Source organism: Streptomyces malachitofuscus (assembly GCF_055571035.1).
Genome location: NZ_JBVIGA010000009.1, coordinates 165,281 through 266,571, shown reverse-complemented (window position 1 = coordinate 266,571; position 101,291 = coordinate 165,281). Strand labels below are relative to the sequence as shown.

Genomic DNA, 101,291 nt, shown 5'->3' with positions numbered 1-101,291 from the left:
AAACGCCCGGTTACATTCCGAACCCGGAAGCTAAGCCTTACAGCGCCGATGGTACTGCAGGGGGGACCCTGTGGGAGAGTAGGACGCCGCCGAACTCCTTTTAGAGCTCCGGCTCTTGGGCGTACAGCCCGAGAGCCGGAGCTTTTTTGCGTTGAGGTAAGGTCGGGGGCATCGTCGACACGTTTCCCACAGGAGGATCCCGGGTGGAGGTCCAGGAGACGCGGGTCCAGACAGACCGCGTCCTCACCATCCCGAACATGCTCAGCATGGCGCGGCTCGTTGGCGTACCCGTGTTCCTGTGGCTGATCCTCAGGCCCGAGTTCGGCGGTCCGAAGAGCGACGGCTGGGCGCTCCTGGTCCTGGCCTTCAGCGGCGTCAGCGACTACCTGGACGGCAAGCTGGCGCGACGCTGGAACCAGATCAGCAGCCTCGGCCGGCTGCTCGACCCGGCCGCAGACCGGCTCTACATCCTTTCCACCCTCGTAGGTCTCACCTGGCGCGAGATTCTCCCGCTCTGGCTCACGATCGTGCTGCTGGCCCGTGAGCTGGTCCTGCTCGTCATGGTGGGGATCCTCAGGCGGCACGGCTATCCGCCGCCCCAGGTGAACTTCCTGGGGAAGGCCGCCACGTTCAACCTGATGTATGCCTTCCCACTGCTCCTGCTCAGTGACGGAAGTGGCTGGATCTCGTCACTCGCTGCTATTTTCGGCTGGGCGTTCGCCGGATGGGGTACAACCCTCTATTGGTGGGCAGGAGTGCTATACGTGGTCCAAGTCCGCCGCCTGATCCGTGCGGACGCTGTGGCCGATTGACCTCGCTGATTGCTTCGCGCATTGTGGCGCGAAGCCCGTAGTGGAAATGTGCGGGAGAACTCTGGCGGGTGAAGTCGGCCAGACCGTCGTCTCTTCGAGGAGGACGCTTCCGACATGAAGGCCGTCGTGATGGCCGGAGGCGAAGGCACCCGCCTTCGCCCCATGACCTCTAGCATGCCCAAGCCGCTCCTGCCGGTGGCCAACCGGCCGATCATGGAGCACGTGCTGAGGCTGCTCAAAAGGCATGGGCTCAACGAAACCGTTGTGACTGTCCAGTTCCTTGCGTCACTCGTCAAAAACTACTTCGGTGATGGCGAAGAGCTCGGAATGGAGCTCACCTACGCCAACGAGGAGAAGCCGCTCGGTACCGCCGGGAGCGTCAAGAATGCCGAGGAGGCGCTCAAGGACGACGCCTTTCTCGTCATCTCCGGCGATGCCCTCACCGACTTCGACCTCACCGAGCTGATCAATTTCCACAAGGAAAAGGGCGCCCTCGTCACGGTCTGCCTGACCCGTGTGCCCAACCCGCTGGAATTCGGCATCACGATCGTGGACGAGGAAGGCAAGGTCGAGCGCTTCCTCGAGAAGCCGACCTGGGGACAGGTCTTTTCCGACACCGTGAACACCGGCATCTACGTCATGGAGCCGGAGGTCTTCGACTACGTCGAGGCCGATGTGCCCGTCGACTGGTCCGGCGACGTCTTCCCGCAGCTCATGAAGGAGGGCAAGCCGATCTACGGCTACGTCGCCGAGGGCTACTGGGAGGACGTGGGCACCCACGAGAGCTATGTGAAGGCCCAGGCGGACGTCCTGGAAGGCAAGGTCGACGTCGACATCGACGGCTTCGAGATCTCTCCGGGCGTCTGGGTCGCCGAGGGCGCCGAGGTCCACCCCGACGCCGTCCTGCGCGGGCCGCTGTACATCGGCGACTACGCCAAGGTCGAGGCGGGCGCGGAGATCCGCGAGCACTCGGTCGTCGGATCCAACGTCGTCGTCAAGAGCGGTGCCTTCCTGCACAAGTCCGTTGTCCACGACAACGTGTACGTCGGGCCGCACAGCAATCTGCGCGGCTGCGTCGTCGGCAAGAACACCGACATCATGCGGGCCGCGCGGATCGAGGACGGCGCCGTCATCGGCGACGAGTGCCTCATCGGTGAAGAATCGATCGTCCAGGGCAATGTGCGGGTCTACCCGTTCAAGACCATCGAGGCCGGTGCCTTCGTCAACACCTCGGTGATCTGGGAGTCCAGGGGACAGGCGCACCTCTTCGGCGCCCGCGGGGTCTCCGGCATCCTGAACGTCGAGATCACCCCCGAGCTCGCCGTCCGACTTGCCGGCGCCTACGCGACGACCCTGAAGAAGGGCTCGACCGTCACCACGGCCCGCGACCACTCCCGAGGCGCCCGCGCCCTGAAACGGGCGGTCATCTCCGCGCTGCAGGCCAGCGCCATCGACGTACGGGACCTGGAGAACGTGCCCCTGCCCGTGGCGCGGCAGCAGACCGCGCGGGGCAGCGCGGGCGGCATCATGATTCGCACCACTCCCGGGGTGCCGGACTCCGTCGACATCATGTTCTTCGACGGGCAGGGCGCCGACCTGTCGCAGGGCAGCCAGCGGAAGCTGGACCGGGTGTTCGCCCGGCAGGAGTACCGGCGTGCCTTCCCGGGTGAGATCGGGGACCTGCACTTCCCGGCGAGCGTCTTCGACTCGTACACGGGGTCCCTGCTGCGCAACGTCGACATCACCGGCATCGCGGAGTCCGGGCTCAAGGTGGTCGTGGACGCGTCCAACGGAAGCGCCGGCCTGGTGCTGCCGAGCCTCCTCGGCAAGCTGGGCGTCGACTCGCTGACCATCAACCCGGGCCTGGACGAGTCCAGGCCGACCGAGACGGCCGACATGCGGCGCTCCGGGCTGGTCCGGCTCGGGGAGATCGTGGCGTCCTCCGGAGCCGCGTTCGGCGTGCGGTTCGACCCCGTCGGCGAGCGGCTGTCGCTGGTCGACGAGAAGGGGCGGATCGTCGAGGACGACCGGGCGCTGCTCGTGATGCTCGACCTCATCGCCTCCGAGCGGCGCAGCGGCCGGGTCGCGCTGCCGGTGACCACCACGAGGATCGCCGAGCAGGTGGCGGCCTATCACGGCACGCAGGTCGAGTGGACGACCACCTCGCCCGACGACCTCACCCGCGTGGGCGGCGAGGAAGGCACGATCTTCGGCGGCGACGGCAAGGGCGGCTTCATCGTCCCGGAGTTCAGCAGCGTCTACGACGGCACGGCGGCCTTCGTACGGCTCATCGGGCTGGTCGCGCGCACCCAGCTCACGCTCAGCCAGATCGACGCGCGCATCCCGCGGGCGCATGTGCTCAAGCGGGACCTGGCGACCCCGTGGGCCGTCAAGGGCCTGGTGATGCGGCGGGTCGTGGAGGCGGCCGGGGACCGCTTCGTGGACACCACCGACGGCGTGCGGGTGGTGGAGGCGGACGGCCGCTGGGTGATGGTGCTGCCCGACCCCGCCGAGGCGGTCACCCATCTGTGGGCCGAGGGCCCCGACGACGCCTCCGCGCAGGCGCTGCTGGACGAGTGGTCGGCCGTCGTGGACAGCGCCGGACGGTAGAAGGAGCGGTACGTGTGCGTGCCGGACAAGTGTCCCCAAGGGGGCCTGTCCGGCACGCCGGTAGGGCCGTTCGGAGGTAGGGGCCGCGGCGTGCGACGATGTGCCGCATGCCGCAGCAACCCCCCGTTCGGAGCACACCCGCGCGGCCCGCGCGCCCGGACGCCTCCATGTCGTTGATCACCAACGTCATGGACCACAGCCTCGACGACGGCTACGCCGAGGCCGCCGCGCGGAAGAAGGCCGACGGGGACGGCGGTCTGCCGAAGACCCTCAGGGCGAAGCTCGGCCTCGCCGTCGGCCTGGTGCTGGCGGCGCTGATCGTGACCGTCGGTGCCGCGCAGGCCCGGGTGGAGGCTCCCGCCGTCGCCAAGGAGCGCGAGGAGCTGATCGACCGGATCGACGAGGAGACCGAGGCCGCGGACCGGCTCGAGGACAGTGTCGACGAACTGCGCGCGGACGTGGGCGCCCGGCAGCGCGAGGCGCTCCGGCACAGCGGTGGAAACGACCGGTCGGCCCTGGTGGGCATGCTGTCGGGCGCCACCGCGGTGCACGGGCCCGGGGTGCGGCTCGTGGTGAACGACGCCGAGGACGCGAGCGCGGGCGGTGACGGCGACGCCCGGTCGACCTCGGGGTTCTCCGACACCGGGCGGGTCCGTGACCGTGACATGCAGCGGGTGGTCAACGGCCTGTGGGAGTCCGGTGCCGAGGCCGTCTCGATCAACGGGCAGCGGCTGACCGCCCTGTCGGCGATCAGGGCCGCGGGAGACGCGATACTGGTGGACAACAGGCCGCTGGTGCCGCCGTACACGGTGCTCGCGGTGGGGGACGGCGGGCGGCTCAGCGAGCGCTTCCAGAACAGCGCGGACGGACTGTACTTGCACGCCCTGCAGGAGAACTACGGCATCAGGACCGCGATCTCCGCGGAGGACGACGTCCGGCTGCCCGCAGCACCGAGTGTGACCGTACGTACCGCACAGCCGATAACCGAGAAGGGCACATCGTGATCGCCGTACTGGGCCTCGTCGTGGGAGTCGTGGCCGGACTGTTGGTCCGGCCCGAGGTTCCGGCGGTCGTCGAGCCTTACTTGCCGATCGCCGTCGTCGCGGCGCTCGACGCCGTGTTCGGAGGGCTGCGGGCCATGCTCGACGGGATCTTCGACGACAAGGTCTTCGTCGTGTCGTTCCTGTCGAACGTGGTCGTCGCCGCGCTGATCGTGTTTCTCGGCGACAAGCTCGGCGTGGGGGCCCAGCTGTCCACGGGCGTGGTGGTCGTCCTCGGCATCCGTATCTTCTCCAACGCCGCGGCGATCCGCCGGCACGTGTTCCGGGCGTGAGGCCGATGAGTGAGCACGAGCACGACGAGTCCACGCGCCCGGCGGTGTCCCGGCCCAGGACCGCTCCCGAGGAGCCGTCCCCGGCCGGCCTGCGCAGGGAGCTGCCCGCGGAGGTACCCGCGTCGGCCCCCGCGCCCTCGGAGGAGGGCGTGACGCAGGAGCCGGCCGGGCCGGATCTGACCGGACGGCAGCGGCTGGCGAAGGGGCTGTGGCCGCCGCGGATCACCCGTGCCCAACTCATCGTCGCCCTGCTTCTGTTCGGTCTGGGATTCGGACTGGCCGTCCAGGTGGCCTCGAACAGCGACGGCGACAGTGCGCTGCGCGGGGCACGTCAGGAAGATCTCGTGCGCATCCTCGATGAACTCGACGACCGCACAGAGCGTCTTGAGGACGAGAAGCAGGGCCTCGAGAAGCAGCGCGACGAGCTGGAGAACAGCTCCGACCAGGCGGAAGAGGCCCGCAAGCAGACGATCGAGAAGGAACGGCAACTCGGCGTCCTCGCGGGCACCGTGGCCGCGCAGGGGCCGGGGATCACGATGACCATCGAGGACCCGAAGGGAACGGTCGAGTCGGACATGCTGCTCGACGCCGTCCAGGAGCTGCGCGCGGCCGGTGCCGAGGCGATTCAGGTCAACGGTGTGCGGGTGGTGGCGAGCACCTATCTGACGGATTCGGGCGGCGGGATCGCGGTGGACGGGAACAAGATCACCGCGCCCTATCGTTTCAAGGTCATCGGCAAGCCGCAGGACCTCGAGCCGGCGCTCAACATCCCCGGAGGCGTGGTGCAGACTCTCGAGAAGGAACAGGCCACCGTTACCGTGGAGCGGTCGAGCAAGATCGTTGTGGATGCCTTGCGGGCGGTGAAGCGGCCTGACTACGCTCGGTCGTCCTCCCGGTGAACCGGGGGTGCATGGGGGACGTCCGGCCAGGGCATGAGGTTGCGGGGGGTCGGCGCACCGAATGGGTGGTGCGTGGTGGAAACTGTCTGGCGGAGGCGGACGTTGTGAAGATGTCCGGGTCGGCCAATGTGTTCAGTCAGGGTTCGTCCTGCCCCACGGGCGGGTCTGTTTCGGTCAAGGGGAATCGCCCGTGAAGTTGTTTGCGAAGTTGTTCGGCAAGAGCGCGCGGCGAGAGGACAGCGACAACGCGACCGCTCGTCATCGCGCACAGCCTGATGCGGAAGGTCAGCGTCCGCTGTTTCGGGACCAGCTGGGTCAGGGCGCGCCGTCCGTTGACCCTGCGCAGTCGGGCGGCATAGGTTTTGGACAGCCGTCGACCTCAGGTACGGGCGGGGGGTTCTCCGACCCGTACGCGTCCCAAGCCCCCGGTGGGCAGCCGCGGCAGGAGGATCCGTCCATGTCGGCCCTGGTGTGTACGAGGTGCGGTAACCGCAACGCGGAGAACAGCCGCTTCTGCTCCCACTGCGGTGCGCCGCTGAGGCCCGGAGTGGCCCCGGAGCGCCCCTCGGAGACGACGTCCACGATCTCGATCTCCGGCCTCGAGGCCTACGACGCCGAGGCCACCGGCCAGACGCCGATGCCGACGCTCTCTCCGGAGGCGCAGGCGGCCGTCGACGCGCTGCCGATGGGTTCGGCGCTCCTGGTCGTGCGCCGCGGGCCGAACTCGGGCAGCCGCTTCCTGCTGGACGGCGACCTGACCACGGCCGGGCGTCACCCGCAGAGCGACATCTTCCTGGACGACGTGACGGTCTCCCGGCGGCATGTGGAGTTCCGCCGCAGCCCGGACGGCTCGTTCACGGTCGCCGACGTCGGCAGCCTGAACGGCACGTACGTCAACCGTGAGCGGATCGACCAGGTCGCCTTGTCCAACGGTGACGAGGTGCAGATCGGCAAGTACCGGCTGGTCTTCTACGCGAGCCAGCGGAGCTACTGACCTCCCCGGATTCCGTCCGGGGACTCCAGGGAAGGTCCATGCCTCAGACACCGAGCGGCGGTGCCGGCCACGGCGCCGCCGCCGCGGACACCGGACTGATGAGCATCGGCGCGGTGCTTGGCGTGCTGCGTGAGGAATTTCCCGAGGTCACCATCTCCAAGATCCGCTTCCTGGAGTCGGAAGGGCTGATCGAGCCGCAGCGGACCCCGTCGGGGTACCGCAAGTTCAGCGCCGGGGACATCGAGCGCCTCGGCCATGTGCTGAGGATGCAGCGGGACCACTATCTGCCGCTCAAGGTGATCCGGGAGCACCTGGCGGCCATGGAGCGCGGGGAGGCCGTCGGGCTGCCCGCGCTGAGCCGTCCGGGTGACGGGGACGCCGATCCGGAGCCGGCCGCCGAGGACGGGCCCACGACGGCCCGCATCGGCCGCGCTCAGCTGCTCGCGGCCGTCGGCGCAGGAGAGCCCGAGCTCGCCGAGTGGGAGTCCTACGGGCTGCTCACTCCGGTCGAGGACGGGGTGTACGACGCCGAGGCGGTCACCGTCGCCGGTCTCATCACCGAGCTGGGGCGGTTCGGCATCGAGCCACGCCACCTCAGGGCGATGAAGGCCGCCGCCGACCGGGAGGCGGGCCTGGTGGATCAGGTGGTTGCCCCGCTGCGCCGCCACCGGAACCCGCAGACGCGGGCGCACGCCCAGGCCCGTACGAAGGAGCTGGCCGGCCTCGCGGTGAAGCTGCACGCGGCGCTGCTGCAGTCGGCGCTCGGGGTACGGCTGCCGTGAGCCACCGGATCAGGAGGCCGGATCGGGCACCCGTTCCCTGCCCGACTACCCAAACGTCCCGGGCACGGCCTAGGGTTGCTGTGTGAACGAGCTCGATGTCGTAGGTGTCCGGGTCGAGATGCCCTCCAACCAACCGATCGTGCTGTTGCGTGAAGTGGGCGGCGACCGCTACCTCCCCATCTGGATCGGACCGGGGGAGGCGACGGCCATCGCCTTCGCCCAGCAGGGCATGGCACCCGCACGGCCGCTGACCCACGACCTGTTCAAGGACGTGCTGGAGGCTGTCGGACAGGAGCTCACGGAAGTGCGCATCACCGATCTGCGCGAGGGCGTCTTCTACGCCGAGCTGGTCTTCGCCAGCGGGGTCGAGGTGAGTGCCCGTCCCTCCGACGCCATAGCGCTGGCCCTGCGCACGGGCACGCCGATCTACGGCAGCGACACGGTGCTCGACGACGCCGGGATCGCCATCCCGGACGAGCAGGAGGACGAGGTGGAGAAGTTCCGCGAGTTCCTCGACCAGATCTCGCCGGAGGACTTCGGGACCAGCAACCAGTGACCGAGGGCGACCGGCGCCGCATCAACCGGCCGCGAGGGCCCCGGCGGAAGGCATTCGGCTAGCCTTTCCCCACGGTGGGGCACGGGAAACCACTCTTAGGGTGATTATCACTCGGCGTGCCGAGTGTGGCGATCGTTGACGCACCCTTGGTGACTGCCTACCGTCGAGGAGGCAGGTCAAGGACGGAGGTCGGCGTGAGAAGCAGCGGCGACGGTACGGCTGGGGGTGCCCCCGAACCCGGTTTCGGGGCGAGCGGGCCGTATCCTCCCCAGAGCTCGCGGCTCCGCGTGGGCGGGGCGTATCCGGTGCAGAGCAGCCCGATCGATCACGTTCCGCAGTGGCCGACGGCGGTGCCGGACGGCGGAGGGGCGGCGGCCATGGCGTCCGAGGAGATCGGCTACCGGGGTCCCACGGCCTGCGCGGCCGCCGGCATCACCTACCGGCAGCTCGACTACTGGGCCCGCACCGGACTGGTCGAGCCCAGTGTGAGACCGGCCCATGGGTCGGGGACACAGCGGCTGTACAGCTTCCGCGACGTCGTCGTCCTGAAGATCGTCAAGCGGTTCCTGGACACCGGTGTCTCACTGCAGAACATCCGCACCGCCGTTCAGCATCTGCGCGAGCGCGGCTTCAGCGACCTGGAGCGCATGACGCTGATGAGCGACGGAGCCACGGTCTACGAGTGCACCTCGCCCGACGAGGTGCACTCGCTGCTCCAGGGCGGCCAGGGCGTCTTCGGCATCGCGGTGGGCGTGGTGTGGCGGGACGTCGAGAGCGCGCTCTCGCAGCTGCACGGGGAGCGCATCGACACCGGCGAGACCCTGGTCGGCCACAACCCGATGGACGAGCTGGCGCGCCGGCGCAACAAGGCCGTCTGAGAGCCCCTGAGTGAAGAGGGCAATGTCAGTGGCGTAGGGCAGCATCGGACATGTGAGATCCGCGCCCACGATCCTGCATCTCGACATGGATGCCTTCTTCGCCTCGGTGGAGCAGGCGTCCAAGCCGAGCCTGCGCGGGAAGGCCGTCGTCGTGGGCGGGCTCGGTCCCCGGGGTGTGGTCGCCACGGCCTCGTACGAGGCCCGGGTCTTCGGTGTCCACTCGGCGATGCCCATGTCCCAGGCCCGGCGGCTCGCGCCGAACGCCGCGTACCTGGTGCCGCGGTTCGCCCTCTACCGGTCGATCAGCGAGCAGGTGATGAAGCTGCTGCGGGCCCTGTCGCCCCTGGTGGAGCCGCTCAGCCTGGACGAGGCGTTCGTGGACCTGGAGGCCGGTGGCACCGCCTGGGACGAGCGGTCGGCCCGCCTGGCCGGAGCCAAGCTCCGCGCGGACATACGGGAGGTCACGGGGCTCACCGGGTCGGTGGGGCTGGCGGCCTCCAAGATGCTGGCGAAGATCGCGTCGGAGCAGGCCAAGCCGGACGGGCTGGTACTCATCGAGCCGGGGACGGAGCGGGCGCTGCTGGGGCCGCTGTCGGTCCGCACCCTGCCGGGCGTGGGGCCGGCCACGGGAGACCACCTGCGCCGGGCCGGTATCCACACGGTCGACGAGCTCGCCGAGGCGGGGGAGGACGAGCTCGTACGGCTGCTGGGCAAGGCGCATGGGCATGCGCTGTTCGCCATGGCCCTGGCCCGGGACGAGCGGCCCGTGGTGGCCGAGCGGGAGACCAAGTCGGTGTCGGTCGAGGACACCTACGACGTGGACATCCACGACCGGGTGCGGGTGGGGACGGAGGTGCAGCGGCTCGCCGACCGGTGCGTGCGCAGACTGCGGGGGGCGGGCCTGTCGGGCCGGACCATCGTGCTGAAGGTGCGGCGGTACGACTTCTCCACGCTCACCCGGTCCGAGACCCTGCGGGGGCCCACCGACGATCCGGCCGTCGTGCGGGAGGCGGCGGCACGGCTGCTGGACTCGGTCGACACCACGGGCGGGGTGCGTCTGCTGGGGGTCGGGGTCAGCGGACTGGCCGACTACACACAGGAGGACCTGTTCGCGCAGGCCGCCGGCGGGCGCGAGGAGGATCCGGTCCGCGAGGAACCCGAGGCCGCGCCCGCCGCCGAGGGGCCGGCGCCCGCCGAGCGGCGCTGGCCCGCGGGACACGACGTACGGCATGCCGTGCACGGCCACGGCTGGGTGCAGGGCAGCGGGCTGGGCCGGGTCACGGTGCGCTTCGAGACCCCCGACTCGGGCCCGGGCCGGGTGAAGACCTTCCGCGTCGACGATCCGGCCCTGGAACCGGCGGAGCCGCTGCCGCTGGTGTCACGCGGACCGGAGGAGGGCGAGGGCGTGAAGGCGGGCGGAGGGGCCGGGCCGGAGAGCGGGTGAGCGGGACGGGTCAGGCCTGATGGTCCTTCCCCGCGAGGTCGCCGAAGTCGCGGTCCGGAAGGGGCGGAGGGGCGGCGATGTCCAGACCGTAGTGGTGGTAGAGCTGGAGCTCCTGCTCGGGCGAGAGATGACGGCCCACGCCGAAGTCGGGAGCGTCCTTGATCAGAGCCCGTTCGAACGGCACGTGGAGGGCGCCGTCGATCAGTTCGCTGGGCTCCAGCGGGACGAAGGCGTCCCTGCTGAACAGGCCGGTGCGTATCGCCGCCCACTCGGGAACACCGGTGGCGTCGTCGAGGTACACCTCGTCGATCGTGCCGATCCTGGTTCCGTTGCGGTCGAACGCCTTGCGGCCGATCAGGTGGCGCGGATCGATGTCGGTCTGCACGGGCCCTCCACTGGTTGCAAACTCATCCGTAAGCACTACAAAAAGGCACAATCGACGGTGCGGCCACTCGAGGCCCCCGTGCTGTGCTCGCTGGTACCCTGGCAATCGGCCGCTGACCCCGTGCGGGAGAGTCCTCCGGACACCATCGGAGGCGCCGAAGGAGCAAATCCTCCCCGGAATCTCTCAGGCACACGTACCGCACGGACGAGGTCACTCTGGAAAGCAGAGCGGGTGTCGACGGCTTCCGCTCTCACCGACGGTGAAAGCCGGATTCCTTCGGGCGGTCCGGTGAAGCTCTCAGGTCGAGATGACAGAGGGGGAGGCCGTCCGGGCACCTGCGCCGTGGTGCCCCTCGAAGGTCGTCGGACCAGGAGGCCTCCTCAATGACCGCCCCTCGCACCCCGCTCTCCGAGCTCGAACAGGGAATCCCCTTCGAGCAGCGCCACATCGGCCCCGACCACGAGGCCCGGGCCAAGATGCTCGCCCAGGTCGGGTACGGCTCGCTGGACGAGCTGACGGCCGCCGCCGTGCCGGATGTCATCAAGAACGCCGACGCGCTGGACCTGCCGGGTGCGCGGAGCGAGGCCGAGGTGCTGGCCGAGCTGCGTGAGCTGGCCGACCGCAACCAGGTGCTCGGCTCCATGATCGGTCTCGGGTATTACGGCACCTTCACCCCGCCCGTCATCCTGCGCAACGTGATGGAGAACCCCGCCTGGTACACGGCGTACACGCCGTACCAGCCCGAGATCTCCCAGGGCCGGCTCGAGGCGCTGCTGAACTTCCAGACCGTGGTCGCCGAGCTCACCGGCCTGCCGACCTCCGGTGCCTCCCTGCTCGACGAGGGCACCGCCGCCGCCGAGGCGATGGCGCTGTCCCGGCGCATGGGCAGGAACAAGAAGGGCCTGTTCCTGGTCGACGCGGACGCCCTTCCGCAGACGATCGCCGTGATGGAGACCCGCGCCGAGCCGACCGGCGTCGAGGTCGTCGTCGCCGACCTGAGCGACGGCATCCCCGCCGAGCTCGCCGAGCGCGACATCAACGGCGTACTGATCCAGTACCCGGGCGCCTCCGGTGCCGTACGCGACATCAAGCCGCTGATCGACCAGGCGCACGAGCTGGGCGCGCTCGTCACCGTCGCCGCCGACCTGCTCGCCCTCACCCTGCTGAAGTCGCCCGGTGAGCTGGGCGCGGACATCGCCGTCGGCACGACGCAGCGCTTCGGTGTGCCGATGGGCTTCGGCGGACCGCACGCCGGCTACATGGCCGTGCAGGAGAAGATGGCACGCAGCCTGCCCGGGCGGCTCGTCGGCGTCTCCGTCGACGCCGACGGGCACAAGGCCTACCGTCTCGCCCTCCAGACCCGTGAGCAGCACATCCGCCGCGAGAAGGCCACCAGCAACATCTGCACCGCCCAGGTGCTGCTCGCCGTCATGGCCGGGATGTACGCCGTCTACCACGGCCCGGAGGGTCTGCGGCTGATAGCCCGGCGCACCCACCGGTACGCCACGGTCCTCGCCGAGGGGCTGCGGGCCGGCGGAGCCGAGATCGTGCACGGCTCCTACTTCGACACGCTGACCGTGCGCGTCCCCGGGCGGGCTGCCGAGGTTGTCGCCGCCGCCCGCGACAACGGCGTCAACCTGCGCCTCGTCGACGGCGACCTGGTCTCGATCGCCTGCGACGAGACCACCACCCGGGACCGGCTGGCCGCCGTGTGGAGCGCCTTCGGTGTCGAAGGAGACGTCGAGGCGCTGGACGCGGCCGCGCGGGACGCGCTGCCGGACGCCCTGCTGCGCACCGACGAGTACCTGACGCACCCCGTCTTCCACCAGCACCGCTCGGAGACGGCGATGCTGCGCTATCTGCGCCGGCTCGCCGACCGCGACTACGCGCTGGACCGCGGCATGATCCCGCTGGGCTCCTGCACCATGAAGCTCAACGCGACCACGGAGATGGAGCCGGTCACCTGGCCCGAGTTCGGGCAGCTGCACCCGTTCGTGCCCGCCGAGCAGGCTCAGGGCTACCTCACGCTCATCCGCGAGCTGGAGGAGCGTCTCGCCGAGGTCACCGGCTACGACACGGTCTCCCTCCAGCCCAACGCGGGCTCCCAGGGCGAGCTGGCCGGCCTGCTCGCGGTACGCGGCTACCACCGGGCCAACGGCGACGAGCAGCGCACCATCTGTCTCATCCCGTCCTCCGCGCACGGCACCAACGCGGCGAGCGCCGTGATGGCCGGCATGAAGGTCGTCGTCGTGAAGACGTCCGACGACGGCGAGGTCGACGTCGCGGACCTGCGGGCCAAGATCGCGCAGTACCGCGACGAGCTCGCCGTGCTGATGATCACCTACCCCTCGACGCACGGTGTGTTCGAGGAGCACGTCGCCGACATCTGCGCCGAGGTCCACGAGGCCGGCGGCCAGGTGTACGTGGACGGCGCCAACCTCAACGCGCTGGTGGGTCTGGCCAAGCCCGGCCACTTCGGCGGCGATGTCTCCCACCTGAACCTGCACAAGACCTTCTGCATCCCGCACGGCGGCGGCGGTCCCGGCGTCGGCCCGGTCGGCGTGCGGGCGCACCTCGCCCCCTACCTGCCGAACCACCCGCTCCAGCCCGAGGCGGGGCCGGAGACGGGCGTGGGGCCCATCTCGGCGGCGCCGTGGGGCTCTGCGGGCATCCTGCCCATCTCCTGGGCGTACGTCCGGCTCATGGGCGGCGAGGGCCTGAAGCGGGCCACGCAGGTGGCCGTGCTCAGTGCCAACTACATCGCCAAGCGTCTCGAGCCGCACTACCCGGTGCTCTACACCGGACCCGGCGGGCTGGTCGCACACGAGTGCATCATCGACCTGCGCCCGCTGACCAAGGCGACCGGCGTCAGCGTGGACGACGTGGCCAAGCGCCTGATCGACTACGGCTTCCACGCCCCGACGATGTCGTTCCCCGTGGCCGGCACCCTGATGATCGAGCCCACCGAGTCCGAGGACCTGGCCGAACTCGACCGGTTCTGCGAGACGATGATCGCGATCCGCGCCGAGATCGAGAAGGTCGGCTCCGGCGAGTGGCCCGCGGACGACAACCCGCTCCGCAACGCCCCGCACACCGCCGCGGCGCTCGGCGGGGAGTGGGAGCACGCGTACGACCGCGAGGAGGCCGTCTTCCCGGCAGGGGTGAGCGCCGCCGACAAGTACTGGCCGCCGGTCCGCCGGATCGACCAGGCCTTCGGCGACCGCAACCTGGTCTGCTCCTGCCCGCCGCTGGACGCCTACGAGGACTGACGTGCGCCGAAGGGCCCCGCTCCACGCCGGAGCGGGGCCCTTCGGCATGTGCGGCCGCGGGGGCCCGTCAGGCCGGATACGCGTGTGTCTGTGTGGCCTTGACCGCCGCCCAGACGGGTGCGCCCGGATGCAGATCGAGTTCGGCCGCGGCGACCGTGGTGAGGTCGGCGGCCAGGGAGAGTTCCCCGGTGAGCTCCGCGCGGATCTGGTCCCCGTGGCTCTCCAGCCCGGCGACCGCGCAGTGCCACAGGTTGCGGGCGCTGGACCCGGTGGGCCGTTCCCGGTGGAGCGTCACCGCGCCGGGCGGGAACGCCACGAACGCCGGCCCGGAGAGGTCCTCGGTGGTGCTGACGGCCGGGCCCGCGTCGAGCCGTACGGTGTGGCCGGCGGCCTGCCCGCGGTACAGGTTGAGGCCGACCAGCTGGGCGATGTACTCGGTGCGCGGGTGACGGGCGATGTCGGACGGAGTGCCCTCCTGCACGATCCGGCCCCGCTCCACGACGACCAGACGGTCGGCCAGCACCATGGCGTCCAGCGGGTCGTGCGTGACCAGGACCGCGACGGCCTCGAAGGCGGCCAGATGACGGCGCAACTGTGCGCGCACCTCCAGCCTGGTGCGGGCGTCCAGAGCGGCGAGCGGTTCGTCCAGGAGCAGCAGCCGGGGGTGGGTGGCCAGGGCGCGGGCGAGCGCCACGCGCTGGGCCTGTCCGCCGGAGAGGTGCCGCGGCTTGGTACCGGCCTGCTCCGCCAGCCCCATGCGGTCCAGCCACTCGGCGGCACCGGCCCGCGCCTCCCTCTTGCGGGCGCCCCTGCAGCGCGGTCCGAAGGCCACGTTGTCCAGGGCGGTCAGATGCGGGAAGAGCAGGTAGTCCTGGAAGACGACGCCCACCGGACGTGACTCCGGCGCCGTCCGGTGCAGGTCGGTGCCGTCGAGCCGCAGGTGACCCGCGGCCAGGGGAGCGAGGCCCGCCAGGGCGCGCAGGGCCGTCGTCTTGCCGGCGCCGTTCGGGCCCAGCAGGGCGACGACGTCGCCGGGCGCGGCGGTCAGCGCCATGTCGAGGCGGAAGGAGCCGCGCTCCACGACGAGCCGCGCGTCCAGCCCGGCGGCGGGCACGGGTCCGGAGTGCGCGGTCTCGGGATGCTTCGGCATGGTCTCAGACGGCCCTCATCCAGCGGTCCCGCAGCCCGGCCAGTACGGCGACGGACACCGCCAGCAGGACCAGGCTGAGCGCGATCGCGGCGGCCGGGTCGTTCTGCAGGGCGAGGTAGACCGCCAGCGGCATGGTCTGGGTGCGGCCGGGGAAGTTCCCGGCGAAGGTGATCGTGGCGCCGAACTCGCCGAGGGCGCGGGCCCAGGCGAGGACCGCACCGGCCGCGATGCCGGGGGCGACCAGCGGCAGCGTGACCCGGCGGAAGGCGGTGAAGCGGGAGGCGCCCAGCGTGGCGGCCGCCTCCTCGAAGCGCGGGTCGGCGGCCCGTAGCGTGCCCTCGACGCTGATGACGAGGAAGGGCATCGCCACGAACGTCTCGGCGAGGACGACGCCCGTGGTGGTGAACGGCAGGGTGATGCCGAACCAGGCGTCGAGCCACTGGCCGACGACGCCGTTGCGGCCCAGCGCGAGCAGCAGGGCGACGCCGCCCACCACCGGAGGCAGGACGAGCGGAAGTGTCACCAGGGCGCGGACCAGGCCCCGGCCGGGGAAGTCGGTGCGGGCCAGCAGCCAGGCCAGCGGGACGCCGACGACCAGGCTCAGCGCGGTCGCCGTCGTGGCGCACAGCAGCGACAGGCGCAGCGCCTCCCACACCTCCGGGCTGGTCAGCTGCTCCGGGAGGCTGCGCCAGGGGGCGCGCAGGAGCAGGGCGAGCAGAGGCACCAGGAGGAACGCCAGGCCGAGCAGGGCGGGCAGGAGGAGGGCGAGAGGGACACCGTGGCCGGGGGCGCGGTCACGGGGCTTCCGGGCAGCTTCCCGGCGCGTGCTCATGGCGCGAGGAACCCGGCCGCGCCCAGCACCTTCCGGCCCTCCGGAGACGTCACCAGTGTCACGAACGCCTTCGCGGCCTCGGGGTTGGGCGCGTCGTCGAGCCGGGCGATGGGATAGTCGTTGACGGCCTCGGCGGACTCCGGGAACTCCACGCCCTCCACCTTGTCACCGGCGGCCTGCACATCCGTGCGGTACACGACGGCGGCGTCCGCCTCCTTCAGCCGGACCTTCGTCAGGGCGCTCTTGACGTCCTGCTCATAGGAAGCGGGGGACAGCTTGACGCCGCCGGCCGTGAGTGCGGTCCGCGCGGCGGCGCCGCAGGGGACCGTCGTGTCGCACAGCACGACCTTCAGGCCGGGAGCGGTCAGGTCCCGGAGGGAGTCGATGCCGTGCGGGTTGCCCGGCGCGGTGGCGATCTCCAGTCGGTTGCGGACGAACGTGCTCGGGCTGCCGGCCGTGAGTCCCCGGTCCGCGGCGCGCTTCATCGTCCTGGTGTCGGCCGCCGCGAACACGTCGGCCGGAGCGCCGTTGGCGATGCCCGCCGCGAGGGTGTCGCTGCCGCTGAAGTTGAAGGTGACCCGGGTGCCGGGGTGCTCCTTCTCGAACCGCTCGCCGAGCTCTGTGAAGCTCTCCTTCAGCGAGGCGGCCGCGAACACCGTGACCGTGCCGCTCACGCCTTCTCCGCCCGTCCCGGAGACGGAGTCCGAGCCGGACGCGGAGCAGGCGCCCAGCGCGAGGACGGCGCCGGCCCCGAGCGCACCGATCCGGTGGGACCGGCGTGTCCAGTGAGCGGATCGGGTCATCTCGGAGCACTCCCTCGGCGGCTGGGCGAAGGGGTCCCGCGGAACTCCTTCCGACACGCCGATCATACCGGCGCATGTGCCAGGTAGAAGCCCTCTGTCTCATCGCATGAGCAAGGTAAAGGGGTGAGTGAGCTCGCATGTGCGTTCCGGCAGGCGTGCTCCTCGTTCAGGTGCGGTCGATATGGACGTTTGTCGACTTCACCCGCGCGGTGGCCTCCGTGCCGACTTCGAGACCCAGTTCCTCCACGGCCTCGCGGGTGAGCAGGGAGACGAGACGGTGCGGCCCGGCCTGGATCTCGACCTGGGCGGCGACATCGCCGAGCTTGATCGCCGTGACGATGCCCGGAAAGGCGTTGCGTGCGGAGGTGTACGGGGTCTCCTCCTCGGCGCTGGCCGCCTTGGCGAGTTCCACGGAGAAGGCGGCCAGGTCCCGCCCGTCGATGAGGCGCCGTCCGCCGTCGTCGCGATGGGTGACGATGCGGCCCGCGTCGGCCCAGCGGCGGGCGGTGTCCGGGCTCACTCCGAGCAGCCTCGCTGCCTGGCCGATCGTGTAGGACTGCATGCCGCTCACCCTAGGCCGCGGGGCGGGGGCCGCGAGGCCCGGGGCGACGTGGCCCTGACCGGTCAGCCCCGGTCGGCGGGCGCCGCCGTACTGGACCGGACGACGAGCTCCGTACCCAGTTCCACGCGGGGCGAGTCCGGCTGTTCGCCATGGCTGAGGCGGAGCACCGTGCGGACGGCGAGTCCGCCCATGTCGGAGAGGGGCTGGCGGACCGTGGTCAGCGGCGGGGCCGACCAGCGCACCTCCGGGAGGTCGTCGAAGCCGACCACGCTCATGTCCTCCGGGACCCTCAGCCCCCGTCCGCGCAGGGCCTCGACGGCTCCCAGAGCCATCTGGTCGCTGGCCGCGAACACCGCACTCGGCGGCTCCGGCAGGTCCAGCAGGGCGTTGCAGCCGGCGAAGCCGGCCTCCGGGCGGAAGTCGCCGGGGACGATCAGCGACGGGTCGGGCGTGATACCGGCGCCTTCGAGCGCCGCCCGGTAGCCGTCGAGCCGCGCCCGTGCGCAGAGCAGGCGCGTCGGCCCGGCGATCAGCCCGATCCTGCGGTGGCCGAGGGCCAGCAGGTGTTCGGTGGCGGCCATGCCTCCCGACCAGTTCGCGGCGCCGATGGTCGGCACGTCCGCGGCGGGGGAGCCGGCCGGGTCGACGACGACCAGCGGGACGCCCAGGATCCGCAACTCCTCGTGCAGGGTGTTCATCGCGGAGGTCACCAGGATGACGCCGTCGGACGCGCGCGCCCGCAGGTTGCGTGTCCACTCCCGGGCGTTGCCCGAACGGCCGCGGATCGCCGACACCACCGTGCCCGCCCCGGCCGCGTGGGCGGCCTCCTCGACTCCTCGGATGATCTCCACGGCCCAAGGGCTGCCGAGGTCGTTGAAGACCAGGTCGAGCAGGACCGCGCGGGAGGCGGAAGAACTGGGGCGCTTGCGGTAGCCGTGGCGGCGCAGCAGGTCCTCGACCCGGGCGCGGGTCCGCGGGGAGACGTCGGAGCGGCCGTTGACGACACGGGAGACGGTCGGTACCGAGACGCCGGCCTGCCGGGCGATCTCCGTGATCGTGACTCTGCCCTCGGCGTCGGCCTCTTGTGCTGCCACGTGCCCTCCCCTGTGACGGAAACCCGTGAAACTTCCAGGAGTCTTCCGGAAAGAGGGCTCCCGTGGGAAGGCATTCAGGGAGGATGATCGCGGAGAGCGCGCGCGGGTCACCCCGCTCCGCGTGCGGGACTACGGTGAGTGATCACCTCCGGACATGCGTCGGGGCCGGTTCGCAGGAAATCCTGCGGGCCGGCCCCTGTTCCTCCCGGGCGGTCCCCGTTCCCGCCCGGTCGTGCTCAGGCGGTGGTGAGGCTGACATCCCGGGGGCGCTGCGGGGCGATGATCCTGCCGTCGGGCAGGAGCTCACCGGTGTCCTCGAAGAGCACGACACCGTTGCACAGCAGGCTCCAGCCCTGCTCCGGGTGGTGCGCCACGAGACGGGCGGATTCCCGGTCGGCGGAGTCGGCTGAGGGGCACGGTGGCTGGTGCTGGCACATGGGTGGGATCTCTCGCTCGGTGGTGACCTGTGAGTCGGCTGTTGATTCAGTTCCGCGGCGTGAAGCTTCGTTCATGACCGCCCCCCGTTGTGATAAGTCGGTCGGAAACCAGTGTTGCCCCACGGACGACGATCCGCAGGGATTTCGCGGCACCGCTCCTCACAGGTTGATGACGCATCACCCACGCGGACGGTTCATCTCAACTGCACTGTCACTTCGGGTGGTTCGCTGTGGCCGGAAAGGGCTAGTCCCTGTGTGCGGCCCGCCGCCCCGGCATGGGTGTACCCCGCTGTCCGGCCTCCCGGGCAGCGGGGTACACGGTCGAGCGACGTCAGGCGGGTGAGCCGAGCAGCCGGGTCGGGGTCGCCCGGTGCGTCAGCACCGGAAGCAGCTCGGTGACCCGGTGCGGACGGTGGGCCGCGATGCCGGGCGGTGCCGGGGCGAGCGGGACGAGCAGATCGGTGGGGGCGGGGTCGCCGCCCGCGCCGTCCGCCGTGGGATCGCTGTGCAGCCAGAGGGTCAGCATGTAGAGGCCGGGCACCGACAGCAGCCGCGGCTGGTAGGGCTGGGGCAGGGCCTCGGCCTGGCGCAGCGCCAGCTCGGTGGACGTGATGTAGGGACCTTCGAAGAAGCGGGAGAAGGCCCATCCGTCGGCGGTGAGCACGGTGTCCGCGGCGGCCACCGCACGGTCGCCGGTGCGGATCAGGAAACGCCACCCGGCCAGCCGTGTCGCGGTCCCGCCGTCGGCGGTGACCTGGTCCAGGACGTGCACGGGAAGGGGGAGCTCGGGTGAGGCGGGTCCCTGGGCACCGAGCAGCGAGGGAGTTCGTGCCTCGCTGACCGCGGTCGGTGAGGAGAGCGCGGTCAGGACGGAACGCAGTGCGGGCGCGGGAGCCGGGGGGACATGCAGCGGCATGGTGGGTCGCCTCTCATTCGAAGGCACGGTGGCGCGAGGGCGGGGCGTGGCGGGGCGGACGGCGCTGTCAGCTCGCGAAGGTCAGAGAGGTGGGGACCGGGGTCCGAACGCGGGAGACGGGGCCGTGGACTGCCGCACGCCTTCTCCCGGCTGGATCGCTCGACCGTGGGCGCCAACCTTCTGCCTTGTGGGCGAAGTTTATACGACGCGTGTTCGGACTATGTTTCGTCTAACCGTTTTCGGCCGGGAGAACAAGGGTACTTCTGGCCGGTGAAACGCGAAAATCATCCCGATTCCGGGCAGGGTGTACGCCGATGACCTCGAATAATGGCTGCCGAGCGGTCGGCCAATTCTCGTCGGCGTTTTTCACGAGCTTGTAACCGCCGCGCTACGGGCGTCCGGGCCATGCCTAGGGAATGTGCCACAGGTCACCATGGAGAGAGTAGCGGCCGACGGGCCGGTCCGGGACGTTATCGATCGCATCCGCGGGGCATCCTCCCTTGTGAACCGGGACCCCGGCGGCCGTTCTTCGGTCCGCCCATCCGAGGAGGGACGCTTCGATGGGGGAGAAGGTCGTGGCAGGTCAGTTCGACCTGTCCGATCGCCAGCGCTACCGCGAGAAGCTCCGCAGGTGTCTGACGGGTCTGGAGCGACTGCTGGCGGAGAAGCGGTTCGACCGTCCCAAGAACCTCATGGGGCTGGAGATCGAATTGAATCTCGCGGGCGCCGACGGCATGCCGAAAATGTTGAATGCGCAAGTCCTTGAACGGATCGCCAGCCGGGACTTCCAGACGGAACTCGCGATGTTCAATCTGGAAGTGAACATCGCTCCCCATCGATTGGGCGGGCGGGTATTCGACCGGCTCGACGAGGAACTGCGGACCTCGCTCGCATATGCCGACCGAAAGGCCGGTGAGCTCGACGCGGGCATCATGATGATCGGCATCCTGCCGACGCTGGACCGGGACGATCTGGTCTCCTCGAACCTTTCCGACGTGGACCGCTACGCATTGCTCAACGATCAGATCGTGGCCGCGCGCGGAGAGGACTTCACCCTCGACATCGACGGTGTGGAGCGGCTCACCTGCACCTCCAAGTCCATCGCCCCCGAGGCCGCCTGCACCTCGGTGCAGCTGCACCTCCAGGTCACCCCGGAGCGCTTCGCGAGCGTGTGGAACGCGGCCCAGGCCGTGGCCGCCGCGCAGATCGCCGTCGGCGCCAACTCGCCGTTCCTGTTCGGCCGGGAACTGTGGCGCGAGTCCCGGCCCCCGCTGTTCCAGCAGTCCACCGACACCCGCCCGCCCGAACTGCAGACCCAGGGCGTGCGGCCGCGCACCTGGTTCGGGGAGCGGTGGGTGACCTCGGCGTTCGACCTCTTCGAGGAGAATCTGCGCTACTACCCGGCCCTGCTGCCCATCTGCGACGACGAGGACCCGCTCGAGGTGCTGGACCGGGGTGGCGTCCCCTCGCTCGCCGAACTGGTCCTGCACAACGGCACCGTCTACCGCTGGAACCGTCCCGTCTACGGCATCGCCGACGGCGTGCCCCACCTGCGTGTGGAGAACCGTGTGCTGCCCGCCGGGCCCACCATCACGGACGTCATCGCCAACGCGGCCTTCTACTACGGAGTGGTCCGCGCCCTCGCCGAGGACAGCCGGCCGGTGTGGACCCGGCTGCCCTTCGAGGCCGCCGCCGGCAACTTCGACGCCGCCTGCAAATACGGCATCGACGCCCGCCTCAGCTGGCCGCGGCGCGGTCGCCTGGGCGGTCTGGGCGAGGTGGACGCGGTCACCCTCGTACGGGACGAACTGCTGCCGCTCGCCGAGGCCGGGCTGGACGCGTGGGGGATCGAGCCCGCCGACCGCGACCTGTACCTCGGGGTGATCGAGGAGCGGTGCCGGCGGCGGGTCAACGGGGCCACGTGGCAGGCCGCGACCTTCCACCGCGCCCTGGACATGGGACTCGGCCGGGAGGCCGCCCTGGCCGCCACCACCCGCCGCTACCGCGAGCTGACGCAACAGGGGGATCCCGTGCACACCTGGCCGGTGGGCCTGCCGGAACCGGTGCCCACCGCCTGACCCGCGGAGCGGCCCCCCGGCCGGGCCCACAGCCGCTGCCCTCATACTGATCTGACCGATCGGCGATGTGGAGGCAGGTGTGCAGGCGGAGGCGGGCCCGGGGGCCGATTCCCTTCCCGAGCGGAGACTGTCGCGGACGACGCTGCGCAACGAGACGCTGCTGGTGCTCGCGCTGTCGCTCGGCGCGAGCGGAGTGTCCGCGCTGATCAGCTTTGTCGGCTCGGTCACCGAACCGGGCGGACTGAAGGACCAGGCGGCCACCCTCAACGCCTCGGCCGCGCCGGGCCGCCCCTGGCTGGACCTGGCCTGGCAGCTCTTCGGGATCGCCACGGCGCTCGTGCCGGTCGCGCTGGTCGCGCACTTCCTGCTGCGTGAGGGCGTCGGGCTGCGGGTCCTCGGTTTCGACCGGACCCGCCCCTGGTTCGACCTCGGCCGCGGAGCGGCGGTGGCCGCGGTCATCGGCAGCAGCGGCATCGCCTTCTACCTTGCCGCCCGAGGCCTGGGCTTCAACCTCACCGTGGTGCCGGAGGCGCTGCCCGAAGTGTGGTGGAAGTACCCCGTGCTGATCCTTTCGGCGCTGCAGAACTCCATCCTCGAAGAGGTCATCGTCGTCGGCTACCTGCTGCGCCGGCTCAACCAGTTGGGGTGGACACCGGGCGCCGCGATGGCCGGCAGTGCGGTGCTGCGCGGTTCGTACCACCTCTACCAGGGCATCGGCGGCTTCATCGGGAACATGGTCATGGGCGTGGTGTTCGTGTACCTCTACCGGCGCTGGGGCCGCGTCGGACCGCTGGTGGTCGCGCACACGCTGCTCGACATCGGCGCGTTCGTGGGATACGCGCTGCTGGCCGGCAAGGTGGACTGGCTGCCGACGGCGTGAACTGGCGGCGAAGGGGCGTACGGCCATTGTCGTACGCCCCTTCGCCGTGCCGGGGTCAGACGAGCAGATCGCCCTCGATGACCGTCACGGCCCGTCCGCCGAGCAGCGTGCGCTCGCCGCGTACCTCCGTGCGGACACGGCCGGTACGCGGTGAGGCCTGGAGTCCGGTGAGGGCACTGCGGCCGAGACGCTCGGACCAGTAGGGGGCCAGCGCGGTGTGCGCGCTGCCGGTGACCGGGTCCTCGTCGATGCCGACGTTGGGGAAGAAGCAGCGGGAGACGAAGTCGTACCCGAGGGCGGGGTTCTCGGCGCGGGCGGTCGCGATGACACCGCGCCGGGAGTGGGCGGCCAGGGCCTTGAGGTCGGGCCGCAGCCGGTGCACCGTCCGCTCGTCGGCGACCTCGACCAGCAGGTCCCCGATGTTCGGGCCGGTGTCGAACGCCGTACGGGGCTCGGCCCCCAGCGCCTCGGCGACGCCCGCCGGGATGTCGACCGCGGTGAGCGGAGCGGTGGGGAAGTCCAGGGTGACGGCGCCGTCGTCGCCGGGCGTGGCGATGAGAACGCCGCTGTGAGTGGCGAACCGGACCGGTCCCTGGTGGGCGCCGGTGCTGTGCAGGACGTGCGCGGTGGCCAGCGTCGCGTGGCCGCACATCGCGACCTCGGTGGCGGGGGTGAACCAGCGCAGCGCCCAGTCGGCCTCGCCGCCGCCGGGGAGCGGGTGGGCGAAGGCCGTCTCGGCGTGGTTGACCTCCAAGGCGATGCTCTGCAGCCGGCCGTCGTCCGGGAAGGCGTCGAGGAGCAGCACTCCGGCGGGGTTGCCGGCGAAGGGCCGGTCGGTGAAGGCGTCGACGATTCGAATCCGCATGGCCCGACGTTACGGGCCGCGGGAAGCCGCAGGCCAAGGCCAATCGGCGACGGCTGGACCGGTTGCCGCGGGCCCTTGGGTCGCCGAAACCGTTGCCGTAAGTACGTTCCCGATATATCGTTGAAGCATCGCGACAGATCAACGATGGAATGGAGTGGTTGCGATGCGTACCCATGGACACGAGCACGGACACGGTCACGGGGGCCCGCGGGGAGGTCGGGGCGACTTCGAGAGGCTGCGCGCGGCCTTCGGTCCCTTCGGCCCGGGGGGCCCGGGCGGTCCCGGCGGCCCCTTCGGCCCCGGCTTCGGGCATGGCGGCCCGTGGGGCGGGCGAGGGCGCGGCGGACCCAGGGGAAGGGCACGGCGCGGTGACGTGCGGGCCTCGATCCTCGCCCTGCTGAAGGACCGCCCCATGCACGGCTACGAGATGATCCAGGAGATCGCCGAGCGCAGCGGCGGGGCGTGGAAGCCCAGCCCCGGTTCGGTGTACCCGACCCTTCAGCTGTTGGAGGACGAGGGGCTGATCATCAGCGAGTCGGAGGGCGGCAAGAAGCTGTTCTCCCTCACCGAAGCCGGTCGCACGGCGGCCGGGGAAGGCCCCGAGGCTCCCTGGGAGGAGGCCTCGCGCGGGGTCGACTGGGAGGCGCTGAGCGAGATCCGGCAGGCCGGCTTCGGCCTGATGGAGGCCTTCGGCCAGGTGTGGAAGACCGGCAGCAAGGAGCAGCGCGAGAAGGCCCTCGCCGTCATCAACGAGGCGCGCAAGAAGCTGTACCTGATCCTCGCCGACGAGGACTGACGAGGGCTGACGAGCACCTCCGGCGGGAACCGCACGAGACGAGGGGCGTGACGCAAACCGGCGCGCGCCCTTCGGCGTAAAACGCCCTGATCTCCTTCGCAAGGAGGAGATTCCGGCCCGGGCGTCCACTTCCCGTGGGACGCCAAGATGCTTCCCGCCGGGGATGTCCCGGTGGCGGGGGACTGATGGGGTGGGGGATGTGCAACCCCGTATCCCCCGGCAGCAGGCCCACGAGCTCCAGGAGCAGGGCGTCCACCGCGCCGACAGCGATGCCAGGCTCAGTGCCGAGCTGGCAGCCGTGGTCGCCGGTGCCCGTCGCAGGGCCGTCCGGGACGGGGACGGTCAGATCGACACCGCCCATCTGCTGCACTCGCTCCTCGAGTCCGACGCCGAGGTGAGGTCGCTCCTCGGCGAAGGGCCGCGCGTCGCGCGGCTGCTCGGCTACCTGGTCCAGCGGAGCATCGGCTACGGCCTGCGCTGGCAGGGCGCCGTGGAGGACTCGGGAAGCGTCCCGGTGGTGACGGAGGCGGCGGGCTTCTCCCCGCTTGCCGCGGGCTGCATGGAGTACGCCCATGCGCGCGCCGCCCGCGACGGCGAAGGGCCGGCGCGCGGAGCGGATCTGCTCGCCGCGCTGGTCGCGGACCCGCAGGCGCGCGCCGCCGAGGTGCTCGAACGCGCCGGAATCGACCCTCGCGCACTGTTCACCCGGCTCGAGGCGCCGTCCAGTCGGTGAGACAGGTGCCATAGGGGGTGACGCTCCTGTCGGCGCCTGTCATCATGTGCCGGTGCCTACCACTGTCACTACCCGGAACCACGGTGGAAGGGGCGTCGGACTCGGTCTCGCGCTGCTGTCCGCCGTGGCCTTCGGGGGATCCGGTGTCGCCGCCAAGCCGCTGATCGAGGCGGGCCTCGACCCGCTCCACGTCGTATGGCTGCGCGTCGCGGGCGCGGCGCTCGTCGTGCTGCCGCTGGCGGTGCGCCACCGGGGGCTGCTGCGCCGCAGGCCGGGGCTGCTCGCCGGATTCGGGCTGCTCGCCGTGGCCGGCGTCCAGGCCTGCTATTTCGCCGCCATCTCCCGTATCCCCGTCGGCGTCGCGCTGCTGGTCGAATATCTGGCGCCCGCGCTCGTGCTCGGCTGGGTGCGGTTCGTGCAGCGGCGGCCGGTCACCCGCGCCGCCGCGGCCGGCGTGGTCCTGGCGGTGGGCGGCCTCGCCTGTGTCGTGGAGGTGTGGTCCGGCCTCGGGTTCGACGTCCTGGGGCTGCTGCTCGCCCTCGGTGCCGCCTGCTGCCAGGTCGGCTACTTCGTCCTGTCCGACCAGGGCAGCGACGCCGCCGAGGCCCCTGATCCGCTCGGTGTGATCGCCTACGGGCTGCTGATCGGCGCCGCCGTCCTGACCGTCGTCGCCCGGCCCTGGTCCATGGACTGGTCCGTGCTCACCGGCAGCGCGGAGATGGACGGAACGCCGGTCGCCGCCTTCGTGCTGCTGGGGTGGATCGTGCTCGTCGCCACGGTGGCCGCGTACGTCACCGGGGTGGTCTCGGTGCGCCGGCTCTCGCCGCAGGTGGCGGGTGTCGTGGCCTGTCTGGAGGCGGTCATCGCCACCGTGCTGGCCTGGGTCCTGCTCGGTGAGCACCTCTCCGCACCGCAGATCGCGGGCGGCGCGGTGGTCCTCGCGGGTGCCTTCATCGCCCAGTCCTCGGCCCCGGCGAAGGGTTCCGGGAAACCGGTGGCCGGTGGCGGGCCGGAACGTGAGTTGTCCACGCCCGGAACGACGGCATAAGGTGCTGATCATGCATGCGCGCGCGCTCGTTCTTCCGCCTCCGGCCGCCTGAGGCGGGCCCTCCGGTACATCCGCCCGGCCGGTCGCCGGGCGTAACGGTGCTGCCCGCAGACGAAGTCCGCGGATCCCGCTCTTCCGGTCCCGACCGGCACTGATCCGGGATCCCTTCCCGAACTTCCGCACCCGCGCCGATGCGCGTGGTGCGTGTATCTGCGGAGAGAACACGTGTCGAACGCCGTCTCCGGCCTGCCCGTCGGGCGAGGCCTCCTCTATCTGATCGTCGCCGGTGCCGCCTGGGGCACCGCGGGCGCGGCCGCGTCGCTGGTCTACCGGACCAGCGACATGGGCCCCGTCACCCTGTCCTTCTGGCGCTGCGCCGTCGGCCTGGTGCTGCTGCTCGCCGTCCGGCCGCTGTCCCGTCGCTCGCGGCCCGCCGTCCCCGAGCCGACGGGCCGCAGGGCGCTGCGGGCCGGAGCCACCGGGGTCGGGCTCGCGATCTTCCAGACCGCCTATTTCGCGGCCGTCTCCGCCACGGGCCTGGCCGTGGCCACCGTGGTCACCCTCGGCGCCGGACCCGTGCTGATCGCGCTCGGCGCCCGGCTGACCATGGGGGAGCGACTGGGACGTGGCGGACTGGCCGCCGTCGCGGGTGCGCTCGCCGGGCTCGTCGTGCTCGTCCTGGGCGGCGGGGAGACGACCGTGGACGCGTGGGGCGTCGTGCTCGCCCTGGTGTCCGCCGCCGGATACTCGGCCATGACCCTGCTCACCCGCTGGTGGGGACGCGACGGCGACACGGACTCCTCCGGCACGACCGTGGGGGCGTTCGCCGTCACCAGTCTGGTGCTGCTGCCCTTCGCCGCGATCGAGGGGCTGATGCCGCACACCGACGCCCCCGGCACGCTGCTGTGGCTGCTGGCGTACGTCGCCTCCGTACCGACGGCGCTCGCGTACGGCCTCTACTTCGCCGGCGCCGCCGTCGTCCGGTCGGCCACCGTGTCCGTGATCATGTTGCTGGAACCGGTGAGCGCGGCGGTGCTCGCGGTCGCCCTGCTCGGTGAGCGGCTCACGACGGGCACCCTGGCCGGCACCCTGCTGATGCTGGGCTCGGTCGCGGGGCTCGCGCTGGGCGAGGCGCGGGACGCGCGGTCCCGCAGGAGTGAGCCGGAGGCCGTACCCGTCTGACCGGGCAAGGGCCCTTCCCGCCGGAGGGGCCCTCGCGGATCAGACCGCTCGCCGGCGCAGGACGTGCGCGCGTGCCTGCGCGTCACGCGCGCCGTCCCGCTCCGCCAGCCCGGACGCGATCCGGTCGCGGACCGCCTCCGAACGCTTGCCCGCGTACTTGAACTTCGCGCGGACGCCTGTCACTTCGAGCCGCAGACCGCGGATCCCGGACAGCAGTCCCCCGTACGGGGCCTCGCCCGCCGCCGCCCGCGCGGAGCCGCCCTCCGGCTGGAAGTGGCCCGTCTGCCGGTTCAGGAGCGCGGCCTTCTTGGCCGGATCGTCCACGACGTGGGCACGGCACCGCAGCTGAACGGCGGCGTAGAGGCTCGTCGGGACGCCGTGCTCGGGCGGGGTGCCGGGCTCGGCCTGCCAGGGGCCGGGCACGTAGACGTAGTCGTCGACCACGCTCAGCACGACCTCCGGGCGCGCCTCGAGGACGGGCCAGATCGGGTTCGGCCGCGCCAGGTGGGTGACCGCCTCGCCGCGCACGGCGTCGTACGCGAAGTGCAGCGGCTGGACGTACGGCGGTTCGCCGGGCGGACCGTTGACCGCGAGCCGGCCGAAGTCGTGCGTGGCCGGCCACCGCTGCCACTCGTCGTCGTCGCGGGGCGCGTCCCAGGGGTGGATCAGCATCACAGGGCCGCCAGGTAGCCGGGCGGCTCGGTGCCGGGGGCCAGCCCGGGGTCGGCGAGCGGGGTGTCGTAGCCCTTGCGCAGCGGAACGACTCCGGCCCAGTGGGGCAGGGCCAGGTCCTCCGGCTCGTCGTTGACGCCGCCGGTGCGGAGCTTGGCGGAGACCTCGTTCAGGTCGAGGCGGATGACCGCGGTCGCGGCCAGTTCCTTCTTGTTGGCCGGGCGGGAGTCGGCGGCGCGGCCCGGTACGACATGGTCGACCAGCGCGTCGAGCGCCCGCCGCTTCTCCTCGGGGTCGGTCACGTCGTAGGCCAGGCCGTGCACCACCACGGAGCGGTAGTTGATCGAGTGGTGGAACGCCGAGCGGGCCAGCACCAGCCCGTCGACGTGGGTGACGGTCAGACACACCGCAAGCCCCGGGTCGGCCAGACCCGCCGCCCGCAGCGGCCGCGACCCGGTCGAGCCGTGGACGTAGAGGACCTCGCCGACCCGGCCGTACAGCGTGGGCAGGACCACTGGCGCTCCGTCCCGGACGAAACCGAGATGGCAGACGTAACCCTCGTCGAGTATGGCGTGCACCAACTCCTTGTCGTACGCGGCCCGGTCGGGGGAGCGGGTGGGGACGGTGCGCTCGGTGGGCGGGTAGGTGGCGGCGGGCCGCTGCTGCGGCGGGGTCCCCTGCATGGCGCTCTCCATTGCACTAGTGCATAATTGGCTTTGTGCTAGGAGAGTATCGGATCAGTGGGCGGCGCGCAGCGGAGATCTCCGCGAGCATCGAGCGGGCGGTCGGGGACGGCGCGCTGCAGCCGGGGGAGCTCCTTCCTCCGCTACGGGAGCTGGCCGAACGGCTCGGGGTGAATCCGAACACCGTCGCCGCCGCCTACCGGACCCTGCGGGAGCGCGGGGTCATCGAGACCGCGGGCCGGCGGGGGAGCCGGGTGCGGCCCAAGCCGGCCACGACCGTGCGGGATCTCATCCGGGTGGAAGTGCCGCCGGGCGTGCGGAACCTGTCCGAGGGCAACCCGGATCCGGCGCTGCTGCCCGCTCTCGCCGGGGCCTTCGCCGCGGCGGCCGCCCAGGGCGACCGCGAGCCGGTGCTCTACGGGCAGGCGCCCGTGGAGCCCGAGCTGGCGCGTCTGGCCCGGGCGGGACTGGACGCCGACGGCGTACCCGACGGCCCCGTCGCCGTCACCTCGGGTGCGCTGGACGCGCTGGAGCGGGTGCTCATGGCTCACCTCAAACCCGGGGACGCCGTCGCGGTGGAGGACCCCGGGTGGGGGAGTCTGCTGGACCTGGTCCCGGCGCTCGGGCTGCGGACCGTCCCCGTCGGCGTCGACGACGAGGGCCCGCTGCCCGACGACGTGCGCCGGGCGCTGGCGGGCGGTGCGCGGGCGCTGATCGTCACCGACCGCGCGCAGAATCCGACGGGGGCCGCACTGAGCGCCGCACGCGCCCGTGAGCTGCGGTCGGTGCTCGCCGGGCACCCGGAGACGCTGCTGATCGAGGACGATCACGGGCACCACATCGTGAACCTCCCGCTCCACCCCTTGGCCGGGGTCACCCGGAGCTGGGCCTTCGTCCGCTCGGCGGCCAAGGCGTACGGCCCCGATCTGCGGCTCGCGGTGCTCACGGGGGATCCGGTCACGCTCGACCGGGTGCGGGGACGGCAGCGGCTCGGGCCGGGCTGGGTGAGCCGGATCGTGCAGCGGGCGGTGGCGCGGCTGTGGAGCGAGGGGGCGGTGGATCCGGCGGCGGTGGCAGCGCGGTACGGGCGGCGGCGTGAGGCGTTGATCTCGGCGCTGGCGGGGCGTGGGATCGCGGCGCGCGGGGTGAGCGGGATGAACGTGTGGGTGCCGGTGCCGGATGAGACAGGGGTGGTGGCGCGGTTGCTGCATGCGGGGTGGGCGGTGGCGCCGGGGGCGCGGTTTCGGATGCGGGCGGCGCCGGGGATTCGGGTGACGGTGTCGGGGCTGGGGGAGGACGAGGTGGGGGTGGTGGCGGAGGCGATCGCGGCGGCGGTCGGGGGGGCGGACGGGGAGCCCATGCGGACGTATGTCTGAGGCCGTGCCTGTTGGCTTCCGGGGCGGGGGTGGTGCGCAGCCCGGCGATTGCGGGGGGACCTTCATCGCCCTGGGGGGACCTCCCAGGCCCCCTCAAAGGCACTGGAGGGCACAATCGCCCCCCCCCGTTGTGCCGGCACGCGATGACCCGCAGTTGCGGTGCTACGGCTGCTTCGGTCGCACCTGGGTCAGTGCTGCGCCGGCCAGTACGATCGCTGCGCCCACCGGTGTGGACCAGGTCAGGGTTTCGCCGAGGAGTGCGATGCCGGCCGCGGCGGCGATCACCGGGACGAAGTAGGTGACCATCTGTCCGGTCGTCGGACCGACCTCGGCGACCAGGCCGTACTGGATGAGCACGGCGAGGCCCGTGCCGAGCGTGCCCAGTGCGGCGATCGCCAGCAGCGGCCCCACGGCGAACGAGGTCGGCAGGGAGGTGAACAGCGGGGTCACCACGGCCAGTTGGACGGTGGCGAGCAGCAGCTGACCCCCGGTCAGGGACAGGTTCGAGTGGCTGCTGCCCGCCAGGGTGCGACGGACGTAGATCCAGCCGACGGGGTAGCTCAGCGAGGCCAGCAGGGCCAGCGCGGTGCCCCGGGCGTCCAGGCCCTGGAAGCCCTGCCAGGCGCCCAACACGGTCAGCACCCCCAGGAAGCCCAGGCCGAGCCCCGCCACCCGCACCCGGGTCGGCCGGTCCTCGGACAGGGCCACCAGGGACAGCGCCATCCCCCACAGCGGCGACGTGGCGTTGCAGATGCCGGCCAGGGTGGACGGGATGGTCAGTTCCGCGAAGGCGAACAGCGAGAAGGGCAGGGCGTTCAGCAGGAACCCGGCGACCGCCAGATGACCCCAGGTGCGGGCACCGCGCGGCAACCGCTCCCGACGTACCGCCATCGCGACGGCGAGGACGGCGGTCCCGAAGGCCAGCCGTCCGAAGGTGACCTGGAACGGGGCGTAGCCCTGGGTGCCGACCTTGATGAGAAGGAAGCTGAATCCCCAGATCAGGGACAGGGCGCCGAAACGCAGCCGCCAGTCCAGACGGGGGCGGGGGCTGTCCTGGGCGGTACCGGCCGGGCCCGGTGCGGTGGTGGTCGCGGTGACGCTGCTCATGGACGCAACGATGCTGGACGCTCATCTCGTAGCACAATCGAGATTTCGAAAGCGGTATCTCGTAGCATCACTTACATGTTGAACCTGGAGCGCCTGCGCACCCTGGACGCGTTCGCACGGCACGGCTCGGTCACCGGCGCCGCCGAGGGCCTGCACATCACCACGTCGGCCGTCTCGCAGCAGATGGCCAAGCTGGAGCGCGAGGTCGGCCAGCAGCTGCTGGCCAAGAACGGGCGCGGCGTGCGGCTCACGGACGCGGGCCGGCTGCTGGCCGAACACGCCGCGCGGATCCTCTCCCAGGTCGAGCTCGCCCAGTCCGATCTGGAGGCGCAGCGCGGCCAGGTTGCCGGTGAGCTGCGCGTCTCGGCGTTCCCGACCGCCGCGCGCGGGCTGTTCCCGGTCGCGCTCGCGGATCTGCGCGCACGACATCCCGCGCTGCGCGTGCGCTCCCGCGAGCTCGAACCGGAGCAGGGCATCCGGGGCGTGGTCCGCGGGGACCTCGATCTCGCCGTCGTGCTCGACTGGTACAACAAGCCGATGCCACTGCCCGACGGTCTGGTCAAGGCGCTGCTGCTGGACGACCCGGCCGACGTGGCGATTCCGGCCGGCCACCCGCTGGCCGGCCGTGACGAGGTGGATCTCGCGGAGTTCGCCGAGGACGAGTGGATCACCTGGGGCGAGGGCGAGTTCTGCCACGAATGGCTCATGTTCACCCTGCGTTCGAAGGGCATCGAGCCGGTCGTCGGCCACCGCGCGGCCGAGAGCCATACCCAGCTCGGCCTGGTCGCGGCGGGGCTCGGCGTCTGCATCGCCCCCCTGCTCGGGCGTAACCCGCTGCCCGACGGGGTGGTGACCATTCCCTTGCGCCAGCGGGTGCGACGGCACGTCTTCGTGGTCTGGCGCGCGGACGCGGACCGCCGCCCGTCCATCCGCGCGGCGGTGAGCGCGCTGCGGACGGCCGGGGAGCGCGTAGGAGGGGTGAACGCGTAGCCAGGGGCCCGGGAGAGCGACGGGCGGCCTTACGGCAGCGTCGGCAGCTTCCTGAAGTCCCAGGAAACGATCTTCTCCGGCGTCAGACGCAGCCAGGCGTGCCGCCCGTCATGGGGCATCTCGTCCAGACCGAAGTTCTTGCGGGCGAACAGGGTCTCGGGCACGTCGAGCTCCGCGCGCAGCTCGCCCGTACGCGGAATCTCGCCCACGAACTCCACCCGCCCGGACAGCTCGGCACCGCGCAGCTCGTCGTACTCCTCACCCGTGTCGACCACGATCGCCACCCGGGGATCACGCCGCAGATCCGCCCAGCGCCTGCTGCGCACCACGGAGTACAGCCACAGCGAGGTCCCGTCCCAGGCGAACCAGAGCGTGCTGACGTGCGGCGTGCCGTCGGCGGACACCGTGGCGACCCGGCAGGTGCGCTGGACGGTCAGGAAATCGTCCAGCTCCCCGGGCGTCATCATGATTTTCCGGCCCCGGCGCTGCGTGGCGGTCATACGGCCCCTTCTTCTCTCATGTCGTGCATGGTGCCGCCTCAGGCGAGGGTGATCGAGTCCCCGCTGACGCTGATCTCCACCGCGGGCAGCGGTTTGGTCGCCGGGCCCCCCTTCACACTGCCGTCGGCGATGGAGAAGTTGCTGTTGTGGCAGGGGCAGTTGATGACCCCGTCGGCGACGCTCTTCACCGCGCACCCCTGGTGGGTGCAGGTGGCCGAGAACGCCTTGAACTCGCCCGCCGTCGGCTGGGTGACCACCACCTTGCGGTCGGCGAAGACCTTTCCGCCGCCCTCGGGGATGTCCGCGGTCGAGGCGAGCGGCTCGGCACCGGCGGCCGCATCGCCGCCGCCCGAGCCGCCGCCCGAGCCGCCGTCGGAGCCGCCGTCGGAGCCGGAGGAGCTGGAGCCGGAGTCGGCGGAGGAGCTCGACGCGTCGTCGTCGGAGCTCCCGCACGCGGTCAGCGCGACGGCGAGGCCCGCCGCTCCGGCCGCCGTCACGACGGTTCGACGGGCGGGTCCGGATGCAGGTCGAAGCGATGCGGTCATGCTGATGTGTCCCTTCGGGGAGAGCAGATGATCTGCGGAGAGGTACGGTCAGCGGGCCCACGCCGTTCAGGAGATGCCGAGAGCTTGGCGTGCCCGCGGTCGGAGGGGCGTAAATCGCAGCTGTCGTTTCGCTGTCGGGTGCGGTCCTTCCCCGCCCGGCCCGTCCCCGACGTGCGGTGGCACGCCAGTAGCCTGGGGCGATGCTCAAGGAAGTCATCGCGACCCGTTTCATCGCGCCCCTGCGCGAGGGCGGCTCGCTGCCCGGACTGATCGAGGCGGACGACCTGGGGACCTACGTCCTGAAGTTCACCGGCGCCGGGCAGGGCCGCAAGACGCTGGTCGCCGAGGTGGTCTGCGGGGAGCTGGCCCGTCGGCTGGGTCTGAGGGTGCCGCGGCTGGTCACCGTCGAACTCGACCCCGTGCTGGGGCTCGGGGAACCCGACCAGGAGGTGCAGCAGCTGCTCAAGTCCAGCGGCGGCACCAACCTCGGCATGGCCTTCCTCTCCGGCGCCCTCGGCTTCGATCCGCTCGCCTTCGAGGTGAGTCCCGAGGAGGCCGGACGGATCGTCTGGTTCGACGCGCTGGTGAACAACGTCGACCGCTCGTGGCGCAACCCCAATCTGCTCCGGCGGCGCGACGGTCTCTGGCTGATCGACCACGGCGCCACGATGATCTGGCATCACAACTGGCCCGGCGCCGCCGCCTCCGCCGCCCGCCCCTACGACGCCTCCGACCACGCCCTGAGGACCTTCGCCCCGGACGTCGCGGCCGCCGCCGCGGACCTCGCCCCGCTGGTCACCGAGGACCTGCTGGCCGCGGTCACCGCGGAGGTCCCCGACGTCTGGCTGGCAGGTGAGCAAGGCTTCGACACGCCCGGAGAACTCCGGCAGGCCTACGCGCGGCCACTGATCGCCCGCGCCGCCACCGTTCACCAGCGCATCCACGGCCTCGAGGGGGACCAGTGAGCGACCGGCACGTCTACGAGTACGCGCTGCTGAGGGTGGTACCGCGCATCGAGCGCGGCGAGTGCGTCAACGCCGGGGTGCTCGTGTACTGCCGCCCCAAGTCCTTCGTCGCGGCCCGTACCCACCTCGACGAGGCGCGGTTGCTGGCGCTCGATCCGGCGGCGGATCTGCCCGGCGTGCGGGCCGCGCTGCGCGCGGTCGAGGGAGTCTGCGCCGGCGGGGACGCGGCGGGACAGGCCGCGCGGGACGACGCCGGACGGCGCTTCCGCTGGCTGATCGCGCCCCGGTCCACCATCGTCCGGCCCGGTCCCGTGCACACCGGGCTCACCGCCGATCCGGCGGCGGAGGTGGAACGGCTGCTCGATCTGCTCGTGCGCTGACCGCAGGGCGTCCGCGCTCGGCCCGTCAGGAGCGGCGGCGCCTCACCAGGAGTCCGGCCGCGAGGACGGCGCCCGTCACGAACGTCGCGCCGATGCCCGTCTCCAGCCCGCTCGGCCCGGAGTCCGAGGCACCGCCCAGCCCGCCCTGCACACCGCGCGTGGGTGCGACGGAGGCGGGTGTCGCGGGCGCGGTGGTCGCGGGCGCGGTCGTGGCGGGCGCCGACCGTGTCGTCGGCGCGGACGTGGGAGTCGCGGTCCGGGTGGGCGAAGCGGTCGTCGACGACGGTGACGGTGACCGGGTGGGGGCGGGTGTGGACGGCGCGGGCCGGAACGTGGACGAGGTGAGGCCGCGTCGGGGAAGCGCCTCGCAGGCCAGACCGTCGTCCGGCCCCGGGTCCTCGTCGAGCCGGTGCGGATCGCTCCGGTCCAGGTCGAAGAAGGTCTGCGCGTCCTCCTGATAGGTGAAGTCGCTGCAGTCCAGGTCCTGGGCGTGAGCGGGGTCGGCCAACGGCACGATCGCGGCGAGCGCGATCAGCGTGCCTATGGCACCGGTGCGACGGCGCATGGAACGCCTCCTTTCCGGCCGCGGGTGGCTCGCGCTTCGACGCTAGGCGCCGCCGGTCGCGCGGTCGCGCAGCGCTGGGCCGATCGGGTGCCCGGCGCCGCCGGCCGCGACGGGCGTGCGTCCCCGCGCGCGGGAGGCCGCCGCGCGGGGAATGGATCACACACGCGCGGTGTGCCGTTGACACCGGGTGCCAGGGCTTCTAGCGTCACGTCTGCTGAAGGTACTAAGCGGTCGCTCACTCAACCGGGTCCGACCGCAGGAGCCGCATCCCAAGGGCGAGGAGAAGCAGCAATGTCCACCACTGAGCAGCGGGTCGCGGTCGTCACCGGCGCCGCGCGCGGCATCGGCGCCGCCACCGCCGTACGACTGGCCGCCGAAGGCCGCGCGGTCGCCGTGATCGACCTCGACGAGGCCGCCTGCAAGGACACCGTCGAGAAGATCACCGCCGCGGGCGGGAAGGCCCTCGCGGTCGGCTGCGACGTCTCCGACGAGACACAGGTCGAGGCGGCCGTCGCGCGGATCACCGAGGAGCTCGGCGCGCCCACGATCCTGGTCAACAACGCGGGCGTGCTGCGGGACAACCTGCTGTTCAAGATGAGCGTCTCCGACTGGGACACCGTCATGAACGTGCACCTGCGCGGCGCGTTCCTGATGTCGAAGGCCTGTCAGAAGCACATGGTGGACGCCGGCTTCGGCCGGATCGTCAACCTGTCGTCCTCCTCCGCCCTCGGCAACCGCGGCCAGGTCAACTACTCGGCCGCCAAGGCGGGTCTGCAGGGCTTCACCAAGACCCTTGCCAAGGAGCTCGGCAAGTTCGGCGTCACCGCCAACGCCGTCGCCCCGGGCTTCATCGCCACCGAGATGACCAAGGCCACCGCCGACCGTGTCGGCATGGGCTTCGAGGACTTCAAGGCCGCCGCCGCGACCCAGATCCCGGTCGCCCGTGTCGGCGAGCCCGAGGACATCGCCAACGCGATCGCCTTCTTCACCGGCGAGGCCGCCGGCTTCGTCTCCGGCCAGGTGCTGTACGTCGCCGGCGGACCGCTCGACTAGGAAGACCGGGAACATGACTGCTGTGGAACTTTCGGGCAAGGTAGCCCTCATCACCGGCGCCAGCCGCGGCATCGGCTACGGCGTCGCCGAAGCGCTCGTCGCGCGGGGCGACCGGGTCTGCATCACCGGCCGCACCGAGGACGCCCTCAAGGAGGCCGTCGAGAAGCTCGGCGCCGACCGGGCCGTGTACGTCGCGGGCAAGGCGCACGACGAGGCCCACCAGGCCGTCGCCGTCGAGCGCGCCATGGAGGCCTTCGGCCGCGTCGACTACCTGGTCAACAACGCCGGCACCAACCCGGTGTTCGGGGCGATCGCCGACCTCGACCTGAACGTGGCGCGCAAGGTGTTCGAGACCAACGTGATCTCGGCGCTGGGCTTCGCGCAGAAGACCTGGCACGCCTGGCAGAAGGACAACGGCGGCGCGATCGTCAACATCGCCTCCGTCGCGGGCCTGGCGCCCTCGCCGTTCATCGCCGCCTACGGCGTCAGCAAGGCCGCGCTGATCAACCTGACCCAGCAGCTGGCGCACGAGTTCGCGCCCAAGGTGCGGGTCAACGCCATCGCCCCGGCAGTGGTGAAGACCAAGTTCGCGCAGGCCCTGTACGAGGGCCGGGAGGAGGAGGCCGCCGCGGGCTACCCGCTGGGCCGCCTCGGCGTGCCCTCCGACATCGGCGGCGCCGCGGCCTTCCTCACCTCCGGCCAGTCGGACTGGGTCACGGGTCAGACCCTGGTCGTCGACGGCGGCATCTTCCTGAACGCCGGCGTGGCCTGACACGCCCGCCCGCGCGCGTGCGAGCGCGCCGCGCGCGGGCCGCGCAGGACTCTCCCGACACGGGCGTCCGTTGACGAAAACGGCGCCCGTGTCGGCGTATCCGGGCCGCGACGGCGGGTGACAACGTAGTCATCGCGAAGTCGATCTCAAGGGCTGTACACAGGAGGGTCAGCAGGGGTGTCACTGCGGTATGGTCTGCCGACCCTTGGTATGGCAGATCGAGGAGCGTGCGCGTGTTCAACCGGAACCGATGCCTGCGGCGGGTGGCAGCCATCGCGGCCATGTCGTCCCTGGTAACCGGATGCGGCGTCCTGTCGTCCGACAGCTCGGACGACGAAGGACCGATAGTCGTGGGCACCACCAGCTCGCCCAGCACGCTGGATCCTGCCGCCTCATGGGACAGCTCCTGGGAGCTGTTCCGCAACATCTACCAGACCCTGCTGAGCTACCCGGTGGGTGCCACCACGCCCCAGCCGGACGCCGCGGAGAACTGCGAGTTCTCCGACAGCTCCAACCAGGTGTTCCGCTGCGAGCTGCGCGAGGGCCTGAAGTTCTCCGACGGCGGCACGCTCGACGCCAAGGCGGTCAAGCACTCCATCGACCGGATCCGGGAGATCAACGTCAACGGCGGCCCCGCCGGTCTGCTCGGCAGCCTCGAACGGGTGCAGGTACCCAGTGAGCGCGAGGTCGTCTTCTACCTCAACAAGCCGGACGCCACCTTCCCGTTCGTCCTCGCCACGCCCGCCATGTCGATCGTCGACCCCGACGCCTACCCGGCGGACGCCCTGCGCGAGGAGAACGGCGTCGTCGGTTCGGGCCCCTACACCCTGCAGTCGTACGACGAGGGCAAGACGGCCGAACTCGTCCGCAACGACCGGTACAAGGGCTATGCCGACCGCCGGAACAACGCGGTGACCATCCGCTACTTCCAGGACTCCGGCACCATGGTCAAGGCGCTGCGCGACGACCAGATCCACCTGACCTACCGAGGACTGGCCGCCAGCGACGTCATCGAGTTCCAGGGCAGGGCCGCCAAGGAGGAGGAGATCCAGCTCGTCGAGGGCAGCGGGACGGACATCAACTACCTGGTGTTCAACCCGAAGGACCCGTGGGCCGGCAAGCAGGAGGTGCGCCAGGCCGTCGCCCAGGTCGTGGACCGCGCGGCGATCGCGCACAAGGTCTACAAGGACACCGTCGATCCGCTGTACTCCATGGTCCCCAAGGGTCTCACCGGGCACACCACCGGCTTCTTCGACGACTACGGCGAGCCGAGCGTCGACAAGGCCCGGGAGATCCTCACCGACGCGGGCATCACCGAGCCGGTCCCGCTCACTCTCTGGTACACCACGGACCGCTACGGCTCCGAGACCGCGCTGGAGTTCAAGGAGCTCGAGCGTCAGCTGGAGGCGTCGAAGCTGTTCGACGTCACCCTCAAGAGCCGCCCCTGGAAGACGTACGTCGAGGGCTACCAGAAGGGCCAGTACCCCGTGTTCGGGCGTGGCTGGTTCCCTGACTTCCCGGACGCGGACAACTTCATCGCGCCGTTCGTCGGCAAGCAGAACGCGCTCGGCACCCCCTACGAGGCGACCAAGATCACGACCGAGCTGCTGCCCAGCTCCCGCCGGGAGAGCGACCGCGGCAACGTGGTGAAGCAGTTCGAGGAGGCCCAGCAGATCCTCGTCGACGACGTGCGGCTGCTGCCGCTGTGGCAGGGCCGGCAGTACGTGGCGGCGAGCCGGGACATCTCGGGCGCGGAGCGGGCGCTGGACCCGTCCACGATCATGATGGTGTGGCAGCTGTCCCGGAAGACCAGCTGGTAGCCCCGGGAACGGCCGTCCGCGCGGCGGTTGTCAGTGGTCGCCTGTAGGTTCGGTGACCTGGAAGCGACCGCACACGTAAGGACATTGACGTGACCGACATCGCCATGCTGCCCGAGTCCTGGCGCGGGGTTCTGGGCGACGAGCTGCAGCAGCCCTACTTCAAGGAGCTGACCGAGTTCGTCGAGGAGGAGCGGGCGAACGGTCCCGTGTACCCGCCCCGCGAGGAGGTCTTCGCGGCGCTGGAGGCCACGCCGTACGACGAGGTGAAGGTCCTGGTCCTCGGCCAGGACCCCTACCACGGCGAGGGCCAGGGGCACGGCCTGTGCTTCTCGGTGCGGCCCGGCGTGAAGATTCCCCCGTCGCTGCGCAACATCTACAAGGAGATGCACGCCGAACTGGGCACGCCCATTCCGGACAACGGCTATCTGATGCCGTGGGCCCGGCAGGGCGTGCTCCTGCTCAACGCGGTGCTCACGGTCCGCGCGGGGGAGGCCAACTCGCACAAGGGGCGCGGCTGGGAGCTGTTCACCGACGCGGTGATCCGCGCGGTGGCCAACCGGCCCGATCCGGCGGTCTTCGTGCTGTGGGGCAACTACGCGCAGAAGAAGCTGCCACTGATCGACGAGAGTCGGCACGTGGTGGTCAAGGGGGCGCATCCCTCGCCGCTGTCGGCGAAGAAGTTCTTCGGATCCCGTCCGTTCACCCAGATCAACGAGGCGGTGGCCGCGCAGGGCCACGCGCCGATCGACTGGACCGTCCCGAACGTGGGCTGACACCGCCGAGGCCGTGCCGGGTGCCGACGGTCGCGTCGGCACCGCACCCGGCCCGCTCGAGGTTCACGGAGCGGCTTGTCCGGTGTCGCCCCGGCCCGCGGTTAGCGTCGGGGGACGACAGCCGGCGAGCGGTGCGGAGGACAGGGTGACGGAGCGACAGGGGCAGGCGGCGCCGGACGCCGTGCTGACACGGATCGGTCAGGTCGTGATGCTGCACCACGCGGGGGACCGCGAGGAGGCCCGGCACCGGTTCCTCGGCCTGTGGGCGGAGATCGGCGAGCACGGCGATCCCCTGCACCGCTGCACACTGGCCCACTACCTCGCCGACACCCAGGACGACCCCGAGCACGAACTGGCCTGGGACCTGCGGGCGCTGACGGCGGCCGAGGAGGTCGCGGACGACCGGTCCGACACCTACGAGGACTCCCTCGCGGTGCGCGCCCTCTACCCCTCGCTGCACCTCAACCTGGCCGACGACTACGCCCGCCTCGGCCGCCCCGACGACGCCCGCGCGCACCTCGGCCGGGCTCGCGGCGCGGCACGCGCCCTCGCCGACGACCGCTACGGCGAGGGCGTCCGGGCCGCCATCCGTCGGCTGGAGATCCGGCTGGGCGAGGACGGGGCCCCCGGCGGCTGGGGGCCGCCGCGACAGCGTCCCTGAGGGCTCGCCCGTATTCTGCCCGCCTGTCCCGCGACGCCTGGCACGCGGGCTCGCCGCGTTGCCGAACCGTGCACGTGGCTCCGTCACGAGGACCGCCGGGGCCGTGCCATCGCCCGCACCGGGCAGCGTGGGGCGCTGCCCCTCCGAGCGGGCGACGGGATGGGGCGGGCAGGCGCCGGAGGACCGGGCGCATCGCAGGTCCCCGGCCGGGCCGGCGCGTGTCGTTCAGCGGCCGTAGGTCTCCTGGCAGATGGCCGCCTCCGGACTGCCCGGGCGCCAGCCTCCGTACTCCCGGCCCAGCGCACAGAGGTCCGGCGCGGCCGAGGCACCGTTCGGCGGCCCCCCGGCATCGGGAAGGTCCATCGGCGGCCGCGACGGCACGCGCGCGTCCGGCTCGGGACGGGCCGGAAGCGTCCGGCCCTCGGAGGGCGTGCTCCGCTCCGGCGGGGTTGTCGGCGCGGCGCGGTGCGAGGGCGACGCCGGCTTCTTCGAGGGCCGGGACGGGCCGACCATCTCCAGGGCCTCGCGCGCCGGTGCCTGCACCACCTGCGTCTCGTCCCGCCCGTCCGGGCCCGGCCCGATCCGTTGGGGCGGTGCCGTCGCCGGCCCGGGGGCCAGGGGACGCTGGACGGTCACACAGCCCGAGAGGGCGGAGACCGCCACGGTCACCAGAAGCGTTGCTGTGGTCGTCGTTCGTTGCACCCGCGCCACTCTGCTGGCTCCGGCCGCCCGGGAGAGGGCGGACAGGCGCAGCATGCCCCGCACGGGTGATCTCCCGCCCCGTACGGACGCCCCGGCGGCATCAGAGGTGACGTCACTCGCCCGTTGCGCCGTCCAGCCGCTCGCGGATCAGGTCGGCGTGACCGTTGTGCCGCGCGTACTCCTCGATCATGTGGGTGTAGATCCAGCGCAGGCTGTGCGGATCGGCGCTGAACCTGCTGGGGCCCCGGGACGGATCGTCCAGGGCGAAGCCGGCCGCGTTGCGCCGGGCGGCCTCGATCTCGGCCTGCCAGGTGGCGTACGCCTCCTGCCAGGTGTCCGCCTCGGTCATGTGGAACTCGCCGTCCCGGTCGGCCTCGCTGTAGTACAGGGGCCCCGCGTCCTCGTCCGCGAGCACCCTGCGGAACCAGCTCCGCTCCACCTCCGACATGTGCCGTACCAGACCCATCAGGGACAGCTCCGAGGGCGGCACCGACGCGGTGCGCAGCTGTTCGTCGGTCAGCCCTTCGCACTTCCGGGCGAGGGTGCTGCGGTGGTAGTCGAGCCACCCCTCCAGCATGGCGCGTTCGTCGGCGTCGACTGCGGGTTCGGTGCGCTCGATCGTCATGCCGCCATCCTGGCCCGGAGCGCAGCCCTTTCACCAAGGCTTTTCCGCGCCGAGCATTCCGGCCAGCAGTTCCCCCAGGTCCGAGCGGACCTCCGCGAGGCTCGGCACGCGCGCGCTGAAGGAACCGGCCACACAGGAGAACATCAGTCCGTCCGCCCAGGCGATCAGGGACAGCGAATGGCGCTCGGGGTCCGTGGAGCCGAGCCCGGTGACGAGGGCGGTCAGCTGATCGCGGAAACGGGCGCCGGCCGCATCGAAATACGCACGCAGTTCGGGCCGCCGGGTGGCCTCCAGGGCCAGTTCGTAGCGGGCGAGGGTCAGTGCCCGGTTCCCCGTGAGCGCGCGGTGGGTGGCCAGGGCCAAGGCGTCCAGCAGGGAGGGGGCGCCGGCCCGCGGATCGGGCATCTCGTGCAGCGCGAGGACCCGTGCCTCCCGCTCGGCGAGCCGTCGCACCGCGAGTTCCAGCAGTGCCTGCCGGGTGCGCGCCAGGTTCGACGTGGATCCCTGGGGGAGCCCGGCCGCCTCGTCGACCGCCCGGTGGGTCAGTCCGCGCATCCCGCGCTCGGCGAGCAGGGCGAGGGCGGTGTCGGCGACGAGATCGGCACGGGACGCGCCTGTGGTGCGTACGGACATGGAGGTCAAACTACCCGCCGCACTACGGCTGTAGTACGGTGGAGTCGAGCGCTCACTACAGATGTAGTGGCGCGGGAGCGGATCCGTTCCGAGGAGGAGCCATGGCAAGGGTCGAACGGGCGATCGTGATCGGCGGCGGAATCGGCGGCCTGACCACCGCCGTCGCCCTGTCCCAGCGCGGTGTGCGGGTCACGGTGCTGGAGCGCGCCGGCTCCCTGGAACCGGTCGGCGCGGCCATCTCCCTGTCGCCCAACGCGCTGCGCGGGCTGGACGTCATTGGGCTGGGTGACGACATCCGCGCCCTGTCGGCCTGGCAGGGCGACGGAGGGCTGCGCGCGCCGGGCGGACGGTGGCTGTCCCGGACCGATTCCGCCGCCACGGCCGAACGCTTCGGCGGACCCCTCGTCCTGCTCCACCGCGCCACCCTCGTCGACCACCTCGCGGCCCGGCTCCCGGCCGGCGCGGTCCGCACGGCCACCGCCGCCCGTCTCCTCGACCCCGGCGTCCCGGGCGACCCGGGCCGGCCCGCGCGCGTCGGCACCCCCGACGGTGACCTCGAGGCCGACCTGGTCGTGGCCGCGGACGGCATCCACTCCGCCGTCCGCCGCGTCCTGTTCCCCGGTCATCCCGGGACCGTGTACTCGGGCTTCACCACCTGGCGGGTGGTGATTGCGCTGCCCGGTGTGGAGTTCGCCTCGCACGAGACCTGGGGGCCGGGCCGCATCTGGGGCACGCACCCGCTCAAGGACGGCAGGGTCTACGCCTACGCCGCCGCCGTGGCACCCGCGGGGGAACGCGCCCCGGACGAGCGGGCCGAACTGCTGCGGCTCTACGGCGACTGGCACACCCCGGTGCCCGAGGTACTGGCCGCGGCCCGCCCCGAGGACGTGCTCCGTCACGACGTCCACCACATCGCCGAGCCGCTGCCCGCCCACCACCACGGCAGGACGGCCCTGGTCGGCGACGCCGCGCACGCCATGCCGCCCACCCTCGGCCAGGGCGGCAACCAGGCCGTCGAGGACGCCGTGACCCTCGCCCACCACGTCGACGACCTGCCCGCCTACACCGCGGCCAGGCTGCCGCGCACCACCGCGATCACCCGCAGGGCGGTGCGGACGGCCCGCCTCAACCTGATGACCGGCCGCGTCGGCATCGCCGTACGCGACAACGCGCTCGCGGCGGTGTCGAAGGCCGCTCCCACGCTGCTCCTGCGCGGCTTCGACGGGATCGCCGACTGGCGCCCGCCGCAACAGCCGTATGCTTCCCGGACCAGGGCAGGCAAGGGCTAGAGGAGAACCCCCCGTGAAGGTCGGCTGCATCGGACTCGGCGACATCGCGCAGAAGGCCTACCTTCCGGTACTCGCCACCCTGCCCGGAGTGGACCTGCACCTGCAGACCCGCACCCCCGCGACCCTCGAACGGGTCGCCGACGGCCTCCACCTCCCGGCCGGCCGGCGCCACGCGGACCTGGACTCCCTGCTCGCCCAGGACCTCGACGCCGCCTTCGTGCACGCGCCCACCGAGGTCCACCCCGAGATCGTGACCCGGCTCCTCGAGGCGGGCGTGCCGACGTACGTCGACAAGCCGCTCGCCTACGAACTCGTCGACTCCGAGCGGCTGGTGACGCTCGCCGAGGAACGGGGCACGAGCCTCGCCGTCGGCTTCAACCGCCGCTACGCCCCCGGTTACGCGCAGTGCGCCGACCACCCGCGTGAGCTGATCCTGATGCAGAAGAACCGGATCGGGCTGCCGGAGGAACCGCGCACCATGATCCTCGACGACTTCATCCACGTCGTGGACACGCTGCGCTTCCTGGTGCCCGGCCCGGTCGACGACGTGACCGTGCGCGCCCGCACCGAGGACGGGCTCCTGCACCACGTGGTGCTCCAGCTCTCCGGGGAGGGCTTCACCGCGCTCGGCGTGATGAACCGGCTCAGCGGCTCGGCGGAGGAGATCCTGGAGGTCTCCGGGCAGGACACCAAGCGTCAGGTGGTCAACCTCGCCGAGGTGATCGACCACAAGGGCCAGCCGACCGTGCGGCGGCGCGGGGACTGGGTGCCGGTGGCACGGCAGCGCGGCATCGAGCAGGTGGTGCTCGCCTTCCTCGACGCGGTGCGCGCGGGAAAGGTGCTCAGCGCCCGGGACGCCCTGGCGACCCATGAGCTGTGCGAGCGGGTGGTACGAGCGATTCACGAGGGCCCCGCCTGAAACGCACCACCCCGGTGACGCCCCAGGCGGCGAGGATCAGCAGCGCCGCGTGCAGCGGCCAGTCGCCGAAGCGGACGTAGAGCGTGGTGCCGTGTGCGAGCGGCACCTCGTACACCTGGGCGGCGGCGGTGTCCGTGCCGAGCCGGGGACCGACGCGTCCGCCGTCAGGGCCGTACACGGCGGAGACGCCCGTCAGGGTGGCGTGCACCATGGGGCGGCCGGTCTCCGCGGCGCGCAGCGCGGCCAGCGAGGCGTGCTGCGCGGGCGCCCAGCTCTGCTGGAACGTCGACGTGGAGGACTGGGCGAGCAGCACATCGGCGCCGTCCTGCGCGAGATGCCTGCTCATGTCGGGGAACGCCGACTCGAAGCACACCATGGGACCGATCCGCAGCCCGTGCCCCGCGTCCATCACCACCTGCTCGGACCCCTTCCTGCGGTCCTCACCGGCCGCCTCGCCGACGGAGGTCGCCCAGCCCAGCAGGGAGCGGGCCGGGACGTACTCGCCGAACGGGACCAGTCGCATCTTGTCGTACCGGTCGCCGGTCGGGCCGTCCGGGCCGATCAGCACCGAACTCTTGTAGATACCGGGCTTGTCCGAGCGCCGCGCGTCCACGTTGACCAGGATCCGCGCGCCCGTCTCCCGGGACAGCGCGGCCAGCCGCCGCGCGAGGTCGGGCCGGTCCCCGAGGTCGAAGCCGACGCTGCTCTCGCCCCAGACGATCAGGCCGATCTCCTGCCCGGCCAGCTCGCGCGTGAGCCGCTCCTCGCGGTCGAAGCGGCGGTCGGCGCTGTCGGGCCCGGACACCACTCCCGGCTGCACGAGTGCGATGCGGGTCCGGTCGTAGGTGTCCGGGCGCGGCGCCCAGAGCCAGGCGGCGGAGGTGGCCGCAGCCGCGGCGACCAGCCCGGCGATGGCCGGCACCCTGGCCTGCCGGACCGCGGTCAGCACGGCCACGGCGACGTTCAGGGCCACGATCAGGAAGCTCGTCAGCCACACTCCGCCCACCGACACGAGCCGCAGCGCTGCCCCCACCTCCCACTGGCTCGCACCGAGCACACCCCAGGGCCCGCCGAGCCCCTGCCAGGACCGCACCAGCTCGATCGCCAGCCACCCCGAGGGCACCACGACGAGCGCGGCGGCGACCCTTCCCCGCGAGGGCACTCCGCCCAGCATCCGCCGCACCAGCCACCCCCACGGCGCCCACAGCGCGCCGAGCAGGGCGGCGATGACGAACGTGAACACGTGCAGGTTCGGCAGCAGCCAGTGGTGCATGGCCAGCATGAAGCCGAACCCGCCCCACCAGCCGTCGAGGGCCGCCCGCCTGCCCGTCGGAGCGCTACGGACCAGCAGGATCCAGGGGACGAGGGCGACGTAGGCGAACCACCACAGGGACGGTGCGGGGAACGCCAGGACGGGCAGGGCGCCCACGACCGCGGCGGCGGTCGAGCGGCGCCACGGGGAGGCGAGCCAGTGGCCGAGCGACTTCATGGACGCCTCCCTACCCCGTAGTGCCTCCAGTGTGCGTCCCGGGGGCGATCCGGCTCAGTGCACACCGGTTCAGTTGATCACAGGAGCCGCCCGGCGCTGCGGAGCACGGCGCCACTTCTCCCGCACGACCACCTCGCTCAGCCGCCAGCCCTCGTCCGTGCGCAGCATCGCGAAGGCACAGCGCCCGCCGCACACGAAGTCGAGCGCGGCGGACGCGCCGTCCTGCCCGGTCCGGCCGATCGGGTTCACGTAGTCCGCCTGCACCTGTGCCGTGTCACCGGTGTCCTGTTCCCAGATCCCGAACCGCACCCGCCGGTTGACGATCAGATGCTGCCGCACGGGGAACGCCCCGAGGCTCTCGGCCAGCCATCCGGCCACCGCCCCGGCGTCCCCCTCGATGCCGCCGGCCGAGCGGTAGTCCGCCCGCCCGTCCGGCGTGAACAGCCCTCGGTACGCCTCCCAGTCGCCGTCGTCCACGGCGATTGCGTACTCGGTGACGAGCCCGTCCAGGGCCAGCCGGTCCCTAACGGTCGCGAGCTCCACACGCTGCGTCATCGGCTCAGTGTTGGCCATGGGACGACCGGAGCCAAGGGGTTCGCGGATATTCACTGGCCGTCGACGCACCGCGGGGCGGAGGCTGTACGCCGTGAACCAGCAGCCGGACAGGCGCCCCAAGTTCGAGGTGCGCGCCCGCCACACCGCATCCACCGTCACCGTTTACCAGGCCTACCGCCCCCGGATCGGCAACGCCGCGGCCCGCCACGGCCGCTTCCCGTCGTCCTGGAGCCGGGAGCGCATGACCTGGGTCAAGCCGTCCTTCCTCTGGATGATGTACCGCTGCGGGTGGGCCACGAAGAAGGACCAGGAGACGGTGCTGGCCGTGGAGATCAGCCGGGAGGGATTCGTCTGGGCGTTGCGGAACGCGTGTCTGTCCCACCACGTCCCCGCTCTGCACGGTGACGCGGCGGCCTGGAAGCGGGAGTTGCGGCAGGCGTCCGCGCGGGTGCAATGGGATCCGGAGCGCGATCTGCGCCTCGATCCGCTGCCGTACCGCTCCCTGCAACTGGGGCTCTCGGGGGAGGCGGCCGCGCGGTACGCGGACGAGTGGATCGTGGGCATCGAGGACGTGACGCCGCTCGCGAAGGAGATCCACGCCCTGGTGCGGGAGGGGAGCCTCGAGCAGGCGTCCGGGCTGTTGCCCGATGAACGACCGTGTGCCCTGGGTGACGACGTGCTCGCGCATCTGCGAGCCTGAGGATCTTCATCTCGTGCTCTTCACCAGGAGGAACTCATGAAGCGTCTGGTCACGGTGGTCACCGGGGGCGGCCGCGGGATCGGGGCCGCGACCTGTCTGCGGCTCGCCGCGGAAGGACACGACGTGGTGGTGAACTACGTGCGTGACTCCGCCGCCGCCGAGGGGGTGGCGGAGGGAGTGCGGGCGGCCGGGGCCCGTGCCGTGGCCGTGCGCGCCGACACCTCCGTCGAGGCGGAGGTCGAGCGGCTCTTCGAGGCGGCGGAGCGGGAGCTCGGGCCCGTGACGGGGCTGGTGAACAACGCGGCGGTGACCGGGCCGCTGGGGCGGTTCACGGAGGCCGACACCGGGACGCTGCGGCGGGTCCTCGACGTCAACCTGATGGGAACGATGCTGTGTGCGCGGCGGGCCGCCCAGCTGATGGTGCCCCGCGGTGCGGGCGTCATCGTGAACATCTCGTCGGGCGCGGCCACGCTGGGCAGCCCGAACGAGTACGTGCACTATGCCGCGACCAAGGCCGCCGTCGACGCCCTGACCCTGGGGCTGTCCAAGGAGCTCGGCCCGGACGGGATCCGGGTCAACGGGGTCGCCCCAGGCCTGGTCGACACGGAGATGCACGCCGCCATGGGGGCCCCGCACCGGGCCCGGGAGATGGCCGGAAGCATTCCGCTGCGCCGGGCGGGACGGGCGGAGGAGATCGCAGCGGCCGTGGCGTGGCTGATGTCGCCGGACGCCTCGTACGCCACGGGGACGGTCCTGAGGGTCGCGGGCGGACGCTGACGCGCGGCGGCGAAAGGGCGGGGAGGGTCAGGCCGCTTCGACGACCCGGCCGCGGATCGCCGCCGCCCACTCGACCACGAGCAGCTCGTACGCGGCGCGCTCCTGGGGGGACAGTGAGCCGCCCGCGCGCAGCCATAGGGCGCGGATCTGCTCGTTGACCTCGGCGGCGGGCCGCACGGAACCAGGGGTCGTTAAGTCGGGGGACATGCGGACAAGCCTAGGCCCAGGCGCTGACAGTGCGCTACCGGACGGCTACCCGTGCCGTATGTCCTCGGTCACGTGCCGCGGTCACGTCCCGCCAGGGTCAGTCCCGCCCGGGTCACGTCCCGCCCCGGTTCAGCCCGCCGACTCCGCCGCGTGCGGGCTCAATGTGCCCATGGCGACCAGGACGATGATCACGACGCCGAGCACGATGCGGTACCAGACGAACGGCATGAAGCTCTTGGTCGAGATGAACTTCATGAACCAGGCGATCACCGCGTACCCCACCGCGAAGGCGATGACGGTCGCGAAGAGCGTCGGCCCCCAGGAGACGTGTCCGCCCTCGGACGCGTCCTTCAGCTCGAACAGACCGGAGGCCAGCACCGCGGGGATGGCGAGCAGGAAGGAGTAGCGGGCCGCGGCCTCCCGCCGGTAGCCCATGAACAGGCCGCCGCTGATGGTGGCGCCGGAGCGGGAGACGCCCGGGATGAGCGCCATGGCCTGGCAGACGCCGTAGATCAGGCCGTCCCTGACGGTGAGGTCCCCGAGCTCCTTGCGCCGTTTGGCCACGCGGTGCCGGCCGCCGGTCTCGTCCCGTGCCGCGAGCCGGTCGGCGACGCCGAGCACGATGCCCATGCCGATCAGCATCGCCGCCGTGAGCCGCAGATCACGGAACGGTCCCTCGATCTGCTCCTTGAGGGTCACCCCGAGCACGCCGATCGGGATCGAGCCGACGATCACCAGCCAGCCCATGCGCGCGTCCGGGTCCCGGCGCATCGCCTTGTCGGTGAGGGAGCGGGTCCAGGCGGACAGGATCCGGCCGATGTCCTTGCGGAAGTAGATCAGCACCGCCGTCTCCGTGCCGATCTGGGTGATCGCGGTGAAGGCCGCGCCCGGATCCTCCCAGCCGGAGAAGGCCGCGGTCAGCCGCAGGTGCGCGCTGGAGGAGACGGGCAGGAACTCGGTCAGCCCCTGGACGAGCCCGAGGATGAGGGATTCAAACCAAGACATGAGGTAACGGAGTCCAAGTGCCGATCGTGGGACGGGCGAAGGGCACACCTCACCGCCGTCTGCGGTGATCGATGATCAGGCGCGCCGAGGGCGAAGCGTAGCGCCCCAAGATGAACCCCCGGTGCAGGGGCGTTGTGGCTCGCCGCCCGTGCTCAGGCCGCCGTCGGGCCGCCCACCGTCCACCCCGGGGACTGCGGGTGGGGCGTCAGCTCCTCGTGCCGCGCCTCGCCGCCGCAGGCCCGGCACGTGACGACCGGAACGAACGCGTCGCCGCACCTGTGCTCGAGCACCATCGGCAGGTCGCGGTCCTGACGCAGATGGCGGTCGCCCCACTCCTTGAGGGTCAGCAGAACGGGCTCGAGCTCCAGCCCTGCCCGGGTGGGCCGGTACTCGAAGCGCTGCGGGCGTTCGCTGTAGGGGTGCTTGACCAGGATTCCGGCGTCGACCAGCCGCCGCAGTCGCGTGGCCAGGATGTCGCGCGGCGCGCCGATGTTGCGCACCAGCTGGTCGAAACGGCCGTTGCCGAGGCACACCTCACGCAGGACGAGCAGCGAGTACTTCTCGCCGACGAGCGCGAGCGTGTCGGCGATGGAGCAGGGGCGCGGGTCTTTGGAGGAGGCGGCCATACGGGCAAGTCTAGAGGAGGGTTTGATTTTCCAACCTACAGCGCTAAGGTGGGTCCGGATTTCCTACTCACCAGTACGCCGCTCCTGGAGCGCCACCGTCACCGCCCGACCGGCCAAGGAGGCCCGCACCATGCGTGACGCAGTCGTCGTCGAAGCCGTACGCACCCCCATCGGCAAGGGCAAGCCGCACGGTGCCCTGGCCCACGTCCACCCCGTCGATCTCCTCGCCCATACCCTGCGCACCCTCGTCGAGCGCTCCGGTGTCGACCCGGGACTGATCGACGACGTCATCGGCGGCACCGTCGACCAGGTCGGCGAGCAGGCCATGAACACCACCCGCTACGCGGCCCTGTCCGCCGGTCTGCCGGAGTCCGTCCCGGCCACCACCGTGGACCGCCAGTGCGGCTCGTCGCAGCAGGCCGTCCACTTCGCCGCCCAGGGCGTCATCGCCGGCGCGTACGACGTCGTCGTCGCCTGCGGTGTGGAGTCCATGAGCCGGGTGCCGATGTGGTCCAACGTGCCCGAGGGCAAGGATCCCTTCGGCCCCACAGTGGTCGAGCGCTACCCCGAAGGCCTCGTTCCGCAGGGCATCAGCGCCGAACTCATCGCCGCCAAGTGGTCGATCACCCGCGAGCAGATGGACTCCTTCGCCGTCACCTCGCACCACAGGGCCGCCGCGGCCTGGGACGCCGGGCTCTTCGACGCCGAGCTGGCGCCCCTCGACGGGGTCGCGCGCGACGAGTGCGTACGGCCGGACAGCACCACCGAGGTCCTGGCCGGCCTCCGGCCCGCCTATCACGACCCGGCCTTCGCCGAGCGCTTCCCGCAGATCGAGTGGAACGTCACCGCGGGCAACGCCAGCCCGATCAACGACGGAGCGTCGGCCGTGCTCATCACCTCGACCGACACCGCCGCCCGTCTCGGCCTGCGTCCGCTCGCGCGGCTGCACAGCTTCGCCGTCACCGGCTCCGACCCGCTGCTGATGCTCACCGGTGTCGTCCCGGCGACCGAGAAGGTGCTCCGCCGGGCCGGGCTCACGCTCGGCGACATCGACCTCTTCGAGGTCAACGAGGCGTTCTCCAGTGTGGTCCTGGCCTGGCAGCAGGAGACCGGCGCCGACCTCGCCAGGGTCAACGTCCACGGCGGCGCCATCGCCCTCGGGCATCCGCTCGGCGCCAGCGGCACCCGGCTGACGGCGACCCTGGTCCACGCGATGCGCGAACGCGGTGCGCGCTACGCCCTGCAGACCATGTGCGAGGCCGGGGGACTGGCCAACGCGATGATTCTCGAGGCGGTCTGACGCACCGCCGGTCCGGTCAGTGCCCGCGCAGCCGGTGCCGCTTGCGCCACGCCACCACCGCGCCGGCCAGGCCGGGTACGGCGATACAGGCCAGCGCGATCAGGAAGGCCGGGGACGTCGGCGTCGAGGCGCGGGCGCCGGCCACCACGTAGGCGGCGGTGTTGGGGACCGAACCGAGCGCCGTCGCCAGCAGGAACGGCAGCAGGCCCATGCGGGAGACGGCGGCACAGTAGTTCGACGCGGCGAAGGGGATCCCCGGGAACAGCCGCGCCGCCAGCATCGAGCGGAAGCCGTGCCGGCTGAGCTGGTGGTCCGCCGCCTTGAGCCAGCGGCCGCGCAGCAACGGACGGAGTGCCTCCTGGCCGAGCGCCCGCCCCAGACAGAAGGCCAGCCCGGCACCCAGCACCGTGCCGCCCAGTGCGGCGGCCAGCCCCAGCTGTGAGCCGAACAACGCCCCCGCGGCGAGGTTCAGCAGCGGACGCGGCACGAACGCCACCGTGCACACCCCGTAGGCCACCGCGTACGCCACCACCGCCGCGGCCCCGCCCAGCCGGTCCGGCCAGCCGTCCGTCAGCAGCCGCTGCGGCTCCAGGACCAGCATCGCCGACGCCGCGGAGGCGAGCAGCACCACGAGCAACGACAGCCGTGACCACGGCGACAGCAGCACTCTGGCGCATCGCGCGGTCAGGCCCGCGGCGGGCACGAGAGCGGGAGCGGCCGGGGGGACGGCGACCGCGAGGTCGGTGGCGGCGGCCCGGGGAGAGGCCGCGGCGGTGCCCCCAGAGCGGGTGGTGGCATCGAGCATCCGGTGACACTAACCGACATATGTGTGTGATCGCCGTAGTGTTCGTCTCATGCGCGTCACAGGAGACGGCACGGCCGCCCGGACCCCGCCGGTGCCCGACAGCCCGCTCGCCGACACGGTGATCGAGCGGCTCACCGCCACGTACGGAGCGGCAGCCGACCCCGGGCGGGCCGTGGCCATGCGGGCGTACATGAAGGACGTCGCCCCGTTCCTGGGCCTGACCACCCCGGTCCGCCGGGCCCTGTCCCGCACCGTCGTCGCGGGGCTGGCGCGGCCCGACGAGGCCGACTGCACCGCTGTCGCCCTGCGCTGCTGGGAGCTGCCCGAGCGGGAGTACCAGTACTTCGCCGTGGACTACGTACGCCGCCACGTCCGGCACTGCTCCTCCGGTTTCCTGCCCGTTGTCCGGCACCTCGTCACCACCGTCCCGTGGTGGGACACCGTCGACCTGCTCGCCGCGCACGTCGTCGGGGCACTGGTGGCCGCCGATCCGGAGCTCACCGCCGACATGGACGAGTGGATCGGCGACGACGACATGTGGCTCGCCCGCACCGCCCTGCTGCATCAGCTGCGCCACAAGGAACGCACCGACACCGGACGCCTCTTCGGTTACTGCCTGCGCCAGTCCGGCCACCAGGACTTCTTCATCCGCAAGGCCATCGGCTGGTGCCTGCGCGAGTACGCCAAGACCGACCCGGACGCCGTTCGGGCGTTCCTGGCGCGCGAGCAGGGACGGTTCGCGCCGCTCTCGGTGCGGGAGGCGCTGAAGAACATCGGCGCGTAGCCCTCCCGTCCGGCTCCTAAAACCATTCGACGCGGGGCGGGTTGTCGGCGATGATCGACGCCATGTTCCGGTACGCCTTCCACCTCGCAGCATCCGCCGTCGCGGATGCCCCGAAGGCTGCCGTTCCCGCTTACCTCGCCGCTGTCGACGGCGCCCGAAGCTGACCCTCCCCGGATCGTCCGGCGGACCCCCAAAGGGGAGGGTCGGCCAGGTTCCTGGGGTCCACGTCCCGGCCGCGCGCTGATCCGCCGCGCCCGGGGACGTCACGCGTCATCACCGAGAGGCTTCGAGGTACCGCCATGTCCAAGACGGCGTACGTCCGCACCAAACCGCATCTGAACATCGGCACGATGGGCCATGTCGACCACGGCAAGACCACCCTGACCGCCGCCATCACCAAGGTCCTCGCCGAGCGCGGCTCCGGCAGTTTCGTGCCGTTCGACCGCATCGACCGGGCCCCCGAGGAGGCCGCCCGCGGCATCACCATCAACATCGCGCACGTCGAGTACGAGACCGACACCCGGCACTACGCGCACGTCGACATGCCCGGTCACGCCGACTACGTCAAGAACATGGTCACCGGCGCCGCGCAGCTCGACGGGGCGATCCTCGTCGTCTCCGCGCTCGACGGGATCATGCCCCAGACCGCCGAGCACGTCCTGCTCGCCCGCCAGGTGGGCGTGAACCACGTCGTCGTGGCGATCAACAAGGCCGACGCGGGCGACGAGGAGCTGACCGACCTGGTCGAGCTGGAGGTCCGCGACCTGCTCTCCGCGCACGGCTACGGCGGTGAGTCCGCGCCCGTCGTGCGGGTCTCCGGACTCAAGGCGCTGGAGGGCGACCCGCGCTGGACGGCGTCGATCGACGCGCTGCTCGACGCGGTCGACACCTATGTGCCCATGCCCGAGCGGTATCTGGACGCGCCGTTCCTGCTGCCCGTGGAGAACGTGCTCACCATCACCGGCCGGGGCACCGTCGTGACGGGCGCGGTGGAGCGTGGCACGGTCCGCGTCGGTGACCGGGTCCAGGTGCTCGGCGCCGAGGTGGAGACCGTGGTGACCGGCCTGGAGACCTTCGGCAAGCCCATGGAGGAGGCGCAGGCCGGGGACAACGTGGCGCTGCTGCTGCGCGGGGTGCCGCGTGACGCGGTGCGGCGCGGGCACGTGGTCGCCGCGCCGGGCAGCGTGGTGCCCAGCCGGCGCTTCACCGCGCAGGTGTACGTGCTGTCCGCCCGCGAGGGCGGCCGCACGACACCGGTGTCGACCGGGTACCGGCCGCAGTTCTACATCCGCACCGCGGATGTCGTCGGTGACGTCGACCTCGGTGAGGCGGCGGTGGCGCGGCCCGGGGACACGGTCACGATGACCGTGGAGCTGGGGCGCGAGGTGCCGCTGGAGCCCGGGCTCGGATTCGCCATCCGTGAGGGCGGTCGCACGGTCGGGGCCGGCACGGTGACCTCGGTCGGCTGAGCGACGTACGGCCGCCCGCTCCCCGCGGAGGGGGCGGGCGGCCGGTCGTCGGACCGACGGCACAATGGAGCGGTGAGCGAGCCCATCCCCGTGACCCGCGTCGTCGATCACGGCACCGCCAAGCTGATGCCCGACGTGGACCGGGAGCGTGCCTGGCTGCTGACCGTCGACGGGGCGCCGCAGTCGTACGTGGACCTGGACGAGCCGGCGCACCTGGAGTTCGAGTACGCCCGGCGGCTCGGACACGTCCTGGACGTGCTCGCCGAGCCGGGCGCCCCGGTGGACGCCCTGCACCTCGGCGGCGGCGCGCTGACCCTGCCCCGCTATCTGGCCGTCACCCGGCCCGGCTCCCGGCAGCACGTCGTGGAGTCCGACCGGCGACTGCTGGACCTGGTCGCCGAGCATCTGCCGCTTCCCGCCGGCGCCGACGTCACGCTGCACGCGGCGGATGCCCGCGCCTGGCTGGAAGAGGCACCCGACGACAGCGCGGACGTCCTGGTCGCCGACGTCTTCGGCGGCTCACGGGTGCCGGCCCATCTGACCTCCGTCGCCTACGTCGGTGAGGCCGCGCGCGTCCTTCGGCCCGACGGGGTGTACCTGGCGAACCTCCCGGACGCGGCCCCGTTCGCCTTCCTGCGCTCCCAGCTCGCCACGCTCGGAACCCGGTTCCCTGAACTGGCGTTGATCGCCGAGCCGGGCGTGCTGCGCGGCCGCCGTTTCGGCAACGCGGTCCTGGCCGCCGCCCACCGCCCGCTGGACATCGCCCGCCTGTCCCGCGCCACCGCCGCCGACGCGTTCCCGGCCCGGGTGGAACACGGCGCCGCGCTGCGGGACTTCACCGGCAAGGCGCGCCCCGTGCGGGACGAGGACGCCGTACCGTCACCCGAACCCCCTGCCGGAGCCTTCGGCATCGGCTGACGCGCGGTGCGGGTACGGCTTCCTTTCAGGGGCCCGTGAGATCAGTTCGGCGGCGCCGGCTCGCGTGTACCGGCGGGATGCCCGGCCTCGGCGGCCGTGCCGGTGACGCGCAGGGTCCGGCGGCGCAGGTTGCGTACGTCCGGGACGCACAGGACCGCCGCCGTGACGACCACGACCAGCGCGGCGCAGCCCCACAGCGCCTCCGTGCGGCCGAACGCCGTCTCCGCCGGGCCCGCCAGCGCCATCGCCGCCGGCACCAGCGCCACGGAGCCGAACCAGTCGTACGCCGCCACCCGGGAGAGCTTCTCCTCCGGGATCTCCTGGTGCAGCGCGGTCATCCAGGAGACCCCGAACACCTCCACGGACACGCCGGTCAGGAACATCACCGTGCACAGCAGCGCGACCGGCACGGGCACGGCGAGCGCCGCGGACGGCAGCGCCAGCGGGAAGACGCACAGGGTGCCGACGAGCAGCAGACGGCGCGGCTGCCAGCGGGTCATCAGCAGCGCGCCCACCACCGTGCCCCCGCCGAAGAAGGCGAGCGCCACACCCCACGGCGCGGCCCCGCCCAGGTGGTCCCGGGCGACGAGCGGCCCGTAGACCGCGTCGGCCGCGCCGACGACCGCGTTGGCGACGGAGAACTGGACGACGATGCCCCACAGCCACGGCCGGCCCGCGAACTCCCGCCAGCCCTCCTTCAGATCGGAGAGCATGCCGCCGCCCGGGGCACGCGCCGGGATGTGCTTCACATCGAGGAACGCCCGCAGCGCGGCGGCGACCGCGAAGGCCGCCGCGTCCGCCGCCAGCACCCAGCCCGGCCCGATCGCGGCGACCATCGCACCGCCGAGCGCGGCACCGCCGAGGGTCGCCCCGTGCATCGCCATCCGGAACACCGCGAACGCCCGTCCGGCCTGCTCGCCGTCGACCGAGGACAGCAGCATGCCCTCCGCGGCCGGGTTGAAGAACGCCTGACCGGTGCCCCCGAGCGCGCTGAACAGCATCATCTGCCACAGGTGCGCCTCGCCCGCCAGGACCAGCGCCGCGAACGCGGCCTGCGAGACACAGTTCAGGACGTTGGCCGCGACCATCACCCGGTGCCGCGGCAGCCGGTCCGCGACGGCGCCGCCGATCAGCAGGAACAGCACCAGCGGAAGGGTGCGGGCGGCGGCGACCAGACCCACGTCGCCGCCGTCGCCGCCCGCGCCCAGCACGGCGAACGCGGCGGCGATCAGCGCGCCGTTGCTGCCGAGGCCGGTCACCACGGCGGCGGCGGTCAGCAGGGAGTAGTTGCGCCCGGCCCAGACGGGGCGGCGGCGGAGGACGGAGGTCGGCACCCCGTGACTATCGCCGGGCGGGGGCCGACTTGCCAAATGGGCCGCCGGCCCCCCGGCCTGCTACGTCCCCGTCGGCGGTTCCTCGGTCAGGCGCACCGTGCTGAGAATCTTCTGCACGGTCTCGTCCGGGATCTCGTCCTTGACGCCCTTGGCCCCGTAGAGGTTCCAGGTCACGTAGTCGCCCGCGCCGTTCTTGAACGCGAACGTGATCGCCTTGCCCTCGCTGTCGCACTTGCCCTTCTGCGGGGTGTTCTCCGAGTGCGACGTGGCGACATGGCCCTTGATGCCCGACTTGGTGGTGTAGGCCTTCGGCTTCACCTGCTTGACGCTCTTCTTGTCGGGCTGTGTGTACCCGCCGTAGATCCACCACGGCACCCGGGTCTCGGCCGCCTCCTGCGTGGTCTTCGCGCCGTTCTCACCGCGCGTTCCGGCGGTGGCGAGGGCGGTGTCCTCCTCGCGGCCGTCCTTGTTGTCGTCGCTGGTGCACCACTTGGACTTCAGATACGCCGGCGCGGTGACGGTGGTGCGGCCCATCTCACCGTCCTTCTCCTCCCACTCGAAGCCCACACTGGTGCCGGGAGTCTCGATCTCCCAGTCGCCGGGGACGTCGAACTTGGTGCCGAAGCGTGTGTTGACGACGACCTGCCAGCCCGGAATGGTCGCCTTCTCCTCGTCACCGCCCCGAGGGTTGTCGCCCGAGGCGGAGGCGCTCGGCTCCGCCGAAGTGTTCTTGGACGCGGTGGCGCTCGGCTTGGCGCCCTTCTTGCCGTCGGCCTCGTCGTCCTTGTCACCGCCGAGCACCAGGAACCCGGTGACGCCCGCCGCCACCACCACGGCCGTCGCCGCCACAATGGCCACCAGCTTGGTCCGGTTCCCGCCACCTCCGCCCTGCGGGGGCTGAGGCATGCCCGCCGTGGACGGACCGCTCCACTGCGACTGCTGCTGATACGGGTTCGGCTGCTGGTAGCCGGGCTGCTGATACGGATTCGGCTGTTGGTACCCCGGCTGCTGGTACGGATTGTTCGACTGCGGGTTCTGCTCGCCCCCGGGCGGCTGCTGTCCTGGCCACATGGGCAGCCACCCTAGCCGCGCCCGGGACACGATTGGGTCACCGCCCTTTGACGGGGACGTAGCAACTCGAGGCCGAGCGGCATGGCGGCCGCAGGCTACCGATGGGTAACATGCGGTCATGAGCGCAGACCAGATGTCCGTCGGCGAGATGCTCGCCGCCACGGTGCCCATGGCCCGTACCCTCGATCTCCGGTTCCTGGAGACCACGCCCGAGCGGGCCGTGGTGGCCCTGCCCGACCAGGCCGACTACCACAACCACGTGGGAGGCCCGCACGCCGGTGCCATGTTCACGCTGGGCGAATCCGCGAGCGGCGCGATCGTGCTCGCCGCCTTCGGGGACCAGCTCTCCCGCGCGGTACCGCTGGCCGTGCGCGCCGAGATCGCCTACAAGAAGCTGGCGATGGGCCCGGTCACCGCCACCGCGACCCTCGGCCGCCCGGCCGCCGAAGTGGTGGCCGAACTGGACGAGGGCCGCCGCCCGGAGTTCCCCGTGTCGATCGCCATCCGCCGCGAGGACGGCGCGGTGACCGGCGAGATGACCGTCGTGTGGACCCTGCGCCCCAACAGCTGACCTTCACCACCCCTTCACGAGCAGAGGCGGCCGTCCCTCACAGGGCGCCGCCGGCGCCGTAGGGGCCGTAGAGGTCCAGCAGCCTGACCCGGGCGGCGTGCAGGCGGTGGGCCACCACGTCGCCGACCCACCGGGTGAGGTCCCGGCCGATCTCGGGGGCGTCCTGGCACAGGGCGAGAACGGCCGAGGCGTCGAACTCGTACGCCCGCACCGGGGTGGCCGCCTCGGCGCCCAGGTGCCACACGTGCGGGGAGAACAGCCACGACCAGCCGATGAGTTCGTTGTGGCCGAGGCGTTCGATGACGGCGGCCCTGCGCCCGGGCACCCGCATGTCGAGTTCGACGGTGCCGGTGCGGATCACCCAGAACCGGTCCGCGTGGCCGCCCTCCTCGAACAACCGGGTGCCTTGCGGGAAGGACACCTCACGGGCGGTCCGCACGAGCCGCGCCCGGTGCTCGGCGGGCAACGCGCGCGGCATGCTGGGGGACGGGGGAGCGAACATGGCGAGCCTCCCGGACGGGACGATCGGTACTGCCCTTGTCCCGCCAGCGTCCGCCTGTGCGCCGCCGCGCACCAAGGGCCGTACGGCCCCAAGCACATGGCGTTCGGCCCCTTCTCCCCGTCGGCGCCCGACCGGGGCCTTTCGGCGCCGGCCCGGGACCTGCGGCCCCTGCGGCCGGATCCGGTGTGCGGGCGAGACTCGAGGTGATCGTCCAACGGCCGGAAGGGCTCACCATGACCCGCACCATCACAGTCGGACTCGACGGCTCCGCCGAGAGCCGGGCCGCCGCCGAGTGGGCGGCCCGGGAGGCGCTGCTGCGCGGTCTGCCGCTGCGGCTGCTCCACGTCCGGCGGCCCGCGCCCGGGCCCGTGCCCGAGCCGTCCCCGCCCGGTGACGGGACCCGCTGGAGCGACCGCATGCTGCGTGAGACCGCCGAGGGACTGCGACTGCGTCACCCCGGTGTCGCGATCACGCACGAGCAGACCGACGGCATGCCGTACGAGGTGCTGACCGAGGCCGCGAAGGACGCCGAGCTGCTGGCGCTCGGTTCCCGGGGGCTCGGCGGCATCGGCGGATTCCTGGTCGGCTCGGTCGGACTCGTCGTCGTGGCCAACGCCGAGCGGCCCGTCGTCCTGGTCCGTGCCGGTGCGCAGGCGGCCGACGAGCACGAACCCGACCCCGCGGGCATCCCGTCGGCCGCCACACGGCACCGGCCCGTCCTGCTCGGTCTGGACGCGGACCGGCCCCACGATCCGGTGACCGGCTTCGCCTTCGCCGAGGCGGCGCGGCGCAGGACCGCGCTGCGCGCCGTCCACGGCTGGGCCCTGCCCCCGTACTACGTCTACGGTCTCGCGGCCGCGCCGGAGGCGTACGACGCCGTCGCCCGGGAGGAGGCCGGGAGGCTGACGCAGGCGCTCGCCCCCTGGCGTGAGAAGTTCCCGCAGGTGGAGGTCGTCGAGGAGTCCTTCGGCGGCAGCGCGTCGGTCCGCCTGGTCGAGGCATCCGCGGAGTGCTCGCTGGTGGTCGTCGGCCGCCGGATCCGCCGCAACCCGCTCGGCGCGCACATCGGGCCCGTCACACACGCGGTGATGCACCACGCGGCCGCGCCGGTCGCCGTCGTCGCACACGACTGAGCCGGCCGCCCAGGGGGTCCGCCCGCAGCCGCCGTACCGCACCGGATTGAGCCACCTGGCCCGTTGTGCGTGCGAGGGGCATCGGCCCCCGGGAAACTGGTACCCCGCTCCTGATGCCCGTTCAGGGCGCGGCCCCGGCCCGTGCCCGCCGACACCCGACCACCCAGGCCGACCACTCACGGAGTCATCCATGCCTGAGGACCAGGACATCCGGACCGTACTGAGCGACGAGGAACTGCGCACGCTGGACGCCCACTGGCGGGCCGCCAACTACCTCTCGGCGGGCCAGATCTACCTGCTGGCGAACCCGCTGCTCACCGAGCCCCTCCGGCCCGAGCACATCAAGCCCCGGCTGCTCGGGCACTGGGGCACCTCGCCCGGACTGAACCTCGTGTACACCCACCTCAACCGCGTGATCGCGGCCCGGGACCTGGACGCGCTGTGCATCTGGGGGCCGGGACACGGCGGGCCCTCCGTGCTGGCCAACTCCTGGCTGGAGGGCAGCTACAGCGAGACCTACCCGGACGTCGGCCGGGACGCGGCGGGCATGGAACGGCTGTTCCGTCAGTTCTCGTTCCCCGGCGGTGTGCCCAGCCACGTCGCCCCCGAGGTCCCCGGCTCCGTGCACGAGGGCGGCGAACTCGGCTACTCCCTCGCCCACGCCTACGGCGCCGCCCTCGACAACCCGAGCCTGCTGGTCGCCTGCGTGATCGGCGACGGCGAGGCGGAGACCGGGCCGCTGGCCGCGTCCTGGCACTCCAACAAGTTCCTCGACCCTGTCCACGACGGTGCCGTCCTGCCGATCCTGCACCTCAACGGCTACAAGATCGCCAATCCGGCCGTCCTGGCCCGCCTGCCCGAGGCCGAACTCGACGCACTGCTGCGCGGCTACGGCCACGAACCCTTCCACGTGAGCGGCGACGACCCCGCCGCCGTCCACCGCGCGCTGGCCGGGGCCATGGACGCCGCCCTGGACCGCATCGCCGAGGCCCAGCGCGCCGCTCGCGAGGACGGCGCGACCGGGCGCCCGCGCTGGCCCGTGATCGTGCTGCGCACCCCGAAGGGCTGGACCGGCCCCCACGAGGTGGACGGGCAGCCCGTCGAGGGCACCTGGCGCTCCCACCAGGTGCCGCTTTCCGGCGTGCGTGACGACCCGGGGCATCTGCGGCAACTGGAGGCCTGGCTGAAGTCGTACCGGCCCGAGGAACTGTTCGACGGTGCGGGCCGGCCCGTCGCGGACGTGCTCGCCCGTGTCCCGGAAGGCGCCCGGCGCCTCGGCTCGACGCCGCGCGCCAACGGCGGACTGCTGGTACGCGACCTGCCCATGCCCCCGCTCGACGACTTCGCCGTCCCCGTCGACAAACCGGGCACGACGCTTCACGAGCCCACCCGGATCCTCGGCGACCTCCTCGAACGGGTCATGCGGGACACCGCCCATCGGCGGGACTTCCGGCTCGTCGGCCCCGACGAGACCGCATCCAACCGGCTCCAGGCCGTCTACGGCGCCAGCGGCAAGGCCTGGCAGGCCGCCACCCTCGACGTCGACGAACACCTCGACCGGCACGGCAGGGTGATGGAGATCCTCTCCGAACACCTCTGCCAGGGCTGGCTGGAGGGCTACCTCCTCACCGGCCGGCACGGGCTGTTCTCCTGCTACGAGGCGTTCGTGCACATCGTCGACTCGATGGTCAACCAGCACATCAAATGGCTGAGGACCTCCCGCGAGCTGCGCTGGCGTGCACCCATCGCCTCGCTCAACTACCTGCTCACCTCGCACGTGTGGCGCCAGGACCACAACGGCTTCTCCCACCAGGACCCCGGTTTCGTCGACCACGTGCTCAACAAGAGTCCCCACGTCGTACGGGTCTACCTCCCGCCGGACGCCAACACCCTGCTGTCCGTCACGGACCACGCCCTGCGCAGCCGCGACTACGTCAACGTGATCGTGGCCGGCAAGCAGCCCTGCTACGACTGGCTGTCGATCGACGAGGCGCGCGTCCACTGCGCACGGGGCGCCGGCATCTGGGAGTGGGCCGGCACCGAGAACGGCGGCGAACCCGACGTGGTGCTCGGCTGCGCCGGGGACGTGCCGACCCAGGAGGTGCTGGCCGCCGCTCAGCTGCTGCGCCGCCATCTGCCGGAGCTGGCGGTCCGCGTGGTGAACGTCGTCGACATCGCCCGGCTGATGCCCCACGGGGAACACCCGCACGGCATGACCGACTTCGAGTACGACGGCCTGTTCACCGCCGACAAGCCGGTGATCTTCGCCTATCACGGCTATCCGTGGCTGATCCACCGCCTCGCCTACCGCCGCAACGGCCACCCGCACCTGCATGTGCGCGGCTACAAGGAGTCCGGCACCACGACCACACCGTTCGACATGGTCGTCCGCAACGATCTCGACCGCTACCGGCTGGTCATGGACGTCATCGACCGCGTCCCGGGACTGGCCGTACGGTCCGCCGCCCTGCGGCAGCGGATGGCCGACGCGCGCACGCGGCACCACGCCTGGATCCGCGAGCACGGCACCGACCTGCCCGAAGTGGCGGAGTGGAGCTGGAACGCCTGAGTCCGGGCAAAGCATCCCGAACCGGTAGGCTTCCCGTCCGTGCGCCCTCCTCGGGTGCACGGACACAGGACCGGCGGAGCGGGAGGAAGCGGCGTTGCACGTCCAGGAGTGGCTCGAGACCGTACCCGCCGTCGCCGTGTACGCGCTGGTGGGTCTGGTCATCGGGCTGGAAAGCCTGGGTATCCCGCTGCCGGGGGAGATCATTCTGGTCTCCTCCGCGCTGCTCGCCTCCCAGCACGGAGACATCGACCCGGTGGTCCTCGGCGCCGGCGCCACCGCCGGCGCGATCATCGGCGACTCGATCGGCTACGCCATCGGCCGCAGGGGCGGACGGCCGCTGCTGGCACGGCTGGGCGCGAAGTTCCCCCGGCACTTCGGCGAGGGGCACATCGCGACCGCCGAGCGGTCCTTCCGTAAGTGGGGCATGTGGGCGGTCTTCTTCGGCCGCTTCGTCGCCCTGCTGCGCATCTTCGCCGGCCCGCTCGCGGGTGTGCTGCGGATGCCGTACTGGAAGTTCCTCACCGCCAACGTCCTCGGCGGTGTCCTGTGGGCGGGCGGCACCACGGCCGTCATCTACTACGTCGGCGTCGTCGCCGAGCCCTGGCTCAAGCGCTTCTCGTGGCTGGGCCTGGTGCTGGCGGTACTGATCGGCATCACATCGATGCTGGTACTGAAGCGCAAGGCAAGGAAGGCAGCACCCGAGCCTGCCGTGGCGGGCGAGTAGCAGCGCCCCCGCGGGGTGAGGGAACTGCGCGACCGCCCCTGGACGGCCCGCAGTCCGCCGACAGCCCTTACGCGCCGTGTTCGTCCCGGTGAGCCTTCGCCAGCTCGGCGTACATCGTGCCGTTGAGGGTGAGCCCCTCCCGTTCCTCGGAGCTGAGCTCCCGCCGCACCTTCGCCGGCACGCCCGCGACCAGCGACCCGGGCGGCACCCGCATGCCCTGCGGCACCAGCGCCTGCGCGGCGACGAGGGACCCCGCGCCGATCACCGCGCCGTTCAGCACCGTCGCCCCCATGCCGATCAGGCAGTCGTCCTCCACGGTCGCCCCGTGCACCACGGCGTTGTGGCCGATGGAGACCCGCTCGCCCACGCTGACCGGAAAGCCGGGATCGGCGTGCAGCGTGCAGTTGTCCTGCACGTTGCTGCTCGCGCCGACGGAGATCCGCTCCACGTCACCGCGCAGCACGGCCCCGTACCAGACGCTCGTGCCCGCGTGCAGCGTCACGTCCCCGATCACCGAGGCCGTGGGTGCCACGAAGGCCCCCGGGTCCACCTGCGGCTCCTTGCCGCCGATGCCGCTGATCAGCGCCTGGTGGGTCATCGTCGCCTCCTCGTCGGGTGATGAGGGAACCGTACGCCACCCGGTGGGGTGAAGATCACAGGGGCGGCGGCCCGTGGGCGCGACGCCTGCCGACTACGGTGAATTCCGTGCCGAAGCGCAAGAACACGTTCTCGTCCTGGCCGCGCCGCCTCGCTCAGCGCGCGGTCCACGCGGGCTGGGCCTGGGTGCAGCGCACGGGCTCGGTGACCGCCGAGCACCCCGGCCGCTTCCGCTTCGGCTCGATCGGCGAGGCCACCCGCCTCGCCTTCCCGCTCGGCACGGTGTTCGGCGAGCCGTGGATCCGGCTCGGCGCGCACTGCATCGTCGGCGAGCAGGTGACGCTCACCGCCGGTCTGATGCCCGGCCTCGACCTCGGTCCCGAGCCGATCCTGCGCATCGGCGACGGCGTCGTCCTGGGCCGCGGCAGTCACATCATCGCCGACACGGCCGTCACCATCGGCAGCGACTGCTACTTCGGGCCGTACGTCTACGTCACCTCGACCAATCACTCCTACGACGATCCGCACGAGCCCATCGGCAAGCAGTGGCCGCGCATGGAGCCGGTGGAGATCGGCGCGGGCTGCTGGGTCGGCACCGGCGCGGTGATCCTTCCGGGGGCGCGCATCGGGCGCAACGTGGTGGTGGCCGCGGGGGCGGTGGTCCGGGGCACGGTGCCCGACCACGCCGTGGTCGCGGGGGCCCCGGCCCGCGTCGTACGCCGCTGGACTCCCGCCGAGGGCTGGCAGCCGCCGCTGCGCACGCCGGCGCCCGTGCCGATCCCGGAGGGGGTCACGCCGGAGCAGTTGCGGGCGCTGTCGCTGCTGGACGAGGAGAGCGTGGCCCGGCTCGCGGAGCTGGACGGGGAGAGCGCGGACCGGCTCGCCGGACTGGACGCGGAATGCGCGGACGGGCTCGCCGACGGCGCACCCCGGCTCGCGGAGCTGGAACCCGGGAGCTGACCGGCCCTCACCCCGTGGCCAGCAGCACCGATCCCACCAGGGCCAGGCCCGCTCCGGCCGTCTGCACCGCACGCAGCCGCTCGCCGAGCAGCCCCCTGGCGGCGACGGCGGTGACCACCGGGTAGAGCGAGGCCAGAACCGCGGCCACCGTGACCGGCCCGGCCTGCGCGGCGATCGCGTACGTGCCGTTGGCCGCCACATCGGCGAGACCGACGAACGCGAGCGCCGGCAGCGAACGCCAGGGAAACCCGCCCGGGCTCAGCGCGAAATTGCCCCGCCGCACCGAGATCCCGAGGACGAGGCCGCCCGCCGCGACATTGGTGACCCGCTGCACGAACAGGGCGAGGAAGAGGCCGGTGAGGGTCGTCGACGCCTCGGCGATCAGGGCCATCACCGACCGAAGCCGAACGCCGCGAGCAGCGTGAGCAGTACGGCCTGGCGCTGCACCGGGGCGCCCCTGAACTGCGGTCCGCCGGCCAGGGCGACACCGGCCACGGCCACCAGGACGCCCGCGAACTGGAGCACCCCGGGCCGCTCGCCCAGGACCAGCCCCACCCCGACGGGCACGGCCACGCCGACCGAGCCCAGCGGGGAGACGACCCCCATCGGGCCCAGGGCGAGCGCCTTGTAGAAGGCCAGCATCGCCACCGGCCCGACCAGCCCGGCGGCCACGGCGAACCACAGCCGGCCGTCCGCCTCGCTCCAGGCGCCCGTCGCGACGACGATCGCACCGAGCACGGCCACCGCGATGGACTGCGAGACCACGACCACGGTGAGCGCGGGCGTGCGCCGGGTCAGCAGTCCGCCGCCGAAGTCGGCCAGACCCCACAACAGGCTCGTGGCCAGGGCGAAAAGTGCTGTCACGGCGGACCTCGCAGTACAGTGCGGTGAACAATCGGGTGCACCACACCGTAGTCGAACACGATGAACCAGACCGTCCAAAATATTGGACCTGACGGAACGGAAACGGACGGAATGTGTCGGATCTCGACCTGCTGACCCAGTCCCTGGCGCGCAACGTCAAGCGCTGGCGCGCCGAACGCGGCTTCACCCTGGACGCGCTCGCGGCGCGGGCGGGCGTCAGTCGCGGCATGCTCATCCAGATCGAGCAGGCCCGCACCAACCCGAGCATCGGCACGGTCGTCAAGATCGGCGATGCCCTGGGTGTCAGCATCACCACGCTGCTCGACTACGAGCGGGGCCCCCAGGTCCGGATCGTCCCCGCCGACCAGACGGTGCGGCTGTGGCACACCGAAGGCGGCAGCTACAACCGGCTGCTCGCCGGTGCCGAGGCGCCCGGCCCGCTGGAGATGTGGGAGTGGCGGCTCATGCCCGGCGAGAGCAGCGACTCCGACCCGCACCCGGCCGGCACGGTCGAACTCGTCCACGTCACCACCGGGGAGCTGACGCTCACCGTCGACGGCGCCGAGCACCGGGTGCCCCCGGGCGCCAGCGCCTCCTTCGAGGCCAACGTGCCCCACGCGTACGGCAACCAGGGCGAGGGCCCGATGGAGATGATCATGGCCGTCTCGGTGCCGCCCGTGCCCTGAGACGCCCCCTCGACGGCCTTCCGGCGGCTGTTACCGTGCGGTCATGCGCGCACCCATCGGAGACTTCGACCACGCCACGCCCACGCCCGACTGTCTCGACGAGCTGACCGACCCGGTGGCCGCCGCCGTCCGCGCCTGGAGCGGCAGCGTCCCCGCCGACCAGATCCTCTACGTCGAGACCGACCCGCGCTGGGCCGACACCGCGGTCTTCGTCGAGCACTACGGCCGGGACCTGCTGGAGCGGTCGGCGAACTGCGTGGTCGTCGCGGGCAAGCGCGGCGGCGACACCACGCTCGCCGCATGCGTCGTGCTGTCCACCACCCGGCTCGACGTCAACGGCGTCGTCCGCCGTCACCTCGGTGCCCGCAAGGCCTCCTTCGCCCCGATGGACACGGCGACGGGGGAGACCGGCATGGAGTACGGGGGCATCACGCCCATCGGGCTGCCCGGCGACTGGCCCGTCCTGGTCGACGCCGCAGTCGTGGACCTGCCGTACGTGCTCGTCGGCAGCGGCCGGCGGCGCGGCAAGCTGCTGGTTCCGGGCAAGGTGTTCGCGGAGCTGCCCGGAGCGGTCGTCCTGGAGGGCCTCGGCGTGGCCTGAGGCCGCCCGCCGGACCCGAGGGCCCGGTCAGGCCGGGCCCGCCGCGTGGTGGGCCAGCGGCTGATGCGGGTCCGCCGCACCCGGCACCGGTTCCGGGTCGGCGTGGACCATCGCGGCGGTGAGCCGGGGAACGGCGTGCAGCAGTGCGTGCTCGGCGTCGACGGCGATGCGATGGGCCTCGCGCACCGTGGCCTCGCCGTCCACCACGACCGCCACCTCCGCGCGCAGCCGGTGGCCGATCCAGCGCAGCCGGAGTTCGCCCACGCTCCGCACCCCGTGCACCTCCGTCAGGGCCCGCTCGGCCCGGTCCACCAGTGCCGGGTCCACGGCGTCCAGCACCCGCCGGAACACCTCCCGTGAGGCGTCGCGCAGGACCAGCGCGATGGCCGCCGTGATCGCGAGTCCCACGACCGGGTCGGCGTACCGCCACCCCAGGGCCGCGCCGCCGGCGCTCAGCAGCACCGCCAGTGAGGTGAATGCGTCCGTGCGGGCGTGCAGCCCGTCGGCGACCAGCGCGGCCGAGCCGATGGCGCGCCCGACGCGGATGCGGTACCGGGCCACCCACTCGTTCCCCGCGAACCCGACCAGGGCCGCGGCGGCGACCACCGGAACGTGTGCGACGGGCCGCGGGTCCAGCAGCCGGTCGAACGCGGTCCAGCCCGCGAAGACCGCGGACGCGGCGATCGTCAGCACGATCACGAGGCCGGCCAGGTCCTCGGCCCGCCCGTAGCCGTAGGTGAAGCGGCGGGTGGCGGCGCGCCGCCCCAGTACGAAGGCGATGCCGAGCGGTACGGCGGTCAGCGCGTCGGCCGCGTTGTGCACCGTGTCGCCGAGCAGCGCCACCGAGCCCGAGACGAGCACCACCACCGCCTGCGCCAGCGCCGTCACCCCGAGCACCGCGAGGGAGACCCACAGCGCGCGCATGCCCCGGGCGGAGGACTCCAGGGCGGAATCGAGCTTGTCGGCGGTCTCGTGGGAATGGGGACGGAGGTGATGGGCGAGGCGGTGGAACGGGGAAGGCCGGTGGTGGTGGTCGTGGTGGTGCCGGTCGGTCACGGTGGTCCCCTTCCGGAGCCGGTGCCTGGGCGGGATGGACGCGGCGGCGTCCACGGAGTCATTATGTGCGTATGAGCGCACGCATGCACCTGTCATCTGCGCAGGATGCGCATCCGCACACTTCGGGCGAGGAGCAGTTCGCGCTCGCGGCGGAGCTACTGGCGCTGCTCGGTGACCGCACCCGGCTGGCCCTGCTGCACGCCCTGAGCGGCGGCGAGGCCGATGTCACCACGCTCACCGAGGCGTGCGGGGCGGCGCGCCCGGCGGTCAGCCAGCATCTGGCGCGGCTGCGTCTGTCGGGGCTGGTGGACACCCGCAAGGAGGGCCGCAGGGTGATCTACTCCCTGCGCGACGGCCATCTGCGGCGGCTGGTGGACGAGGCGCTGAACGTGGCCGACCACCGGATCGGCGACCGTCCCCCGCACGACTGACGGGAGTGCCGCGCCCTCAGTACCGGGCTGCCGTACCCAGGTACTGCTCGGCGAACGCGGCCGCGGCGGTGGGGGAGGTGAACAGGCGGTGCAGCCGGGCGAGTGCGGTGCCCGAGCGGAACGGGTCCCCCGTCGCGGCGCCGTGGTACACCTCGGACAGCCACTGGGAAAACTCCTGGTAGTCCCATACCCGGCGCAGGCACTCCCGGGAGTAACCCCTCAGTCCGCTCTCGTCGTCCCGGGTGAGCCGCGCGACCAGGGCGTCCCCGAGCAGGAACGCGTCGTGCAGGGCGAGGTTCATGCCCTTGGCGGCGATCGGCGCGACCAGATGCGCCGCGTCCCCGGCCAGGAAGAGCCGGCCGAACGCCATCGGTTCGGTGACGTAGTCGTGCATGTCCAGCACGCGTTTCTCGATCAGCCGCCCCTCGGCCGGCGGAGCCGCTCCCGCCGCCGCCAGCCGGCGCCGCAACTGCGACCAGACGCGCTCGTGCGGCCAGGAGTCCGGGTCGTCACCGGGCGGGCACTGGAGGTAGTAGCGGGTCACCTCGGGACTGCGGGGCATCTGGCCGGCGAAGCCGTCCGGGTGGCAGCCGAACAGGACGCAGTCGGCGGACGGCGGCGCCTCGGCGAGCAGGGCCAGCCAGCCGATGCCGTAATCGTGCCGCGCGACCCGGGCACGCTCCGGCGCGACGGACGACCTGCTCACCCCGCGGGCGCCGTCGCAGCCGGCGACGAAGTCACAGGCCACGACCTCCCGCCGGCCGCTGCCGGGGCAGAGGTAGGACACCGAGGCGCGGTCGCTGTCCAGGCCGTGCAGCCGTACGTCGCGCACCCCGAACCGTATGTCCCCGCCGCGCACGTCCGCGTACTCGCGCACCAGGTCCGTCACCAGCAAGGGCTGTGGGTACACCCAGTGGTGACGGCCCGTCAGCTGCTGGTACGGGAACCGGTAGCGCTCCCCGTCGAAACGGAACTCGCACGCGGTGTGCAGCTCGGCACGGTCCAGCAGGTTCCCCGCCAGGCCCCGCCGCTCCAGGCCGCGCACCGCCCACTCCTCGATCACCCCCGCCCGGGGCCGGCGTTCGATGAACTCCCGGCTCTCGGTCTCCAGGACCAGACAGTCCACACCGGCCGCCCGCAGGATGTTGCCGACGGTCAGCCCGGCGGGCCCGGCGCCCACGACGACAACCGGAAAGTCTTGTGGAGCAGAGGAGTTGGGGTGGGGGGAGCTCTGCGTCATCGCGTCATTATGGCGGCACGGCACCCTCGTGGCACCGTGCCGTCGCGGCCTGCGGAGCGGTCAGCCGAGCCGGGGTATCTCGATCGCCGGGCAGCGGTCCATCACCATGTCCAGCCCCGCCGCGCGGGTCCGCTCACAGGCCGCCTCGTCGATGACGCCGAGCTGGAACCACACCGCCTTGGCGCCCTTGGCCACCGCCTCGTCGGCGACCGCACCGGCCAGGTCGCTGTTGACGAACACGTCCACGACATCCACGTCGAACGGGATGTCCGCGAGCGAGGCGTACCCCTGCTCGCCGTGCACCGTCTCGGCCTTCGGGTGCACGGGCACCACACGTTTGCCGAAGCGCTGGAGCACCTGGGCGACGCCGTACGCCGCGCGCTGCCGGTTCGACGACAGGCCCACCACGGCCCAGGTGTCACCGTGCTGGGTGAGGATCTTGCGGACCGTTGCCTCGTCGCCGTACACCGGCGGCCTCCCGGAATCGTGGAAGAACTGTCGCTCCGCACAACGAGGCAGGACTCGCGGTGATTCCCGTGAGCGCCGCCGCCCCGGAGGGCCGCCGACTCTAGCGGCCGGAGAGCCGTGCGATGCCGGGAACGGCGCACGGCGACCCGAAAAGCGTGCGGGATACCTGCGTACGCCCGCTCGCACGCCTACGCTCGCCTCGTGCTGCGCATCACCGACGCCCGAACCGGCGAGCCCGTGGACGCAGCCCCCGCCCGGCGGGGGCTGACCCGGGTCGAGGCCCACACACAGGGGTTCGACCCGGCGAACCTGCGTGTGCTGCTGGTCGCCGACCTGCTCGTACGAGCCCTGGAACTCGGCGGCACGCCCGTGTGGGCGCTGCTCACCGGCGAGCGGCAGCAGGCGGAGCTCCGCGCCGCGGGCGAGGCCCTCGGCGTCCGTCCCTTCGAGGACGGCCGGGACGCCGGCACCGGCCTGGGCGAGGCGCAGGTGCTGCACGTGGCGGGCGAGGGCGCCGAAACCCCCGAGGGGCCGTGCGTGGCCGTGGCACCCGTGCACTGGGAGGCACCCGGCCCACCGGACGCCATCGACCCCGCCGTGCTGCGCCTGGCCCTGCTCGCACACCCCGGGCGAGCACCCGTCACGGTCGATCCGGCCGCCCTGGACGACGCCCGCGACACCCTCGGCCGCTGGCGCCGCGCGGTCGCCGACTGGGCCCGCCGGCCCTCGCGCCCCGTCCCGGACGCGGTGCGCGCGGACCTGCGCACCGCCTGGGAGGACGACCTGGACACGGCCGGCGTGCTGAGAGCGCTCCGCGCGGTGGAGACCGACCCCGAGCTGCCGGACGGCGCCCGCTTCGAGACCTTCGCCTATGCCGACCGCCTGCTCGGCCTCGACCTCACCCGCGACCTGGGATCCCCGGCATGATCGAGCGCGCCGGCGCGGGACCCCTGCGCCGCCTGGTCGTCCTGCGCCACGCCAAGTCCGCCCGCCCGGAGGGTGTCACCGACCACGAACGGCCCCTAGCCCCGCGCGGCGCCAGGGACGCGCCCGCCGCGGGACGGATGCTCGCCGACGCCGACTGCCTGCCCGGCCTCGCCCTGTGCTCCACCGCGGTGCGCGCCCGCCGGACCTGGGAACTGGCCGCCGCCCAGTGGGGCACGCCCCCGCCGGTCCGTCACGACCCGCGTCTGTACCACGCCGGCGTTCCCGAGCTGCTGGCCGTGGTCCACGAGGTGCCGGCCGAGGTCGAGACGCTGCTCCTGGTCGGCCACAACCCGGGGCTCGAGGACCTCGTCCTGGCCCTGGCCGGTGACGGACTGGACGACACCCTGGAGCGTGTCCGCGCGAAGTTCCCCACCTCCGCGGTCGCCGTGCTCTCCCGGCGCGGCGCCCGGTGGCGGGACCTCGCCCCCGGCAGCGCCCTGCTCACGTCGCTGACCGTGCCCCGGGGCGGCAAGCGGTAGCCGCGGCGTTGCGTCCGCGTGGTGGCGCATAGGCTGGCCGGATGCAGGACGAGTACCGCACCGTCGCGCGCGCGGGTGTGCACGGGACCGAGATCAACCGCTCCCGCTTCCTGTGCGCCCTCGCCCCGGCGGCCACCGAGCAGGAGGCGCAGGACTTCATCGCCTCCGTGCGCAAGGAGCACGCCGACGCCACCCACAACTGCTGGGCCTATGTCATCGGCGCCGACGCCTCCACCCAGAAGGCCAGCGACGACGGGGAACCCGGCGGCACCGCCGGCGTCCCCATGCTCCAGATGCTCCTGCGCCGTGACATGCGCTACGTGGTCGCCGTCGTCACGCGCTACTACGGCGGCGTCAAGCTCGGTGCGGGCGGCCTCATCCGCGCGTACGGCGGCGCCGTCGGTGAGGCCCTGGACACGATCGGCACCCTTACCCGGCGCCGCTTCCGGCTGGCCACCGTGACCGTCGACCACCAGCGGGCCGGCAAGGTCGAGAACGACCTGCGCGCCACCGGACGCGACGTGCGCGACGTGCACTACGGCGAAGAGGTCACGATCCGGATCGGCCTCCCGGACGCCGACGTGCCCGCCTTCCGCGCCTGGCTCGCCGACGCCACCGCGGGGACGGCCGGGTTCGAGCTCGGCGGCGAGGCGTACGGGGACGTGTGACCGGTTCGGAATGCTTTCCCCCCATAACGGGCGAACCCGGATCGGGTCATGACGGAGCGATACGGGAGTAACCGCTCGGGATGTCCGACCCTCCGGTTACGCTGCGGGGATCATGAGACTGCTGCACACTTCCGACTGGCACCTCGGCCGGTCCTTCCACCGGGTCGGCATGCTCGGTGCCCAGGCCGAGTTCATCGGCCACCTCGTCACCACCGTGCGGGAGCGCGATGTGGACGTGGTGGTCGTGTCGGGAGACGTGTACGACCGCGCGGTGCCTCCGCTCGCCGCGGTCGAGCTGTTCGACGACGCCCTGCACCGCCTCGCCGGCCTCGGGGTGCCCACGGTGATGATCTCCGGCAACCACGACTCGGCCCGCCGCCTGGGCGTCGGCGCCGGACTCATGGGGCGGGCCGGCATCCATCTGCGGACCGAACCGGCCGCGTGCGGCACGCCGGTGGTGCTGTCCGACGGGCAGGGGGACGTCGCCTTCTACGGGCTTCCCTATCTCGAGCCCGCCCTGGTACGGGACGAGTTCGCGGTGGAGAAGGCCGGACACGAGACGGTGCTCGCCGCCGCCATGGACCGCGTCCGCGCCGATCTCGCCGGACGTCCGCCCGGCACTCGTTCCGTGGTCCTCGCCCACGCCTTCGTCACCGGCGGCGAACCCAGCGACAGCGAGCGGGACATCAGCGTCGGCGGGGTGGCCGCCGTTCCCGTCGGGGTGTTCGACGGCGTCGACTACGTGGCGCTCGGCCATCTGCACGGCTGCCAGACCCTCACCGACCGGGTCCGCTACTCCGGCTCCCCGCTGCCGTACTCCTTCTCCGAGGCCGGCCACCGCAAGACCATGTGGCTCGTCGACCTGGCCGCGGACGGGACCGTGACCGCCGAGCGCGTCGACTGCCCGGTGCCGCGCGCCCTGGCCCGGATCCGCGGCACCCTCGAGGAGCTGCTCGACGACCCCGCCCTGGCACGGCACGAGGACGCGTGGGTCGAGGCGACGCTCACCGACCCCGTCCGCCCGGCCGACCCCATGGCCCGGCTCACGGAGCGCTTCCCGCACACCCTCAGCCTCGTCTTCGACCCGGCCCGCACGGCCGACGGCCCCGAGGTCTCCTACGCCCGCCGCCTCGCCGGCCGCGACGACCAGCAGATCGCCGAGGACTTCGTGGCCCACGTGCGTGGCGCCGGCCCCGACCCGCACGAACGAACCGTGCTGCGCGACGCCTTCGACGCGGTCCGTGCGGACGACGCGGCGCGGGAGGTGGCACGATGAGGCTCCACCAGCTGCATCTCACCGCCTTCGGGCCCTTCGGGAGCACCCAGAGCGTCGACTTCGACGAGCTGTCCGCCGCGGGACTGTTCCTGCTGCACGGTCCCACCGGCGCCGGCAAGACCTCCGTGCTCGACGCCGTCTGCTACGCGCTGTACGGCTCCGTGCCCGGGGCCCGGCAGAGCGGCCAGGGCATGGCGCTGCGCAGCGACCACGCCGCCCCGGCCACCCGCACCGAGGTCACCCTCGAGCTCACCGTCGCGGGACGGCGGCTGGAGATCACCCGGCAGCCGCCCTGGGAGCGGCCCAAGAAGCGCGGCACCGGCACCACCCAGGACAAGGCCCAGACCTGGCTGCGCGAACGCGACGCCGCCTCGGGGGGCTGGAAGGACCTCAGCCGCTCGCACCAGGAGATCGGCGAGGAGATCACCCAGCTCCTCGGCATGAGCCGGGAGCAGTTCTGCCAGGTCGTGCTGCTGCCCCAGGGTGACTTCGCCCGCTTCCTGCGCGCCGACGCCGAGGCCCGCGGCAAGCTGCTGGGCCGTCTCTTCGACACGCGCCGCTTCGCCGACGTGGAGAAACGCCTCGCGGAGCGCCGGCGGCTCACCGAGTCCCGGGTGCGCGAGGGCGACAGCGGCCTGCTGGCCGACGCGCACCGGATGCAGCAGGCCGCGGGCGGCGCCATGGAACTGCCCGCGCTGGAACCCGGCGAGCCCGGACTGGCCGAGGCGGTGCTGGGCGCGGCCGCCGTCGCCCGCAGCACCGCGCGGGAACAGCTCGGCGTCGCGCAGTGCCGCCTCGCCGCCGCGGAGTCCGCCCTGCGGGACGCCGACCGGGAACTGGACGACGTACGTGAACGCGACCGGCTGCAGCGGCGGTTCGCCGAGGCACGGGAGCGGGCGGCGCGGCTCGAGGAGACCTCCGCGGCCCACCGGGAGGACCAGGCCCGCATGGAGCGGGGCCGCAAGGCGGAGACCGTCGCCCCCGCCCTGGAGATGCGGGACTCCGCCGAGGCCGAGCACCGGCGGGCGGCCGGTGCCGAGCAGCGCGCGCGAGCCCTGCTCCCGGCGTCGCCGGCGGACGCGGGGGCGGCCGTACTCGCCGTCGCCGCCCGCAGGGCCGCCGAGGAACTGGGCGGTCTGGAGTCGGCCCGCCGCGCCGAGCGGCGACTGGCGGAACTCCTCGGCGAGCGGGCCGCCCTGGACCGCCAGGAACACGCCGACGAGGAGGTCCGGGAGGAGGCGGAGACCTGGCTCGCCGCCTGGGAGGAGACCCGGACCAGGCTGGGGACCCGCATCGAATCCGCGCAGCAGGCCGCGACCCGGGCCGGGGAACTCGCCGTGCAGCGCGATCCCGCGCGGCAGCGGCTGAACGCCGCGCGGACGCGCGACCGGCTCACCGAGGACACGGAGACGGCCGCCGAGCGGGCCCGCGCCGCGCGGGAGCGCGCACTCGCCGCCCGGCAGCACTGGCTCGACCTCAAGGAACAGCGGCTGAACGGCATCGCCGCCGAACTGGCCGCCGGCCTCTTCGACGGCGAACCCTGCGCCGTCTGCGGCGCCACCGAACACCCCGCCCCCGCCCGCAGGGTCGACGGACACGTCGACCGCGAGACGGAGGAACGCGCCCTCGCCGACTACCAGAGCGCCGACGACAGCCGCGCGGAGGCCGAGCGGCGGCTCGGCGAGATACGTGAGGCGCTGGCCGCCGCGGGCGCGGAGGCCGGGGACACCCCCACCGAGCAGCTCTCCCGCGCGGTCGACGAGCTCGAGCAGCAGTACGCGCGGGCGCGGGACGCCGCCTCCGTGCTGCACTCCGCGCAGGAACAACTGCGCGGGGCGGAGCGTGAGCACCAACTGCGGGTCGCCGCCCAGCGAGAGGCGGCCGTCCGGGCCGCATCCCGGGTGGGGCACCGTGAGCGGCTGGACCGGGAACGCGCCGCGCTGGAGGAAGAGTTGGCCCAGGCGCGCGGGGAGGCCGGCAGCGTGGCCGCGCGCGCCGCGCAACTCGAGCAGAACGTCGCGCGGCTCACGGACGCCGCCGATGCCGCGCGCGCCGCCGAGACCGCGGCCCAGCGGCTCAAGGAGACCGACGCCCGGCTGTCCGACGCCGCCTTCCGCGCGGGCTTCGACACCCCGCAGGCCGCCGCCGGCGCCCTCCTCGACGACGCCGCCCATCGCGCCCTGCAACGGCGCCTGGACGCCTGGCAGCACGAGGAGGCGGCCGTCCGGGCCGTCCTCGCCGAGCCGGAGACCGCCGCCGCCGCGCAGCGGCCGCCCGCCGACCTCGCCGCCGCGCAGCGCAGTGCCGCGGAGGCCGAGCGCAGGGCGCGCGAGGCGGCCTCCGCCCATGACGCCGCCGTCCGGCGCTGTGCCGAACTCGACCGGCTCTCCGCACGGGCCACCGCCTCGGTACGCCGGCTGGGGCCGCTGCGCGAGGAGTACGACCGGGTGGCCCGCATGGCCGGTCTCGCCGCCGGTACCTCGGCGGACAACGAACGCCGGATGCGACTGGAGTCGTACGTCCTCGCCGCCCGCCTCGAACAGGTCGCCGCCGCCGCGACCGCACGGCTGCACCGCATGTCGTCCGGGCGCTACACCCTCGTGCACTCCGACGACCGCACCGGCCGCGGCCGCAGCGGACTCGGGCTGCACGTCGTCGACGCCTGGACCGGACGCGAGCGGGACACCGCGACCCTCTCGGGCGGCGAGACCTTCTTCGCCTCGCTGGCCCTCGCGCTGGGTCTCGCGGACGTCGTCACCGACGAGGCCGGCGGGGTGCGGCTCGACACGCTCTTCATCGACGAGGGCTTCGGCAGCCTGGACGACCAGACGCTCGACGAGGTCCTGGACGTCCTGGACTCCCTGCGCGAGCGGGACCGCAGCGTGGGCATCGTCAGCCACGTCGCCGATCTGCGCCGGCGGATACATGCCCAGCTGGAGGTCGTGAAGGGCCGCTCGGGTTCGGAACTGCGCCAGCGTGGAACGCGCTAGGAGCGGCCCAGGGGACGGCGCGGCAACGGTGAGGAGTACACCACGCTGGTGGTCACCGAGCCGAGCGCGCCGATCCGTCCCGACACCTCCTCCAGGTGCCGCATCGAGCGGGCGGCGACCTTGATGACGAAACAGTCGTCGCCCGTCACATGGTGCGCCTCCAGGATCTCGGGCGTGGCGGCGACGAGGTCGTGGAACGGCTTGTAGTTGCCGGTCGGATAACGCAGCCGGACGAACGCCAGGATCGGCAGCCCGATCCGCTCCGGGTCCACCACCGCCGCATAGCCGCGGATGACCCCGGCCTCCTCCATCCGCCGCACCCGCTCGGTGACCGCGCTGGCGGACATCGAGACGGCGCGGGCGAGCTCGGCGAAACTGGCCCGTCCCTCCCGTTGGAGGACGTCCAGAATGCGCCAGTCCGTGGCGTCCGGTGAATACGCGGCCATCTCCGAGATGTAGCAGGGAAATCCCTGGCCGATCAAGAGCAGGTCCGGGGATCCTCACTTCAGACGCCGATTCCGCGCCCGTAGTTTCTCTCTTATGACCATCACACTGAACCCCGTCCTGCGCGTCGCCCCCGCCTCCCCGGCCGCGGCCGCCGCCCACTTCCGTGCCGGCCTCGCCTTCCACACCGACGTCTCCGACGTGGCCGCCGCGCTCGCGGACGGTGGCGAGCCCGGATTCGTCCTGGTGGACTGCCGCTCCACCGAGGCCTGGGACCAGGGCCATGTCCCCGGTGCGGTGCACCTCCCCACCGCCCTCGTGCCCGGTCGGGCCGCCGAACTACTGGATCCGTCCGTGCCGGTGGTGACGTACTGCTGGGGCCCCGGCTGCAACGGCGCCGCCCGCGCCGCGCTCGCCCTCGCCGAACTCGGTTACCAGGTCAAGGAGATGCTCGGCGGCTACGAGTACTGGGTGCGCGAGGGTTTCGAGTTCGAGACCTGGCGCGAACGCGGGCGCCGCGCCGCCGACCCGCTGACCGCACCCGCGGGAGCCGACGACTGCGGATGCTGAACCCACGGCTCCGGTAAGCGGATCGACCCGGTAGGTTCTGCGCCATGGTGCGATACGCGGAGCCGGGCACGGTCGAGTGGGTGGAGTCGGGCGGTGGACCGCTCATCGCGGTGCCGGAGACCGTACTGCCGTTCTGGACGGGCGCCGACGGCGAGGAGACGGCCTCGGACTACGACCGGGCCTGCGAGGTGGACGGACTCGTCGGGCTCCTCCCGGTCGGCGACGCCGCAGCCCTTGTCCTCGGCGACGAGCCCGCCGCCACCGCCTTCCTCCCCGAGCACGGCACCCTCGTCCGGTGGATCGCCGGGGACTGCGAGGCCGAGCTGCTGGCGAGCATCCCGGCGGCGCTGCGCACCGCGCGGTGGCAGCCCGAGGTGCAGTGGAAGGTGCCGGGCACGGTCGTCCTGTTCGACGCGGCCTGGCCCGGCACCGGCTCCACGGGCACCGACCACGTGCGCCTGGCACTCGCCCCCGGCCGCTACGCCGTCCGCGCGGCCGAGGCGCAGCCAGGCCCGGAAACCTGGCTGGTCCTGGTCCAGCTCCGACCGCTGACCTGACCCGTTCCGCACCGGGGGGCTGCGGATATTCGGGTGCGACGGCCCGGCACGCACCCCATCATGGGGGATCGTGCCCAGGCTTCCGCATCCCGCCCCCGAGGAGCTCCGCCGCGACCCCCTGCCCCTGCGCGGCCGGACCGCGCTGGTCACCGGGGCCAGCCGGCGCGGCGGCATCGGCCATGCCGTCGCCCGGCGGCTCGCCGCCCACGGGGCGAGCGTCTACCTGCACCATCACGTGCCGCACGACGCCGGCATGCCCTGGGGCGCCGACCGGATCGAGGACGTGACCGCCTCCGTCCGCGACGCCCTCGGCGACCCCGACGCGACGGTGCTCGCCGGCCCCGGTGACCTCACCGGCCCCGAGGCACCCGCCGAACTGCACGCCCGCGCGGCGGAGGCGCTCGGCGGCCGGCTCGACATCGTCGTCGCCAACCACGCCCTCAGCGGCTCCGACGGTGACCTCGACGCGATCGACGCCGTCATGCTCGACGCGCACTGGGCCGTCGACGCCCGCTCGGTGCTGCTGCTGGTCCAGGCCCACGCCCGGCACCGCGCCGCGCTGCCGCCCGGCACCCCCGGCGGGCGCGTGGTGATGATGACCTCCGGGCAGGACATCGCCGGAGGGATGCCCGGCGAGATCGCCTACGCCCTCCAGAAGGGCGCGCTCGCCTCCATCACCCGCTCCCTGGCGACCGCGCTGGCCGAGCATGCGGTCACCGTGAACACGGTCAACCCCGGCCCGGTCGACACCGACTACCTGAGCGGCGAGATCTACGACGCCGTCGCCGCACGCTTCCCCGCCGGCCGCTGGGGCATGCCCGACGACCCCGCCCGCCTCATCGCCTGGCTGGCCACGGACGAGGCGGGCTGGATCACCGGACAGGTCATCGACTCCGAGGGCGGCTTCCGGCGCTGAGCCGGCTCACAGGGCCGACAGCTCGTCCACCAGGTCGTCCAGACCCAGAGACCCCTGGGAGAGCGCGGCCATGTGCCAGGCCTTGAGATCGAAGGCGTCGCCGTGCCGCTTGCGCGCGTTCTCCCGGCCCAGCAGCCACGCCCGCTCCCCGAGCTTGTAGCCGATCGCCTGGCCCGGGATGGTCAGATACCGGGTCATCTCGCTCTCCACGAAGTCCGCCGGGCGGCTGCTGTGCGCACCGAAGAACTCCTCGGCGAGCTCCGGGGTCCAGCGCTCGCCCGGGTGGAACGGCGAGTCCGCCGGGATCTCCAGTTCCAGGTGCATGCCGATGTCGACGATGACCCGGGTCGACCGCATCATCTGCGCGTCCAGGTAGCCGAGCCGCTCCTCCGCGTCCGTGAGGAACCCGAGCTCGTCCATCAGCCGCTCCGCGTACAGCGCCCAGCCCTCGGCGTTGGCGCTGACCCCGCCCACCGAGGCCTGGTAGCGGGAGAGGTTCTCGGCCACGTGCACCCACTGCGCCAGCTGGAGGTGATGACCGGGGACGCCCTCGTGGTACCAGGTCGAGACCAGGTCGTAGACGGGGAAGCGGGTCAGTCCCATGGTGGGCAGCCAGGTGCAGCCCGGCCGGGAGAAGTCCTCCGACGGCGGCGTGTAGTACGGCGCCGCCGCGCTGCCGGGCGGGGCGATCCGCGACTCGACCTTCCGCACCCGCTCGGCGAGGTCGAAGTGCGTGCCGTCCAGGGCCTCGATCGCCCGGTCCATCACGCCCTGCAGCCACTCGCGGACCTCGTCGACCCCCTCGATGTGCCGGCCGTGCTCGTCCAGGTGCGCCAGCGCCACCCACGGCGTGGCGGCGCCGGGAAGGATCTTCTCGGCCTCCTTCTTCATCTCGCCGAGCAGCCGGTGGTACTCGGACCAGCCGTAGGCGTACGCCTCGTCCAGGTCCAGGTCGGTGCCGTTGTAGTAGCGGGACCAGCGGGCGTAGCGCTCCCGGCCCACGGTGTTCGGCGCGCCCTCGATGGCCGGCGCGTACACGTCGCGCATCCAGTCCCGCAGCTCCACCACGGCCGCGGTCGCCGCGCGGGCGCCCTCGTCCAGTTCCGCGCGCAGCGCCTCTGGGCCGGCGGCCGCGAAGTCCTCGAACCAGCCGCGCCCTCCGCCCGTGTCCGCCCATTCGGTCAGCTGGCCGACGAACGTCTCCGTCGGGCGCGGCGCCGCGTGGAGCTTGCGCTCCAGGCCCAGCGCCAGGGACTCCCGGTAGCCCGCCAGCGCGGCCGGGACCGCGCGCAGTCGCTGGGCGATCGCCGCCCAGTCCTCCTCCGTCCCGGCCGGGGTCACGGTGAACACCTCCCGCACCGAGTGCGCGACCGTGCCCAAGTTGCCCACCGAGCGCAGCCCCTCGTCGGCCTCGTGCACGGCCAGCTCCGCGGTGAGCCGCTCGCGCAGCAGGCGCGCGCAGCGGCGCTCGATGTCGCTGTCCGCGCCGGGCAGCCGCTCGGCCTCGTCGAGCCGCGCGAGCGTGGCCCGGTTCAGCTCGGCGAGCGCCTCCTGGCCGGCGGGCGAGAGATCGGGCAGCCGGGAGGAACTCTCCTTGACGCCGAGGTAGGTTCCGGTGACCGGATCGAGGGCGATGAGCTCGTCGACGTAGGCGTCGGCGACCTGACGGGGAAGCGCGCTGTTGGTCTGTGACATGCGGACCATCCTGGTATGCGGCCCGCCGCGCGTCACCCGGATTGAGCCGAGGGCGAAGCCGGCAGCATCGGCCCGCAGTCCCACTGCTGGAAGATCAGCCGCGTCTCCACCCGCGCCACCTCGCGCCGGGACGTGAACTCGTCGAGCACCAGCCGCTGCAGATCCGTCATGTCCGCGACCGCGACATGCACCAGATAGTCGTCGGGCCCGGTCAGATGGAACACGGTCAGCGACTCCGGCAACGCCCGGATCCGTTCCACGAACGGCCCGACCAGCTCCCGCCGGTGCGGTCTGACCTGTACCGAAAGCAGCGCCTGCAGGCCCCGGCCCAGTTTGGCCGGGTCCAGCTTCAGCCGGTGCCCGAGGATCACGCCCGAGCGGCGCAGACGGGTCACCCGGTCCAGACAGGTGGACGGTGCGACCCCGACCTGCGCGGCGAGATCCCGGTACGTCGCCCGGGCGTCGTTCTGCAACAGCCGCAGCAGATGAAGGTCCACCGGATCCAGTACGACAGATTCGGCCACTGGCCGAACGTAACACGGAAATCGGCGCTCGCACCCCGGCCGGTGTTCACCCTTCGGTACATGGACCTGGGCATGGACACGCGACGCACCACCAGAGCACTCGCCACCGAGGCCGTGCACGCCGGCCGGGACGACCTCGCCGGACTCGGGCTGCACGCCCCGCCGATCGACCTGTCCACCACCTACCCCTCGTACGACAGCCGCGCGGAGGCCGCTCGCATCGACGCGTTCGCCACCACCGGTGCCGAACCGGACGGCCCGCCCGTCTACGGGCGGCTGGGCAACCCCACCGTCGCCCGGTTCGAGACGGCCCTCGCGCGGCTGGAGGGCACCGAATCGGCGGTCGCGTTCGCGAGCGGCATGGCCGCGCTCAGCGCGGTGCTCCTGGTGCGCGGCTCGATGGGACTGCGGCACGTCGTCGCCGTACGCCCCCTGTACGGGTGCAGCGACCATCTGCTGACCGCCGGGCTGCTCGGCTCCGAGGTGACCTGGACCGACCCGGCCGGGGTCGCCGACGCGCTGCGCCCGGACACCGGTCTGGTGCTGGTCGAGTCCCCGGCCAACCCCACGCTCGCCGAGATCGACCTGCGGGCCGTCGCCCACGCCTGCGGCTCCGTGCCGCTCCTCGTCGACAACACCTTCGCCACTCCGGTCCTCCAGCGCCCGGCCGAGCACGGCGCCCGGCTGGTGCTGCACAGCGCCACCAAGTACCTCGGCGGTCATGGTGACGTCCTGGCGGGCGTGGTGGCCTGCGACGAGGAGATCGCCGGGCAGCTGCGCCAGGTGCGGTTCGCCACCGGCGGCGTGCTGCATCCCCTGGCCGGCTACCTGCTGCTGCGGGGCCTGTCGACCCTGCCGGTGCGGGTACGGGCCGCCTCCGCGAACGCCGCCGAACTCGCCGCCCGGCTCGCCGCCGACCCGCGCGTGGCCCGGGTGCACTACCCGAGCATCGGCGGGGCGATGGTCTCGTTCGAGGTGCAGGGCGACCCGCACGAGGTGATCGCCGGAGTACGGCTGATCACTCCGGCGGTGAGCCTCGGCAGCGTGGACTCCCTCATCCAGCACCCGGCGTCCATCAGCCACCGCATCGTCGACGCCGACGACCGGAGGGACGCAGGGGTCAGCGACCGGCTGCTGCGGCTCTCGGTCGGCCTCGAGGACGTCGAGGACCTGTGGGCCGACCTGGACGCGGCCCTGGGGGAGCGGACCGGCACGCCCGCCCGGCCGGAGGAGCTGGCTCGGAGCTGAGGCCCCGCGCACACGGGCAACGGCCCGGCGGTTCCCGCCGGGCCGTTGCGCGTCGCCGGACGCGATGACGTCATGACGTCGCCGGACGCCGAGACCTCACGAAGTCGCCGGACGAGGCGCCGGGGACCGGCCGACACGCTCGCCGGACTCCCGCACCCGGCGCGCCGGTACGCCGTCCAGGCGGGCCGTGACGACCAGGGTGCCCTCCTCGATCTGGTAGTCGAGAGGAAGGCCCAGTCCGCGCATCGCGGCGACCATGCCGGTGTTGGACGCCTGCGTCACGGCGTACACCTGGGAGCAGCCCGCCTCGGCCGCCATCGACACCAGCCGGGTGAGGAGCCGGGCGCCGATGCCCCGGCGCTGCCAGGTGTCCTCCACGATCATCGCGACCTCGGTCTCGTCGCCGTCCCACAGCAGATGACCGAGGGCGACGACGCGGCCCGCATCGGTCTGCGCGACGAGTGTCCGCCCGAAGCGCGGGCTCAGCAGGTGGTTGAGGTAGCGGTCCGCGTCGCCGACCGGCCCGTGGTAGCGCATCCGCAGGGTCTCGGTGGAGCACCGCTCGTGCATCGCCCGCGCGGCGGCCAGGTCGCCGGTGTCCGCCCGGCGCACGGAGATGTCACGGCCCTCCGGCAGCGTGAGCACGTCACGGCCACGCGGCATGCGCGGCCCCAGCCGGGTGTCGAGTTCCACCAGCGCGCGGGCCCGCGCGAACTCGGTGGGGGTGAACGGCAGATACGGCCGCTCGACGGTGAGCACCCCGCCTCCGGGGGCGCGCAGCCGGATCACCGTCTCCTCCAGCGAGCCCTCCGCCGGCACCGTCCCGGCCGCCGCCCCGCCGGAGGCCGGCGTGGAGGGCCGGGAGCGGATGGTGCACCGCCCGAGCAGCTGACGCAGGGCCAGCGGCAGTTCGGCGGCGTCCGTGGCGGTGCGGGCGGCCAGTCCCAGCACCCGGGTCGGAGCGTCCACCAGGTCGTGGGCGTCGGCCCGCTCGGTCCAGGTGTCCCGGCCCCCGGCGAGCGACACCGCGGCGATGAGGTCGGTTCCCGCCGGTGCGCGCAGCAGGAACTCGTCCACGGTGTCCTCGCCCAGCGGATGCGTCTGCAGGCTCAGGATGTCGACCCGTCGCTCGGCCAGCGCCGTGCACAGTGCGGCCAGCGAGCCCGGCTCGTCCTTCACCGTCGTGCGCATCCGCCACAGCACGCGCTCCCCGGCCGCGGCGGAGGGCGGAGGGGCGTCGCCGGTATCGTGCGCCGGCGGTGCGTGGCCGTGGCGTCGCGCCCACCATGACTGGAAGGCCGCCGTGCACCGCGCGGCGAGTCCGGTCGGGTGCCACCGGCGGTGCGCGGGGCCTCCGTGTCGGGTGTTCATCACTTCGGACATGTCTCGACTCATACAACCCACTGTGAAGGAATCGTGTTTCGTGATCACGAACGCACTGTGACTGATGAGTAAAGGAGTACTTCTGTCCGATTTACTGCGTTACTGACCGACGAGGCCCGGCCGCAGCGTCTTGGTGAACAGCACGGCACCGTCCTGCTCCCGCATCCGCACCGTCAGCTCCCCGCTGTCGCCGTCGATGTCGACCTCCCCGAAGAACTGGTAACCGCCGGCGGGTGAGACGTTCGACGCGCTCGGAGCCTTCACCCACACCCGCTCCGGACCGAAGGTGGAGTCGAGCGCGACGGCCGGGAAGGCCCCCGCGTTGAGCGGTCCGGAGACGAACTCCCAGAACGGCTCGAAGTCACCGAACGCGGCCCGCCCGGGCTGGTAGTGCTGTGCGGACGTGTGGTGCACGTCCGCCGTCAGCCACACCGTGCCGGTGATCCGCCGGTGCTTGACGAACCGCAGCAGTTCCGCGATCTGCAGTTCCCGTCCCAGCGGCGCTCCCGGGTCGCCCTGGGCCACCCCCTCGATGTTTCTCCGGCCCTCGGTGGTGTCCGGGACGACCAGGCCGATCGGCATGTCCGCGGCGATCACCTTCCACACCGCCCGTGACCGGGCCAGCTCTCTTTTGAGCCAGTCGAGTTGCTCGCGCCCCAGGATGCCCTGCGGGTCCACGGCCTCGTCACCGGAGGAGTTGGCTCCCCGGTACGTCCGCATGTCCAGCACGAAGACGTCCAGCAGCGGCCCCTGCCGCAGCACCCGGTACACCCGGCCCTCCCGGGCGCCCGGCCGCAGCGTCGACATCGGGAAGTACTCACTGAACGCGCGCCGCGCCCGGGCCGCCAGTACATCGACGCTCTTCTCCGTGTAACGGGTGTCGGTGTCCGCGATCCGCTGCCCGGGATACCAGTTGTTGCGCACCTCGTGGTCGTCCCACTGCACGATCGACGGCACCCGCGCGTTGAACCGGCGCAGGTGCGCGTCGAGCAGGTTGTAACGGAAGTTGCCCCGGAACTCGGCCAGGGTCTCGGCGACCTTGGATTTCTCCTCGGTGGTGATGTTCCGCCAGATGCCGCCGTCCGGGAGGGCGGCGGTCGCGGCGATGGGCCCGTCGGCGTACACGGTGTCGCCGCTGAACAGGAAGAAGTCCGGGTCGAGCCGGGCCATCGCGTCGAAGATGCGGTAACCGCCCAGGTCGGGGTTGATGCCCCAGCCCTGACCGGCCAGATCGCCGGACCACAGGAAGCGCACACCGTCCCGCCGCCGGGCCGGAACCGTGCGGAAGGTACCGGTCACCGGTTCACCGGTGCGGCGCGGGTCGTCGGGGTCGGCGAGCAGCACGCGGTAGTGGATCTGCTCGCCCGGCGGCAGTCCGCGCAGCCGGGTGGTGCCGGTGAGGTCGGTGGCCGGGCCGAGCAGCGGGCCGTGCCATCGGCGCGGGTGCCGGAACGATTCGGTCGCCGACGTCTCGACGATCATCCGGGCCGGGCGGTCGGACCGCACCCACACCAGCCCCGCGTCACGGGTCACGTCGCCGGCCTGCACACCCCAGTCGGCCCGCGGGCGCCCGGAGCGGGCGAAGGCGGGCGGTGTGCCGAGCGCGGCGGGCAGGGTCAGGGCCGCCGAGGCCGCGAGCGAGCCGCGCAGCACGGCGCGACGGCCGGGGAACGGACGGTGTGACATGGATGCGCCTCCAGGGCGGGATTCCGGCCAGTGTGCGCTGCCACACCTACGCGGGCGGCGCGGCTCGCACGCAAACCCCAAGTGAACAACTGATCGCACCGCGGCGGGAGGGGGCGCCTCGGCCGCCCCGGTGGCCTGCGCCCGGGGCCGGACCGGACGGCGCTTCGCCGTCGGCCGGTCGTGGCCGTCAGCCCGTCGTGCGGCTGCCGTCGAGGACGACGCGGGCGACCAGCGCCGGGTCGTCGTTCATCGGGACATGGCCGCAGCCGGGCAGCCGGACCAGTCGGGCCCTGGGAATGATCTGCTTGGCGCGGACACCCTGCCGGGGAATCAGCAGCCGGTCCCGGGCGCCCCAGGCGACGGTCACCGGGATGCCGGGCACGTCGTCGGTGAACCGTACGGCGGTGCCCGCGCGGAGGGTCTCGGCGAAGCCGGCGGCTCCGGCGAGCGCGAGCGTCTCGGCGACCACGGCTTCCGGCGAACGCCGCCCGGGACGGGCGTAGATGGTGCTCGTCAGTGCCGCCCGCCCGGCCGCGGAACGGGCAAGGCGCTCGACCAGCGGCAGCGGCATCCGCTCGGCGATCCGCCGCATGCCGGACAGCACGGCGAAGGCGTACCGCCGCTCGGTCTGCGTCCAGAAGCCCGCCGGGGACAGGGCGGTGACGGAGCGGACGAGCCGCTCGCGGCCGAGCTCCAGGGCCAGCAGGCCGCCGAGCGAGTTGCCCGCCACGTGCGGCCGGTCCAGCTCCAGCGCCTCGCACAGGGCGCCGAGCGCGGCGTTCATCGTGGGCAGGTCGTGGGCGAGGCCGTCGGGCAGCGCGGGGGACGCGCCGAACCCGGGCAGGTCCACGGCGATCACCTCGCGCTCGGTCGCGAGGATGTCCACCACCGGGTCCCACGCCTGGCGGTGGTGACCGATGCCGTGCAGCAGGAGCAGCGGTTCGCCGCGGCCCACGCGCGCGTAGGACAGGGTCACGGTCTGCGGGCCGAGGGGAGAGGTGACCTTGAAGGGGACGGTCGCGGACATGAGGGTGCTCCTCGTCTGGGACTCGCGGAAACGGACGCCGCCCGGCGTCGTAGACAGCTTGTCAGCAATTGCTACCGACGGGTAGCCCCTGGGTGCCGGTGACCGCCCCACCCCCTTCGGCGCGAAGCGGAGCCGCCTGGACACGGCCGCGCGCGTCGGCTGGGATGGTGGCGTGACCACCGACACCCTGACCGACGTCTTCGAAGAGCACCGTCCCGTCCTCCTGGGCGTCGCCTACCGCATGCTGGGCCGGGTGGCCGACGCGGAGGACGTGGTCCAGGAGGCCTGGCTGCGCTGGTCGGGCGGCGACCGGTCCGCGGTGCGCGAACCCCGCGGCTACCTGGTGCGCGTCACCACCCGCCTCGCCATCGACCGGCTGCGCCAGATCAAGGCGCGCGGCGAGACCTACGTCGGCCCGTGGCTGCCCGAGCCGTACGTCACGGAGTTCGGCGACACCGCCCCGGACACCGCCGAGCGGGCCGTGCTCGCCGACTCCGTCTCCCTCGCCGTCCTCGTCGTGATGGAGTCCCTGTCACCCCTGGAACGCGCGGTGTTCGTCCTGCGGGAGGCCTTCGGCCACCCGTACGCCGACATCGCGGCCATGCTCGACCGCGGCGAACCGGCCGTACGCCAACTCGCGGGACGCGCGCGCAAGCACGTCGAGGAGCGGCGCCCGCGCTACGACGTCGACCCCGCCCGGCGGCGCGCCCTCACGGAGCGGTTCATGGCCGCGGCAGCCGGCGGCGATCTGGCGCAGCTGATGGAACTGCTCGCGCCGGACGTACGCCTCGTCGGCGACAGCGGCGGCAAGTCGCGCGCCCCGCTGCGGGTCCTGGAGAGCGCCGACCACGTGGGGCGCTTCCTCATCGGCGTGGCCGGCAAGGGTATCCAGGACGCGGCCATCCGCTTCCTGGAGCTCAACGGGGGGCCCGCGGTGCTCGTCCTGTCGGGCGGCAGGCCCGACTCCGTACTCCAGCTCGATGTCGCCGACGGGCGTGTCCAGGCGGTGTACGTCATCCGCAACCCCGACAAGCTCCGCCGGCTCGTTCCGTAGCGGCCGGTCCCCGCCACCTGGCCCCCGTCATCCACCGGCGGGGGCCTCGCCGTGGCGCCGATTGGTATTGACCAAGGGTGAGGGCCGCCTTATGGTCGCAGATAAGTGAAACAACCTTTAATAAACAAGGGCGCTAAAACGCGGCCGGACTCGGCGATCGTGGAGGACAGGGTGGGGACCACGCAGCTGGAAACGGTGCCGGAACCGAAGTACTGGCACCTCAAGACCGTGCTCAGCGAGGCGCTGGACTCGGAGTTCTCGGTGGGCGAGATCCTGCCCAACGAGCGCGATCTCGCCGCCCGCTTCGGTGTCGCCCGCGCCACGCTCCGTCAGGCCCTGGAGCAGCTCGAGCTGGAAGGCAGGCTGCAGCGCCGCCGCGGGGTGGGCACCACCGTCGCCCCGCCGCGCATGGGCGTCTCCGTCGGCACGACGCAGCACGCCTGGCCCGGCGGGCCGCTCGACGCCTGGCAGACGCTCGACTGCGCCCTGGAGGTACCGCCCGCCGCCGTCGCCGAGACCCTGGTCACCGGCCGCGGCGAGCCCGTGCACGTCGTGCGCCGCTCCCGTGTCTCCCACGGCCAGCCCGTGGCCGCCGAACTGCTGTACATCCCGGCGGTCTCGGTGCCCGACCTGTCCGGCATCGACGCGCCCTCCGGGGCGGCACGCGCGCGTGCGGTGCTGCGTGAACTGCAGCGCCTGGAGCTGGAGCGGCAGGAGAACGCCGTCGAGCTCGGTTCCGCCCGCGCGGACGACGCCCGGGAACTGGACCGTCTGCCGGGCGCGCCCGTCCTGGTCGTCACCACGCGCTTCATCGCCCGCGGACGCACCGCGGCGCTCTCCGTGGCCACGTACCGCGCGGACACCTGCCGGCTGACGTTCGGCGACTTCGGCGATGTGCAGATCCACCACGGCCCGGATCGCCAGGCGTCCTGAGGGCGGACCGGGCGGCCGGGTCGGCCGCGGGCCCACGCGCCCTCCGCCCGCCCGGCCCGCCGCGCGGGCGTCAGCGGCGTGCCGTCACCGTGCCCTCCACGGCGAACAGTTGCTCCTCCACATGGTCGAGAGCGAGCCGCACCGCGCCCGTGGCGACCGCCGCCTCGCCCAGCAGGGACAGGGCGACCTTCGGCGGGCGCAGGCAGTAGCGGGCCAGTTCACCGCGCAGCGGCTCCAGCACGTCGTCCAGGCCGGCCGCCCAGCCGCCGATCACGACCAGCTCCGGGTCCAGTGCCAGCACCAGCGCCGCCACGTCGTGGACCAGCCGGTGGATGAAACGGTCCATGGCCGCCAGCGCCCGCTGGTCGCCCTTCCGGGCCTGGGCGAAGACCTCCGTGACCGCCTGCTCGTCCAGCGGGTGCAGCGGCTCGTCCGTGGTGGACAGCAGTGCCTCCGGGGTTGCCTCCCGGCCCAGCAGATGCAGCGCCCCGATCTCGCCGGCGGCCCCGCCGTATCCGCGGTGCAGCCGTCCGCCGATCAGTGATCCGGCGCCCGGACTCAGCCCGGCCAGCACGAACACCACGTCGTCGGTCTCCCGGGCGGCGCCCTTCCAGTGCTCGGCGACGACCGCGGCGTTCGCGTCGTTCTCCACCAGCACCGGGCACTTGAAGGACCGGCTCAGCCGCTCACCGAGCCCCAGTCCCGTCCAGCCGGGCAGCGCCGTGCCCAGCGCCACCGTGCCGTCCGCCTCGACGATCCCCGGGGTGCCCACGCCGACGGCCCGCAGGGAGCCGCGCGGCACACCGGCCCGGTGCAGCAGCTCCGCGACGGCCGTGCCGAGCCGCTCCAGCCGCTCGTCGGCGTCGACCGTCTCGTCGACGTCCCTCGCCTGGGCGCCGATCACCCGGCCGTCCAGATCGGCCAGCAGCGCGGCCACCCGGTGCACACCGATCTCCAGGCCGAGCAGATGCCCCGCCTCGGCCCGGAACCGGAACCGCCGCGCCGGCCGCCCCTGCCGCCGGGCGGCACCCTCCTCCGCCGCCGTCTCCACGACGAGACCGGCCTCCATGAGCCCCTCGACGACGCCCTCGACGGTGGGCCGGGACAGCCCCGTGACCCGGGTGACCTCGGTCAGCGTCGCGCAGTCCGTGGCCCGCAACGCGTGCAGCACCACCGCGGAGTTGATCCTTCGCAGCAGCGAGGGATCCCCGCCGGTCAGCCGACCCACCGTCCGTCCTCCCAGCTCGTGCGCGTGTTGGCCGGATCGTACTCGGCGCCGAGGACCCGGGCGACCTCCGGGCGGGGCGCCCCCGGGGACACCGGGCGGACCCGGGTCATCCCGGCGCCACGAAGCCCGACTCGTAGGCCGTGATCACCGCCTGGGTGCGGTCGCGCACCCCAGCTTCGTCAGGACACCGCTCAAATGGGTCTTCACGGTCTCCGTCCCCACCACGAGCCGTGCGGCGAGGTGTCCTTCGTGATCGGCGACGCCACCGGCACGGTCGTCGACTTCCTGCCCGACCGCGCCGGGCAGATCGTCCTGCACGAGGCCTACGACGGAACCCCCAACCCGTGGTCGGGACTTGCGGTGGCCGCGCCGTGGACGGCCGCCGCCCTTCTGGCCGTGCCATGGAGCCAGCGCCGCCGGGACGCCTGACCGGGAGTCGGCTGACGGCCCGCCAACTGTCAGTGGCGGCGGGTTTACTGGTTCCATGGACATCGCACAGCACATCGCCCTCATCGACGAGCTGTGCTTCCGCCCCTTCCCGGCGGAGCACGGTCCGTCGGACGTCGGCTTCGGAGGACCGGGCCACCATGTCGCCGTGCTGCAGACCGGCGACGGCCCGGGCGGCGACCCGGCTCAGTGGGCGGTGACGGCGGACCAGTTCGAGAAGGACCGCGACGCCGTGTACGAGGTACTGGCCTCCCGCTGGGGGGACACCGACCCCTGGAACCTGCAGACGGTCCTGCTGCGCACGGCAGAGGAGGAGATACCCGAGCCATGGCGGTGGCTCAGCCTCCGCGCGGACATGGCCTGGCTGTGGGAGGTGCAGGGCACCGGCCGCTGGGTCGCCGTGGCCGTCGCGGACCGGGACGCGGCCGACGCGATCCAGCTGCTGGCGGTGGTCACGGAGACCGCGCCGCCCTGAGCCCCGGCCGTCACCGGTCCGCCGCAGCCTCCCGCAGCCGTCCGAACTCCTCCGCCAGTGTGGCCGGTGTCCAGTGCGCGTTCAGCCCGCTCGGGTTGGGCAGCACCCACACCCGGGTCCCGCCGATGGTCCGCACCTGCGGGCCCACCCGGGCCCGGGGATCGTCGAACGCCGCGCGGTAGGCGGTGACGCCCAGCACGGCCAGCCACCGCGGACGCAGCCGGGCCACCCTCACGGCGAGCAGCCGCCCGCCCTCCCGGTACTCCTCGGCGCTCAGCTCGTCGGCCCGCGCGGTCGCCCGCGCCACCACATTGGTGATGCCGAGCCCGTACGACAGCAGCTCCCGCTGTTCAGCCGGCGGCAGCAGCCTGGGAGTGAAGCCCGAGCGGTGCAGCGCGGGCCAGAAGCGGTTGCCGGGACGTGCGAAGTGATGACCGGTCGCAGCCGTCATCAGACCCGGGTTGATGCCGCAGAACAGCACGCGCAGGCCGTCCGCGACCACGTCCGGCACGAGGCGGTCGCGGGCGGCCTCCAGCTCCTCCTGGGTGAAGCGCGTCAGAGGATCGCCCCGGGGGTGTAGCCGGCGGCCTCCGGGCGCTGCTTCACGATCTCGTCGATGCGGCCCACCACGGCCGTCACCTGGTCGCTCGCGGCACCGGTGAAGGACAGCTTGTCCGCCATCAGTGCCTGCAGTTCGTCCCGGCCGAGCGGCAGCCGCTCGTCGTCGGCGAGCTTGTCGAGGAGGTCGTTGCGCTCGGCGCCCTGCTCGCGCATCGCCAGGGCCGTGGCGACGGCGTTCTCCTTGATCGCCTCGTGCGCGACCTCACGGCCCACACCCGCGCGCACCGCGCCCATCAGCACCTTGGTGGTGGCGAGGAACGGCAGGTAGCGGTCCAGCTCCCGGGCGACGACCGCCGGGAAGGCGCCGAACTCGTCGAGCACCGTCAGGAACGTCTCCAGCAGGCCGTCGAGCGCGAAGAACGCGTCCGGCAGCGCGACCCGGCGCACCACCGAGCAGGACACGTCGCCCTCGTTCCACTGGTCGCCGGCCAGCTCGCCGGTCATCGAGGCGTAGCCGCGCAGGATCACCATCAGGCCGTTGACGCGCTCGCAGGAGCGGGTGTTCATCTTGTGCGGCATCGCGGAGGAACCGACCTGGCCCGGCTTGAAGCCCTCGGTGACCAGTTCGTGCCCGGCCATCAGCCGGATCGTCTTCGCCAGCGACGACGGCGCGGCGGCCAGCTGCACCAGCGCGGTGACGACCTCGTAGTCGAGCGAGCGCGGGTAGACCTGGCCGACCGAGGTGAAGGCCTCGGAGAAACCCAGGTGACCGGCGATGCGCCGCTCCAGCTCCGCCAGCCTGTCCGCGTCCCCGCCGAGCAGGTCCAGCATGTCCTGCGCCGTACCGACCGGGCCCTTGATGCCGCGCAGCGGGTAGCGCCCCAGCAGCTCCTCCACCCGGCCGTGCGCGACGAGCAGCTCGTCGGCCGCCGTCGCGAAGCGCTTGCCCAGGGTGGTGGCCTGCGCGGCCACGTTGTGCGAGCGGCCGGCCATGACCAGCTCGCCGTACTCCCCGGCCAGCCGGCCCAGGCGCGCCAGCACGGCCACCACGCGGTCGCGGATCAGCTCCAGGGAGAGGCGGATCTGGAGCTGCTCGACGTTCTCGGTGAGGTCGCGGGAGGTCATGCCCTTGTGCACGTGCTCGTGCCCGGCGAGGTCGTTGAACTCCTCGATCCGTGCCTTCACGTCATGGCGGGTGACCTTCTCGCGCTCGGCGATCGAGGCCAGGTCGACCTGGTCGAGGACACGCTCGTAGTCGGCGATCGCCGCGTCGGGAACCTCGATCCCGAGGTCCTTCTGGGCCCGCAGCACGGCGAGCCAGAGCTGCCGCTCCAGCCTCACCTTCTGCTCGGGGGACCAAAGCGTGGCGAGCTCGGCGGAGGCGTAGCGTCCGGCGAGGACGTTCGGGATACGGGGCTTGGCGGGCGCAGCTGTCACGTACAGGGAGTCTACTGGCGATTCCTGCAGGCCGGCGCCACGGGGTGTGCTGGAGGAACCTACAGGAGGGCGCTACAGCCCCTCGTACGGCAGCAGCTCGGGCCGCTTCGGCGGCATGCCGTCGCCCGAGGAGCGGCCGGTGAGCCGGCGGCCGATCCACGGCAGCAGGTGCTGCCGGGCGAACCGGGCGTCGGCGGCCCGCCGCGCCACCCAGCGCGGCGGCAGTGTCGCCTCCGGGGGCAGATGCCATTCGGGGTCCTCCGCGGGGTAGCCGAGCGTCTGCCAGACCGCCTCCGCGACCCTGCGGTGCCCGTCCGCCGTCAGATGGAGCCGGTCGACGTCCCACAGCCGGGGGTCGCCGAGCGCGGGCGCCCCGTACAGGTCGACGACCAGCGCGCCGTGCCGCTCGGCGAGCTCGTCGACACAGGCGAACAGCGCCTCCATGCGCGGCCGGAAACGCTCCAGGACCGGCCCCTGCCGGCCGGGGCTGCGCATCAGCACCAGCTGCTTGCAGTGCGGGGCCAGCCGCTCCACGGCCTCGGTGAGCAGATCCCGCACCTGCTGCATGTCGCACTTGGGCCGCAGGGTGTCGTTGAGCCCGCCGACCAGGGTGACGACGTCGGCGCGCATCGCCGCGGCCGTCTCGACCTGCTCGTCGACGATCTGCCGGATCAGCTTGCCGCGCACGGCCAGGTTGGCGTACCGGAAGCCGGGAGCGGTGGCCGCCATCCGGCCGGCGAGGAGGTCGGCCCAGCCGCGGTAGGTGCCGTCGGGGAGCCGGTCCGACATGCCCTCGGTGAAGGAGTCGCCGAGGGCGACGAGGCTGCTGTGGGTGGGGTTCGTCTGCATGGCGACACAGATGGTATCCCGTGGCACATACCCGTCGGTCGGTCGGCCTCAGCCGCGCTCGGCACGCTGTCCGAACAGCTCCTGCAGGACGTCCTCCATCGTCACCAGCCCGGCCAGCCGGCCGTCCGCCCCGAGCACGGCCGCCAGGTGCGTACGGCTGCCGCGCATGGCGGTGAGGACGTCGTCCATCGGCGTGTTCTCCCGCACCCGCGCGATGGGCCGCATCTCCGTCAGCCGGAACGGCATGTCGCGCGGTGAGGCGTCCAGGGCGTCCTTCACATGCAGGTAGCCGACGATCCGGCGCTGCTCGTCCACCACCGGGAACCGGGAGAACCCGGACTCCGCCGACAGCCGCTCCAGGCCCTCCGCGGTGACGCCGACGCGCGCGTAGACCACCCGCTCCAACGGCAGCACCACGTCCCGCACCGGCCGACGGCCCAGCTCCAGCGCGTCGTGCAGCCGCTCCTGCGCGCGGTCGTCGATCAGGCCGGCTTCGCCCGAGTCCTTCACGATCTGGGCCAGTTCGGCGTCCGAGAAGGAGGCGACGACCTCGTCACGGGTCTCGACCCGCAGCAGCCTCAGCAGCATGTTGGCGAAGGCGTTGATCGTGAAGATCACCGGGCGCAGCGCGCGGGAGAGGGCGACCAGGGGCGGACCCAGCAGCAGGGCGCTGCGCACCGGCTCGGCGAGCGCGACGTTCTTCGGCACCATCTCACCGAGCAGCATGTGCAGATACGTCGCCAGTGTCAGCGCGATCACGAAGGACACCACGTGCCCCGCGCCCTTCGGGACCCCGACCGCGTGGAACACCGGCTCCAGCAGATGGGCGATCGCCGGCTCGGCGACGATGCCGAGGATCAGCGTGCACAGCGTGATGCCGAGCTGCGCCGCCGCCATCAGCGCCGACACGTGCTCGAGGCCCCAGAGCACGCTCCTGGCGCGCCGGTCGCCCCGGTCGACGTACGGCTCGATCTGGCTGCGGCGGACCGAGATCAGTGCGAACTCGGCACCCACGAAGAAGGCGTTGACGACCAGTGTCGCCAGACCGATCAGCAGCTGTACGACGGTCATCGCCGCGCCCCCTTGTCGTCGGTGGTCCCCGTGGCCGGCCGTCCTTCCGTCACGGCCCTGTCGCCGGCCGGCGCGTGCAGCAGGACGCGCGCCGCGCGGCGGCCGGTGGCGTCCACCACGTCCACCCGCCAGCCGGCGACCTCGAGGGTGTCGCCGGCCTCCGGGATCCGGCCGAGCGAGGCGGCCACGAGCCCGGCGAGGGTCTCGTAGGGCCCTTCCGGCACGCGCATGCCGACCCGGGCGAGCTGGTCCACTCGGGCAAAGCCGTCGGCCGAGAACAGCGTCCGGCCGTCCTCGTCGGTGCCGGCCCGGTCCAGATCGGGGGTCTCGTGCGGGTCGTGCTCGTCGCGGACCTCGCCGACGACCTCCTCGACGATGTCCTCCAGGGTGGCCACGCCCGCCGTGCCGCCGTACTCGTCGATCACCACGGCCATGGTGCGCCGGCCGGAGAGCCGGTCCAGCAGCCGGTCGACGGTGAGCGATCCGGGGACCAGCAGCGGTTCGCGCATCAGCTCCGACACGGGCACCCGCGCACGGCGCTCCGCGGGCAGCGCCAGAACGTCCTTGACATGTGCGGTGCCGACGACGGCGTCGAGGGTCTCGCGGTACACGGGGAACCGGGACAGCCCGGTCGCCCGGGTCACGTTGGCGACGTCCTCGCACGTCGCCTGCGCGTCCAGGGCGATGACCTGGACGCGCGGGGTCATCACGTTCTCCGCGGTGAGGTCGGCGAGGTTCAGCGTGCGGACGAACAGCTCGGCGGTGTCCGGCTCCAGCGCGCCCTCCTTGGCGGAGTGCCGGGCGAGCGCCGCCAGTTCCTGGGGCCCGCGCGCGGACTCCAGCTCCTCGGCGGGCTCCAGGCCGATGCGGCGCACGATGCGGTTGGCCGTGTTGTTCAGATGAGTGATGAACGGGCGGAACGCGGCGCTGAACCAGCGCTGCGCGTTGCCGACCCGCTTGGCCACGGCCAGCGGCGAGGAGATCGCCCAGTTCTTGGGCACCAACTCGCCCACCACCATCAGGAACACCGTCGACAGGCCCGTGCCGATCACCAGCGCCAGGGAGCGCGCCATCGCGTGGGAGGCGCCGAGATCCTGCAGCGGGCCGGAGATCAGCGCGGCGATCGACGGCTCGGCGAGCATGCCGACCACCAGGTTGGTCACCGTGATGCCGAGCTGCGCGCCGGAGAGCTGGAACGTCAGGTTCCGTACGGCTTTGAGCGCGCCCGCCGCGCCCCGCTCGCCGCGTTCGACCGCCCGCTCCAGCTCGGCCCGCTCGACGGTGGTGAGGGAGAACTCGGCCGCGACGAACGCGCCGCAGGCGAGCGAGAGCAGGATCGCCGCCAGAAGGAGGAGCACTTCGGTCATCGGGTCACCTCTGTCCCATGGTCGGGCAGGACGGGGACGGATGCGCGGTGTCGCGGACCGGGGGGCTCGCCCATGGGCGGAGGCACACAACCTTTCATGGAGGACCGAGTGGCCCTCCCAGGGTAAAGGATCGGCAAAGGATGGCCGAGAGGCTGTGGATCAGCCGGTGAGCGGCTTCACCCAGCGCCGCCAGCGCTCCTCCGGCCCGTATCCCGCGGCCGTCCACGCGAAGTGTGCCGTCTCGTTGCGCTGCAGCACCATCGCGTCCGCGCGGCGCCCGCCCAGCCGTACGAACCTCTCCTCCGCGGCGGTCAGCAGCGCGGTCGCGATGCCCCGCCGGCGGCGGTCCGGGTGCACGGCCAGCCGGTACAGATGGCACCGCCAGCCGTCGAAGCCCGCGATCACCGTACCGACGAGCTCTCCGTCGAGCTCCGCCAGAATCAGTGCCTCGGGGTCGCGGGTGACCAGCCGATCCACACCGGTGCGGTCGTCGCTGATGCTCGTGCCTTCGGCGGCCGTCTTCCAGAAGGCCAGCACGGTGTCGAGGTCCTCGGGCCCGGCGGCCCGTACACGTGGTTCGGTCATGCGGCGATCCCAGCACGCCGTACCACGGACGGCCCGGAATTCCACGATCCGGACGACCGGCTGCGGCTCACTCGTGTGCGATGGCCTCCAGCACGTTCATCCGCGAGGCCCGCAGCGCGGGCAGCAGGGCCGCCGCGATGCCCACCACGGCCGCCCCGATCACGACCGCCACGACCGTTCCCCAGGGGATCGCGAGAGCGGTCATGCCCTGGAGGGCCAGGACCTGCTGGATGCACAGGCCCCACACCAGCCCCAGCGCGAGCCCCAGTACCGCGCCGAAGACCGCGATCACCACCGACTCCAGCCGGATCATCCGCCGCAGCTGCCGCCGGGACAGGCCGATCGCCCGCAGCAGACCGATCTCGCGCGTGCGCTCCACCACCGACAGCGCGAGGGTGTTCACCACGCCCAGCACCGCGATGATGATCGCCAGCCCCAGCAGGGCGTAGACGAGGTACAGCAGGACGGCGATCTGGTCGTGCACCAGCTCCTTGTAGTCGGCCTGGTCGCGGGCCTGCACCTGCGGGTACGGCTCGAGCGTCGTGTCCAGCCGCTCGCGCAGGTCGTCCACGCTCGTCCCGTCGGCCCCGTTGACGTACAGCGCGATGTCCTGCCCGCCCGGCACGTACTCCTCGACCGTCGCGATGCCGAAGACCAGACCGCCCTGCATCCCGAAGCCCTCGCCGCCCTCGACATCCGTGAGGGCGGCCACCGTCAGCTCGGTGCTCCTGCCGCCGGGGAACTCGACCGGGATCGTGCTGCCCATGCGGACGTCGTGCTCCTCGGCGAAGCCGGCGTCCATGGCGATGCTGCCGTCCGCCAGGGCGGCCGCCGTGTCGCCGGCCGTGTACGTCACCCGCGCGACGTCGTCCACCCGGTCGTCGTACCCGGCCGCGGTGGTCTCGATCCGTTCGCCGTCCGGCAGCCGTACCGCCACCGGAGCGAACCGCTGGCGCACGACCAGGCCCACGCCCTCGGTGTCCCGCACCCGGTCGGTGATCTCCTGGGAGAACGGCAGGAAGTTGGCGTTCTGGATCACGAAGTCGGCGCCGAGCGTCTTGTCGATCTGCTCGTCGAAGGACCGGGACATCGAGGCGCTGGCCACCGACATCCCGCCCACCAGGGCGAGCCCGACCATCAGCGCGGCGGCCGTGGCGCCGGTGCGGCGCGGATTGCGCAGGGCGTTGCGCTGGCTCATCCGGCCGACCGAGCCGAACAGCGCGGGGAAGGCCGCACCGAGCACCCGGATCACCGGCCGCACCAGCAGCGGACCCGCGATGACGGTCGCGACCAGTGTGAGCACGACTCCGAGTCCCAGCAGCGAGGCCGCGGAGGCGGTCTCGCCGGCCAGCACACAGCCCATCAGCGCGGCGGCGCCGAGCGCCCCCACCACGGACCCCGTCACCGCCCGCGCCCGCAGCGGCCGCCCCACACCGGCCATCTCCGCGTCGGCCAGCGCGGCCATCGGGGACACGCCCGCCGCGCGGCGGGCCGGGAGATACGCGGCGACGAAGGTGACGCCCACGCCGACGGCGTACGCCGTGACCGGCGTGGCCCAGCCGACCACCATCTCCGTGGTCTTCAGATTCATGCCGAAGGCGCCCATGAGCCGGATCAGGCCGAAGGCGAGACCGATGCCGGCCGCCAGACCCAGCGTCGAGCCGACCAGACCGAGCAGCACCGCCTCGGTGAGCACGGACCGGCGCACCTGCCTGCGGTCGGCGCCCAGCGCCCGGAGCAGGCCGAGTTCGCGGGTGCGCTGGGCGATCAGCATCGAGAAGGTGTTGACGATCAGAAAAACACCCACCAGGACGGCGATCCCGGCGAAACCGAGCATGACGTACTTGATCACGTCGAGGAACCCGCCGAGTTCGTCGGCGGCCGTCTTCGCCGTCTCGTCGGCCGTCCGCACCTCGTAGGCGCCGGCGCCCAGTTCGGCGGTGATCCGCTGCTTCAGCTGCTCGTCGGAGACGCCCGGCGCGGCGGTGACCGAGACGGCGGTCGCCCGGTTCGCCGAGCCCAGCAGCTCGGTGGCGGCGACGGCCGGGTCGAGGAAGACGAGCGCCGCGCCCGGGTTGGTCGTCCTGAACGTGGCGATGCCGACGATCTCCACCCGGAAGGTGCCGGGCTGGGCCTGCACCGACAGGGTGTCGCCGATCTCCACGCCCTTGGTGTCGGCGGTGTCCGCGTCCAGGACGGCCTCGCCGGTGCCGCGCGGTGCGCGGCCGGAGGTCAGTTCGACGACGCTGCGCTCGGTGACGTGCCAGTCCACGGCGAGGGTGGGGGCGCCGGTGGTCGGCCCCACCGACTCGTTGTCGCTGTCGACGACCGTGATGTTGTCGACCTCGACGTCCGGGTGCGCCGACTCGACGCCCTCGACGCCGGTCAGCTGCTCGGCCAGGGAGGCCGGGACCGTCGGGACGGCGCCCGTGGGCACCGAGGACTCCAGGTCCTCCCGGGGCGCCACGGTCACATCGGCGGACGTGGAGGCGAACAGCCGGTCGAAGGTGCGGGAGACCGTGTCGGAGAAGATCAGGCTGCCCGCGACGAACGCCACGGACAGCACGACGGCCAGCGCGGACAGCAGCAGCCGCCCCTTGTGCGCGAGGAAGCTCCTGAGCGTCGTCTTCAGCACGGTCTCAGTCCTCGCCGGACGTCGTCAGGTCCGCGTCGCCCCCGCTGCCCCCGCCGCCGTCGTCCGACGGTGCGCGGATCACGTCGAAGCGTTTCATCCGCTCCAACACCGACTCCGCCGTCGGCCGGCGCATCTCGTCCACGATCCGGCCGTCCGCGAGGAACAGCACGAGGTCGGAGTGGGCCGCGGCGCCCGGGTCGTGCGTGACCATCACGACGGTCTGTCCGAGCGAGTCCACGGCCTCGCGCAGAAAGCCGAGCACCTCCAGACCCGCGCGGGAGTCGAGGTTGCCGGTCGGCTCGTCCGCGAAGATCAGCTCCGGCCGGGAGGCCAGCGCACGCGCGCAGGCCACCCGCTGCTGCTGCCCGCCCGACAGCTGAGCGGGCCGGTGCCGCAGCCGGTCGCGCAGGCCCAGCGTGTCGATGACCTCCTCCAGCCACTTCTCGTCCGGCTTCTGGCCCGCGATGTCCATGGGCAGGGTGATGTTCTCCCGCGCGTTGAGGGTCGGGATGAGGTTGAACGACTGGAACATGAACCCGATCCGGTCCCGTCGCAGCCGGGTCAGTTCACGGTCCTTCAGTCCCGTGATCTCGGTGTCTCCCAGCCACACCTGCCCGGCGGACACGGTGTCGAGCCCCGCCAGGCAGTGCATCAGCGTGGACTTGCCCGATCCCGACGGTCCCATGACGGCCGTGAACCGGCCGCGCGCGATGTCCACGTCCACCGAGTCGAGGGCGAGCACGGCCGTCTCGCCCGAGCCGTACGCCTTGGTCAGACCGCGGGCGCGGGCCGCGATCCCGTCGGCCGACGCGAGGCCGGGGGCGTGCTCCGCAGCAGGTGTGGACAAGGCCGCCTCCTCCGAGTGGACGTCCGGTCGTGCCGGTCGCGCCGAGGGTAGTGTGACCCGCCCCACAGTCGGTATCCCCCCAGGGTGCGGGGTCTCCTCCATCCCAGGTCTGGTGCCGGAAACCGATGTAAGGGGCACGTTTCTCGGTCCCCGTGCTCGCACTTGCCGGTGCTAGCGTCGCGGCGCTAGCTTCGAGGTATGGCCAAGACCCAGCTGAACGTACGCGTGGACGAGGGTACTGCCCGCGCGGCGCGGGAGCGTGCCCTGGCGCGGGGGATGAGCGTCAACCGCTACATCGAGGAACTGGTCCGGCAGGACACCGGCGAGGCGGGCCGCGCCTTCGTGGATGCCGCCGCCGACTTCATGAAGCAGTACGAGAGCGTCTTCGCCGAGGAGTTCGACGCGGGACCGCCCGCTCGGGCGACATCGCGCGAAGGCTGTCGCTGAGCCGTTGGACAACCTGCGCATCGACCTCGCGTGGCTGCTCATGCTCGCCGAGCAGCGGACTCCCGGGGACCCCAGGGTCACCGACTGGGGTGCCCTCGTCGCCGCCGTCGCACGCCATGAGGCCGAGATCTTCGACGTCCCCGTCTACGACAGCCCCCACACCCGCGCGGCCGCGCTCCTCCAGCTGCTGATCCACGTCCCCGCGCTGGAACGCTCCAACGCCCTGTTCGCCTCCGCCGTCGCGTACGCCTATCTGGTCGCCAGCGGTCTGAAGGTCGCCACCTCGCCGGAACAGGTGCGCGATCTGGCCCGGCTGGTCAAGAGCGGCGAGGCGACGGTGGACGACATCGCGGCGGAGCTGCGCCGTTGGGGCGAGTGATCAGCTCCCGCCGGTCGCGGCATCGCCCACCGGCCGCCACGCGGTCCCCGTGACACAGTACGAGGCGGGCAGCACCGGCCCCTTCTCCGGGACCATCACCCGCCGGTACGGGCCGAGTTCGAAGCCCGCCTCCCGCAGTGCCCCGACCGGGTCCCGCGCCAGGTGGCAGCCCCCGGCCAGCGGCGGCCACACCGTGCGGTCCAGCGCCCGCTGGGTGAGGCGCATGGCCCGGCCGCCGCCCCGGCCGTGCTCGAAGAACCGCAGCTCGCCGCCCGGCCGCAGCACCCGCTGCGCCTCCGCCAGCGCCCTCGGTACGTCCCGCACACTGCACAGCACCAGCGACAGCACCACGGCGTCGAACGCCTCGCTCTTGACCGGCAGCGCCTCCGCCACACCCGGCGCGACGTCCACCGGCACCTGGGCGCGCAGGGCGGCCTCCACGGCCAGCGTGCGCAGAGCCCGCTCCGGTTCGATGGCGACGACCTCCGAGACGGCGCCCGGGTAATGCGCGAAGTTCAGACCGTTGCCCGCGCCGACCTCGAGCACCCGCCCGGACAGCCCGCCGAGCAGCCTGTCCCGCACGCGCGCCATCCCCGCGCGGGTCTCGGCGGCGACACTGGCCCGGGCGTAGTAGCGGGCGAACACCGGGTGATGTACGGGGTCCCGCGCGACCTGCGCGGAGCGGGCGGATGGCAGCGGCATGAGGACCTCCCCAG

Annotated in this window: 103 protein-coding genes, 1 rRNA gene, 3 pseudogenes and 1 riboswitch; of the genes and pseudogenes, 58 read left to right on the top strand and 49 right to left on the bottom strand. The window is 72.5% G+C overall.

The window, feature by feature from the left end; translation table 11 throughout:
• The 11 genes from rrf to ACZ44S_RS16050 all read left to right on the top strand — a co-directional run.
• Positions 1-95 (top strand): 5S ribosomal RNA (rrf, locus tag ACZ44S_RS16100); the annotation flags it as partial.
• Positions 96-203: 108 nt separating this feature from the next.
• On the top strand, positions 204-812 hold the full coding sequence (locus ACZ44S_RS16095; protein WP_466929168.1) for a CDP-alcohol phosphatidyltransferase family protein: 609 nt from the start codon (positions 204-206) through the stop codon (positions 810-812).
• A gap of 114 nt (positions 813-926) precedes the next feature.
• Positions 927-3,422: a sugar phosphate nucleotidyltransferase gene (locus ACZ44S_RS16090; protein WP_466929167.1), complete on the top strand. Its 2,496-nt coding sequence runs from the start codon at positions 927-929 to the stop codon at positions 3,420-3,422.
• A gap of 107 nt (positions 3,423-3,529) precedes the next feature.
• Positions 3,530-4,426, top strand: coding sequence for a DUF881 domain-containing protein (locus ACZ44S_RS16085; protein ID WP_466929165.1), 897 nt, complete (start codon positions 3,530-3,532; stop codon positions 4,424-4,426).
• The gene (locus ACZ44S_RS16080; RefSeq protein ID WP_003988855.1) at positions 4,423-4,755 is read left to right on the top strand and encodes a small basic family protein; all 333 of its coding nucleotides are present in this window, start codon (positions 4,423-4,425) and stop codon (positions 4,753-4,755) included. The genes ACZ44S_RS16085 and ACZ44S_RS16080 overlap by 4 nt, the downstream gene beginning before the upstream one ends.
• Positions 4,756-4,760: 5 nt before the next feature.
• Positions 4,761-5,654, top strand: a complete 894-nt coding sequence (locus ACZ44S_RS16075; protein ID WP_466929163.1) for a DUF881 domain-containing protein — start codon at positions 4,761-4,763, stop codon at positions 5,652-5,654.
• A 61-nt stretch (positions 5,655-5,715) separates the two neighbouring features.
• Positions 5,716-6,648 carry an FHA domain-containing protein gene (locus ACZ44S_RS16070; protein ID WP_466929159.1) on the top strand — a complete coding sequence of 311 codons (933 nt, stop codon included), beginning with the start codon at positions 5,716-5,718 and terminating at the stop codon, positions 6,646-6,648.
• A 38-nt stretch (positions 6,649-6,686) separates the two neighbouring features.
• Entirely contained in the window at positions 6,687-7,430 is a 744-nt protein-coding gene (gene ftsR, locus ACZ44S_RS16065; RefSeq protein WP_466929157.1) for a transcriptional regulator FtsR, read from the top strand.
• An 82-nt stretch (positions 7,431-7,512) separates the two neighbouring features.
• Complete coding sequence (locus tag ACZ44S_RS16060) at positions 7,513-7,986, top strand: bifunctional nuclease family protein (RefSeq protein WP_004934251.1); 474 nt, start codon at positions 7,513-7,515, stop codon at positions 7,984-7,986.
• A 194-nt stretch (positions 7,987-8,180) separates the two neighbouring features.
• The gene (locus ACZ44S_RS16055) at positions 8,181-8,864 is read left to right on the top strand and encodes a MerR family transcriptional regulator (RefSeq protein ID WP_466929155.1); all 684 of its coding nucleotides are present in this window, start codon (positions 8,181-8,183) and stop codon (positions 8,862-8,864) included.
• Between the two features lie 52 nt (positions 8,865-8,916).
• A complete protein-coding gene (locus ACZ44S_RS16050) occupies positions 8,917-10,308 on the top strand; it encodes a DNA polymerase IV (RefSeq protein ID WP_466929152.1) in 1,392 nt (463 codons plus the stop codon).
• Between the two features lie 10 nt (positions 10,309-10,318).
• On the opposite strand, the gene ACZ44S_RS16045 is transcribed toward ACZ44S_RS16050, so the two are convergent.
• The gene (locus ACZ44S_RS16045) at positions 10,319-10,693 is read right to left on the bottom strand and encodes a PRC-barrel domain-containing protein (protein ID WP_190163725.1); all 375 of its coding nucleotides are present in this window, start codon (positions 10,691-10,693) and stop codon (positions 10,319-10,321) included.
• Between the two features lie 113 nt (positions 10,694-10,806).
• Positions 10,807-10,902: riboswitch (glycine riboswitch) on the top strand.
• Between the two features lie 174 nt (positions 10,903-11,076).
• Here ACZ44S_RS16045 and gcvP point away from each other — a divergent pair.
• On the top strand, positions 11,077-13,962 hold the full coding sequence (gcvP, locus tag ACZ44S_RS16040; RefSeq protein WP_466929149.1) for an aminomethyl-transferring glycine dehydrogenase: 2,886 nt from the start codon (positions 11,077-11,079) through the stop codon (positions 13,960-13,962).
• A 67-nt stretch (positions 13,963-14,029) separates the two neighbouring features.
• Here the strand turns inward: gcvP and ACZ44S_RS16035 are convergent, their stop codons facing one another.
• From ACZ44S_RS16035 to ACZ44S_RS16005, 7 genes are all read right to left on the bottom strand, one after another.
• Complete coding sequence (locus tag ACZ44S_RS16035; protein ID WP_466929147.1) at positions 14,030-15,112, bottom strand: ABC transporter ATP-binding protein; 1,083 nt, start codon at positions 15,110-15,112, stop codon at positions 14,030-14,032.
• Positions 15,113-15,116: 4 nt separating this feature from the next.
• Positions 15,117-15,944 carry an ABC transporter permease gene (locus ACZ44S_RS16030; protein WP_466929145.1) on the bottom strand — a complete coding sequence of 276 codons (828 nt, stop codon included), beginning with the start codon at positions 15,942-15,944 and terminating at the stop codon, positions 15,117-15,119.
• Entirely contained in the window at positions 15,941-16,747 is an 807-nt protein-coding gene (gene modA / locus ACZ44S_RS16025; RefSeq protein WP_466929142.1) for a molybdate ABC transporter substrate-binding protein, read from the bottom strand. Before modA ends, ACZ44S_RS16030 begins: the two co-directional genes overlap by 4 nt.
• 166 nt (positions 16,748-16,913) lie before the next feature.
• Positions 16,914-17,309 carry a TOBE domain-containing protein gene (locus ACZ44S_RS16020; RefSeq protein WP_466929139.1) on the bottom strand — a complete coding sequence of 132 codons (396 nt, stop codon included), beginning with the start codon at positions 17,307-17,309 and terminating at the stop codon, positions 16,914-16,916.
• Positions 17,310-17,371: 62 nt separating this feature from the next.
• Positions 17,372-18,403 (bottom strand): LacI family DNA-binding transcriptional regulator, encoded by a 1,032-nt coding sequence (locus ACZ44S_RS16015; RefSeq protein WP_466929137.1) that lies wholly within the window; start codon positions 18,401-18,403, stop codon positions 17,372-17,374.
• 236 nt (positions 18,404-18,639) lie between these two features.
• The gene (locus tag ACZ44S_RS16010; protein WP_466929135.1) at positions 18,640-18,840 is read right to left on the bottom strand and encodes a DUF5999 family protein; all 201 of its coding nucleotides are present in this window, start codon (positions 18,838-18,840) and stop codon (positions 18,640-18,642) included.
• 331 nt (positions 18,841-19,171) lie between these two features.
• A complete protein-coding gene (locus ACZ44S_RS16005) occupies positions 19,172-19,756 on the bottom strand; it encodes a hypothetical protein (protein ID WP_466929132.1) in 585 nt (194 codons plus the stop codon).
• A gap of 560 nt (positions 19,757-20,316) precedes the next feature.
• Between ACZ44S_RS16005 and ACZ44S_RS16000 the strand changes: the two genes are divergently transcribed.
• Complete coding sequence (locus tag ACZ44S_RS16000; RefSeq protein ID WP_466929130.1) at positions 20,317-21,834, top strand: glutamate-cysteine ligase family protein; 1,518 nt, start codon at positions 20,317-20,319, stop codon at positions 21,832-21,834.
• A gap of 79 nt (positions 21,835-21,913) precedes the next feature.
• Positions 21,914-22,714, top strand: coding sequence for a CPBP family intramembrane glutamic endopeptidase (locus ACZ44S_RS15995; RefSeq protein WP_466929127.1), 801 nt, complete (start codon positions 21,914-21,916; stop codon positions 22,712-22,714).
• A 55-nt stretch (positions 22,715-22,769) separates the two neighbouring features.
• On the opposite strand, the gene ACZ44S_RS15990 is transcribed toward ACZ44S_RS15995, so the two are convergent.
• The gene (locus ACZ44S_RS15990; protein ID WP_466929125.1) at positions 22,770-23,579 is read right to left on the bottom strand and encodes a PhzF family phenazine biosynthesis protein; all 810 of its coding nucleotides are present in this window, start codon (positions 23,577-23,579) and stop codon (positions 22,770-22,772) included.
• 163 nt (positions 23,580-23,742) lie between these two features.
• Between ACZ44S_RS15990 and ACZ44S_RS15985 the strand changes: the two genes are divergently transcribed.
• The 4 genes from ACZ44S_RS15985 (at position 23,743) to ACZ44S_RS15970 (ending at position 27,338) form a co-directional block, all read left to right on the top strand.
• Positions 23,743-24,375 carry a PadR family transcriptional regulator gene (locus tag ACZ44S_RS15985; protein ID WP_466929122.1) on the top strand — a complete coding sequence of 211 codons (633 nt, stop codon included), beginning with the start codon at positions 23,743-23,745 and terminating at the stop codon, positions 24,373-24,375.
• Positions 24,376-24,574: 199 nt separating this feature from the next.
• On the top strand, positions 24,575-25,108 hold the full coding sequence (locus ACZ44S_RS15980; protein WP_466929120.1) for a Clp protease N-terminal domain-containing protein: 534 nt from the start codon (positions 24,575-24,577) through the stop codon (positions 25,106-25,108).
• A 46-nt stretch (positions 25,109-25,154) separates the two neighbouring features.
• The gene (locus ACZ44S_RS15975) at positions 25,155-26,156 is read left to right on the top strand and encodes an EamA family transporter (protein WP_466929118.1); all 1,002 of its coding nucleotides are present in this window, start codon (positions 25,155-25,157) and stop codon (positions 26,154-26,156) included.
• A 225-nt stretch (positions 26,157-26,381) separates the two neighbouring features.
• Positions 26,382-27,338, top strand: a complete 957-nt coding sequence (locus ACZ44S_RS15970) for a DMT family transporter (protein ID WP_466929115.1) — start codon at positions 26,382-26,384, stop codon at positions 27,336-27,338.
• 39 nt (positions 27,339-27,377) lie between these two features.
• Here the strand turns inward: ACZ44S_RS15970 and ACZ44S_RS15965 are convergent, their stop codons facing one another.
• Positions 27,378-28,010 (bottom strand): FMN-binding negative transcriptional regulator, encoded by a 633-nt coding sequence (locus ACZ44S_RS15965; protein WP_466929112.1) that lies wholly within the window; start codon positions 28,008-28,010, stop codon positions 27,378-27,380.
• Positions 28,010-28,693: a pyridoxamine 5'-phosphate oxidase family protein gene (locus ACZ44S_RS15960; RefSeq protein ID WP_466929110.1), complete on the bottom strand. Its 684-nt coding sequence runs from the start codon at positions 28,691-28,693 to the stop codon at positions 28,010-28,012. The genes ACZ44S_RS15965 and ACZ44S_RS15960 overlap by 1 nt, the downstream gene beginning before the upstream one ends.
• A gap of 35 nt (positions 28,694-28,728) precedes the next feature.
• Between ACZ44S_RS15960 and ACZ44S_RS15955 the strand changes: the two genes are divergently transcribed.
• On the top strand, positions 28,729-30,069 hold the full coding sequence (locus ACZ44S_RS15955) for an aminotransferase class I/II-fold pyridoxal phosphate-dependent enzyme (RefSeq protein WP_466929107.1): 1,341 nt from the start codon (positions 28,729-28,731) through the stop codon (positions 30,067-30,069).
• 162 nt (positions 30,070-30,231) lie between these two features.
• Here the strand turns inward: ACZ44S_RS15955 and ACZ44S_RS15950 are convergent, their stop codons facing one another.
• Positions 30,232-31,176 (bottom strand): DMT family transporter, encoded by a 945-nt coding sequence (locus tag ACZ44S_RS15950; RefSeq protein WP_466929105.1) that lies wholly within the window; start codon positions 31,174-31,176, stop codon positions 30,232-30,234.
• A gap of 75 nt (positions 31,177-31,251) precedes the next feature.
• Here ACZ44S_RS15950 and ACZ44S_RS15945 point away from each other — a divergent pair, with 75 nt between their 5' ends.
• Positions 31,252-32,166, top strand: coding sequence for a LysR family transcriptional regulator (locus ACZ44S_RS15945; RefSeq protein WP_466929103.1), 915 nt, complete (start codon positions 31,252-31,254; stop codon positions 32,164-32,166).
• 29 nt (positions 32,167-32,195) lie between these two features.
• Here ACZ44S_RS15945 and ACZ44S_RS15940 read toward each other — a convergent pair whose 3' ends face one another.
• On the bottom strand, positions 32,196-32,666 hold the full coding sequence (locus tag ACZ44S_RS15940; RefSeq protein WP_190163705.1) for a pyridoxamine 5'-phosphate oxidase family protein: 471 nt from the start codon (positions 32,664-32,666) through the stop codon (positions 32,196-32,198).
• A 38-nt stretch (positions 32,667-32,704) separates the two neighbouring features.
• Positions 32,705-33,211, bottom strand: a complete 507-nt coding sequence (locus ACZ44S_RS15935; RefSeq protein ID WP_466929100.1) for a Rieske (2Fe-2S) protein — start codon at positions 33,209-33,211, stop codon at positions 32,705-32,707.
• Between the two features lie 200 nt (positions 33,212-33,411).
• On the opposite strand from ACZ44S_RS15935, the gene ACZ44S_RS15930 reads away from it, so the two are divergent.
• Together ACZ44S_RS15930 and ACZ44S_RS15925 are read left to right on the top strand one after the other, a co-directional pair.
• Positions 33,412-34,176 (top strand): HipA family kinase, encoded by a 765-nt coding sequence (locus tag ACZ44S_RS15930; RefSeq protein WP_466929098.1) that lies wholly within the window; start codon positions 33,412-33,414, stop codon positions 34,174-34,176.
• Positions 34,173-34,556: a DUF3037 domain-containing protein gene (locus tag ACZ44S_RS15925; protein WP_466929096.1), complete on the top strand. Its 384-nt coding sequence runs from the start codon at positions 34,173-34,175 to the stop codon at positions 34,554-34,556. The genes ACZ44S_RS15930 and ACZ44S_RS15925 overlap by 4 nt, the downstream gene beginning before the upstream one ends.
• 25 nt (positions 34,557-34,581) lie before the next feature.
• On the opposite strand, the gene ACZ44S_RS15920 is transcribed toward ACZ44S_RS15925, so the two are convergent.
• Positions 34,582-35,121, bottom strand: coding sequence for an excalibur calcium-binding protein (locus ACZ44S_RS15920; protein WP_466929093.1), 540 nt, complete (start codon positions 35,119-35,121; stop codon positions 34,582-34,584).
• Between the two features lie 291 nt (positions 35,122-35,412).
• Between ACZ44S_RS15920 and fabG the strand changes: the two genes are divergently transcribed.
• The 5 genes from fabG (at position 35,413) to ACZ44S_RS15895 (ending at position 40,200) form a co-directional block, all read left to right on the top strand.
• Positions 35,413-36,174: a 3-oxoacyl-ACP reductase FabG gene (fabG, locus tag ACZ44S_RS15915; RefSeq protein ID WP_466929091.1), complete on the top strand. Its 762-nt coding sequence runs from the start codon at positions 35,413-35,415 to the stop codon at positions 36,172-36,174.
• A 13-nt stretch (positions 36,175-36,187) separates the two neighbouring features.
• Complete coding sequence (locus ACZ44S_RS15910; RefSeq protein ID WP_466929088.1) at positions 36,188-36,946, top strand: SDR family oxidoreductase; 759 nt, start codon at positions 36,188-36,190, stop codon at positions 36,944-36,946.
• A 233-nt stretch (positions 36,947-37,179) separates the two neighbouring features.
• Positions 37,180-38,766: an ABC transporter substrate-binding protein gene (locus ACZ44S_RS15905; RefSeq protein WP_466929085.1), complete on the top strand. Its 1,587-nt coding sequence runs from the start codon at positions 37,180-37,182 to the stop codon at positions 38,764-38,766.
• 89 nt (positions 38,767-38,855) lie between these two features.
• The gene (ung, locus tag ACZ44S_RS15900; protein ID WP_466929084.1) at positions 38,856-39,539 is read left to right on the top strand and encodes a uracil-DNA glycosylase; all 684 of its coding nucleotides are present in this window, start codon (positions 38,856-38,858) and stop codon (positions 39,537-39,539) included.
• 145 nt (positions 39,540-39,684) lie between these two features.
• On the top strand, positions 39,685-40,200 hold the full coding sequence (locus ACZ44S_RS15895) for a hypothetical protein (protein WP_466929082.1): 516 nt from the start codon (positions 39,685-39,687) through the stop codon (positions 40,198-40,200).
• Positions 40,201-40,425: 225 nt separating this feature from the next.
• Here ACZ44S_RS15895 and ACZ44S_RS15890 read toward each other — a convergent pair whose 3' ends face one another.
• The 3 genes from ACZ44S_RS15890 to ACZ44S_RS15880 form a co-directional block, all read right to left on the bottom strand.
• Complete coding sequence (locus ACZ44S_RS15890) at positions 40,426-40,911, bottom strand: hypothetical protein (RefSeq protein WP_466929187.1); 486 nt, start codon at positions 40,909-40,911, stop codon at positions 40,426-40,428.
• A 103-nt stretch (positions 40,912-41,014) separates the two neighbouring features.
• Positions 41,015-41,527 carry a DinB family protein gene (locus ACZ44S_RS15885; RefSeq protein ID WP_466929080.1) on the bottom strand — a complete coding sequence of 171 codons (513 nt, stop codon included), beginning with the start codon at positions 41,525-41,527 and terminating at the stop codon, positions 41,015-41,017.
• Between the two features lie 30 nt (positions 41,528-41,557).
• Entirely contained in the window at positions 41,558-42,160 is a 603-nt protein-coding gene (locus ACZ44S_RS15880; protein WP_466929078.1) for a TetR/AcrR family transcriptional regulator, read from the bottom strand.
• Positions 42,161-42,261: 101 nt separating this feature from the next.
• On the opposite strand from ACZ44S_RS15880, the gene ACZ44S_RS15875 reads away from it, so the two are divergent.
• Both ACZ44S_RS15875 and ACZ44S_RS15870 read left to right on the top strand, forming a co-directional pair.
• The gene (locus ACZ44S_RS15875) at positions 42,262-43,449 is read left to right on the top strand and encodes an FAD-dependent monooxygenase (protein WP_466929075.1); all 1,188 of its coding nucleotides are present in this window, start codon (positions 42,262-42,264) and stop codon (positions 43,447-43,449) included.
• A gap of 13 nt (positions 43,450-43,462) precedes the next feature.
• Positions 43,463-44,368: a Gfo/Idh/MocA family protein gene (locus ACZ44S_RS15870; protein ID WP_466929073.1), complete on the top strand. Its 906-nt coding sequence runs from the start codon at positions 43,463-43,465 to the stop codon at positions 44,366-44,368.
• On the opposite strand, the gene lnt is transcribed toward ACZ44S_RS15870, so the two are convergent.
• Together lnt and ACZ44S_RS15860 are read right to left on the bottom strand one after the other, a co-directional pair.
• Positions 44,292-45,857 carry an apolipoprotein N-acyltransferase gene (lnt, locus tag ACZ44S_RS15865; RefSeq protein ID WP_466929070.1) on the bottom strand — a complete coding sequence of 522 codons (1,566 nt, stop codon included), beginning with the start codon at positions 45,855-45,857 and terminating at the stop codon, positions 44,292-44,294. The genes ACZ44S_RS15870 and lnt overlap by 77 nt on opposite strands.
• A gap of 69 nt (positions 45,858-45,926) precedes the next feature.
• Positions 45,927-46,412: a nuclear transport factor 2 family protein gene (locus tag ACZ44S_RS15860; RefSeq protein ID WP_466929067.1), complete on the bottom strand. Its 486-nt coding sequence runs from the start codon at positions 46,410-46,412 to the stop codon at positions 45,927-45,929.
• Between the two features lie 91 nt (positions 46,413-46,503).
• On the opposite strand from ACZ44S_RS15860, the gene ACZ44S_RS15855 reads away from it, so the two are divergent.
• Complete coding sequence (locus ACZ44S_RS15855) at positions 46,504-47,112, top strand: DUF4291 domain-containing protein (RefSeq protein WP_466929065.1); 609 nt, start codon at positions 46,504-46,506, stop codon at positions 47,110-47,112.
• Positions 47,113-47,148: 36 nt separating this feature from the next.
• Complete coding sequence (locus ACZ44S_RS15850; protein ID WP_466929063.1) at positions 47,149-47,889, top strand: SDR family NAD(P)-dependent oxidoreductase; 741 nt, start codon at positions 47,149-47,151, stop codon at positions 47,887-47,889.
• Between the two features lie 27 nt (positions 47,890-47,916).
• Here the strand turns inward: ACZ44S_RS15850 and ACZ44S_RS15845 are convergent, their stop codons facing one another.
• The 3 genes from ACZ44S_RS15845 to ACZ44S_RS15835 all read right to left on the bottom strand — a co-directional run bounded on the left by ACZ44S_RS15845 (position 47,917) and on the right by ACZ44S_RS15835 (position 49,727).
• A complete protein-coding gene (locus ACZ44S_RS15845) occupies positions 47,917-48,096 on the bottom strand; it encodes a hypothetical protein (protein WP_466929060.1) in 180 nt (59 codons plus the stop codon).
• A 129-nt stretch (positions 48,097-48,225) separates the two neighbouring features.
• Positions 48,226-49,101, bottom strand: a complete 876-nt coding sequence (locus ACZ44S_RS15840) for an undecaprenyl-diphosphate phosphatase (protein WP_466929057.1) — start codon at positions 49,099-49,101, stop codon at positions 48,226-48,228.
• Positions 49,102-49,253: 152 nt separating this feature from the next.
• Entirely contained in the window at positions 49,254-49,727 is a 474-nt protein-coding gene (locus ACZ44S_RS15835; RefSeq protein WP_466929054.1) for a winged helix-turn-helix transcriptional regulator, read from the bottom strand.
• A 130-nt stretch (positions 49,728-49,857) separates the two neighbouring features.
• Between ACZ44S_RS15835 and ACZ44S_RS15830 the strand changes: the two genes are divergently transcribed.
• Entirely contained in the window at positions 49,858-51,027 is a 1,170-nt protein-coding gene (locus ACZ44S_RS15830; RefSeq protein ID WP_466929051.1) for a thiolase family protein, read from the top strand.
• Positions 51,028-51,043: 16 nt separating this feature from the next.
• Here the strand turns inward: ACZ44S_RS15830 and ACZ44S_RS15825 are convergent, their stop codons facing one another.
• The gene (locus ACZ44S_RS15825; RefSeq protein WP_466929047.1) at positions 51,044-51,832 is read right to left on the bottom strand and encodes a TVP38/TMEM64 family protein; all 789 of its coding nucleotides are present in this window, start codon (positions 51,830-51,832) and stop codon (positions 51,044-51,046) included.
• A 49-nt stretch (positions 51,833-51,881) separates the two neighbouring features.
• On the opposite strand from ACZ44S_RS15825, the gene ACZ44S_RS15820 reads away from it, so the two are divergent.
• From ACZ44S_RS15820 to ACZ44S_RS15810, 3 genes are all read left to right on the top strand, one after another.
• Positions 51,882-52,616: a DNA alkylation repair protein gene (locus tag ACZ44S_RS15820; protein ID WP_466929044.1), complete on the top strand. Its 735-nt coding sequence runs from the start codon at positions 51,882-51,884 to the stop codon at positions 52,614-52,616.
• Between the two features lie 299 nt (positions 52,617-52,915).
• Entirely contained in the window at positions 52,916-54,085 is a 1,170-nt protein-coding gene (gene tuf / locus ACZ44S_RS15815; protein WP_466929041.1) for an elongation factor Tu, read from the top strand.
• A gap of 72 nt (positions 54,086-54,157) precedes the next feature.
• Positions 54,158-55,003 carry a spermidine synthase gene (locus ACZ44S_RS15810; protein WP_466929038.1) on the top strand — a complete coding sequence of 282 codons (846 nt, stop codon included), beginning with the start codon at positions 54,158-54,160 and terminating at the stop codon, positions 55,001-55,003.
• Positions 55,004-55,044: 41 nt separating this feature from the next.
• Here ACZ44S_RS15810 and ACZ44S_RS15805 read toward each other — a convergent pair whose 3' ends face one another.
• Both ACZ44S_RS15805 and ACZ44S_RS15800 read right to left on the bottom strand, forming a co-directional pair.
• Positions 55,045-56,337, bottom strand: a complete 1,293-nt coding sequence (locus tag ACZ44S_RS15805) for an MFS transporter (protein ID WP_466929035.1) — start codon at positions 56,335-56,337, stop codon at positions 55,045-55,047.
• A gap of 60 nt (positions 56,338-56,397) precedes the next feature.
• Positions 56,398-57,408 carry a DUF8017 domain-containing protein gene (locus tag ACZ44S_RS15800; protein ID WP_466929032.1) on the bottom strand — a complete coding sequence of 337 codons (1,011 nt, stop codon included), beginning with the start codon at positions 57,406-57,408 and terminating at the stop codon, positions 56,398-56,400.
• Positions 57,409-57,526: 118 nt separating this feature from the next.
• On the opposite strand from ACZ44S_RS15800, the gene ACZ44S_RS15795 reads away from it, so the two are divergent.
• Positions 57,527-57,979, top strand: a complete 453-nt coding sequence (locus ACZ44S_RS15795) for a DUF4442 domain-containing protein (RefSeq protein ID WP_466929029.1) — start codon at positions 57,527-57,529, stop codon at positions 57,977-57,979.
• Positions 57,980-58,016: 37 nt separating this feature from the next.
• Here the strand turns inward: ACZ44S_RS15795 and ACZ44S_RS15790 are convergent, their stop codons facing one another.
• A complete protein-coding gene (locus tag ACZ44S_RS15790; protein WP_466929026.1) occupies positions 58,017-58,481 on the bottom strand; it encodes a cyclic nucleotide-binding domain-containing protein in 465 nt (154 codons plus the stop codon).
• Positions 58,482-58,714: 233 nt separating this feature from the next.
• Between ACZ44S_RS15790 and ACZ44S_RS15785 the strand changes: the two genes are divergently transcribed.
• From ACZ44S_RS15785 to ACZ44S_RS15775, 3 genes are all read left to right on the top strand, one after another.
• The gene (locus tag ACZ44S_RS15785; protein WP_466929023.1) at positions 58,715-59,614 is read left to right on the top strand and encodes a universal stress protein; all 900 of its coding nucleotides are present in this window, start codon (positions 58,715-58,717) and stop codon (positions 59,612-59,614) included.
• Between the two features lie 190 nt (positions 59,615-59,804).
• Complete coding sequence (locus ACZ44S_RS15780) at positions 59,805-62,183, top strand: phosphoketolase family protein (RefSeq protein ID WP_466929021.1); 2,379 nt, start codon at positions 59,805-59,807, stop codon at positions 62,181-62,183.
• Between the two features lie 94 nt (positions 62,184-62,277).
• The gene (locus ACZ44S_RS15775; protein ID WP_466929018.1) at positions 62,278-62,907 is read left to right on the top strand and encodes a DedA family protein; all 630 of its coding nucleotides are present in this window, start codon (positions 62,278-62,280) and stop codon (positions 62,905-62,907) included.
• A 67-nt stretch (positions 62,908-62,974) separates the two neighbouring features.
• Here the strand turns inward: ACZ44S_RS15775 and ACZ44S_RS15770 are convergent, their stop codons facing one another.
• The gene (locus ACZ44S_RS15770) at positions 62,975-63,505 is read right to left on the bottom strand and encodes a gamma carbonic anhydrase family protein (RefSeq protein ID WP_466929015.1); all 531 of its coding nucleotides are present in this window, start codon (positions 63,503-63,505) and stop codon (positions 62,975-62,977) included.
• Between the two features lie 107 nt (positions 63,506-63,612).
• Here ACZ44S_RS15770 and ACZ44S_RS15765 point away from each other — a divergent pair, with 107 nt between their 5' ends.
• Complete coding sequence (locus ACZ44S_RS15765) at positions 63,613-64,464, top strand: acyltransferase (RefSeq protein WP_466929012.1); 852 nt, start codon at positions 63,613-63,615, stop codon at positions 64,462-64,464.
• Between the two features lie 7 nt (positions 64,465-64,471).
• Here ACZ44S_RS15765 and ACZ44S_RS15760 read toward each other — a convergent pair.
• Positions 64,472-65,328 (bottom strand): annotated as a pseudogene (locus ACZ44S_RS15760) (DMT family transporter).
• A gap of 113 nt (positions 65,329-65,441) precedes the next feature.
• Here ACZ44S_RS15760 and ACZ44S_RS15755 point away from each other — a divergent pair.
• On the top strand, positions 65,442-66,014 hold the full coding sequence (locus tag ACZ44S_RS15755) for a helix-turn-helix domain-containing protein (RefSeq protein WP_466929009.1): 573 nt from the start codon (positions 65,442-65,444) through the stop codon (positions 66,012-66,014).
• Between the two features lie 43 nt (positions 66,015-66,057).
• Positions 66,058-66,615: a YbaK/EbsC family protein gene (locus ACZ44S_RS15750; RefSeq protein ID WP_466929006.1), complete on the top strand. Its 558-nt coding sequence runs from the start codon at positions 66,058-66,060 to the stop codon at positions 66,613-66,615.
• A gap of 27 nt (positions 66,616-66,642) precedes the next feature.
• Here the strand turns inward: ACZ44S_RS15750 and ACZ44S_RS15745 are convergent, their stop codons facing one another.
• Positions 66,643-67,671, bottom strand: a complete 1,029-nt coding sequence (locus tag ACZ44S_RS15745; protein WP_466929003.1) for a cation diffusion facilitator family transporter — start codon at positions 67,669-67,671, stop codon at positions 66,643-66,645.
• A 71-nt stretch (positions 67,672-67,742) separates the two neighbouring features.
• Here ACZ44S_RS15745 and ACZ44S_RS15740 point away from each other — a divergent pair, with 71 nt between their 5' ends.
• Positions 67,743-68,102: an ArsR/SmtB family transcription factor gene (locus ACZ44S_RS15740; protein WP_466929000.1), complete on the top strand. Its 360-nt coding sequence runs from the start codon at positions 67,743-67,745 to the stop codon at positions 68,100-68,102.
• A gap of 16 nt (positions 68,103-68,118) precedes the next feature.
• Here ACZ44S_RS15740 and ACZ44S_RS15735 read toward each other — a convergent pair whose 3' ends face one another.
• Complete coding sequence (locus ACZ44S_RS15735) at positions 68,119-69,342, bottom strand: 4-hydroxybenzoate 3-monooxygenase (protein WP_466928997.1); 1,224 nt, start codon at positions 69,340-69,342, stop codon at positions 68,119-68,121.
• A gap of 60 nt (positions 69,343-69,402) precedes the next feature.
• Positions 69,403-69,810 (bottom strand): CoA-binding protein, encoded by a 408-nt coding sequence (locus ACZ44S_RS15730; RefSeq protein ID WP_466928994.1) that lies wholly within the window; start codon positions 69,808-69,810, stop codon positions 69,403-69,405.
• Between the two features lie 201 nt (positions 69,811-70,011).
• Between ACZ44S_RS15730 and ACZ44S_RS15725 the strand changes: the two genes are divergently transcribed.
• The 5 genes from ACZ44S_RS15725 to ACZ44S_RS15705 all read left to right on the top strand — a co-directional run bounded on the left by ACZ44S_RS15725 (position 70,012) and on the right by ACZ44S_RS15705 (position 76,210).
• Positions 70,012-70,737: a hypothetical protein gene (locus ACZ44S_RS15725; protein WP_466928990.1), complete on the top strand. Its 726-nt coding sequence runs from the start codon at positions 70,012-70,014 to the stop codon at positions 70,735-70,737.
• A complete protein-coding gene (locus tag ACZ44S_RS15720) occupies positions 70,734-71,276 on the top strand; it encodes a SixA phosphatase family protein (RefSeq protein ID WP_466928987.1) in 543 nt (180 codons plus the stop codon). The genes ACZ44S_RS15725 and ACZ44S_RS15720 overlap by 4 nt, the downstream gene beginning before the upstream one ends.
• Positions 71,277-71,317: 41 nt before the next feature.
• On the top strand, positions 71,318-71,944 hold the full coding sequence (locus ACZ44S_RS15715; protein ID WP_466928985.1) for a YigZ family protein: 627 nt from the start codon (positions 71,318-71,320) through the stop codon (positions 71,942-71,944).
• Positions 71,945-72,056: 112 nt separating this feature from the next.
• Positions 72,057-73,220 (top strand): exonuclease SbcCD subunit D, encoded by a 1,164-nt coding sequence (locus tag ACZ44S_RS15710; protein WP_466928981.1) that lies wholly within the window; start codon positions 72,057-72,059, stop codon positions 73,218-73,220.
• Positions 73,217-76,210, top strand: coding sequence for an AAA family ATPase (locus tag ACZ44S_RS15705; RefSeq protein WP_466928978.1), 2,994 nt, complete (start codon positions 73,217-73,219; stop codon positions 76,208-76,210). The genes ACZ44S_RS15710 and ACZ44S_RS15705 overlap by 4 nt, the downstream gene beginning before the upstream one ends.
• Here ACZ44S_RS15705 and ACZ44S_RS15700 read toward each other — a convergent pair.
• Positions 76,207-76,656, bottom strand: a complete 450-nt coding sequence (locus ACZ44S_RS15700; RefSeq protein ID WP_466928976.1) for an Lrp/AsnC family transcriptional regulator — start codon at positions 76,654-76,656, stop codon at positions 76,207-76,209. The genes ACZ44S_RS15705 and ACZ44S_RS15700 overlap by 4 nt on opposite strands.
• A 94-nt stretch (positions 76,657-76,750) precedes the next feature.
• On the opposite strand from ACZ44S_RS15700, the gene ACZ44S_RS15695 reads away from it, so the two are divergent.
• The 3 genes from ACZ44S_RS15695 to ACZ44S_RS15685 all read left to right on the top strand — a co-directional run bounded on the left by ACZ44S_RS15695 (position 76,751) and on the right by ACZ44S_RS15685 (position 78,697).
• Positions 76,751-77,224, top strand: a complete 474-nt coding sequence (locus ACZ44S_RS15695; RefSeq protein ID WP_466928973.1) for a rhodanese-like domain-containing protein — start codon at positions 76,751-76,753, stop codon at positions 77,222-77,224.
• Between the two features lie 44 nt (positions 77,225-77,268).
• Positions 77,269-77,781, top strand: coding sequence for an immunity 21 family protein (locus ACZ44S_RS15690; protein ID WP_466928970.1), 513 nt, complete (start codon positions 77,269-77,271; stop codon positions 77,779-77,781).
• A 70-nt stretch (positions 77,782-77,851) separates the two neighbouring features.
• The gene (locus ACZ44S_RS15685; protein ID WP_466928967.1) at positions 77,852-78,697 is read left to right on the top strand and encodes an SDR family oxidoreductase; all 846 of its coding nucleotides are present in this window, start codon (positions 77,852-77,854) and stop codon (positions 78,695-78,697) included.
• 6 nt (positions 78,698-78,703) lie between these two features.
• On the opposite strand, the gene ACZ44S_RS15680 is transcribed toward ACZ44S_RS15685, so the two are convergent.
• Together ACZ44S_RS15680 and ACZ44S_RS15675 are read right to left on the bottom strand one after the other, a co-directional pair.
• Positions 78,704-80,392 carry a DUF885 domain-containing protein gene (locus ACZ44S_RS15680; RefSeq protein WP_466928964.1) on the bottom strand — a complete coding sequence of 563 codons (1,689 nt, stop codon included), beginning with the start codon at positions 80,390-80,392 and terminating at the stop codon, positions 78,704-78,706.
• A gap of 32 nt (positions 80,393-80,424) precedes the next feature.
• Positions 80,425-80,916: an Lrp/AsnC family transcriptional regulator gene (locus ACZ44S_RS15675; RefSeq protein WP_466928962.1), complete on the bottom strand. Its 492-nt coding sequence runs from the start codon at positions 80,914-80,916 to the stop codon at positions 80,425-80,427.
• A gap of 72 nt (positions 80,917-80,988) precedes the next feature.
• On the opposite strand from ACZ44S_RS15675, the gene ACZ44S_RS15670 reads away from it, so the two are divergent.
• The gene (locus ACZ44S_RS15670; RefSeq protein ID WP_466928959.1) at positions 80,989-82,164 is read left to right on the top strand and encodes a trans-sulfuration enzyme family protein; all 1,176 of its coding nucleotides are present in this window, start codon (positions 80,989-80,991) and stop codon (positions 82,162-82,164) included.
• Between the two features lie 96 nt (positions 82,165-82,260).
• On the opposite strand, the gene ACZ44S_RS15665 is transcribed toward ACZ44S_RS15670, so the two are convergent.
• The 3 genes from ACZ44S_RS15665 to ACZ44S_RS15655 all read right to left on the bottom strand — a co-directional run bounded on the left by ACZ44S_RS15665 (position 82,261) and on the right by ACZ44S_RS15655 (position 86,260).
• Complete coding sequence (locus ACZ44S_RS15665; RefSeq protein WP_466928956.1) at positions 82,261-83,547, bottom strand: GNAT family N-acetyltransferase; 1,287 nt, start codon at positions 83,545-83,547, stop codon at positions 82,261-82,263.
• Between the two features lie 99 nt (positions 83,548-83,646).
• Positions 83,647-85,233: an alkaline phosphatase D family protein gene (locus tag ACZ44S_RS15660; RefSeq protein WP_466928953.1), complete on the bottom strand. Its 1,587-nt coding sequence runs from the start codon at positions 85,231-85,233 to the stop codon at positions 83,647-83,649.
• Between the two features lie 187 nt (positions 85,234-85,420).
• Complete coding sequence (locus ACZ44S_RS15655) at positions 85,421-86,260, bottom strand: alpha/beta fold hydrolase (protein ID WP_466928950.1); 840 nt, start codon at positions 86,258-86,260, stop codon at positions 85,421-85,423.
• A 172-nt stretch (positions 86,261-86,432) separates the two neighbouring features.
• On the opposite strand from ACZ44S_RS15655, the gene ACZ44S_RS15650 reads away from it, so the two are divergent.
• Together ACZ44S_RS15650 and ACZ44S_RS15645 are read left to right on the top strand one after the other, a co-directional pair.
• Positions 86,433-87,314, top strand: coding sequence for an RNA polymerase sigma-70 factor (locus ACZ44S_RS15650; protein WP_466928947.1), 882 nt, complete (start codon positions 86,433-86,435; stop codon positions 87,312-87,314).
• Between the two features lie 171 nt (positions 87,315-87,485).
• Positions 87,486-88,247, top strand: a complete 762-nt coding sequence (locus tag ACZ44S_RS15645; RefSeq protein ID WP_466928944.1) for a GntR family transcriptional regulator — start codon at positions 87,486-87,488, stop codon at positions 88,245-88,247.
• 70 nt (positions 88,248-88,317) lie between these two features.
• On the opposite strand, the gene ACZ44S_RS15640 is transcribed toward ACZ44S_RS15645, so the two are convergent.
• Both ACZ44S_RS15640 and ACZ44S_RS15635 read right to left on the bottom strand, forming a co-directional pair.
• Complete coding sequence (locus ACZ44S_RS15640) at positions 88,318-89,475, bottom strand: ROK family transcriptional regulator (protein WP_466928941.1); 1,158 nt, start codon at positions 89,473-89,475, stop codon at positions 88,318-88,320.
• A 106-nt stretch (positions 89,476-89,581) separates the two neighbouring features.
• Positions 89,582-89,715 (bottom strand): annotated as a pseudogene (locus ACZ44S_RS15635) (LuxR C-terminal-related transcriptional regulator); the annotation flags it as partial.
• On the opposite strand from ACZ44S_RS15635, the pseudogene ACZ44S_RS15630 reads away from it, so the two are divergent.
• Together ACZ44S_RS15630 and ACZ44S_RS15625 are read left to right on the top strand one after the other, a co-directional pair.
• Positions 89,716-89,904: pseudogene (locus ACZ44S_RS15630) on the top strand (ABC transporter permease); the annotation flags it as partial.
• Positions 89,905-89,959: 55 nt separating this feature from the next.
• Positions 89,960-90,397: a hypothetical protein gene (locus tag ACZ44S_RS15625; RefSeq protein WP_466928938.1), complete on the top strand. Its 438-nt coding sequence runs from the start codon at positions 89,960-89,962 to the stop codon at positions 90,395-90,397.
• Between the two features lie 10 nt (positions 90,398-90,407).
• On the opposite strand, the gene mug is transcribed toward ACZ44S_RS15625, so the two are convergent.
• The 8 genes from mug to ACZ44S_RS15585 form a co-directional block, all read right to left on the bottom strand.
• Entirely contained in the window at positions 90,408-90,908 is a 501-nt protein-coding gene (mug, locus tag ACZ44S_RS15620; protein ID WP_466928935.1) for a G/U mismatch-specific DNA glycosylase, read from the bottom strand.
• 44 nt (positions 90,909-90,952) lie between these two features.
• Positions 90,953-92,395, bottom strand: a complete 1,443-nt coding sequence (purB, locus tag ACZ44S_RS15615; protein ID WP_466928932.1) for an adenylosuccinate lyase — start codon at positions 92,393-92,395, stop codon at positions 90,953-90,955.
• A gap of 72 nt (positions 92,396-92,467) precedes the next feature.
• Positions 92,468-93,244: an SGNH/GDSL hydrolase family protein gene (locus ACZ44S_RS15610; RefSeq protein ID WP_466928929.1), complete on the bottom strand. Its 777-nt coding sequence runs from the start codon at positions 93,242-93,244 to the stop codon at positions 92,468-92,470.
• 48 nt (positions 93,245-93,292) lie between these two features.
• The gene (locus ACZ44S_RS15605; protein ID WP_466928927.1) at positions 93,293-94,315 is read right to left on the bottom strand and encodes a hemolysin family protein; all 1,023 of its coding nucleotides are present in this window, start codon (positions 94,313-94,315) and stop codon (positions 93,293-93,295) included.
• Positions 94,312-95,682: a hemolysin family protein gene (locus tag ACZ44S_RS15600; protein WP_466928924.1), complete on the bottom strand. Its 1,371-nt coding sequence runs from the start codon at positions 95,680-95,682 to the stop codon at positions 94,312-94,314. The genes ACZ44S_RS15605 and ACZ44S_RS15600 overlap by 4 nt, the downstream gene beginning before the upstream one ends.
• A gap of 159 nt (positions 95,683-95,841) precedes the next feature.
• On the bottom strand, positions 95,842-96,267 hold the full coding sequence (locus ACZ44S_RS15595) for a GNAT family N-acetyltransferase (RefSeq protein ID WP_466928922.1): 426 nt from the start codon (positions 96,265-96,267) through the stop codon (positions 95,842-95,844).
• Positions 96,268-96,334: 67 nt separating this feature from the next.
• On the bottom strand, positions 96,335-98,902 hold the full coding sequence (locus tag ACZ44S_RS15590; protein ID WP_466928919.1) for an FtsX-like permease family protein: 2,568 nt from the start codon (positions 98,900-98,902) through the stop codon (positions 96,335-96,337).
• 4 nt (positions 98,903-98,906) lie between these two features.
• On the bottom strand, positions 98,907-99,749 hold the full coding sequence (locus ACZ44S_RS15585) for an ABC transporter ATP-binding protein (protein ID WP_466928916.1): 843 nt from the start codon (positions 99,747-99,749) through the stop codon (positions 98,907-98,909).
• Positions 99,750-99,947: 198 nt separating this feature from the next.
• On the opposite strand from ACZ44S_RS15585, the gene ACZ44S_RS15580 reads away from it, so the two are divergent.
• Together ACZ44S_RS15580 and ACZ44S_RS15575 are read left to right on the top strand one after the other, a co-directional pair.
• Positions 99,948-100,196 carry a toxin-antitoxin system HicB family antitoxin gene (locus ACZ44S_RS15580; RefSeq protein WP_466928913.1) on the top strand — a complete coding sequence of 83 codons (249 nt, stop codon included), beginning with the start codon at positions 99,948-99,950 and terminating at the stop codon, positions 100,194-100,196.
• A gap of 4 nt (positions 100,197-100,200) precedes the next feature.
• The gene (locus ACZ44S_RS15575) at positions 100,201-100,575 is read left to right on the top strand and encodes a fic family toxin-antitoxin system, toxin component (RefSeq protein ID WP_466928910.1); all 375 of its coding nucleotides are present in this window, start codon (positions 100,201-100,203) and stop codon (positions 100,573-100,575) included.
• Here ACZ44S_RS15575 and ACZ44S_RS15570 read toward each other — a convergent pair whose 3' ends face one another.
• Positions 100,576-101,277 (bottom strand): class I SAM-dependent methyltransferase, encoded by a 702-nt coding sequence (locus ACZ44S_RS15570; protein ID WP_466928907.1) that lies wholly within the window; start codon positions 101,275-101,277, stop codon positions 100,576-100,578.
• Between the last annotated feature and the right edge of the window lie 14 nt (positions 101,278-101,291).

What these genes read in the sequence shown, in the direction of transcription:
- tuf (WP_466929041.1), top strand. Translation starts at nt 52,916, where the DNA reads ATGTCCAAGACGGCGTACGTCCGCACCAAACCGCATCTGAACATCGGC.
- ACZ44S_RS15655 (WP_466928950.1), bottom strand. Translation starts at nt 86,260, where the DNA reads ATGTCCGCGACCGTCCCCTTCAAGGTCACCTCTCCCCTCGGCCCGCAG.
- ACZ44S_RS15600 (WP_466928924.1), bottom strand. Translation starts at nt 95,682, where the DNA reads ATGACCGAAGTGCTCCTCCTTCTGGCGGCGATCCTGCTCTCGCTCGCC.
- ACZ44S_RS15825 (WP_466929047.1), bottom strand. Translation starts at nt 51,832, where the DNA reads ATGCTCGATGCCACCACCCGCTCTGGGGGCACCGCCGCGGCCTCTCCC.
- ACZ44S_RS15790 (WP_466929026.1), bottom strand. Translation starts at nt 58,481, where the DNA reads ATGTTCGCTCCCCCGTCCCCCAGCATGCCGCGCGCGTTGCCCGCCGAG.
- ACZ44S_RS15750 (WP_466929006.1), top strand. Translation starts at nt 66,058, where the DNA reads ATGCGCGCACCCATCGGAGACTTCGACCACGCCACGCCCACGCCCGAC.
- ACZ44S_RS15945 (WP_466929103.1), top strand. Translation starts at nt 31,252, where the DNA reads ATGTTGAACCTGGAGCGCCTGCGCACCCTGGACGCGTTCGCACGGCAC.
- ACZ44S_RS15985 (WP_466929122.1), top strand. Translation starts at nt 23,743, where the DNA reads ATGCGTACCCATGGACACGAGCACGGACACGGTCACGGGGGCCCGCGG.
- ACZ44S_RS15935 (WP_466929100.1), bottom strand. Translation starts at nt 33,211, where the DNA reads ATGACCGCATCGCTTCGACCTGCATCCGGACCCGCCCGTCGAACCGTC.
- fabG (WP_466929091.1), top strand. Translation starts at nt 35,413, where the DNA reads ATGTCCACCACTGAGCAGCGGGTCGCGGTCGTCACCGGCGCCGCGCGC.
- ACZ44S_RS16090 (WP_466929167.1), top strand. Translation starts at nt 927, where the DNA reads ATGAAGGCCGTCGTGATGGCCGGAGGCGAAGGCACCCGCCTTCGCCCC.
- ACZ44S_RS16075 (WP_466929163.1), top strand. Translation starts at nt 4,761, where the DNA reads ATGAGTGAGCACGAGCACGACGAGTCCACGCGCCCGGCGGTGTCCCGG.
- ACZ44S_RS15720 (WP_466928987.1), top strand. Translation starts at nt 70,734, where the DNA reads ATGATCGAGCGCGCCGGCGCGGGACCCCTGCGCCGCCTGGTCGTCCTG.
- ACZ44S_RS15595 (WP_466928922.1), bottom strand. Translation starts at nt 96,267, where the DNA reads ATGACCGAACCACGTGTACGGGCCGCCGGGCCCGAGGACCTCGACACC.
- ACZ44S_RS15605 (WP_466928927.1), bottom strand. Translation starts at nt 94,315, where the DNA reads ATGACCGTCGTACAGCTGCTGATCGGTCTGGCGACACTGGTCGTCAAC.
- ACZ44S_RS15960 (WP_466929110.1), bottom strand. Translation starts at nt 28,693, where the DNA reads ATGCAGGGGACCCCGCCGCAGCAGCGGCCCGCCGCCACCTACCCGCCC.
- ftsR (WP_466929157.1), top strand. Translation starts at nt 6,687, where the DNA reads ATGCCTCAGACACCGAGCGGCGGTGCCGGCCACGGCGCCGCCGCCGCG.
- ACZ44S_RS15570 (WP_466928907.1), bottom strand. Translation starts at nt 101,277, where the DNA reads ATGCCGCTGCCATCCGCCCGCTCCGCGCAGGTCGCGCGGGACCCCGTA.
- ACZ44S_RS15950 (WP_466929105.1), bottom strand. Translation starts at nt 31,176, where the DNA reads ATGAGCAGCGTCACCGCGACCACCACCGCACCGGGCCCGGCCGGTACC.
- ACZ44S_RS15910 (WP_466929088.1), top strand. Translation starts at nt 36,188, where the DNA reads ATGACTGCTGTGGAACTTTCGGGCAAGGTAGCCCTCATCACCGGCGCC.
- ACZ44S_RS16000 (WP_466929130.1), top strand. Translation starts at nt 20,317, where the DNA reads ATGGGGGAGAAGGTCGTGGCAGGTCAGTTCGACCTGTCCGATCGCCAG.
- ACZ44S_RS16030 (WP_466929145.1), bottom strand. Translation starts at nt 15,944, where the DNA reads ATGAGCACGCGCCGGGAAGCTGCCCGGAAGCCCCGTGACCGCGCCCCC.
- ACZ44S_RS16035 (WP_466929147.1), bottom strand. Translation starts at nt 15,112, where the DNA reads ATGCCGAAGCATCCCGAGACCGCGCACTCCGGACCCGTGCCCGCCGCC.
- ACZ44S_RS16070 (WP_466929159.1), top strand. Translation starts at nt 5,716, where the DNA reads ATGGGTGGTGCGTGGTGGAAACTGTCTGGCGGAGGCGGACGTTGTGAA.
- ACZ44S_RS15845 (WP_466929060.1), bottom strand. Translation starts at nt 48,096, where the DNA reads ATGTCCCCCGACTTAACGACCCCTGGTTCCGTGCGGCCCGCCGCCGAG.
- ACZ44S_RS16010 (WP_466929135.1), bottom strand. Translation starts at nt 18,840, where the DNA reads ATGTGCCAGCACCAGCCACCGTGCCCCTCAGCCGACTCCGCCGACCGG.
- ACZ44S_RS15840 (WP_466929057.1), bottom strand. Translation starts at nt 49,101, where the DNA reads ATGTCTTGGTTTGAATCCCTCATCCTCGGGCTCGTCCAGGGGCTGACC.
- ACZ44S_RS15780 (WP_466929021.1), top strand. Translation starts at nt 59,805, where the DNA reads ATGCCTGAGGACCAGGACATCCGGACCGTACTGAGCGACGAGGAACTG.
- ACZ44S_RS15700 (WP_466928976.1), bottom strand. Translation starts at nt 76,656, where the DNA reads ATGGCCGCGTATTCACCGGACGCCACGGACTGGCGCATTCTGGACGTC.
- ACZ44S_RS15670 (WP_466928959.1), top strand. Translation starts at nt 80,989, where the DNA reads ATGGACACGCGACGCACCACCAGAGCACTCGCCACCGAGGCCGTGCAC.
- ACZ44S_RS15875 (WP_466929075.1), top strand. Translation starts at nt 42,262, where the DNA reads ATGGCAAGGGTCGAACGGGCGATCGTGATCGGCGGCGGAATCGGCGGC.
- ACZ44S_RS15660 (WP_466928953.1), bottom strand. Translation starts at nt 85,233, where the DNA reads ATGTCACACCGTCCGTTCCCCGGCCGTCGCGCCGTGCTGCGCGGCTCG.
- ACZ44S_RS15625 (WP_466928938.1), top strand. Translation starts at nt 89,960, where the DNA reads ATGGACATCGCACAGCACATCGCCCTCATCGACGAGCTGTGCTTCCGC.
- modA (WP_466929142.1), bottom strand. Translation starts at nt 16,747, where the DNA reads ATGACCCGATCCGCTCACTGGACACGCCGGTCCCACCGGATCGGTGCG.
- ACZ44S_RS15920 (WP_466929093.1), bottom strand. Translation starts at nt 35,121, where the DNA reads ATGCGCCGTCGCACCGGTGCCATAGGCACGCTGATCGCGCTCGCCGCG.
- ACZ44S_RS15710 (WP_466928981.1), top strand. Translation starts at nt 72,057, where the DNA reads ATGAGACTGCTGCACACTTCCGACTGGCACCTCGGCCGGTCCTTCCAC.
- ACZ44S_RS16005 (WP_466929132.1), bottom strand. Translation starts at nt 19,756, where the DNA reads ATGCCGCTGCATGTCCCCCCGGCTCCCGCGCCCGCACTGCGTTCCGTC.
- ACZ44S_RS15800 (WP_466929032.1), bottom strand. Translation starts at nt 57,408, where the DNA reads ATGTGGCCAGGACAGCAGCCGCCCGGGGGCGAGCAGAACCCGCAGTCG.
- ACZ44S_RS15785 (WP_466929023.1), top strand. Translation starts at nt 58,715, where the DNA reads ATGACCCGCACCATCACAGTCGGACTCGACGGCTCCGCCGAGAGCCGG.
- ACZ44S_RS15715 (WP_466928985.1), top strand. Translation starts at nt 71,318, where the DNA reads ATGCAGGACGAGTACCGCACCGTCGCGCGCGCGGGTGTGCACGGGACC.
- ACZ44S_RS15795 (WP_466929029.1), top strand. Translation starts at nt 57,527, where the DNA reads ATGAGCGCAGACCAGATGTCCGTCGGCGAGATGCTCGCCGCCACGGTG.
- ACZ44S_RS15965 (WP_466929112.1), bottom strand. Translation starts at nt 28,010, where the DNA reads ATGCTGATCCACCCCTGGGACGCGCCCCGCGACGACGACGAGTGGCAG.
- ACZ44S_RS15990 (WP_466929125.1), bottom strand. Translation starts at nt 23,579, where the DNA reads ATGCGGATTCGAATCGTCGACGCCTTCACCGACCGGCCCTTCGCCGGC.
- ACZ44S_RS15820 (WP_466929044.1), top strand. Translation starts at nt 51,882, where the DNA reads ATGCGCGTCACAGGAGACGGCACGGCCGCCCGGACCCCGCCGGTGCCC.
- ACZ44S_RS15830 (WP_466929051.1), top strand. Translation starts at nt 49,858, where the DNA reads ATGCGTGACGCAGTCGTCGTCGAAGCCGTACGCACCCCCATCGGCAAG.
- ACZ44S_RS15835 (WP_466929054.1), bottom strand. Translation starts at nt 49,727, where the DNA reads ATGGCCGCCTCCTCCAAAGACCCGCGCCCCTGCTCCATCGCCGACACG.
- ACZ44S_RS15690 (WP_466928970.1), top strand. Translation starts at nt 77,269, where the DNA reads ATGGTGCGATACGCGGAGCCGGGCACGGTCGAGTGGGTGGAGTCGGGC.
- ACZ44S_RS15860 (WP_466929067.1), bottom strand. Translation starts at nt 46,412, where the DNA reads ATGACGCAGCGTGTGGAGCTCGCGACCGTTAGGGACCGGCTGGCCCTG.
- ACZ44S_RS16020 (WP_466929139.1), bottom strand. Translation starts at nt 17,309, where the DNA reads ATGCAGTCCTACACGATCGGCCAGGCAGCGAGGCTGCTCGGAGTGAGC.
- gcvP (WP_466929149.1), top strand. Translation starts at nt 11,077, where the DNA reads ATGACCGCCCCTCGCACCCCGCTCTCCGAGCTCGAACAGGGAATCCCC.
- ACZ44S_RS15770 (WP_466929015.1), bottom strand. Translation starts at nt 63,505, where the DNA reads ATGACCCACCAGGCGCTGATCAGCGGCATCGGCGGCAAGGAGCCGCAG.
- ACZ44S_RS15850 (WP_466929063.1), top strand. Translation starts at nt 47,149, where the DNA reads ATGAAGCGTCTGGTCACGGTGGTCACCGGGGGCGGCCGCGGGATCGGG.
- ACZ44S_RS15740 (WP_466929000.1), top strand. Translation starts at nt 67,743, where the DNA reads ATGAGCGCACGCATGCACCTGTCATCTGCGCAGGATGCGCATCCGCAC.
- ACZ44S_RS15705 (WP_466928978.1), top strand. Translation starts at nt 73,217, where the DNA reads ATGAGGCTCCACCAGCTGCATCTCACCGCCTTCGGGCCCTTCGGGAGC.
- ACZ44S_RS15610 (WP_466928929.1), bottom strand. Translation starts at nt 93,244, where the DNA reads ATGCAGACGAACCCCACCCACAGCAGCCTCGTCGCCCTCGGCGACTCC.
- ACZ44S_RS15580 (WP_466928913.1), top strand. Translation starts at nt 99,948, where the DNA reads ATGGCCAAGACCCAGCTGAACGTACGCGTGGACGAGGGTACTGCCCGC.
- lnt (WP_466929070.1), bottom strand. Translation starts at nt 45,857, where the DNA reads ATGAAGTCGCTCGGCCACTGGCTCGCCTCCCCGTGGCGCCGCTCGACC.
- ACZ44S_RS15665 (WP_466928956.1), bottom strand. Translation starts at nt 83,547, where the DNA reads ATGTCCGAAGTGATGAACACCCGACACGGAGGCCCCGCGCACCGCCGG.
- ACZ44S_RS15940 (WP_190163705.1), bottom strand. Translation starts at nt 32,666, where the DNA reads ATGACCGCCACGCAGCGCCGGGGCCGGAAAATCATGATGACGCCCGGG.
- ACZ44S_RS15735 (WP_466928997.1), bottom strand. Translation starts at nt 69,342, where the DNA reads ATGACGCAGAGCTCCCCCCACCCCAACTCCTCTGCTCCACAAGACTTT.
- ACZ44S_RS15680 (WP_466928964.1), bottom strand. Translation starts at nt 80,392, where the DNA reads ATGTCACAGACCAACAGCGCGCTTCCCCGTCAGGTCGCCGACGCCTAC.
- ACZ44S_RS15880 (WP_466929078.1), bottom strand. Translation starts at nt 42,160, where the DNA reads ATGTCCGTACGCACCACAGGCGCGTCCCGTGCCGATCTCGTCGCCGAC.
- ACZ44S_RS16085 (WP_466929165.1), top strand. Translation starts at nt 3,530, where the DNA reads ATGCCGCAGCAACCCCCCGTTCGGAGCACACCCGCGCGGCCCGCGCGC.
- ACZ44S_RS15695 (WP_466928973.1), top strand. Translation starts at nt 76,751, where the DNA reads ATGACCATCACACTGAACCCCGTCCTGCGCGTCGCCCCCGCCTCCCCG.
- ACZ44S_RS15885 (WP_466929080.1), bottom strand. Translation starts at nt 41,527, where the DNA reads ATGACGATCGAGCGCACCGAACCCGCAGTCGACGCCGACGAACGCGCC.
- ACZ44S_RS15930 (WP_466929098.1), top strand. Translation starts at nt 33,412, where the DNA reads ATGCTCAAGGAAGTCATCGCGACCCGTTTCATCGCGCCCCTGCGCGAG.